107 protein-coding genes, 5 pseudogenes and 1 riboswitch (1 of these 113 running past the window's edge) are annotated in these 115,343 nt (G+C 35.8%); of the genes and pseudogenes, 15 read left to right on the top strand and 97 right to left on the bottom strand.

Going from position 1 to position 115,343, the window contains the following annotated elements; translation table 11 throughout:
- Nucleotides 1-385: 385 nt before the first annotated feature.
- From JMM81_RS04360 to hprK, 6 genes and pseudogenes are all read right to left on the bottom strand, one after another.
- On the bottom strand, nucleotides 386-1,339 hold the full coding sequence (locus JMM81_RS04360; protein ID WP_256240259.1) for a metal ABC transporter substrate-binding protein: 954 nt from the start codon (nucleotides 1,337-1,339) through the stop codon (nucleotides 386-388).
- Between the two features lie 18 nt (nucleotides 1,340-1,357).
- On the bottom strand, nucleotides 1,358-2,215 hold the full coding sequence (locus JMM81_RS04355) for a metal ABC transporter permease (RefSeq protein WP_256240258.1): 858 nt from the start codon (nucleotides 2,213-2,215) through the stop codon (nucleotides 1,358-1,360).
- Entirely contained in the window at nucleotides 2,216-2,959 is a 744-nt protein-coding gene (locus JMM81_RS04350; RefSeq protein WP_256240257.1) for a metal ABC transporter ATP-binding protein, read from the bottom strand. It lies immediately after the preceding gene.
- A 707-nt stretch (nucleotides 2,960-3,666) separates the two neighbouring features.
- Nucleotides 3,667-3,783: pseudogene (locus tag JMM81_RS04345) on the bottom strand (DUF255 domain-containing protein); the annotation flags it as partial.
- A gap of 165 nt (nucleotides 3,784-3,948) precedes the next feature.
- Nucleotides 3,949-4,794, bottom strand: coding sequence for a DUF72 domain-containing protein (locus JMM81_RS04340; protein ID WP_256240255.1), 846 nt, complete (start codon nucleotides 4,792-4,794; stop codon nucleotides 3,949-3,951).
- A gap of 446 nt (nucleotides 4,795-5,240) precedes the next feature.
- A complete protein-coding gene (gene hprK, locus JMM81_RS04335) occupies nucleotides 5,241-6,149 on the bottom strand; it encodes an HPr(Ser) kinase/phosphatase (protein WP_256240254.1) in 909 nt (302 codons plus the stop codon).
- Between the two features lie 251 nt (nucleotides 6,150-6,400).
- Nucleotides 6,401-6,461, top strand: a riboswitch (Fluoride riboswitch).
- 73 nt (nucleotides 6,462-6,534) lie between these two features.
- On the opposite strand from hprK, the gene JMM81_RS04330 reads away from it, so the two are divergent.
- Nucleotides 6,535-7,848 carry a voltage-gated chloride channel family protein gene (locus JMM81_RS04330; protein WP_256240253.1) on the top strand — a complete coding sequence of 438 codons (1,314 nt, stop codon included), beginning with the start codon at nucleotides 6,535-6,537 and terminating at the stop codon, nucleotides 7,846-7,848.
- Between the two features lie 179 nt (nucleotides 7,849-8,027).
- Nucleotides 8,028-8,450 (top strand): pyridoxamine 5'-phosphate oxidase family protein, encoded by a 423-nt coding sequence (locus tag JMM81_RS04325; RefSeq protein WP_256240252.1) that lies wholly within the window; start codon nucleotides 8,028-8,030, stop codon nucleotides 8,448-8,450.
- Nucleotides 8,451-8,598: 148 nt separating this feature from the next.
- On the opposite strand, the gene JMM81_RS04320 is transcribed toward JMM81_RS04325, so the two are convergent.
- The 3 genes from JMM81_RS04320 to JMM81_RS04310 all read right to left on the bottom strand — a co-directional run bounded on the left by JMM81_RS04320 (nucleotide 8,599) and on the right by JMM81_RS04310 (nucleotide 10,736).
- Nucleotides 8,599-9,300 carry an ABC transporter ATP-binding protein gene (locus tag JMM81_RS04320; protein ID WP_256240251.1) on the bottom strand — a complete coding sequence of 234 codons (702 nt, stop codon included), beginning with the start codon at nucleotides 9,298-9,300 and terminating at the stop codon, nucleotides 8,599-8,601.
- A 4-nt stretch (nucleotides 9,301-9,304) separates the two neighbouring features.
- Nucleotides 9,305-10,372, bottom strand: coding sequence for an ABC transporter permease (locus tag JMM81_RS04315; protein ID WP_256240250.1), 1,068 nt, complete (start codon nucleotides 10,370-10,372; stop codon nucleotides 9,305-9,307).
- A gap of 208 nt (nucleotides 10,373-10,580) precedes the next feature.
- On the bottom strand, nucleotides 10,581-10,736 hold the full coding sequence (locus tag JMM81_RS04310) for a DUF255 domain-containing protein (protein ID WP_256240249.1): 156 nt from the start codon (nucleotides 10,734-10,736) through the stop codon (nucleotides 10,581-10,583).
- 260 nt (nucleotides 10,737-10,996) lie between these two features.
- Between JMM81_RS04310 and JMM81_RS04305 the strand changes: the two are divergent.
- A pseudogene (locus JMM81_RS04305) lies at nucleotides 10,997-11,721 on the top strand (DUF421 domain-containing protein).
- Nucleotides 11,722-11,876: 155 nt separating this feature from the next.
- On the opposite strand, the gene JMM81_RS04300 reads toward JMM81_RS04305, so the two are convergent.
- From JMM81_RS04300 to JMM81_RS04285, 4 genes and pseudogenes are all read right to left on the bottom strand, one after another.
- Nucleotides 11,877-12,023 carry a hypothetical protein gene (locus JMM81_RS04300; RefSeq protein ID WP_256240248.1) on the bottom strand — a complete coding sequence of 49 codons (147 nt, stop codon included), beginning with the start codon at nucleotides 12,021-12,023 and terminating at the stop codon, nucleotides 11,877-11,879.
- A 114-nt stretch (nucleotides 12,024-12,137) separates the two neighbouring features.
- Nucleotides 12,138-12,309 (bottom strand): annotated as a pseudogene (locus JMM81_RS04295) (asparagine synthase).
- A gap of 130 nt (nucleotides 12,310-12,439) precedes the next feature.
- On the bottom strand, nucleotides 12,440-13,468 hold the full coding sequence (splB, locus tag JMM81_RS04290; RefSeq protein WP_256240247.1) for a spore photoproduct lyase: 1,029 nt from the start codon (nucleotides 13,466-13,468) through the stop codon (nucleotides 12,440-12,442).
- The gene (locus JMM81_RS04285; RefSeq protein ID WP_256240246.1) at nucleotides 13,465-13,728 is read right to left on the bottom strand and encodes a transcriptional regulator SplA domain-containing protein; all 264 of its coding nucleotides are present in this window, start codon (nucleotides 13,726-13,728) and stop codon (nucleotides 13,465-13,467) included. The genes splB and JMM81_RS04285 overlap by 4 nt, the downstream gene beginning before the upstream one ends.
- A gap of 276 nt (nucleotides 13,729-14,004) precedes the next feature.
- On the opposite strand from JMM81_RS04285, the pseudogene JMM81_RS04280 reads away from it, so the two are divergent.
- A pseudogene (locus tag JMM81_RS04280) lies at nucleotides 14,005-14,404 on the top strand (MFS transporter); the annotation flags it as partial.
- A gap of 370 nt (nucleotides 14,405-14,774) precedes the next feature.
- Here JMM81_RS04280 and JMM81_RS04275 read toward each other — a convergent pair.
- The 5 genes and pseudogenes from JMM81_RS04275 to JMM81_RS04255 all read right to left on the bottom strand — a co-directional run bounded on the left by JMM81_RS04275 (nucleotide 14,775) and on the right by JMM81_RS04255 (nucleotide 20,066).
- Nucleotides 14,775-16,049: a sensor domain-containing diguanylate cyclase gene (locus JMM81_RS04275; RefSeq protein ID WP_256240245.1), complete on the bottom strand. Its 1,275-nt coding sequence runs from the start codon at nucleotides 16,047-16,049 to the stop codon at nucleotides 14,775-14,777.
- A gap of 463 nt (nucleotides 16,050-16,512) precedes the next feature.
- Nucleotides 16,513-16,671: pseudogene (locus JMM81_RS04270) on the bottom strand (glycosyltransferase); the annotation flags it as partial.
- 315 nt (nucleotides 16,672-16,986) lie between these two features.
- On the bottom strand, nucleotides 16,987-17,721 hold the full coding sequence (locus JMM81_RS04265) for a protein-glutamine gamma-glutamyltransferase (RefSeq protein ID WP_256240244.1): 735 nt from the start codon (nucleotides 17,719-17,721) through the stop codon (nucleotides 16,987-16,989).
- A 216-nt stretch (nucleotides 17,722-17,937) separates the two neighbouring features.
- Nucleotides 17,938-18,198: a metal-sensitive transcriptional regulator gene (locus tag JMM81_RS04260; RefSeq protein ID WP_256240243.1), complete on the bottom strand. Its 261-nt coding sequence runs from the start codon at nucleotides 18,196-18,198 to the stop codon at nucleotides 17,938-17,940.
- 185 nt (nucleotides 18,199-18,383) lie between these two features.
- Nucleotides 18,384-20,066: a Na/Pi cotransporter family protein gene (locus tag JMM81_RS04255; RefSeq protein ID WP_256240242.1), complete on the bottom strand. Its 1,683-nt coding sequence runs from the start codon at nucleotides 20,064-20,066 to the stop codon at nucleotides 18,384-18,386.
- 513 nt (nucleotides 20,067-20,579) lie between these two features.
- On the opposite strand from JMM81_RS04255, the gene JMM81_RS04250 reads away from it, so the two are divergent.
- Nucleotides 20,580-20,945 (top strand): carboxymuconolactone decarboxylase family protein, encoded by a 366-nt coding sequence (locus JMM81_RS04250; RefSeq protein WP_256240241.1) that lies wholly within the window; start codon nucleotides 20,580-20,582, stop codon nucleotides 20,943-20,945.
- A 176-nt stretch (nucleotides 20,946-21,121) separates the two neighbouring features.
- On the opposite strand, the gene JMM81_RS04245 is transcribed toward JMM81_RS04250, so the two are convergent.
- A complete protein-coding gene (locus JMM81_RS04245; RefSeq protein WP_256240240.1) occupies nucleotides 21,122-21,436 on the bottom strand; it encodes a thioredoxin family protein in 315 nt (104 codons plus the stop codon).
- 164 nt (nucleotides 21,437-21,600) lie between these two features.
- Nucleotides 21,601-22,833 carry an NO-inducible flavohemoprotein gene (gene hmpA, locus JMM81_RS04240; RefSeq protein WP_256240239.1) on the bottom strand — a complete coding sequence of 411 codons (1,233 nt, stop codon included), beginning with the start codon at nucleotides 22,831-22,833 and terminating at the stop codon, nucleotides 21,601-21,603.
- 170 nt (nucleotides 22,834-23,003) lie between these two features.
- On the opposite strand from hmpA, the gene JMM81_RS04235 reads away from it, so the two are divergent.
- Nucleotides 23,004-23,438, top strand: a complete 435-nt coding sequence (locus JMM81_RS04235; RefSeq protein ID WP_256240238.1) for an Rrf2 family transcriptional regulator — start codon at nucleotides 23,004-23,006, stop codon at nucleotides 23,436-23,438.
- A 191-nt stretch (nucleotides 23,439-23,629) separates the two neighbouring features.
- Here the strand turns inward: JMM81_RS04235 and JMM81_RS04230 are convergent, their stop codons facing one another.
- Entirely contained in the window at nucleotides 23,630-23,938 is a 309-nt protein-coding gene (locus JMM81_RS04230) for a (2Fe-2S)-binding protein (protein ID WP_256240237.1), read from the bottom strand.
- A 389-nt stretch (nucleotides 23,939-24,327) separates the two neighbouring features.
- On the opposite strand from JMM81_RS04230, the gene JMM81_RS04225 reads away from it, so the two are divergent.
- Both JMM81_RS04225 and JMM81_RS04220 read left to right on the top strand, forming a co-directional pair.
- Complete coding sequence (locus JMM81_RS04225) at nucleotides 24,328-24,762, top strand: anti-sigma regulatory factor (protein WP_256240236.1); 435 nt, start codon at nucleotides 24,328-24,330, stop codon at nucleotides 24,760-24,762.
- Nucleotides 24,737-26,605 carry an ATP-binding protein gene (locus tag JMM81_RS04220; RefSeq protein WP_256240235.1) on the top strand — a complete coding sequence of 623 codons (1,869 nt, stop codon included), beginning with the start codon at nucleotides 24,737-24,739 and terminating at the stop codon, nucleotides 26,603-26,605. Before JMM81_RS04225 ends, JMM81_RS04220 begins: the two co-directional genes overlap by 26 nt.
- A gap of 41 nt (nucleotides 26,606-26,646) precedes the next feature.
- Here the strand turns inward: JMM81_RS04220 and spoVK are convergent, their stop codons facing one another.
- The 3 genes from spoVK to miaA form a co-directional block, all read right to left on the bottom strand.
- The gene (spoVK, locus tag JMM81_RS04215; RefSeq protein WP_256240234.1) at nucleotides 26,647-27,594 is read right to left on the bottom strand and encodes a stage V sporulation protein K; all 948 of its coding nucleotides are present in this window, start codon (nucleotides 27,592-27,594) and stop codon (nucleotides 26,647-26,649) included.
- 301 nt (nucleotides 27,595-27,895) lie between these two features.
- Nucleotides 27,896-28,135 carry an RNA chaperone Hfq gene (hfq, locus tag JMM81_RS04210; protein WP_256240233.1) on the bottom strand — a complete coding sequence of 80 codons (240 nt, stop codon included), beginning with the start codon at nucleotides 28,133-28,135 and terminating at the stop codon, nucleotides 27,896-27,898.
- A gap of 31 nt (nucleotides 28,136-28,166) precedes the next feature.
- The gene (miaA, locus tag JMM81_RS04205) at nucleotides 28,167-29,129 is read right to left on the bottom strand and encodes a tRNA (adenosine(37)-N6)-dimethylallyltransferase MiaA (protein ID WP_256240232.1); all 963 of its coding nucleotides are present in this window, start codon (nucleotides 29,127-29,129) and stop codon (nucleotides 28,167-28,169) included.
- A gap of 356 nt (nucleotides 29,130-29,485) precedes the next feature.
- On the opposite strand from miaA, the gene mreBH reads away from it, so the two are divergent.
- The gene (gene mreBH / locus JMM81_RS04200) at nucleotides 29,486-30,493 is read left to right on the top strand and encodes a rod-share determining protein MreBH (protein WP_256240231.1); all 1,008 of its coding nucleotides are present in this window, start codon (nucleotides 29,486-29,488) and stop codon (nucleotides 30,491-30,493) included.
- Nucleotides 30,494-30,660: 167 nt separating this feature from the next.
- Here the strand turns inward: mreBH and mutL are convergent, their stop codons facing one another.
- From mutL to yfmF, 19 genes are all read right to left on the bottom strand, one after another.
- Nucleotides 30,661-32,619 (bottom strand): DNA mismatch repair endonuclease MutL, encoded by a 1,959-nt coding sequence (mutL, locus tag JMM81_RS04195; protein WP_256240230.1) that lies wholly within the window; start codon nucleotides 32,617-32,619, stop codon nucleotides 30,661-30,663.
- A 19-nt stretch (nucleotides 32,620-32,638) separates the two neighbouring features.
- Entirely contained in the window at nucleotides 32,639-35,359 is a 2,721-nt protein-coding gene (mutS, locus tag JMM81_RS04190; protein ID WP_256240327.1) for a DNA mismatch repair protein MutS, read from the bottom strand.
- Nucleotides 35,360-35,603: 244 nt separating this feature from the next.
- Nucleotides 35,604-36,149 (bottom strand): outer spore coat protein CotE, encoded by a 546-nt coding sequence (locus JMM81_RS04185; RefSeq protein WP_256240229.1) that lies wholly within the window; start codon nucleotides 36,147-36,149, stop codon nucleotides 35,604-35,606.
- 244 nt (nucleotides 36,150-36,393) lie between these two features.
- A complete protein-coding gene (locus JMM81_RS04180) occupies nucleotides 36,394-36,822 on the bottom strand; it encodes a YlbF/YmcA family competence regulator (RefSeq protein ID WP_256240228.1) in 429 nt (142 codons plus the stop codon).
- A 24-nt stretch (nucleotides 36,823-36,846) separates the two neighbouring features.
- Complete coding sequence (gene miaB, locus JMM81_RS04175) at nucleotides 36,847-38,367, bottom strand: tRNA (N6-isopentenyl adenosine(37)-C2)-methylthiotransferase MiaB (RefSeq protein ID WP_256240227.1); 1,521 nt, start codon at nucleotides 38,365-38,367, stop codon at nucleotides 36,847-36,849.
- 247 nt (nucleotides 38,368-38,614) lie between these two features.
- Nucleotides 38,615-39,481 carry a 2-oxoacid:ferredoxin oxidoreductase subunit beta gene (locus JMM81_RS04170; protein WP_256240226.1) on the bottom strand — a complete coding sequence of 289 codons (867 nt, stop codon included), beginning with the start codon at nucleotides 39,479-39,481 and terminating at the stop codon, nucleotides 38,615-38,617.
- The gene (locus tag JMM81_RS04165) at nucleotides 39,482-41,218 is read right to left on the bottom strand and encodes a 2-oxoacid:acceptor oxidoreductase subunit alpha (RefSeq protein WP_309143471.1); all 1,737 of its coding nucleotides are present in this window, start codon (nucleotides 41,216-41,218) and stop codon (nucleotides 39,482-39,484) included.
- A 442-nt stretch (nucleotides 41,219-41,660) separates the two neighbouring features.
- Entirely contained in the window at nucleotides 41,661-41,921 is a 261-nt protein-coding gene (gene spoVS / locus JMM81_RS04160; protein ID WP_071395267.1) for a stage V sporulation protein SpoVS, read from the bottom strand.
- A gap of 472 nt (nucleotides 41,922-42,393) precedes the next feature.
- Nucleotides 42,394-43,191, bottom strand: a complete 798-nt coding sequence (locus tag JMM81_RS04155; protein WP_256240225.1) for a TIGR00282 family metallophosphoesterase — start codon at nucleotides 43,189-43,191, stop codon at nucleotides 42,394-42,396.
- An 80-nt stretch (nucleotides 43,192-43,271) separates the two neighbouring features.
- The gene (gene rny, locus JMM81_RS04150) at nucleotides 43,272-44,834 is read right to left on the bottom strand and encodes a ribonuclease Y (RefSeq protein WP_375162347.1); all 1,563 of its coding nucleotides are present in this window, start codon (nucleotides 44,832-44,834) and stop codon (nucleotides 43,272-43,274) included.
- Nucleotides 44,835-45,084: 250 nt separating this feature from the next.
- The gene (gene recA / locus JMM81_RS04145; RefSeq protein WP_256240223.1) at nucleotides 45,085-46,128 is read right to left on the bottom strand and encodes a recombinase RecA; all 1,044 of its coding nucleotides are present in this window, start codon (nucleotides 46,126-46,128) and stop codon (nucleotides 45,085-45,087) included.
- A 343-nt stretch (nucleotides 46,129-46,471) separates the two neighbouring features.
- The gene (locus tag JMM81_RS04140; protein ID WP_256240222.1) at nucleotides 46,472-47,722 is read right to left on the bottom strand and encodes a competence/damage-inducible protein A; all 1,251 of its coding nucleotides are present in this window, start codon (nucleotides 47,720-47,722) and stop codon (nucleotides 46,472-46,474) included.
- 74 nt (nucleotides 47,723-47,796) lie between these two features.
- On the bottom strand, nucleotides 47,797-48,378 hold the full coding sequence (gene pgsA / locus JMM81_RS04135) for a CDP-diacylglycerol--glycerol-3-phosphate 3-phosphatidyltransferase (protein WP_256240326.1): 582 nt from the start codon (nucleotides 48,376-48,378) through the stop codon (nucleotides 47,797-47,799).
- 85 nt (nucleotides 48,379-48,463) lie between these two features.
- Nucleotides 48,464-49,375 carry a RodZ domain-containing protein gene (locus JMM81_RS04130; protein ID WP_256240325.1) on the bottom strand — a complete coding sequence of 304 codons (912 nt, stop codon included), beginning with the start codon at nucleotides 49,373-49,375 and terminating at the stop codon, nucleotides 48,464-48,466.
- Nucleotides 49,376-49,395: 20 nt separating this feature from the next.
- Nucleotides 49,396-50,187, bottom strand: coding sequence for a YmfK family protein (locus tag JMM81_RS04125; protein WP_256240221.1), 792 nt, complete (start codon nucleotides 50,185-50,187; stop codon nucleotides 49,396-49,398).
- 365 nt (nucleotides 50,188-50,552) lie between these two features.
- Nucleotides 50,553-50,819: a DUF3243 domain-containing protein gene (locus JMM81_RS04120; RefSeq protein WP_256240220.1), complete on the bottom strand. Its 267-nt coding sequence runs from the start codon at nucleotides 50,817-50,819 to the stop codon at nucleotides 50,553-50,555.
- A gap of 82 nt (nucleotides 50,820-50,901) precedes the next feature.
- Nucleotides 50,902-51,624 (bottom strand): elongation factor P 5-aminopentanone reductase, encoded by a 723-nt coding sequence (ymfI, locus tag JMM81_RS04115; protein ID WP_256240219.1) that lies wholly within the window; start codon nucleotides 51,622-51,624, stop codon nucleotides 50,902-50,904.
- 149 nt (nucleotides 51,625-51,773) lie between these two features.
- Nucleotides 51,774-53,063, bottom strand: coding sequence for an EF-P 5-aminopentanol modification-associated protein YfmH (gene yfmH / locus JMM81_RS04110; protein WP_256240218.1), 1,290 nt, complete (start codon nucleotides 53,061-53,063; stop codon nucleotides 51,774-51,776).
- 1 nt (nucleotide 53,064) lies between these two features.
- Nucleotides 53,065-54,342 carry an EF-P 5-aminopentanol modification-associated protein YfmF gene (yfmF, locus tag JMM81_RS04105; RefSeq protein ID WP_256240217.1) on the bottom strand — a complete coding sequence of 426 codons (1,278 nt, stop codon included), beginning with the start codon at nucleotides 54,340-54,342 and terminating at the stop codon, nucleotides 53,065-53,067.
- Between the two features lie 385 nt (nucleotides 54,343-54,727).
- Between yfmF and queF the strand changes: the two genes are divergently transcribed.
- Genes queF through queE form a run of 4 tightly spaced genes read left to right on the top strand, consistent with a single transcriptional unit; the run spans nucleotide 54,728 to nucleotide 57,150 of the window.
- Nucleotides 54,728-55,225: a preQ(1) synthase gene (queF, locus tag JMM81_RS04100; protein ID WP_256240216.1), complete on the top strand. Its 498-nt coding sequence runs from the start codon at nucleotides 54,728-54,730 to the stop codon at nucleotides 55,223-55,225.
- A 59-nt stretch (nucleotides 55,226-55,284) separates the two neighbouring features.
- The gene (gene queC / locus JMM81_RS04095) at nucleotides 55,285-55,944 is read left to right on the top strand and encodes a 7-cyano-7-deazaguanine synthase QueC (RefSeq protein WP_256240215.1); all 660 of its coding nucleotides are present in this window, start codon (nucleotides 55,285-55,287) and stop codon (nucleotides 55,942-55,944) included.
- Between the two features lie 2 nt (nucleotides 55,945-55,946).
- Nucleotides 55,947-56,429, top strand: a complete 483-nt coding sequence (gene queD, locus JMM81_RS04090; RefSeq protein ID WP_256240214.1) for a 6-carboxytetrahydropterin synthase QueD — start codon at nucleotides 55,947-55,949, stop codon at nucleotides 56,427-56,429.
- Nucleotides 56,422-57,150 (top strand): 7-carboxy-7-deazaguanine synthase QueE, encoded by a 729-nt coding sequence (queE, locus tag JMM81_RS04085; RefSeq protein ID WP_256240213.1) that lies wholly within the window; start codon nucleotides 56,422-56,424, stop codon nucleotides 57,148-57,150. Before queD ends, queE begins: the two co-directional genes overlap by 8 nt.
- A gap of 35 nt (nucleotides 57,151-57,185) precedes the next feature.
- On the opposite strand, the gene JMM81_RS04080 is transcribed toward queE, so the two are convergent.
- The 5 genes from JMM81_RS04080 to JMM81_RS04060 all read right to left on the bottom strand — a co-directional run bounded on the left by JMM81_RS04080 (nucleotide 57,186) and on the right by JMM81_RS04060 (nucleotide 63,094).
- Entirely contained in the window at nucleotides 57,186-59,534 is a 2,349-nt protein-coding gene (locus tag JMM81_RS04080) for an FtsK/SpoIIIE family DNA translocase (protein WP_256240212.1), read from the bottom strand.
- Between the two features lie 173 nt (nucleotides 59,535-59,707).
- A complete protein-coding gene (locus tag JMM81_RS04075; RefSeq protein ID WP_256240211.1) occupies nucleotides 59,708-59,926 on the bottom strand; it encodes a YlzJ-like family protein in 219 nt (72 codons plus the stop codon).
- On the bottom strand, nucleotides 59,923-60,672 hold the full coding sequence (locus JMM81_RS04070) for a ClpP family protease (RefSeq protein WP_256240210.1): 750 nt from the start codon (nucleotides 60,670-60,672) through the stop codon (nucleotides 59,923-59,925). Before JMM81_RS04070 ends, JMM81_RS04075 begins: the two co-directional genes overlap by 4 nt.
- Nucleotides 60,673-60,916: 244 nt before the next feature.
- Nucleotides 60,917-62,005 (bottom strand): TRAP transporter large permease subunit, encoded by a 1,089-nt coding sequence (locus JMM81_RS04065; protein WP_256240209.1) that lies wholly within the window; start codon nucleotides 62,003-62,005, stop codon nucleotides 60,917-60,919.
- A 24-nt stretch (nucleotides 62,006-62,029) separates the two neighbouring features.
- Nucleotides 62,030-63,094: a TRAP transporter substrate-binding protein gene (locus tag JMM81_RS04060; protein ID WP_256240208.1), complete on the bottom strand. Its 1,065-nt coding sequence runs from the start codon at nucleotides 63,092-63,094 to the stop codon at nucleotides 62,030-62,032.
- 143 nt (nucleotides 63,095-63,237) lie between these two features.
- Between JMM81_RS04060 and JMM81_RS04055 the strand changes: the two genes are divergently transcribed.
- Nucleotides 63,238-64,020: an IclR family transcriptional regulator gene (locus tag JMM81_RS04055; protein WP_256240207.1), complete on the top strand. Its 783-nt coding sequence runs from the start codon at nucleotides 63,238-63,240 to the stop codon at nucleotides 64,018-64,020.
- 23 nt (nucleotides 64,021-64,043) lie between these two features.
- The gene (locus JMM81_RS04050; protein ID WP_256240206.1) at nucleotides 64,044-64,808 is read left to right on the top strand and encodes an IclR family transcriptional regulator; all 765 of its coding nucleotides are present in this window, start codon (nucleotides 64,044-64,046) and stop codon (nucleotides 64,806-64,808) included.
- A 59-nt stretch (nucleotides 64,809-64,867) separates the two neighbouring features.
- Here the strand turns inward: JMM81_RS04050 and JMM81_RS04045 are convergent, their stop codons facing one another.
- The 49 genes from JMM81_RS04045 to JMM81_RS03810 form a co-directional block, all read right to left on the bottom strand.
- The gene (locus JMM81_RS04045) at nucleotides 64,868-65,494 is read right to left on the bottom strand and encodes a DODA-type extradiol aromatic ring-opening family dioxygenase (RefSeq protein WP_483862170.1); all 627 of its coding nucleotides are present in this window, start codon (nucleotides 65,492-65,494) and stop codon (nucleotides 64,868-64,870) included.
- A gap of 60 nt (nucleotides 65,495-65,554) precedes the next feature.
- Entirely contained in the window at nucleotides 65,555-65,716 is a 162-nt protein-coding gene (locus JMM81_RS23265; RefSeq protein WP_483862169.1) for a hypothetical protein, read from the bottom strand.
- Nucleotides 65,717-65,958: 242 nt separating this feature from the next.
- Nucleotides 65,959-66,576: an NUDIX hydrolase gene (locus JMM81_RS04040; RefSeq protein ID WP_256240205.1), complete on the bottom strand. Its 618-nt coding sequence runs from the start codon at nucleotides 66,574-66,576 to the stop codon at nucleotides 65,959-65,961.
- Between the two features lie 180 nt (nucleotides 66,577-66,756).
- Nucleotides 66,757-68,427, bottom strand: a complete 1,671-nt coding sequence (locus tag JMM81_RS04035; RefSeq protein WP_256240204.1) for a ribonuclease J — start codon at nucleotides 68,425-68,427, stop codon at nucleotides 66,757-66,759.
- Between the two features lie 303 nt (nucleotides 68,428-68,730).
- Complete coding sequence (gene dapA, locus JMM81_RS04030) at nucleotides 68,731-69,603, bottom strand: 4-hydroxy-tetrahydrodipicolinate synthase (protein ID WP_256240203.1); 873 nt, start codon at nucleotides 69,601-69,603, stop codon at nucleotides 68,731-68,733.
- Between the two features lie 37 nt (nucleotides 69,604-69,640).
- Nucleotides 69,641-70,870 carry an aspartate kinase gene (gene dapG, locus JMM81_RS04025; RefSeq protein ID WP_256240202.1) on the bottom strand — a complete coding sequence of 410 codons (1,230 nt, stop codon included), beginning with the start codon at nucleotides 70,868-70,870 and terminating at the stop codon, nucleotides 69,641-69,643.
- Nucleotides 70,871-71,054: 184 nt separating this feature from the next.
- Nucleotides 71,055-72,104 (bottom strand): aspartate-semialdehyde dehydrogenase, encoded by a 1,050-nt coding sequence (asd, locus tag JMM81_RS04020; protein WP_256240201.1) that lies wholly within the window; start codon nucleotides 72,102-72,104, stop codon nucleotides 71,055-71,057.
- A gap of 243 nt (nucleotides 72,105-72,347) precedes the next feature.
- Nucleotides 72,348-72,950 carry a dipicolinate synthase subunit B gene (dpaB, locus tag JMM81_RS04015; RefSeq protein WP_256240324.1) on the bottom strand — a complete coding sequence of 201 codons (603 nt, stop codon included), beginning with the start codon at nucleotides 72,948-72,950 and terminating at the stop codon, nucleotides 72,348-72,350.
- The gene (gene dpaA, locus JMM81_RS04010) at nucleotides 72,950-73,846 is read right to left on the bottom strand and encodes a dipicolinic acid synthetase subunit A (RefSeq protein WP_256240200.1); all 897 of its coding nucleotides are present in this window, start codon (nucleotides 73,844-73,846) and stop codon (nucleotides 72,950-72,952) included. Before dpaA ends, dpaB begins: the two co-directional genes overlap by 1 nt.
- Before the next feature lie 388 nt (nucleotides 73,847-74,234).
- Nucleotides 74,235-74,483 (bottom strand): YlmC/YmxH family sporulation protein, encoded by a 249-nt coding sequence (locus tag JMM81_RS04005; RefSeq protein ID WP_256240199.1) that lies wholly within the window; start codon nucleotides 74,481-74,483, stop codon nucleotides 74,235-74,237.
- A 187-nt stretch (nucleotides 74,484-74,670) separates the two neighbouring features.
- Entirely contained in the window at nucleotides 74,671-75,906 is a 1,236-nt protein-coding gene (locus JMM81_RS04000) for a M16 family metallopeptidase (RefSeq protein ID WP_256240198.1), read from the bottom strand.
- A gap of 118 nt (nucleotides 75,907-76,024) precedes the next feature.
- Nucleotides 76,025-77,011: a polysaccharide deacetylase family protein gene (locus JMM81_RS03995; protein WP_256240197.1), complete on the bottom strand. Its 987-nt coding sequence runs from the start codon at nucleotides 77,009-77,011 to the stop codon at nucleotides 76,025-76,027.
- A 162-nt stretch (nucleotides 77,012-77,173) separates the two neighbouring features.
- Complete coding sequence (gene pnp, locus JMM81_RS03990) at nucleotides 77,174-79,294, bottom strand: polyribonucleotide nucleotidyltransferase (RefSeq protein WP_256240196.1); 2,121 nt, start codon at nucleotides 79,292-79,294, stop codon at nucleotides 77,174-77,176.
- A gap of 337 nt (nucleotides 79,295-79,631) precedes the next feature.
- The gene (rpsO, locus tag JMM81_RS03985) at nucleotides 79,632-79,901 is read right to left on the bottom strand and encodes a 30S ribosomal protein S15 (RefSeq protein ID WP_256240195.1); all 270 of its coding nucleotides are present in this window, start codon (nucleotides 79,899-79,901) and stop codon (nucleotides 79,632-79,634) included.
- 107 nt (nucleotides 79,902-80,008) lie between these two features.
- A complete protein-coding gene (gene ribF, locus JMM81_RS03980) occupies nucleotides 80,009-81,019 on the bottom strand; it encodes a bifunctional riboflavin kinase/FAD synthetase (protein ID WP_256240194.1) in 1,011 nt (336 codons plus the stop codon).
- A 154-nt stretch (nucleotides 81,020-81,173) separates the two neighbouring features.
- A complete protein-coding gene (truB, locus tag JMM81_RS03975; protein ID WP_256240193.1) occupies nucleotides 81,174-82,091 on the bottom strand; it encodes a tRNA pseudouridine(55) synthase TruB in 918 nt (305 codons plus the stop codon).
- A gap of 72 nt (nucleotides 82,092-82,163) precedes the next feature.
- Entirely contained in the window at nucleotides 82,164-82,514 is a 351-nt protein-coding gene (gene rbfA, locus JMM81_RS03970) for a 30S ribosome-binding factor RbfA (protein ID WP_256240192.1), read from the bottom strand.
- Between the two features lie 16 nt (nucleotides 82,515-82,530).
- Nucleotides 82,531-82,812 (bottom strand): DUF503 domain-containing protein, encoded by a 282-nt coding sequence (locus JMM81_RS03965; protein ID WP_256240191.1) that lies wholly within the window; start codon nucleotides 82,810-82,812, stop codon nucleotides 82,531-82,533.
- Nucleotides 82,812-84,998, bottom strand: coding sequence for a translation initiation factor IF-2 (gene infB, locus JMM81_RS03960; RefSeq protein WP_256240190.1), 2,187 nt, complete (start codon nucleotides 84,996-84,998; stop codon nucleotides 82,812-82,814). Before infB ends, JMM81_RS03965 begins: the two co-directional genes overlap by 1 nt.
- A 19-nt stretch (nucleotides 84,999-85,017) precedes the next feature.
- Nucleotides 85,018-85,320, bottom strand: a complete 303-nt coding sequence (locus JMM81_RS03955) for a YlxQ family RNA-binding protein (protein WP_256240189.1) — start codon at nucleotides 85,318-85,320, stop codon at nucleotides 85,018-85,020.
- Nucleotides 85,320-85,601, bottom strand: a complete 282-nt coding sequence (gene rnpM, locus JMM81_RS03950; protein WP_256240188.1) for an RNase P modulator RnpM — start codon at nucleotides 85,599-85,601, stop codon at nucleotides 85,320-85,322. Before rnpM ends, JMM81_RS03955 begins: the two co-directional genes overlap by 1 nt.
- A 19-nt stretch (nucleotides 85,602-85,620) precedes the next feature.
- Nucleotides 85,621-86,775 carry a transcription termination factor NusA gene (gene nusA / locus JMM81_RS03945; RefSeq protein WP_256240187.1) on the bottom strand — a complete coding sequence of 385 codons (1,155 nt, stop codon included), beginning with the start codon at nucleotides 86,773-86,775 and terminating at the stop codon, nucleotides 85,621-85,623.
- Nucleotides 86,776-86,813: 38 nt separating this feature from the next.
- Nucleotides 86,814-87,284, bottom strand: coding sequence for a ribosome maturation factor RimP (rimP, locus tag JMM81_RS03940; protein WP_256240186.1), 471 nt, complete (start codon nucleotides 87,282-87,284; stop codon nucleotides 86,814-86,816).
- A 336-nt stretch (nucleotides 87,285-87,620) separates the two neighbouring features.
- Complete coding sequence (locus JMM81_RS03935) at nucleotides 87,621-91,937, bottom strand: PolC-type DNA polymerase III (RefSeq protein ID WP_256240185.1); 4,317 nt, start codon at nucleotides 91,935-91,937, stop codon at nucleotides 87,621-87,623.
- A 170-nt stretch (nucleotides 91,938-92,107) separates the two neighbouring features.
- Nucleotides 92,108-93,811 (bottom strand): proline--tRNA ligase, encoded by a 1,704-nt coding sequence (locus JMM81_RS03930; RefSeq protein ID WP_256240184.1) that lies wholly within the window; start codon nucleotides 93,809-93,811, stop codon nucleotides 92,108-92,110.
- 85 nt (nucleotides 93,812-93,896) lie between these two features.
- On the bottom strand, nucleotides 93,897-95,162 hold the full coding sequence (rseP, locus tag JMM81_RS03925) for an RIP metalloprotease RseP (RefSeq protein ID WP_256240183.1): 1,266 nt from the start codon (nucleotides 95,160-95,162) through the stop codon (nucleotides 93,897-93,899).
- A gap of 74 nt (nucleotides 95,163-95,236) precedes the next feature.
- The gene (dxr, locus tag JMM81_RS03920) at nucleotides 95,237-96,379 is read right to left on the bottom strand and encodes a 1-deoxy-D-xylulose-5-phosphate reductoisomerase (protein WP_256240182.1); all 1,143 of its coding nucleotides are present in this window, start codon (nucleotides 96,377-96,379) and stop codon (nucleotides 95,237-95,239) included.
- A 96-nt stretch (nucleotides 96,380-96,475) separates the two neighbouring features.
- Complete coding sequence (locus JMM81_RS03915; RefSeq protein ID WP_256240181.1) at nucleotides 96,476-97,267, bottom strand: phosphatidate cytidylyltransferase; 792 nt, start codon at nucleotides 97,265-97,267, stop codon at nucleotides 96,476-96,478.
- Nucleotides 97,268-97,286: 19 nt separating this feature from the next.
- Nucleotides 97,287-98,063 carry an undecaprenyl pyrophosphate synthase gene (locus tag JMM81_RS03910; protein ID WP_256240180.1) on the bottom strand — a complete coding sequence of 259 codons (777 nt, stop codon included), beginning with the start codon at nucleotides 98,061-98,063 and terminating at the stop codon, nucleotides 97,287-97,289.
- Nucleotides 98,064-98,321: 258 nt separating this feature from the next.
- Nucleotides 98,322-98,879 carry a ribosome recycling factor gene (frr, locus tag JMM81_RS03905; RefSeq protein WP_256240179.1) on the bottom strand — a complete coding sequence of 186 codons (558 nt, stop codon included), beginning with the start codon at nucleotides 98,877-98,879 and terminating at the stop codon, nucleotides 98,322-98,324.
- Between the two features lie 2 nt (nucleotides 98,880-98,881).
- A complete protein-coding gene (gene pyrH / locus JMM81_RS03900; protein ID WP_256240178.1) occupies nucleotides 98,882-99,604 on the bottom strand; it encodes a UMP kinase in 723 nt (240 codons plus the stop codon).
- A 101-nt stretch (nucleotides 99,605-99,705) separates the two neighbouring features.
- Nucleotides 99,706-100,587: a translation elongation factor Ts gene (tsf, locus tag JMM81_RS03895; protein ID WP_256240177.1), complete on the bottom strand. Its 882-nt coding sequence runs from the start codon at nucleotides 100,585-100,587 to the stop codon at nucleotides 99,706-99,708.
- Nucleotides 100,588-100,740: 153 nt separating this feature from the next.
- Nucleotides 100,741-101,454: a 30S ribosomal protein S2 gene (gene rpsB, locus JMM81_RS03890; protein ID WP_256240176.1), complete on the bottom strand. Its 714-nt coding sequence runs from the start codon at nucleotides 101,452-101,454 to the stop codon at nucleotides 100,741-100,743.
- A gap of 151 nt (nucleotides 101,455-101,605) precedes the next feature.
- Complete coding sequence (locus JMM81_RS03885; RefSeq protein WP_256240175.1) at nucleotides 101,606-102,220, bottom strand: DUF6115 domain-containing protein; 615 nt, start codon at nucleotides 102,218-102,220, stop codon at nucleotides 101,606-101,608.
- 9 nt (nucleotides 102,221-102,229) lie between these two features.
- Nucleotides 102,230-102,538, bottom strand: coding sequence for a hypothetical protein (locus JMM81_RS03880; protein WP_256240174.1), 309 nt, complete (start codon nucleotides 102,536-102,538; stop codon nucleotides 102,230-102,232).
- A gap of 23 nt (nucleotides 102,539-102,561) precedes the next feature.
- Nucleotides 102,562-103,326: a FliA/WhiG family RNA polymerase sigma factor gene (locus tag JMM81_RS03875; protein WP_256240173.1), complete on the bottom strand. Its 765-nt coding sequence runs from the start codon at nucleotides 103,324-103,326 to the stop codon at nucleotides 102,562-102,564.
- Nucleotides 103,327-103,657: 331 nt separating this feature from the next.
- On the bottom strand, nucleotides 103,658-104,155 hold the full coding sequence (locus JMM81_RS03870; RefSeq protein ID WP_256240172.1) for a chemotaxis protein CheD: 498 nt from the start codon (nucleotides 104,153-104,155) through the stop codon (nucleotides 103,658-103,660).
- Nucleotides 104,148-104,789: a chemotaxis protein CheC gene (locus JMM81_RS03865; RefSeq protein ID WP_256240171.1), complete on the bottom strand. Its 642-nt coding sequence runs from the start codon at nucleotides 104,787-104,789 to the stop codon at nucleotides 104,148-104,150. The genes JMM81_RS03870 and JMM81_RS03865 overlap by 8 nt, the downstream gene beginning before the upstream one ends.
- 4 nt (nucleotides 104,790-104,793) lie before the next feature.
- Nucleotides 104,794-105,261: a chemotaxis protein CheW gene (locus tag JMM81_RS03860; protein WP_256240170.1), complete on the bottom strand. Its 468-nt coding sequence runs from the start codon at nucleotides 105,259-105,261 to the stop codon at nucleotides 104,794-104,796.
- Between the two features lie 72 nt (nucleotides 105,262-105,333).
- Nucleotides 105,334-107,397, bottom strand: coding sequence for a chemotaxis protein CheW (locus tag JMM81_RS03855; protein ID WP_256240169.1), 2,064 nt, complete (start codon nucleotides 107,395-107,397; stop codon nucleotides 105,334-105,336).
- A gap of 20 nt (nucleotides 107,398-107,417) precedes the next feature.
- A complete protein-coding gene (locus tag JMM81_RS03850; RefSeq protein WP_309143469.1) occupies nucleotides 107,418-108,101 on the bottom strand; it encodes a CheB methylesterase domain-containing protein in 684 nt (227 codons plus the stop codon).
- An 8-nt stretch (nucleotides 108,102-108,109) separates the two neighbouring features.
- The gene (locus JMM81_RS03845; RefSeq protein WP_256240168.1) at nucleotides 108,110-108,976 is read right to left on the bottom strand and encodes a MinD/ParA family protein; all 867 of its coding nucleotides are present in this window, start codon (nucleotides 108,974-108,976) and stop codon (nucleotides 108,110-108,112) included.
- A complete protein-coding gene (flhF, locus tag JMM81_RS03840) occupies nucleotides 108,977-110,134 on the bottom strand; it encodes a flagellar biosynthesis GTPase FlhF (protein ID WP_256240166.1) in 1,158 nt (385 codons plus the stop codon).
- Nucleotides 110,131-112,167: a flagellar biosynthesis protein FlhA gene (gene flhA, locus JMM81_RS03835; RefSeq protein WP_256240165.1), complete on the bottom strand. Its 2,037-nt coding sequence runs from the start codon at nucleotides 112,165-112,167 to the stop codon at nucleotides 110,131-110,133. The genes flhF and flhA overlap by 4 nt, the downstream gene beginning before the upstream one ends.
- A 48-nt stretch (nucleotides 112,168-112,215) precedes the next feature.
- Nucleotides 112,216-113,298 (bottom strand): flagellar biosynthesis protein FlhB, encoded by a 1,083-nt coding sequence (gene flhB, locus JMM81_RS03830; RefSeq protein ID WP_256240164.1) that lies wholly within the window; start codon nucleotides 113,296-113,298, stop codon nucleotides 112,216-112,218.
- A 2-nt stretch (nucleotides 113,299-113,300) separates the two neighbouring features.
- Nucleotides 113,301-114,077, bottom strand: coding sequence for a flagellar biosynthetic protein FliR (gene fliR / locus JMM81_RS03825; protein WP_256240163.1), 777 nt, complete (start codon nucleotides 114,075-114,077; stop codon nucleotides 113,301-113,303).
- 1 nt (nucleotide 114,078) lies between these two features.
- Nucleotides 114,079-114,348: a flagellar biosynthesis protein FliQ gene (fliQ, locus tag JMM81_RS03820; protein ID WP_256240162.1), complete on the bottom strand. Its 270-nt coding sequence runs from the start codon at nucleotides 114,346-114,348 to the stop codon at nucleotides 114,079-114,081.
- 14 nt (nucleotides 114,349-114,362) lie between these two features.
- Entirely contained in the window at nucleotides 114,363-115,028 is a 666-nt protein-coding gene (fliP, locus tag JMM81_RS03815; RefSeq protein ID WP_256240161.1) for a flagellar type III secretion system pore protein FliP, read from the bottom strand.
- Nucleotides 115,025-115,343 carry the final stretch of a flagellar biosynthetic protein FliO gene (locus JMM81_RS03810; protein WP_256240160.1) on the bottom strand. The gene runs 380 nt beyond the window's last position, so only the last 319 of its 699 coding nucleotides appear in the window; its start codon lies beyond the right edge, outside the window; its stop codon occupies nucleotides 115,025-115,027. The genes fliP and JMM81_RS03810 overlap by 4 nt, the downstream gene beginning before the upstream one ends.

Genomic DNA, 115,343 nt, shown 5'->3' with positions numbered 1-115,343 from the left:
TAGCCTCTTTGGATTAATTTCCTTATACTTTGTTCGTCATGCGCTGAAACTGTTGCTAAATGCGGGTTAAACTCTGACTGCAACTTAGCCGTTCACGTTTCTGCTCGTGAGCCTAATGAATCCGTACTCTGACTGGCTTTAAGTACATTTTGTATAATAAGCACACCATTATATTACGTAAAGTAAAACGATTTTATAACGTTTGGAACACGAAAGTCACCTTTGACAGTCAAAAAATAAATACCACCTAAAAAACAACCATATCTATATTGTTTTTTTAGGTGGTATTTATTTTTTACCAATGCATATATATAAATTTCTTAAAAGTCTAAAAAAGCCGATTTTCAACGGCTTTTTTAGATTGTATTTGTTCATTCATTTATCCCTAATTTCCCATTAAGTTTTCAAGTATAACAGAGATATTCCATTCCATCATGTCGATATAAGAATCTCCATCTTCACCAGGTTTTCCTAGAGAGTCTGTAAATAATTCCCCACCAATAGGAACCCCAGTTTCTGTTGAAACCATTTCCATACTCCGAGGATCGATACTCGTTTCTACAAATAATACTGAAATTTCTTTTTCATTGATTAAATCCACTATTTGCTTTACTTGTTGCGGTGTTCCTTGATTTTCTGCATTTATCTCCCAAATGTATCCTGCCTCAAATTCGTATGCATCACTAAAATATTTAAATGCTCCCTCACTTGTAACTAAAAAACGCTTTTCCTTTGGAATTTTGTTAAAGCTTTCTAACGCTTCTTGGTGAAGTTTTTGTAATTTCAAAATATATTCTTCAGCATTTTTTTTGTAAATATCGGCACGATCAGGATCAACTTCAATAAGTGCATCTCTTGCATTTTCTGCATACTTTATACCGTTTCGAATATCAAGCCATGCATGAGGATCTTCCTCCCCTTTATGTCCTTCTGATGTTAAGTATTTGGGCTCTACGCCTTCACTTAGTCGATATACAGGACCATCTTCTACATTTTTCCCAGCCGTTTGAATTAGTTCTTCAAACCAAGAGTTTCCTGCCTCAAGATTTAATCCATTATAAAAAACGACATCTGCGTCAGTTGTTTTCTGGATATCTAATGGAAGTGGGTCAAATTCATGAGGGTTAGATCCCACTGGTGCCAAACTATGAATCTCTATTTGATTGCCACCTATACTTTTTACGATATCATATAGAATGGAATACGTTGTTACTACTTGTAACTTATCATCTTTATGTTCTTCTCCTGCTTCAGTAACGGTTTCTTTACTTTCACTACATCCTGCTAAAATGAAAATTGCAAAAAGACTTGTAATAAATAATTTCAGTAAATGTTTCATAACTTTCCTCCTAATTTTTTATGAAAGTGACAGTTTTTTTCTTCTTGCTTTTAATGAACGCCATAAGACACCTTGTTTTGGTGAAAAAGCAAATGCTAATAGAAATAAGACAGTTGAAACCAAAACAATTGTAGCTCCAGAAGCTAAGTTATAAGTGAAGCTAAAGTATAATCCAACAACAGCTGCAATCACTCCTAAGCCAGCTGAAAGGTAAATCATCACCCATAGTCGATCGGTTAATAAGTAGGCTGTCGCTGCTGGTGTAATGAGCATAGCCACTACAAGTACGATTCCTACCGTTTGTAAAGAAGCTACCGTTACCATTGTTAGTAGCGTCATTAAAAAATAATGGATGATTTTGATCGGCAATCCATACGCTTCTGCCATCGTTGGATCAAAGGAAGTAACAAGAAGCTCTTTGTAAAACAAATAAATTGAAACTAGCACAAATATTCCTATTCCCAGCGTAGTCCACATATCCGAAGGTCGAACTGCTAATACATTTCCAAACAAGATGTGATAAAGATCAGTACTACTCTTCATGAGGGTAATAAGAATAATCCCTAATGCAAAAGCAGCAGTAAACATAATTCCAATGGAGATATCATTTTTGATACGACTATTTTGACTAATAAAACCAATCCCCATTGCTGTTAATACTCCTGAAATAACTGCACCTATAAAGAAGTTAATTCCAAGCATGTAAGCAATTGCTACCCCAGGAAGAACAGCATGAGAAATCGCATCCCCCATTAGTGCCATACCCCTTAAAATAATGAAACAACCAACTACTCCACAAATAATTCCAACCATTGTAGAGGTCAAGAGAGCCTTTTGTAAAAACCCATATTGAATTACAGCCTCAATAAAAGACATTTATACCTTCTCCTCCAAGCTTTCAAGAAATGAAAATTGTCCAGAATACGCTTTGGACAAAACATCTGCACGTAAAACCCCATCTATCTCTCCAAAACCTATCAATTCTTTATTTAACAGAATAAGTTGGTCAAAATAATCACTTACTTTACTTAGATCATGATGAACCACAAGAATCGTTTTGCCACTATTCTGCAATTCTTTCAAAATAGTAATAATGGTCTCTTCACTCGATACGTCTATTCCTACAAATGGTTCATCAAGAAAGAATAATTCAGATTTTTGAGCGAGTGCCCTTGCTAAAAAAACTCGTTGTTGCTGTCCCCCTGAAAGTTCTCCAATCTGACGCTTACTAAAACCACCCATACCGACCCTTTGCAAACATTGAAGTGCCCATTCTTTTTCCTTTTTCTTTGGTTTTTTGAATAACCCTAAATTTGGATACGTTCCGAGTAAAACAGTATCCAAAACAGTGATTGGAAAATCCCAGTCAATATTGCTTCTTTGCGGGACATAGGCAACGGATTTTCTTAGCTCCTTAAAACTTTTTCCGTATATTTGAACTTCGCCTTTATCTTTCGGAATAAGGCTTAACAATGCCTTTAATAGCGTTGATTTCCCAGCTCCATTTGGACCAATAACGCCAACTAATTTACCTTGTTCTATTGAAAAACTTACATTTTTCACCGCTTCATTACCATCGTAGGATACAAACAAACTTTCCACTGAAAGCGCTGGATTCATTAATAATCATCTCCTTCCATATCTAATATTTTTCCTTGCGCGAAAGATGTTGACTTAATGCAACTTTTACTTAAAAAAATAAAGTGGAAATTTGCCACATCTTACTTTAACTATATTATATGGTCTAACCCAAAAAAGTTTCCCTTAAGAAACATTTTAATCTACAGGAAAAACCATGTCAATGAAAAAGATTTTTCTTTTGCAATAAATAATTTGCCCACATTTCAACCTTATGGAGATTTTGTTTTATAATACAGGATGTATTTTTAAACTTTTGGGATGAAAGGCAGACATAAATTGCCCACACCAAGTATGGAAGACTGATCGGGGTACAAGATAAGAATATATAGGAAGAAGTTGAAAAGCTAGAGCGCTATATTAGGAAAGAGACTTCAATTTGTATATTAAAGCTTCTTGATTTTTTTGAAAATAATCCGTCTATAAAGGATTATTACCTTATCTATATCCAAAAAAAACAATAACTAGAACATAAAAATGGTAAAGTAAGAAACTGATTTCACAAGGATAGTTTCTTCTATCTCTTTTACTTTCAGTTCCTCCTTATCAAACCGTACGTGAGATTTCCTTTCATATGGCTTTTACTTCTAATTACAATTTATTAATCAGAAAAATCTGATTATTCATTTAACCCGAAAGTGATGTAGTTTCTCAATAATGTATTGAGTTAGATCATCTATGATTTCATATGCTTTTTCGAATGCTTCAGACCCCCATGGATACCAATCAACTGGGTTATGTGCGTGTTGAAGTAAGTACGGAGATTTTTCAGCGATTAACCCATTGGGTTTATTGTTAGTTGGCATTTGACCATCTTCTTTTATGATAAAATTTTAATTTTATTATTAATGTTACCCTAAAAATCAAAAAGACACTAAACATGTATTAGTGTCTAAACTTGAATATAGTTATACCCAAAATATTTTCCTAACCTAAAGAAGTGGAAGCAAATTCAAATAAGATTTATCTACTTAAAATAAACCTAGTTGCTTTGGAGCAAGTCCTTCATATTCGATCCCTAGCATTTCTTGAAATTCTTTTGCATTCCCCGCTGCATCTCCACCGGAATTATTGTTAAATAAAATGATCATATCTTTTGTATCCTTTGACAGTTTCTTAATTCTCTTTTTCCATTCCAAAAGCTCTTCCTTATTGTATTTATATAAATAGCGAACTTCGCGCCAGTTGGCACTATTTGATTTATTCCACCCATGCAAATTTCTGCCATGCATACGAACTAATGTCATATTTGAATCCGTCGCTACAGGCACAATAGGAATAGATCCAGATCCTGCTTGAGGCTCATCAGCAATGGAGTGAATCCAGCCTTCCTGTTTCATAAAAGATAATGTACTTGTACGATACCGGTTGCTAAACCAAGATTGATTTCTAAATTCAAGTGCAACCGGGATATCCCCCATCATTTTCTTACAGTATCTTAAATAAGCCACATTCTCTTTCCTACATTCAAACCATGGTGGAAATTGAAATAGAACCAAGGCTAACTTACGAGCATCCTGATAAGGTTTCACGGAATCCTTAAACGCTTGAAACATCTCTGTTCTTGTTTTAAAAGGACTATCACCTCGCTGATGCCCTGTCATTCCTTGATAAGCCTTAACAACAAAACGAAAACCCTCTGGAGTTTCCTTTACCCATTTTGAGGCATTACGGATAGGCTGTACCGCATAAAAGGATGCATCTACTTCTACAACTAGAAAATGACTGCTATATTCGGATAATTTATTTTTTGATTTAATTTGAGCAGAATATAGGGAATCATGATCCCCCCACCCTGTTACACCTATATATATCATTATTCTCCCTCCTTCTAGCATCATAGCACAGAAGTGTTAAATATTAGGTGTCGGGGTATAAAATTAGTATAAATGAGTCATATCTCTTTATAGTGGAGCCTACTAGATTTTTTTTAAGTTTTTTAGCAGTGGTTGCTACTTTAAAGGTTTGCCCTTTGATTTATTTTTTCTTACCTAAACAACAAAAAACACTAACAAATAGAACCCCTATCTTTTCTATCATTTCTTTCAGGAAGCAAATTAAAACTGTGTTCAGATTAAAAAAAGAGAATCCTTTTACAAACATAAGGATTCTTGCTTTTCATTCACTAATATCAGTTTTACCATTTCTTCCGCAGTAGTATCTAAAGAAATGGAAGATCACATCGATGTCTATCCGTATAAGAGAAAAATGTTTTTTGTGACTTGCCATGTGCATTTTTATTAAAAGCGAAAAAATGCATCTATTATAGATTTTGAATGCGTTCTTGAAATTCGTTAATCGCTGTATAACCTTGTTGTTCAAGGCGCCAGTTTTTAGCTGCTACTTCAATTAGAGCCGCAATGTCTCTTCCGGGACGAATCGGAATTTCAATGTTGGGAACCACTACATCCAAATATTCAACGATTTCATTTGTGTGTTCAATTCCATCATAATATTTTTTCTCATCCCAAGCGGATAATACAATATCTAAATTAATCAACGTTTCATCTTGAAAGGCACCTGAACCATAAAGTCTCGGTACATTAATCATCCCAATTCCTCGTAAGGATAAAAAATCACGGTTCGTTTGATTATGTGTTCCAATTAAAGTTTCGGGATCAATTCTTTTGAGAATGACTAAATCGTCCGAAATAAGACGATGTCCTTTTTCAATTAAAGATAGAGCTGATTCACTTTTTCCAATACCACTATCTCCTCTAATTAATAATCCTACTCCAAAAACATTCATACACACCGCATGAATCCCAATACTTTTTGCAAATTCTTTTTCTAAATAATTATTTAATGTGCTTATGACTCTTGTCGTCTTTTCTTTTGCTCGAAGAAGCGTTACCTTTTCTTCATTGCAGTGCTTAATCAAATAAGAAAGACCTTCTTGATTTTGCGTAATGATCATACAAGGTGGATGTTTTTTAATAACATTTCCGATTCTTTCATCACGTTCTTCTTTTGTTAATGAATGCAAATATGTAATTTCTTGTCTCCCTAACAATTGTATTCTTTCGTTCGGAAAAAATTTAAAATATCCTGTCAATTCTAATCCTGGTCGATGAATATCTTCATTGTCAATGACGCGATCAAGCCCTTGTTCACCAGCTAGAATTTCTAATTTTAATTTATCAGCTAATTGTCGTATCGTTATCGTATTCATATGAGCTCCCTATCTTTTCCTTTACTATATGATATTTTTGACTTCTTATTCAACTCTATCTTTGGACACGGTTAATATATATCTTCAAATTATACAAAGAAAAGACCAAGTTGTCGATGTGCTAAAACAAATGAAGAATCATCCAATCAAAAAACTACTTATCAGCCATATCATTCACGATAAGACTCATACAGTTAACAAGGTTAGAAAAAATAATTGGCAGTCTTTATATCCTCTGTTAGAATTAATGTAATCTAATAGGCGATGGAGTTCGCCATTAACCGCTTCAGAGCTAATGACTCCTTCCATTATTGATCTGAAATGATCTATTCTGGGGGAGTCTATTTTTATTTGAGACAAAGAATATAGAGGAAAGGATATATATATGAATAGAATTAAAACCCCTATAAATAAACTATTACATATTCAATTATTGATGTATGTAATGAAATGGACTGTAATAGCTGGAATTGTAGGCGTTTTAGCAGGTTCTGCCTCCGCATTTTTTCTGATCAGTTTAGACTGGGCAGCTCAAACGAGAGACACCTATGAATGGTTCTTGTTCTTATTACCAATAGGAGGAATGGTTGTTAGTTTTCTTTATTGGAAATACGGACTCAATTCAACGAAGGGCAATAATTTATTGATCGAACAGGCTCATGGAGCAAAGGAAAGTATCCCTTTTCGCATGGCACCTTTGGTTTTGTTCGGTACTATAGTCACACACTTATTTGGTGGTTCAGCAGGGAGAGAGGGGACAGCGGTTCAAATGGGAGGAGCTTTCTCTGAACTTGTAGGTAAATTATTTAAATTAGACCCTTTGGATAGAAAAATTATAATTATTTGTGGAATTAGCAGCGGATTTGGATCTGTTTTTGGAACTCCCTTAGCAGGAACCGTCTTTGGTTTAGAAGTATTAGCTCTTGGTCTAATTAGACATGAAGCGATATTCCCTGCTTTTGTTGCAGCATTTGTCGGAGATTTTGTGACTACTGCATGGGGGATACATCATCATCATTATGAGATTGGTTCGATTCCGGTACTATCACTCATGCTTCTCATAAAAATTCTGTTGGCAGCTATCCTATTCGGCTTAACAAGTACATTGTTTTCTGAATTAACCCACTTGCTAAAAAAACAATTTTCTAAATGGATGCCTAATCCGATGATTAAAAGTTTTGTTGGTGGACTTATGATTATTGCACTTGTATATATTGTCGAGTCAAGAAAATACCTTGGCTTAGGTATTCCACTAATTGATGATGCCTTTGAAGGTAAGGTTTCTCCGCTTACCTTTATTACTAAATTAATTTTCACTTCCCTTACACTCGGATCTGGTTATCAAGGAGGAGAAGTCACACCTTTATTTGTGATAGGTTCTACACTTGGAAGTTCCTTAGGAGAACTATTACATGTTTCAATTCCTTTTTTAGCTGCTTTAGGATTTATCGGTGTTTTTTGTGGAGCGACAAATACGCCTATTGCATGTTTTATTATGGGAATTGAACTTTTTGGATCAGATGCTAGCCTTTATCTGTTTCTTGTTTGTATTGTTAGTTACCTATTCTCAGGATATACGGGTATCTACACTTCACAACAAATTGCTGTTTCTAAGAGTAAATGGGTTACAATCACTGAAAATGATACACTCCAATCAATAAAATTGAAGAAGAAAAAGTATAAAAAGCATGAGGATTGAAATTCTCCATTTCTAGATCGTTTCAAGTTATTTAATATTCGAACTTTTCCTTAATCTAATCTAGTTATTATTTATTAATTGTACGGTTTATCCATTGTACATAGTTAGTAATTTTTTATAGTTTATTTTTAAGAATATGAGGAAAGGTAATCATAACTAATTCAAAAGGAGTATACTCAATGAGCGATCAAGACTTAAGAAAACAGGTTCTTAAAATTATTTCCGATCATAGAACTGGTGTCCTTTCATCAGTTGAAAATAATAAGCCTCATTCAAGATATATGACGTTTTATCATGAGGACTTAACACTCTTTACACCAACAAAAATGGATACTGAAAAAACAGATGAAATAGAAAAAAATCCATCTGTTTCTGTATTGTTAGGGTATGAAGAAAAAGGACAAAGCGACGCCTATGTTGAAATTTCTGGAACATCTACCATTAATAACTCAAACCTTTTGAAAAAACAATTCTGGGATGAATCATTTAATAAATGGTTTAATGGCCCTGAAGATCCAAACTACGTGTTTCTTGAAATACAACCAGAAACTGTCCGTATCTTAAACATTCACGGTGAACAGCCACAAGAGCTTATTTTATAATATGACGCACATCAACAATCCTCACCAAAATAAATGGAAGAAAAGGCGAGCACACAAAATGCTCGCCTTTCTACTACCTTCGATATTGGATAAGTTCCAATACGCCTAATCCTATAAATACATTCTCACCTTTTTTTCACATATCTCTTTACATCGTATTCATTTCAGTTGGGAGCTTCTCTTTTTCTAACGTAAGGACACCATCTGTCATATTGTACACTTTGTCACAATAACCAATTAGCCGAATATCATGAGTGACAACAATCGTTGTTTTATTTTGATTCTTTGTTGCATTTTTTAAAAGCTCCATCACTTCATAAGCACGATCAGAGTCCAAGGAGGCTGTCGGTTCATCGGCTAGAATAATCGATGGATTACCATACAACGCTTTAGCTATAGCCACCCGCTGACGTTCACCACCAGATAGATCAGCTGGATATTTTTGACGGAGATCGTCAATACCCAAATCATTATAAAGGTGCTCTAATTCATTTTTTGTCATGTTACTTTTCTTTACTTTATCTAAAAGTTTCATTTGCATCTCAACAGTTAGAAATGGGACTAAATTAGACGCCTGAAGAATAAATCCAATCTCTTTTAAGCGAATCTTTGACCGTTTTTTTTCATTTAACACCGAAAGATTTTGTTTGTTAATGATCACATTCCCACTGGAAGGAGTTTGTAAACCTCCTGCAATCGTTAGAAAGGTACTCTTTCCTGAACCGGATGGACCAATTACAGCGATTAATTCTCCTTTGTCAGCATAGAAATGGGTTTCCTTAAGAGCGTCTACTCTTTTATTACCTTCACCAAAAAACTTCTTCACTCCAACTAATTCTAAAATGGTCATTTTTTTAGCCTCCAATCGCTTTTAAAGGATCGATTTTCACAATTGTTAATATGGAAAATAATGCTCCTAATACTGCTACAAGAATCAGAATCACTCCATATATCATCATCGTTACAATATCAAAGGATACAGGAACCGCGCTTGGTAGAAAATAACCGGAAATAAGAGTTAATAAAAACCCCACAGTTACCCCCATTGCCGATAAAATAAATGTTTGTACGATAGTTGACCGAGATAAATAGCCATTTGAAATTCCTTGTGCCTTCATTACACCAAACATACTTATTTTTTGAACAGTTAAAACGTACAAGAAAATGGCCACAATTACCGCTGATATGATAAATAAGAAATAAATCATAAAGTTTAACGTTAATTCTTGTTCCGTGTAACCAGGTAACTTCTCAATAAAGCTCTCGATTTCAATTACTTCTAATTCATTATTTTGAGTAACTACAGATAAATCATCTGCACGGAAAACAATCCCATTTATCTGATTTTTATTGATTTCTTTTGATTCTCCATATTTAATTTTATTTAGTGTAATCAAATCACCATAGAGAACAGGTGCAGCATTAAATCGTGCTTCATCTGTAAATCCAACAATCGTAAGGTTTTCTTCACTGGAGGATAGATTTAGTTCATCGCCTAATTTAAGTCCATCCTCTTTTAATGTATCACTTGCAATGACTTCATTTTCTTTTGAAAAAGCTTTGCCTTCTATCACATTAGGCATAATAAATTCATCTTTATTGATACCAAAAATAGATACATTTGTCTTTTTCTCACCGTTTCTGGCAATTGCATTTATTTGACCAATTAGGGCAATTTCTGTAGCTTCAATACTGTCCACATCATCAAGGGTCATCGATGATTGAGGTAAACTTTTGTCTGATTCCTCTGTTAATACAATACCTGTTGCATCCCATTTGTCTACTGATTCCCTGTTCAAATCTGCCAGACCAGTTGCAAGGCCAGATAAAAAGAAAACTAAATAGGAGATGAGCATTAAAACACCTGTAATTAATGTAAATCGTAATTTATTCTTTTTTATTTCATTCCAAGCTAAAAACATCTCTATCACACCCTTTATTTTATGAATTTACCATTCTCTTTCTCGTACTCTTCTAAACTACTTTTCATTTCAAAGCTACCTTTTATAAAAAAGAATCATTTGAAAAGATGTGATTTTAAACATTCATGTTAAACCATTGCAAAAACGTCATTTATAAGGAATTGAGCCTAACTCACATTAATCAGTTTTTGTTAAATCAACGTTAACTCTACCCAATCGTTACGAAAACAGACTTGTTTTCACGTTTCGCTTTTTCAACTGTTTTTCTCCCCCAAGAATACCCACCCATTAGATTATGTGCGTGTTTTAATAAGGATGGAGATTTTTCAGCGCTTGATCTATTGGACTTATTATTAATTAACATACGACCAACATTGCTTTTATATTATAACAACACTATCGATTTATTTCGCTAAAAACTATTCCCATTTGTAGCTGATCACATTTTCAAACAACCTCCTCACACTATGTATCCCATTTTGACCAAACACTTACATACATAAAAGTTTTTTTGATATATCCTAATGACGGTAGCCTTGATAAAAAAATACATTCTGTACAATGTTGGAATCTAAACTATTTAAAATCGGTCTAGATCGAATTATATTTTAGGAGGAATCATGAATGGATTTATTAAAAGACCTACTGACTTTATTATTAGGTAGGATTTTGACCATACTTCCGTTACTCTTATTTGTCACGATCTTTATGGGCAGACGTGCTATAGGAGAACTTCCGATTTTTGACTTTTTAATTTTGATTTCTCTTGGTTCAGTCGTAGGAGCTGACATTGCCGATCCAGACATTGGACACATTCACACGGCAGTTGCCATCATCTTAATTGGGCCCCTGCAAAAATTAGTTGCTTATTGGAAAATGAAGAAAAGAAAATTGGGTAGGCTCATTACCTTTAATCCAGTCGCGGTGATTAATGACGGATTATTCATCGTAGAAAATCTCAAAAAAATCCAATATTCTATCGACAATATTCTTTTAATGTTAAGAGAAAAAGACGTATTCGATATTAGTGACGTAAAGCTAGGGATTATAGAGGCAAACGGCAATTTAACTGTTTTAAAAAAGCCCATAAATCATCTGTAACAGTTGAAGACTTAAATATTATAAAAAAGCATGCGGATTTTGCCTATACTCTCATCATAGATGGAAAGCTTTATCCAGAAATTCTGTATGACTTGCATCTTAACGAAGAATGGCTGAAACAACAGTTAACCACTCTAGGAATAGCTAAGATGGATGAGATTTTCTTTGCTTCTATTAATCCAAAAACAAATTTACATATCTCGTTAAAAAATCAAAAGCATAAAAACATACCGGCTATCTATCATTGATAAACAGTAAAGAATACTAAAAAATATAAATTCATTTATAGGATATATATAGGAAGGGGCACTAACCTCGAAGTTAGCACCCCTTCATTTTAAGACTAAATAGTCTTATTTTTAGCTTTTCTAGATTAAATTATTGATTTGTGTTATCCGTCCTATTACTTAACCCTTTTGGCATTTGGGTCCGTATTGTTTGCCCCGTAATCTGGAACATGGCTCGCATGTTCTTTATGATATTGCGACCCTGATCCCTGCTGGTACTTCCCTTTTTGTTTTTCATTAAAATAATCTTGTTGATTTGACATATACGTTCCCTCCTATTCACATTTATGCCTTTTCTATTCGCAAGAATTTAGTACTATTTTTCCATTCAAAAACAGTAGAAGACAATCCTATATCACTACTCAACCTTCCCATTTCTAACGACGATGCGTCGTGGTAAGGTCAATGACACCCAAATACGATATGTGCTAAACCAAAAACAGTATTAGCGATCATTTTATTTGACCCTCGTTTTTGTTTTAAAGCATAACCTGTAGCCGTAACAGCTGAATCTCATGCAGTTGGAATTAGCCCTTCACGAATATCCATAGTAAAATCCCCCTACATCGAAGTTAGTCGGTGTTTATACACTACCATTATTGTTACCTTTATCAATATAAGTATGCTTATTTCAAATGTATTTCCTTCATATTAACTACTATATAGGAATGAGTACCCCTTATGTGAAATATTCCAATTTGGCATTTGGAAAAAATTTCTCCATATAGGTGTATAGATGATTTTTTATATCCTCTTCTTCCTCTTTTTGATAAATGTATTTTCCAATCCCATACTTCCCCCATTTATATCTTCTTTTCTCTTCATCCAACTCTAATTTTGTCATGGGATAGTTTTTTTCAATCACCCTCTTAGCTGGTTTTGTAAAACGATGTTGAATAAATTCAAACGTTACATCCTTCTTAGCTTCCAGAGGTAATTCTGCGTCCAAACGCTCAAACATATGATAGTATCCTTCTTCCCACCCTTCATGAAGATAAATAGGTGCCACGATAAACCCAAGTGGATACCCAGCTCTTGCAACTTTTCCTGCCGCCTCAATTCGTTTCTCTAATGGAGAAGTCCCAGGTTCAAAGTGCTTAATCACATAATCAGCATTAACACTAAATCGAAACCTTGTTTTTCCATTATGTTTGGCATCAAGTAAATGATCGACATGATGAAATTTCGTTACAAATCTTAATTTTCCATAATCCGATTCTCCAAAATGTTCAATTGCTCTTTTTAATGTATGGGTCAAGTGATCAATCCCTACTATATCTGATGTACAAGATGCTTCAAACCTTGTGATTTCCGGTGCACGTTCTTCCATATATTTATCGGCAGCTTCCAGAATTTCATCGACATTTACATATGTACGAATATAAGGCTTACTCCCCATCGTAGTTTGTAAATAACAATAATGACAATGACCCATACAGCCTGTTGCAAAAGGAATTGCATATTCCGCTGAAGGCTTAGATGTGTCAAATTTAAGGGTTTTTCTAATCCCAACTACTAAAGTGGACTTGGCGACCCGATATTTTTGGAAATCGCTGTCACCAGGAAGATTCCGTACTTGATTATGCGAAGTGGTGTACCTAATTTCGATATCCATCTTCTCAAACTTTTCTTGAAGTTTTTTTCCTAGTGGGTAATCCAACGCTTTTGGTTCAAAATAGACAAGTTTCGGTGTAAATGAGTTTATCATTCCGTTATCCCCTCTGAAACATTCTCAAAATAATAATGGTAGGCTTGTTCTGCCTCTTCTTCTGTAGAATAAACGGCCATTTCATTTGATAACGGATAATATGTTTCATAAAGAAACACAGCTAATTCATTTGGATTCTCAGGGTTATTCACAACTGCAGCTTCCTGTATGTTTGCTACATCTTGAGTATGTGGATTTCGATAAAACACATAGACAATATCACCAGCATTATACGTTTGGTTTTCGTTATACAATTCCACTCTATCACCTTTTCTTTTCATAAAAATGTACTAGGTTAAGTTATTCACTTATTCTGCCTTGATCCCTCCAAATTATGTTTTCTTCATTCTGGAAAAGGTTTAAACATGAGTAATTTAATACCTTATTTTCACAATAGGGAATTGACTTTTTAATAACGGGGAAAAACTACTTTATGTACTTATCATTTTTCCAATGGAATGATATTCGTTTTCACGTAACGATGAAATAATCTATGTAAGCCATTTACAGTTAGACGAGAAAGAAAGGGGAACGTTATGCAGAAAGGAAATTTTCAGCTAACACTTCAAACAACAAGCTTGATTACCGGCTTCATGGTATGGGTTATTATTTCTTCACTCATGCCTTTTATCCAAGCTGATATTGACCTAACATCAGGTGAAATCTCTTTAGTCAATGCTGCACCGGTTATTCTCGGTTCAATATTAAAGAGTTCCAATTGGTTACTGGACAAACCGATATGGGGCTAGGATTGTCTTTACAGTAAGCTTTATCGTTCTTATTTTGCCAGTGTTTATCCTTAGTTCAGCGAATTCAATGCTGGCATTAATCGCGGGAGGTCTTTTACTGGGAATTGGGGGTGCTGTTTTCTCCGTTGGGGTCACCTCTTTGCCGAAGTATTATCCAAAAGAAAAACATGGATTTGTTAATGGAATTCAACCTGCTTACACTACTTAAATTTATTAAACAGCATATCCATAATCATAGTCACTAAACTTGTTGAGTTTGTTAACTTCAATTGATAGGATTCTGTTAAAAGGCTGTGTAATATTACTTAAAGTAAGGCATATTTTTCTATTAATCAAAAGGCTGTATTAAACCATAGTGTTGATGGTCCAGTGGCCTTTGGTGTACGTGTCCATTAAGTAATTCATACTAAATCAAACATATGGCCACATATATCAAAGATCATTTATCAACAATTATCATGAATACAGCCACTCAAAAAAAGAGCTGGGATTCCCCTCAGCTCTTTTCCATATTTAAATTTTTTTGAGGACATGTATTATGTATCATCAAAATGAAATTAGCCTGCAGAGTAAAAGGTTGTTTTATTCCTGCCTTCTGATTTAGATATATACAAAGCTTTATCAGCTGCTAATATAATTTCCTTTGCATCTTGTCCATGTTCTGGATAGACAGATATGCCTAATGAAATCGTAATAACCTCTCCTGTTGGGCTTGCCGTACTTTCTAGTTTCATGCGCAATCGCTCAGCAATAACTGTTGCTGTTTCATAATCACCGTAAGGAACAATGATGGCAAACTCCTCTCCGCCATACCGGAAACATAAATCACCTTCACGGGAAAGTTCTTGAATCGTTCTAGCTAAGAATCTTAACACATCGTCACCTTGCAAATGTCCAAAAGTATCATTTACCTTTTTGAAAAAATCAATATCGAACAAGATTAATGAAAAAGAGGTACCATTATGAATTTGTTCATCGATGACAAGATCAAAGGTTCTCCTATTCGCTAATCCAGTGAGGGCATCTGTTTGAATCTCAATATCTAATTGATTGATATGATGTTTAATTTCTCGGAAAGCTAAATCAATACTTTGATAAAGTTGCTTCACTTCATAAATATTTGATTTTACTTTAGGAAATTCCAAATTAAACTTTCCTTTTGGAGTGATCATTTTTTCCGTATATTGGGCTAATAGATATAAGGGTCTAGAAATGGAACGACTAGTAATAATCGCTGAAGCAGCACCAATTAAAAAGATAATAATCCCTAAATAAATAACAGTCTCTTTTGTTTTTTCAACAGCATCTGCTACTTCTGTACTCCCTTGTTGTACTAACTCTTCTTGTCCCGTAACTAAAGCATCTATTTTTCCTTTAAAAACATTTGTAATGGTCTTGGCTGAAGTACTAAGTAAATTATTATAACCAACTTCATTCCCGTCTTTCTTAAATGCAATGGCCTTATTGACTAATTCCTCATAGCGCATTTGGAATGCTTCCAAATGTTGAATAACTTCTTGATCTTCTGCTATTTTATAAGTTTTCAACATATGATCAATCGTCTTATTTACTTTTCCCTTATATTCTTCGTACTGAGAAAGATATGTGGGATCACCCGTTAATAAATAATTTTTAACAGCCCCGGATTGTTTTAAATGATCACTTTCTAAACTATTGGCCAGCAACACATTTTCTATATTTTCATCAATTAGCTGTTTATAAGACTCTTCTGTAGAACTTATGAGATTATTAGAAACCACGCTTTCAATTACTAATAATATGAGAACAAACAAAAATCCACCGAGAAGTTTTTTACCAATTGTTAATTTCATATAAGAAACTCCTTTATAGATACGATCATTACCATTTCATTATATTAATCTTTATTTATCAAACATTTAAATCATATCATTTCCTTTATAATTAGCCGTAACTTGATTTTCTCGCGTATTTCACACCGCTTACACATGTCAATATACCTATATTCTATTATACTCTAAAAAAAGATAATATGGCGTTATTTACCAATAATAGTCATAATACTATATACGAAAATTGATGAAAATCGTTTAAGAAATTCCCCCTAAACAACGAAAAAGACACTAACTTAGAATATCAGTGTCTTTAAGTATCTTACCAAAGTCAATACGGACTCTCTTTGGCAACTATTTATTATTCATAGATTTATAGTCTAAATAACTAAAATAGACCTTCAAAAGATTCAAGGTAGCACAACTACTTTCTCCGTACATAAAGCACAATACTTGATATATTGGATACAGGTTTCTAAAGAATCATTAGACTCCATTCCCAAATGGCATATGTCTGATTTAATAAAGAGCGATAAGGGCGCTGAATCTTATCTTTAGATTTATAGCTAGCTGTGAATACGGACACTAAGGGAGTATCTGAAGAAAATCGAGTCGAAGGAACATCCCTATTTTCAGGTAGAGGGAAGGAGTTTTTCCCTTAGGGACCTGTTCGTAAGTAACTTCAAATATACGGTATTTAATGATAATTCAATAATTACTGTCGACTTAATTGGCCACACAATCGGCCAGTTTGGAGTTTTTGTTCATATGGATAGTGAGAAATGGGTTTTTTCTGTGAAAAGGAAGGAAACTACATCCTCTATCGATAACCCAACCTGAAATTGATATTTCACTTACACGCATAGCACCTGGGAGAAAGCGAAAACAGGTTTTATTTATGAATAAACTGGATAACTTAATGTCCTATGCTCTCACCCAATTTAAACAAAAGGTTTCATCAGAATAAAAGTCGTTTTGAAAATTGCGCCAAATATTTCACATTCAATCTGGTGTGCTGTGAGATTAAATAAGCTGAAATTGTTGCATCTTTTTTCCTAAGAGTATTTAAATCGTTCACCATACCTTCTGCTGTCTTAATTCCTATACCGTGCCCAAAATAGAGACCTTTCCCCAAATAGACTGCATTTTCTCCTGACCATACAGGATGATCATATTCAGGGTTAGCAAAGTAAACAACATCACCTGGGATAAAGTCTCTCCCCCTCTCAGCGATGATTCCCAGATCTTGATCATGTTTCCAATCCCACACTAGTAGATCTTGAAATAAAGTATTAAAGTGAGTTATCGATATCGAATCGAGTACTGCTTTATAAAATATAAGCACGATAGCTGTTGTACATTCAAATGCATATTCCCTACTGTTTTGAAATACATCTCTTATCGCTTCTGAAGGTAACACATTAGGATTTTGTAAATACCCATATTTCGTTTTTCTCCATTTTAATGGATTGAATCTTGAAGTGGTAAAAGGCGCAAATGTTGCCTGACTTTCATGCAACATTTTGGCAGCTTTTATAATATTTCCCCGCAATACTATTTCAAATAATAATTGATGAACCGTATCATACTGATACAACGAAGAGCTTCTTTCTAATGCAAGATAGATATCCCGTTGCAATCCATTAAAACGAAGTATATCGGGCTTCTGTTCATAACTCACAAAAATGGTCATCCTATCTCCTCCTCTACCCAAAACCCTTATTGTACCTTATGTGCCTTTAGAGGAAGAGTTCCATTTCTTCTTAAAGACCTATTGTAACTTAGTACTTATACACCATCTTCTATAATAGCTAAGGATTGGCCTCAAAATACAATTACCCGTATTGGTATAAAACATTAAAAATAAAGTTCATCAACTCTCCATTGTAGAGTAGTTGATGAACTTTTATTATCGGCTTTTTATTAATAACTCTACTGCTTCTTTTACTAGATGTTCTGTTCCTTCACCTTTTTCCATATTTTCACGAACACATTGTTCGAGATTGGTACTGACAACCACACCCATTGTACGATCAATCGCATTACGTGCTGCTGATAATTGTGTCACAATATCTCTACAGTCTTTTCCCTGTTCCATCATTCCAATAACGCCTTTCACTTGTCCTTCAATTCGCTTTAAACGGTTGATCACACTTTTATCGTATAACATTTTCTAATCCACCTTTCATTTTATATAGACTATCCTTCATTTATAATAAAAATATAATATACTGCGCAGGGTATGAAGTCAAATTTTAATCGTTTATGTTACCGATAAAAAGCCGTTCATTATTCGAAATACAACAAAAGGATACTGCCAATGCAGCATCCTTTATTAATAACCTTTGATCTATTTTATGAATATGAATACAAAGCGGTCGTCTCTGCATTTGTTTTATTACCTTGTTCGGACTCAGCGTTAATGACAGCTTCTGCTATATTAGAGGCATGATCTCCAATTCTTTCTAAGTTGCTAAGCATGTCAACAAAAACTATTCCCGCATCACCAGAGCATTTTCTTTCATTGAATCGTAAGATATGCTTCTTTCTTAGAATTCTTTCCATTTTATCTATTTCATTTTCTTGAGATAAAACAGTTTTAGCTAAATCTACGTTATTTTCGAAGAAAGCTCTATACGCTGTTTCTAAAGTTGATAGCGTTAATTCATACATTTCATTTAATTGAACCGTTGCATCTTTTGAGAAATTACCTTTTTTATTGATTTTATAGTCAACAAGTTCAACAACATTTTCCATATGGTCACCGATTCTTTCAATATCTCTAACCGTGGACCCTAAGTCTGAAAATTCTTCACTTTCTTTGACTGATAATGATTTAGCTGAAATAGCTAGTAAATATTCCGTAATTTCCTTATCTAAATTATCTATACCAGCTTCATACTGAAGAGCATTTTCCGCGTGCTTTTTATCATTTGTCTCTAAATAGCTAAATGCTTCATTTAAGCCAGCTATTGAGAATTCACTCATCCTTTTCAGTTCTTCCTTAGCTTGTCCTAAAGCAATGGATGGTGAGCGTTCAATAAACATTGTATTTAAATGATGTGCTCTTGTATCGATAAACTCATCTTCACCAGGAATTAATTTTGTCACTAACCAAGCTAATGCTGCAATGAATGGAAATTGTATAATCGTATTAGATATATTAAAAGTTCCGTGTGCAAAAGCGATTGTCATTTCTGGATTTAGATTTAATGTACTCTGTAAATAAACAATTAAATTTGTAAAAGGTATTAAAAGAATAAGGAAGACAATTGTTCCAATAAGGTTAAATAATACATGGACTGCTGCTGCTCGTCTTGCCGATATTGATGCTCCAATTGCTGCAATGACTGCGGTAATAGTCGTACCAATATTATCTCCAAATAGGACAGGTATAGCTGCATTTAATGTGATAGCGTCCGATGCAAATAATTCTTGTAATATCCCAATTGTTCCACTCGAACTTTGAACAATTAAAGTAAGTACGGTTCCAACAGTTACACCCAAAATAGGAATGTGACTCATACTTAACATTAAATCCTGAAATGCTTCAAGAGATCTTAAAGGCTTCATACCACCACTCATTAACTCTAAACCAAAGAAAAGGGCCCCAAACCCAAAAATAACTTGACCTATTGCCGTAATCCTTGGTTTTTTAAAGAAGAAAATGAACATAACCCCAACTGCAATGATCGGTAAAGCATATGCCCCAATATCTATACCTATAATAAAGGCTGTAACGGTCGTTCCAATATTGGCCCCCATGATGACACCAATGGCTTGTCGCAATGTCATAAATCCTGCACTAACTAATCCAACCGTTAATGCTGTTGTACCTGAACTAGATTGAATAAGTATAGTGACAAGTATCCCCGTTAAGACACCCATAAAAGGATTTGTTGTAAATCGATCTAAGAGTTCTCTTAAGCGGTCTCCAGCAGTCGCCTGTAAGCCATCTCCCATGTATTTAAGACCGAATAAGAAGATTCCTAAGCCACCTACAAATTCAAAGAGCATTTCCTGATAGTTTATATCCAAATTGATTTCACTCCCATATAAAAATCGACATTATTGCTCCAAAACATAATAGCAATTTACGACATAATTTTACACATTTTTTAGGATGATTTACAATAAAATAATAATATTTAAACAAAATTTACAATTGAACTTATACTTTTTTCTTGACTTTTTTATCGAGATGTTTTTTTAAACTTTTCTTTGTAACAGTGATGTTAAACAAGATAAACCTTCCCTAATACATCGTATATTAAAGGTTGTTATTACCTTGGTGGATGGAATAATACTGTCTTCGTTATTCAAGTTTATTTTCATCATTTACTTTTAGTTTATATTATTAATTTAACTGCAAATAAAAGGAGTTATGTTTACTTGATTATGGAAATTAATTGAAATCAATACCTCGGTAAGAATAAATAATAAAAACAAAAAGGGATAAATTAATCCAGTTAAAAATATCAAGTTTAATTATTTTTTTTTGTCCCATACTAATCGTTGGTTAATGATATTAGAAAAGGAGCTGAATTGTGTATGGAATTTCAATCTAGAAACACTACTGAAGCGGCACTCCATCATTATAAATCTGGACTTGGTTTGTTTACGGAAAAGATGCCTGAACTTGCAGGACATTTTAATGCCTTTACTGAAGAATGCTTTAAAGAAGGAGTTCTATCTCAAAAAGATAAACAGCTTATTGCTTTAGGTATCAGTCTTTATTCTCAAGATGAGTATTGTATTATTTATCATATTAAAGGGTGTCTTGACCAAGGTTGCTCAGAACAAGAAATTTTCGAAGCGGTTGGTGTGACTGCAGCATTTGGCGGGGGAGCAACGATGAGCCAAGCCGTGACCCTTGTTCAAGACTGCATTCAGGAATTAAATCAGTTGAAGCAATAATATTTCAGAAGTATTAAAAGCATTTAATCTAAATCATGATTTTACAAAACTCGAATTGAAAGCTGGATATTCAGATAGATTTGAAAAAACATTAGACAAATAAATAATAAAAAGAGCAAGTTCCTGATCATTTTAAAAATAAAAGGAACTTGCTCGTTATTTTGGTGACATCTAATTTACAGATTATTCAAGAACTCTCTCACTTGATCTGCGGTTTTCGCGTTTGCACTATGCAAATGTGCAAGCTTTTCTCCATTTTTAAAAACTAATAATGATGGAATTCCCATTACACTTTGTTTCTCAGAGATCTCTGGGAACTCATCACGATCAATCGTGAACCATTGCTTATCTTGATTCTCTTCTGTAACCTCATCTATGAACATGTCTAAACGTTTGCAGTCTGGGCACCAAGTTGTGGTAAAAATTCCAACTGTTAATTCATCTTGAGTAATTTGTTCTTGATATTCTTGTTCTGTTTTGATTTGTTTCATGTTTTCACTCCTAAGATTTTCTCTTCTCTTACTAATCCAATACAATCTATATAACACAACAATCAAAAAGTTAGCAAATAAACTGCACGATTTAAATTAGCCTCTTCAAAAATAGCTAGCATAAAAAATAAGGCTTCCACTATTCATAGCGAAAGCCTTATTTTTTATGCTGTTACTGTTGTCTCTTCTAATGTTCCTGCTGGTCCGAAAAACTCGAAGTGAATATTGTCTGTCGGTACATCCCAATCCTTAAGAGCACGATAGATAACTTGCATAAAAGGAGTCGGTCCACAGAAATAAAAGTCTGCTTGATTGGTTGCTAGAATAGATTTCAACCATTCTAAATCAACAAAACCTTCTTTATCGAAATTTTTAGCTTCACGATCTTGTTCAGTTGGCTCAGAATAAGCAACAAAACTCTTTACTCTTGAATTTGCGCTTGCTACTTGTGCCACATGTTCTTTCAATGCATGAACATGACTATTTAATGCTGCATGAATAAAAGTAACCTCACGCTCCGGCTGTTGTTCTACAATTGTGTTTAGCATACTTACCATTGGCGTTAATCCTACTCCACCACTAATTAAAACAGCTGGCGTATCCTTTGTTTCAAGCACAAAGTCTCCTGCAGGTGCATTCACTGGTAGAACATCCCCTACTTGAATAGAGTTGTGTAAATAATTAGAAACTACTCCTTCAGGCTTTTCTGCATGACCCTCTTCTCTTTTTACACTAATCCGATAATAATCTTTTCCTGATGCATCAGATAAACTATAATGACGAAGACTAGTAAACTCTTGTCCTTTAGGTTGTACTTTTAACGTAATATACTGACCTGCTTGATAAGGTGCAATCGCTTTCCCGTCTTCCGGTTTCAAATAAAATGAAGTGATAACATCACTTTCTTTTACTTTTTTATCAACGATAAAATTTCTAAAACCTTCCCATCCACCTGCTTGTTCTTTTGCTTCTTTGTACATTTGTTCTTCAATACCGATAAATGCATCAGCAATGACTCCATAAGCTTCAGCCCATGCTCCAATGATTTCATCAGTAGCTGCATCGCCTAATACATCTTTAATGGCTGCAAGCAAGTTCTCTCCAACAATTGGGTAATGCTCAGGTTGAACACCTAAAGCCCTATGTTTCATACCGATTTGTTTCACTACAGGAATAATCGCACCTAAATTATCAATGTTTGCTGCAGCCGCATACACGGTATTTGCTAGTGCCGTTTGTTGACGTCCTTGTTTTTGATTCGCATGGTTAAAAATATTTAATAGTTCTGGATGTTTACTAAACATTAATTCATAAAATCGTGTCGTAATATCTTTTCCATATTTTTCTAATACAGGAACCGTACTTTTTACAATTTCAATTGTTTTTTCGCTTAACATTTGCCATCCACCCCTATAAAGATATATTTTATCTACATGTTTAATAATATAACAACAGTACCAATAAAGATATATATAAAATACATCTTTCGAAAAGTTGTCACAATTACATTAAAATTCCTTTGATGGTATAATAAAAATATTCACAGTCAGAATAAGGAGTCTTTAAAATGAGATTAACACATTATACGGATTATTCTTTACGTGTATTAATATACTTAGCTTTAAAAAAAGAGAATGAATTAGGTACGATTAAAGAAATTGCCGAGACCTATCATATTTCAAAAAATCATCTAATGAAAATTACTCATGAACTAGGAAAACTTGGTTATATTGAAACGATTCGGGGCCGTAACGGTGGTATTCGCCTTGCCAAGCTTCCAAAAGAGATCAACATTGGTGAAGTTGTTTCAAAAACTGAAGAAGATTTCCATATTGTAGATTGCTTCAGCCAAGGAAATAGTTATTGTGTGATTACTCCCTCTTGTAAATTAAAGAATGTCTTATTTAAAGCTCTTCAAGCATTCTTAAATGTATTAAAAGAATATACATTGGAAGATTTAATTCAAAATAAAGATGACCTTTGCCAGTTACTCTACTCTTAAGTATTAATACTTTACATCCTGCAAAATCCCGATTAATTAGGCTAATAGAATAAAAGACACCAACACAAGGTTGGTGTCTTCAAAACAAGTACATATATTGGCAGAAAGAACGAAATCGTTTTCTAGAATAATTAATATAGAATATCACTCATTCTAACCATTTAACTGCTTAAATTCCGCTTACTCTCTAATCACATTTTACGATTGGATAAACGCCTTACAGCTCGAATAATACCTCCATATCCTATACAACGACAAAGATTGCCGGAAAGTGCTTCTTTTATTTTATCCTCTGTCAGGTTAGGGATTGCATCGATAATTGTCTTTACTGCCATGATCATTCCAGACGTGCAATAACCACATTGAAAACCACCTTCATGTAAAAAAGCTTGCTGGATATCTTCAATATTCGTTTTTCCTACTCCCTCAACCGTTAAAAATGATTTACCATTTGCTTGATACGCCATTAGTAAACAAGCATTGACTAGCCTTCCATCCATCTGAGATGAAGCAGACTTCAGATTGAAGTTCCACTTTCATAGCCTCCACTTCTTGAATAATTGTTGGTGTCTATATCACACACGATGTCAATGATGATGTCTTCTTTTCAATCATCCTGTCCCCCTTTTTTTATTCGCTCGTACTATTCACTGGTTGCGTGTTTCAATATTACTATTTTGTTAATGTATTAGATTTATTTTCCTTAAGTAAGTTTTTTAGTCATTCAATCATTAGAATTTATCTAAAAAAGATACTCTTCATTTCATTTTATAATAAAAAAGAAAAATACATTCTAAATAGCTTAAACAATTACCATATTCTTAGGAAAATATGTTAAAATATTTTTAATATATGCACATTTAATTAGTTAAAGCTCTAGAGGAGGATATTGGATAATTTGTACAGGATTGTGATTGAACGAGAAGATGATGTATACATGGCTAGTACAATTGGAAAAAAAGTTTCTGAAGAATGTGGTTTGAGTAAAAGCGAACAAACCAAATTAGTTGTATCCATAATGGAATTAACTCGTAACATTGTCTTTTATGCTGACAAAGGAGAACTTTTTATTAAACCAATACCCTCCTATGGAATCGAAATCGTTGCCATCGACCAAGGTCCTGGCATTCCAAATCTTGATCAAGTTTTAGATAATTCAGTTCCTTCCAAAACAGGTTTAGGATTGGGATTATCAGGAGTAAAACGATTAATGGATGAATTTGAAATTACCAGTACGATTCATCTAGGAACGAAGGTTAGAGCAGTAAAGTGGTTTAACGAAGGGAAGGCTAGATACAATGATTACATCACCAGCGGTAAATGATATTTTATATGGGTTGGTTGAGCTCAATCCCGATGGTACCATTCAAAAGATAAATAATGAAGGAAAAAAGTTATTAATCTCGAATGAAACTAACTCAAACTACCTTTTTCATTGTATTAAAAACAACGAAATTAAAACAAAATTGCATGAATGCTTCATGGGAAAATTAAATGATTTTATCGTAAGCATTGATTCTCAACCCTACTTTTTTCTATTTCATCGAACCTATAAAGATCAACTATTAGATAAAATTCATATCTACATGTTTAATGTTCAACATTTACAAAGCTCTCATGACCATAACAATTGGAATAATCATTTATTATCTTCGATTGGCGAAATGGCCGCTGGGATTGCGCATGAGGTGCGAAACCCTTTAACAGCAGTAAAAGGATTTCTTCAGTTAATGGACCAATCGTATACAGAAGAATATTCCGAAATTGCGCAAAGTGAATTAGATAGGGCCATCCATATCTTAAATGATTTAATGAGCGTTTCAAAACCAGAATTCTTTCAAGAAAAACAGACAACCTTCAACGTCATTTCTGAGATTGAATCGATTCTACTCTTATTTCAAAACCAGCTCTATTCGATCAATGTAATTAAGCATTTTAAAAATGAAAATGCCATGATTATCGGCAGAAAAGATCAAATAAAAAAGGCTTTATTCAATATTATTAAAAACGCCATTGAGGCCATGCCTAATGGCGGAACATTAATGTTTGATCAATCCGAAGACTCTCAGAGTATCACACTCTGTATTTCAGATTCTGGTGTTGGTATTCCAAAGGACAAGCTAAGGTTGCTTGGAACGCCTTTCTTTACACTAAAACAAGATGGGAAAGGTATGGGTTTAGCACAAGTTTTTAACGCAATTCAAAGTAGTAATGGAAAAATAAATGTTAAAAGTGAGGAAGATCACGGAACCTCATTTATTCTTACATTTCCAAAAACATTCAAACATGCTAATACATTTATAGGAGGTCAAAACATGATACAAACAATTGATTCAAAAGTCGAACTATCTCAATTTTTAAACGATAATTTGAATTTTTATACAATGGAATGGGTTGAATATATAAAGAAAAATAAAAGTTATATGACATCCTTACTGAAACAGAATAATGATTTAGATTATTACGCAACCTTTGGTAATCCAATCTTAAAAATGTTAGCACAAAATATTCATGAATTAAAAACAGAAGAAATTATGGATCATGCAAAAGAAAGAGGAATTAGTAGTGCGAAAACTGAATTTCCGATCCATATGGCATGGGAGCTTTTCCAATCATCTAGAGGCATTGCTTGGAATGCGATTAAAGCCTTCTACCTGGAAACCCAAAACACGCTAGAAACAGAGCAGTTCTTTGCTTTAGAGCGTCATGTCAATGATATCATTGACCTATACATTGATTCTTATACAGCTTATTTTGTCAGTTATAAAGAAGAATTATTAAAAAGCCACCGAGAAACTGTGGATGAACTGTCAGTTCCTATTATTCCAATCGCTGAAAAGGTTTGTATTCTTCCAATTGTCGGAAACGTGGATACGTACCGAGCTAAAAAGATTAGAGAAAAAACCCTTGTCCGTGTGAATGAATTAAAAGCTCATCAACTAGTTATTGATATTTCAGGTGTCCCTTATGTTGATACCGCTGTTGTCAATCATTTGTTTAAAATTGTAAAAGGAATTAAACTGTTAGGTTGTTCCACCATCCTAACAGGAATCAGCCCTGAAATAGCTGATACAATGATTGAACTTGGAATTGAAATAGATAGTGAAGTAAAAACAAAATCTGATCTACAACAAGCATTACAAGATATTCATTTATTTTCTAAATAAGAATAAAAAAGAAGCTGACTCATAAAATGTCAGCTTTCTTTTTATTCTTGATCAAATACAAGGTCATTACTGCGAATGGTCATTAATTCATGTCGATCAAATGTATTTTGCATCAATAACCTCATCGCTTGTGTTCGAATGGACTTTTCAAGTACATTCCGAATATAACGACCATTTGAAAAACTAGTTGGGTTTAATGTCGTCTTTATCCATAATAAATGTTCACGAAGCTTTTTTTCTGCTTCATGACTTAATGTATACTCTCTTTCCTTTAACATCTGTTCCGTAATTTCCATCAGCTGATTAATGGAGTAATCGGGAAAATCAACGACCAGTGGAAAACGGGAGTGCAGTCCAGGATTAAGTGTAAGGAAATAATCCATCTCTCGTGAATAGCCCGCTAGAATTAAGATAAACTCATGTTGCTTATCTTCCATATGTTTGACAAGTGTATCGATTGCTTCTTTGCCAAAGTCTTTTTCACCACCACGTCCTAGTGAATAAGCTTCATCGATGAATAATATCCCACCTATTGCTTTTTTTATTAAGTCTCTCGTTTTTTGGGCGGTATGACCAATATATTCACCAACAAGATCTGCTCTTTCTGCTTCAATTAAATGCCCTTTTGATAGTACATTCATTTTTTGAAATAATTTCCCAATCAGCCTAGCTACCGTTGTTTTTCCTGTTCCCGGGTTCCCTTTAAACATCATATGAAGTGCCTGTTTACCAGCTTTTAAGCCATTTTCTTCTCTTTTTTTATTAATATAAATCCAAGCATATATTTCTTTAATCATTCTTTTCATTTCTTCCATGCCAACAAGTGCCCCAAGTTCTTGCTCAATTTCTTTCAAGGCGGCATGCTCTAGTGGGATTGATTTTGGAGCAACGGAAGTTACATTTATATCTCCAGAAAGAGGATTTCGCTTCTGTTTGTTTAGAACAATACTGATTTGACCATTATTTTTCATTCGCATCGGTTGTTCCAAACTTTTCACCTCACATTCTATATACAGTATACGCCCCCACCCATTATTTGTGACGAACGCCTATTTTTTCATCATTATGTGTTTGTACAGTTCATACTGGCGATTAACTCATATTCATTGTATGAAAAATAGAATTAGCTACGATTCATTCTATTCTTTGGAACTATGGTTATTTTGCGTATTTTCACAAGAAAATGACACCTGTATTTATTTATATTCATCAAGTAGCCCGTTCATTAAAAAAATAAAAAAAAGCATTCACATCGAAGTAAGATGCAAATGCTTTTTTACATAACATTCATTATTTTTGTTGTGGCATTTCTAAATCAATTTGTACATTTCGTTGTGGAGCAAAAGTAGAAATAGCATGCTTATAGACTAACTGTTGCTTTCCTTCTGTTTCAAATAAAATCGTGAAATTATCAAATCCCTTTACTTGACCCCTTATTTGAAATCCATTTAACAAAAACACCGTTACATTTATTCCATCTTTACGGAGTTGATTTAGAAATTGATCTTGAATATTCACTGATTGCTTCATGTATAAAGCTCCTCCTCTTTAATCTCTACTATTATGTATTCGATCTAATTTTAAGCATTCCTTCAATATAAGTAGAAATTTCATCTATTTTTTTTGCTAAAGAAATAGGTTCTATTTCCTCTGTCATATCAAACCATTTTACATCCATTTTGTTGCGAAACCAGGTTAATTGTCGTTTTGCATAACGTCGTGAATTTTGCTTAAGGTTCTCTACAGCCTGCTCGAACGATACTTTTCCCTCAAAATATTCGTACATTTCTTTATAGCCGATTGCTTGGATCGACTGACAACCTTTTAATCCTTGCTGAAATAATTGTTCAACTTCATGTACCAGCCCTTCATGAATCATCATGTCGACCCGTTTATTAATTCGTGCATATAGTTTCTCACGGTCCATCGTTAAGCCTACAATAGCAGTATCATATAAAGAATCTGGTTGCTGTTTTCTTTGAAACTCACTCATTGTTTTGCCTGTACAGTGAAACACCTCAATTGCTCTGATGACCCGCCGAACATTATTAGGATGAATTCGTGCGCCACTTTCAGGATCAAGTTTCATTAATTGATCATGCAGAAAGTGAATTCCCTCTTTTTCAGCCTGCATTTCTAAATTTTTACGAAACTCATCATCTGTTGGTGCCTCTGAAAATTGATAATCAAATAAGACTGATTGAATATATAAACCTGTTCCACCGACAATGATCGGTAGCTTGCCCCTACTTGTGATTTCAGAAATTCTATCCCTTACTAATACCTGAAATTCAGCTGCAGAAAAAGGTTCATCTGGATCTTTAATATCAATTAAATAATGAGGAATCCCTTCCATTTCTAACGGTTTAATTTTTGCGGTTCCAATGTCCAGTTTCTTATAAACTTGCATGGAATCACCACTAATAATTTCACCATTAAAAGCTTTTGCCAACTCAATACTGGTTTTTGTTTTTCCAACTGCTGTTGGTCCAATTAAAACAAGAAGCTTACATTTAGTGGTCAATCTTTCACACTACCTTTAATACAAAATTAGGTTTAGCCAACATGAGCTTCTTCCTCATTGTTAAGAAACATTACTTTTTCATTAGCAAATCTTTATGATGGCTACCTATTTTAATCATATCATATTTCAAAAATATTGCAGTGAAACATCTATCCATTATGACCATTTTTGAAGGAACTATTCACTTTATCTCCATAAGAAAGTTAATTGACAACTTAAAAAGGGAGAAGAAATTCTCTTTTTATATTACAGTTCATTTAAAATTAGATAACATTCACACTCTACTCTTTTTTTCATGCTAATGTTATAGAGGTAATAGTTAATCAATATTTTTTTGTGAAATTGGGTGAATAATTATGTTTTCGAATGCTGAAATTGGAATTGATTTAGGTACTGCTAATACATTGATCTATAGTAAAAATAAAGGAATTATCTTAAATGAACCTAGTGTTGTCTCTATTGATAGGGTAACGAAAAAAGTACTTGCTGTTGGAAATGAAGCAAAAGAGATGGTTGGTAAAACACCAGAAAACATCGTTGCTATCCGACCGTTAAAGGATGGTGTTATTGCTGACTATGATATAACGACTGAAATGTTGCGTCATATTATGGGAAAAGCCTCAAAAATACTTGGATTTTCTTTAAGAAAACCCAATGTGGTCATTTGTACACCTTCCGGCTCCACAAGTGTTGATCGAAGAGCAATCCAAGATGCAGTGCGCAATGCAGGAGCAAAAAAGGTTTATTTAATAGAGGAGCCTGTTGCAGCAGCAATAGGTGCTGGACTTCCTGTTGATGAACCAATTGCCAATGTCGTAATCGATCTTGGAGGAGGTTCTACTGAGGTTGCGATCATATCCTTTGGCGGAGTTGTCGCTTGCCATACGGTTAAAATTGGCGGTGACCGCCTTGATGATGATATTATTCAATACGTTAGAAAGAAATACAATCTGCTTATTGGAGAAATAACAGCTGAAAATATTAAAATGGAAATCGGCTATGCTTTAATCGACCATGAAGAATTAAAAATGCAAGTTCGAGGGCGTGACCTTGTCAACGGTCTACCAAAAACCATTACCCTTTTTTCTCATGAAATTCGTGATGCAATGAAAGAGGCATTGTTACAAATTTTAGAAGTGGTTAGAGCAACCCTGGAAGATAGCCCTGCTGAATTAAGCGGTGACATAGTCGATCACGGTGTCATTCTAACTGGTGGTGGAGCCCTACTTCATGGAATGGAGGAATGGCTAACAAAAGAAATTGCAGTTTCAGCTACCTTAGCATCAAATCCACTTGAATGTGTTGCCATTGGAACAGGTAAATCATTGCAATACTTAAACAAACTACACAGTGTAGCAAATTAAAAGTGTCCATTTACGGTACAAGCACCGTAAATGGACACTTTTTGTCTATATAAACAGTTCACTTAATATATATCATAATTTAATAGCCTATTAAATTTAACAACATATCGAAGCAAATAGATTTTGTAAACAAAATTGTATATGTTTATTTTTTGGTTATCCTATCTTTACATAATACGTTTGAACATTTTTTCTAATTCATAGACAGATGTGTGGATGATGATGGGCCTACCGTGTGGACAGGTGAATGGATCGGATGTTTGTCTAAGTTCATCTAATAAAGCCTGAATTTCATCATTTCGTAAATGACGATTTGCTTTAATCGAACCTTTACAACTCATCATGATCGCAGCTTCCTCACGCAGTTTTCTTATATCTACTTTTTTCATTGAGAGCAACTGCTCGATCATATCTTCAATGATTTCCTTTTCTTCCCCTTTTGGAAACCATTGTGGGTGGGCTTTAACAATATAGCTATTATAACCAAATGGCTCCAGAAAAACCCCCACCCTTTCAAGTTCACCTCGGTACTCTTCAATTTTAACATATTCGTCTGTTGAATATTCAAACGTCAATGGGACAAGAAGCTCCTGCAACTCTTGCGCCACTCTACCCACTTTTTCTTTAAAGTATTCATATTTAATCCGTTCTTGTGCCGCATGCTGATCAATCATATATAATCCACGCTCATTTTGCGCAAATATATAGGTGCCGTGCATTTGCCCAATGGGATAGAGTGGTGGAACTCTGCTTGTCTGAATTGTCGCTTGCTGTGATAAAGAATGGTTATTTGAGAGTTTCTCTAAATCTGTTTGAGTACCATTTACAAAAATAACTGACTGTTTATTATCTTTCTCACTAAACGATTCAAATTGTCCATTTCCCTCTTCAGAATAGAATGGTTCCCCCTCTCCAACAAACCTATTACCATCATCTTTTGCAAATGATTGTGAGGAATTCACCCATACTGATTCTTGACTTGGTATAATAGGTTGTGAAAAACTTGTTTCATTCACTTGTTGTTCCCCTATTTTTTCTCGTTCTTCATCAGAGGAATGTATTTGTATGTGATCTAGCTCCATCATTGTCTGCTCTATTTGCTGTTTTGGAACTTTTTCTCGAACGACTCCTGCTGGAATTAGTTCTTTTGTTTTAAAAATAGATTTAATTGTTTCAGTTACGAGTTCATTTAATTCATGTTCTTTACTCATACGAACTTCCAATTTTGACGGATGCACATTAACATCAACTAAAATTGGATCCATCACAATATTCAATAAAGCGATTGGATATCGACCGATCGGTAACAACGTATGATACCCTTCTTGAATGGCCTTGACGAGAGGATAATTTTTAATAAAACGACCGTTGATCATAGTCGAAATATAATTTCTAGATGCTCTTGTTATTTCCGGAAGAGCAATATATCCATCAATCTTAAAATCAAGTGATGTTACATGGATGGGGATCATTTTTTTTGCTATATTAATCCCATAAATAGCCGCCAAAACTTGTCTTACATCGCCATTACCATTCGTATGCAACAGCTTCCGATCATTGTGTATAAGGCGAATAGATACTTTTGGATGAGCAAGAGCCAATCTGTTCGTCACATCAGTAATATTCCCAAGTTCTGTATGAACGGTTTTCATATATTTCAAACGAGCCGGAGTGTTAAAAAATAAATCCGTAATCGTCATATCCGTTCCTTTTCTACTTGCTGCTTTTTCAAGCTCAACCACTTTTCCACCCTCAAGAACCATACGTGTCCCTTCTACCCCTGTTGATGTAACGATTTCCAACCTCGATACTGAAGCGATACTAGGTAGAGCCTCTCCACGAAATCCAAGCGTTCGAATTCGAAAAAGATCATGTTCATTTTTTATTTTACTTGTTGCATGTCGTTCAAAGGCAATTGGAACATCCTCTGCTTCAATACCATCCCCATTATCGCTTATGCGAATTTTCGCAAGGCCAGCTTCTTCGACTTCAATATTAATAATGGTGCTACCTGCATCAATTGCATTTTCAACCAATTCCTTCACAACTGAAGCAGGACGCTCAACCACCTCACCGGCTGCAATTTTATTGGAAAGGGCATCATCTAGTTGAATGATCTTCCCCATATCCTCTCACCACCGTTCATTAACTTTTTACTTTTTTATGGAGTTCATAAAGAATATTCATCGCCTGCATGGGAGTCATATCTAAAATATCTAATTCCTTTATTTTTTCAAGCACTCGTTTCTCTTTCACTGACAGTTGAGTTTTTTTCAGCCCGACAGCTTCCTCCTCAAAGAAAGAGAGCTGCGCTTCTTCGACCAATGAAGAGACCGATAATATGTCATCCTTTTCCTCGTTCAAATAGCCCACTTTAGATTGTTCTATTTTTTCATCATGACCAGAAAATGAGTCCATTTTTTGATCCATATTAGCTTCTTCCTCTTGTGGAACTTTGGCGACATGCTGTTGTACCTTTACATCCTGATTTTCTAATGACGCTAGTATTTCGTTCGCCCGTGTAATAAGCTCGTCTGGCAATTCAGCTAACTTCGCCACATGGATACCATAACTTTTATCAGTTGGACCTTCTTTTATTTTATGAAGAAAGACGACTTTTCCACTTTGTTCTATGGCACTTACATGAATATTAGTCAATCGTGGTAACTCTTCCTCAAGCACTGTTAACTCATGATAATGCGTGGAGAACAAGGTTTTTGCTCCTATTCGATGATGAATGTATTCAATAATAGCTTGTGCTAATGCCATCCCATCATATGTTGATGTTCCTCGGCCAATTTCATCAAATAAAATAAGACTATCTTTCGTTGCATTGGAGATCGCATTTTTTGCTTCCAGCATTTCCACCATAAACGTACTTTGTCCAGAAATTAAGTCATCTGCCGCACCTATCCTTGTAAATACCTGATCAAATATCGGTAGCACAGCTTCTGTCGCAGGTACAAAGCAGCCAATTTGTGCGAGAATCGAAGTTAAGGCAATCTGCCGCATATACGTGCTTTTACCAGACATATTCGGTCCTGTAATGAGTAGTATTTCTCGTTCGTTATGCATGTCACAGTCATTTGGAACATAACGATCCGCATTCATCACCTTTTCAACAACTGGATGGCGTCCATCTTTTAAAAATATACGGCGCTCTTCAGAAAAAGAAAAAACAGGTTTCACGTAATGTCGTTCCTCACTAATTGTCGCAAAGCACTGTAGCACATCAAGCTCACTGACTATTTTCGCTAGTGATTGCAGTCGAGGAATGTAGTCTTTTACCTGCTCACGGATTGCTGTAAATAAATCATATTCCAACTGCATACTCTTCTCTTCTGCTTGTAGTATTAATGCCTCTTTTTCCTTTAATTCGGGTGTAATAAAACGTTCAGCATTTGTTAACGTCTGCTTCCTTTCATACCTGCCATCTTCCAAATGGTGCAGATTGGCCCGAGTGACTTCAATATAATAACCAAATACACGATTATAACCGACTTTTAACGATTTAATTCCTGTTTTTTCTCGCTCTTCACGCTCAAGTTGAGCAATCCAGGTTTTCCCATTTCGGCTGGCATCGCGGTAACGATCAAGCTCTTCGTGGTATCCATCTTGAATCATATTTCCTTCTTTAATAGAAATTGGTGGATTATCAACAATAGCTTTTTCCAACAGATCCGTAACCTCCTCACACGGATCAATTTTGCTTATAAGTTGCATCGCCTCTTCCGTTCCTAGTTGTTCAACAATCGTATAAATTAAAGGAATTTGTTGAAGTGATCGTTTTAATTGTACGAGATCACGTGCACTCACATTTCCAAAAGCGACTCGACCAGCAAGCCTTTCAAGGTCATAGACTTCTTTTAGTTTCTCCCTTAATTCTTGACGTTCGAAGTAAGCAGCCATCAAGGTTTCAACCATCTTGTGTCGTGCTGAAATCTCCTCTTGATTGATCAACGGACGGTCAATCCATTGCTTTAATAACCGCCCTCCCATAGCTGTATTCGTTTCATCAAGTAGCCATAATAAGGAGCCTTTTTTTCCTTTTGCACGAATCGTTTCTGTTAACTCCAAATTACGTTTTGAATAATAATCAATTTTCATATATTGATAAATTTTGTAAGATGTTACGGGCTGAAGATGATCGAGGCTTCTTTTTTGCGTGCGATACAAATAATTTAACAGTCGTGCCATTGATTTTTGTAGCTTGTCCTCTGTTACATGAGTAAACAAAGGTTGATATACGTCTTTTACGAGAACATCATCTTCAAATGAAATCGTCACAGCCAAACGTTCTCGAATTTTCCGTTGCCATTCACCATCAAAGGTTGCTGCTACAACGACTTCCTTTGCACCTGACAGGGAAAGTTCATTTAATACTTCATCAAAATTTCCGTTCAAAACCGTTACTTGGTTTTCACCAGTAGATAAGTCATTATAGGCGAATCCAAATGTCCCATCCATGAAATGAGTAATAGTAGAAATATAATTATTTTCCTTCTCCTGTAGCCCCTTACCTTCCATTACCGTTCCAGGTGTGATAAGTTGAACAACCTCACGACGAACGACTCCTTTTGCTTGCTTCGGATCTTCAGTCTGTTCACAAATCGCTACTTTATACCCGCGTTCAATGAGCTGTTCAATATAGGTTGCCGCTGAATGATAAGGGACACCACACATCGGAATACGCGCTTCCCCTCCACCTTCCCGACTCGTTAAAGTAATTTCTAATTCCTGTGATGCTTTAATCGCATCATCGAAAAACATTTCATAAAAATCGCCAAGGCGAAAAAATAAAAAGGCATCTTGGTAGTCTGCCTTTACTTGTAAGTATTGTTGTATCATCGGCGTATAAACGACCATCATATCCTCCATTAGCTAAACAGAATCTTTATCTATTCATTATAGCATATTATAGGTCTTCTATCAGGAGGATTATTTCCACCTTAAGAGAACAAAAATACAGATTGCTAGGGGGAAGAACTTCGATTAAAAACCTTCAAGGTCCTTGGATGAATATTGATATTAGTACATCCAACTCTAACAGGCGTATGATAAACCATCTATAACAGAAAAAACTAGGAAGCAAAGTCTTCCTAGTCTACTTTTATCTGTCTTTTTTTTCATGTAAAAAATCAGGATCTAGGTCTTCAAAATCCTCATCTTCAACATCTAATCCCCAATCGTCATCCTCACTGTCACACTTTTCAGGATATACAGCCACAATGACTTTTGTTTCACCAATTACTTCCACAATAAATTCTCTTTCAACATGGACAATGATTTTATCTCCCTTTGATGAAATCACACATTCCACACAGTTTGGCTGTTGCATCACTCTGGCAATCACATCTTGATCGTCTAGACAATCTGGGTCGCGATATTTCAATTTAATTACATCACAATAGTCAACTCGCTCAGTTACCACTTCTGTTTTTGTATTTTTATTAAAGGAGTACCAAACATTTATATCATAATACCCTTTAACTTCGACTGTCTTTCCAACCTTTTTCGCTTCGTACGTATGGTTTATAATCCAGCAGCCAAGAATACTTGACGGCTGGTGCGAAGGGCAAATCGTATGATTAGACTTTGTATATTTACGTCCTTTCGCTACGACCGCTTTTGTAATAATTTCTCTGTACTCTCCCATTGCGAGCGAAACCTCCTCATTCATTTTCAATTCATCCTATGCGTGATATTAGACTAGTGTGCGATAATTTTTTGATGAATATCAGAAAAAAATATAGGCATGGTGCAGTGTATGCTCATAGAAAAAGAAGGTTCCGACTTAGGCAAAGAATCTCTATTTTCCATAAATCAGAAAATAGTATATCTCCATAAAAAAAGGTCTGGACTATTGTCCAAACCTTTTTCATATTGGTCGATATTACCCTCTAATGATGGGAGCAATTTTTATTATTTATCGCGGATCCTGTTTCTCCGCTTAATAAATTGCCACCTGTTGCTGTGAGGATTTCATTTGTCACTGAGTTCGAGATTGTTGAAGCCACGAGCTGTAACAAATCATTTACATCTGCTTGAGATTGCTTAAATTCATACACAATTGGAAGTTCATCTAACTCTTGTTCAAGTTTAGCAATTTTTTCTTCTGTCTTTCTTAAGGCTTCCACTTTTCCATAATGTTGGAAGTTTACCGCTTGTTTTTGCAAACCTTTAATAGCTGAAATGCTATCACTCACTTTTTTATTTTCGTTAATGTGTGCTTCGGCACGTTTGAAAAAATCTACTTCTTCTGTCTCTGCAATCATCTTCGCTAAGTCTTTTGCTTTAGCCACAATTTCATCCTTTGTATACTTCCCCATCTATTCCACCCCAATCAATTTAACTTATTCCACCATTTCACCTTTTAATGACCATGTTCTAGTCTCGTTAATCTGAACTTTCACTATTTTACCAATAGCTGTTTTTGGACCAATAAAATTAACCAGTTTGCTACTACGCGTATAACCAGCCAATACATCTGGATTGTTTTTACTTTCTCCTTCAACTAACACTTCTACCGTTTTACCTTGATACTTTTTCATAGCTTCCGCTGAAAGTTCATTTACAAGTGCATTCAAACGCTGTAAACGTTCTTTTTTTACTTCCATCGGTACATTATCCTGCATTTTTGCAGCAGGTGTCCCTTCACGAGGAGAGTAAATAAACGTATAGGCCGCCTCATATCCCACTTCACGATAAAGGGATAAGGTTTCTTCAAATTGTTCCTCTGTTTCGTTTGGATACCCAACAATGATATCCGTTGTTAGTGCAACATTCGGTATGGCGGCTTTGATTTTACGTACCAATTCTAAATACTCTTCTCTCGTATATTTACGAGCCATGATTTTTAATACATCTGTTGAACCTGATTGCACAGGCAAATGAATATGTTCAACAAGATTTCCACCTTTAGCCAAAACTTCAATTAAATGATCATCGAAATCACGAGGATGACTTGTAGTGAAACGAACTCTTGGAATATCAATCTTTCGGATCTCATCCATTAAATCGCCTAGCCCATAATTCATATTGGCTAAATCTTTTCCGTATGCATTTACATTTTGACCAAGAAGCGTGATTTCTTGATACCCTTGGGCAGCCAAGCTACGTACTTCTTGAATAACATCCTCAGGAAGACGGCTTCGTTCTTTCCCTCTAGTAAAAGGAACTATACAATACGTACAGAATTTATCGCAACCATACATAATATTGACCCACGCCTTAATATTTCCGCGTCTCACCTTTGGCAGGTTCTCAATCACATCGCCTTCTTTAGACCAAACTTCAACGACCATCTCTTTTGACATATACGCTTCTTGTAAAATATTTGGCAAACGATGAATATTATGAGTACCAAAAATCATATCTACTTGGTCATACGTTTTTAAAATTTTGTTTACAACTGATTCTTCTTGAGACATACAGCCGCATACGCCAAGCAATAAATCTGGTTTTTCCAGTTTCAAATGCTTAAGATGCCCTAGTTCGCCAAACACTTTATTTTCAGCGTTTTCGCGGATAGCACATGTATTTAATAAAATGACATTGGCATCCTCAACCGTATCAGTTAGCTCATATCCTAAAGCAAGAAAGATTCCTGCCATTACCTCTGTATCATGCTCGTTCATTTGACATCCATATGTGCGGATATAAAATTTACGTCCATCACCCAGTCCCTTAAACTCTTCAGCAATATCAAAATCCTTATGATATTGTACATCTTCTTTCCCACGTTTTTTCGCTTCTTTTAAAGATGGAGCCGTCATAACCGTTTCAAAATACTTGCTGTAATCCTGGTCGGATTTTTTGTCCGAAGGATTAGTTGTTACTACTTGCTGACTTTCTAATCGTTGCTTTTCATTCATCTACTATCTTCTCCCTTCATACTCTCCATATAAATTAATAGAGTAACACACATTATTATAGTATAATGCCTTAAAAGAATGAACACAATAGACACCCTGTTATACAAATTAGAAATATAAGTCAAACAAAATAGATGAACAAAATAAGCAAGTGAACTGTCGGTAGACATCACTTGCTTATTTATATAACCATTCTTTTATTTCACCGTCAAAAGATCTCTTGTGAAAATCCCTACTAACATGTGTATTACTTAAACTCTGAAACTAGTTTATTAAAATGCTCTGTATCTAAATCTAGATCAGCATGTACTAAAGATTCCTGAGAGTATCCTGTTAACAATTCTTGATAAGATGGACGCTCCGTATTTTGATAGATTAATCCTGTTACAAGACCGTTATTTTCCATTAATGTTTGCATAGCAGCTTCACGATTTGATGGATCATAGCCTTCAATACTACTTAATTTGATCAAATTCTCTTTAAACCAATCGTATGTGTTTACCTTGTTATAAGTAACACATGGACTAAAAACATTAATTAAAGAAAATCCTTTATGATTCATACCCGCTTCAATTAAAGCAGTTAAATCTTTCAAATCTGTAGAAAAACTTTGTGCAACAAATGTTGCGCCTGCCGATAAGGCTAGTTCCATAGGAGCCACTGCTTGTTCTACTGAACCATTTGGCGTAGATTTTGTTTTAAATCCTGCACCTGAACGTGGCGATGTTTGTCCTTTTGTAAGTCCGTAAATTTGGTTATCCATTACAATATAGGTAATGTCAATATTACGTCTGATAGCATGGACCGTGTGTCCCATTCCAATGGCAAATCCATCCCCATCACCACCGGAAGCAATGACTGTTAAATCACGATTCGCCATTTTTACTCCTTGTGCTATAGGTAAAGAACGACCATGAATACCGTGAACGCCATATGAATTAATATATCCCGAAATACGCCCTGAACACCCAATCCCTGAAATAACTGCAAGATTTTCAGGATCTAATCCTACATTTGCTGCAGCACGTTGAATCGCTGCTTGCACGGAAAAATCTCCACAACCTGGACACCAGTTTGGTTTCACATTATTTCGAAAGTCTTTAAATGTTGCCATTTAGAACAACTCCTTGCATTTTGTGTGAACTTCATGTGGCAAAAATGGGTTTCCGTCATATTTTAACATTTTATTTATTTTTTCAATATTTCCGACATTCATTTTGATGATATTGGCTAATTGTCCAGTTGCATTGTTTTCAACAACAACCACTTTTTTTGCTGATTGTACTAACGGCAATAGTTCGTCAGTTGGAAACGGATGAATTAATCGTATATGAGCGTGATTAACTTTCAATCCATCGTTTTCAAGGCGAATCATTGCTTCTTCTATTGAACCACGAGTTGAGTTAAAGCCAACAATTAATAAATCTGCTTCTTCATGTGGAGCATTTTTATAAACTGGTATATTGAATTTAATATTTTCAACTTTTCTAAATCTTTTATCCATCTGGATATTACGATTAACAGCAGCCTCAGACGGCTTACCTGTCTCGTCATGTTCAACACCTGTAACATGATGAATCCCATTCTTGACACCTGGAATAACCCGTGGTGACACACCATCTTCTGTTACTTCATAGCGTTTGAAATAAGCTTTATTTTCTTGTTCAGGTAAATTTTCGGTAATTAATTTCCCGCGTCGAATCTCTACTTGATTAAAGTCAAGTGGATCAACTGTTTGTTTTCCTAATGATAACTGTAAGTCAGTTAAGATAATGACTGGACACTGGTACTCTTCAGCTAAGTTAAACGCTTCTGCTGTATCATAGAAAGCTTCTTCAACAGTACTTGGAGCCATAACGATTTTTGGTATTTCACCATGAGTTCCATAAATCATAGCCATTAAATCTGATTGTTCCTGTTTAGTAGGAAGACCTGTTGATGGACCTCCACGTTGTGTATCAACAATCACAAGAGGTGTTTCCGTTATTCCAGATAATCCAATTGCCTCCATTTTCAGTGACAATCCAGGACCTGCTGAAGCTGTTAGAGACCGAACACCACCATAGTTAGCACCAATTGTCATTGTAACAGCTGCAATTTCATCTTCTGTTTGAATAACTGCCCCACCAAGAGGAGGAAGCTTTTTAATTAAATATTCCATAATTTCAGAAGCTGGTGTGATTGGGTAGGCAGCCATGAATCGACAACCTCCAGCAAGCGCTCCTAATGCAATCGCATCATTCCCAATCATAAACAATCGATTCTGACCATCAGCTTTTTCAAGCTCCATTAATTGGGTAGAATCTGCAAGTAGATTTCTTAAATAATCATAACCTGCTTGGATAGCTTCCATATTTTTAGCAACAACTTGCTGACCTTTTCGTCCAAAAATTTCTTGAACTACTCCTTCGAATACGCTAATATTTAAATTTAGGACTGCACAAGTTGCCCCTACAGCCACCATATTTTTCATTAGAGATGTTCCTAAATCTGTTGCAATTTCTGTAAATGGAACCGCATACAATGATGCTTCTGTGTCACCTGGCTTACTCGGATTTATTTTAGAATCTGCAATAATAACACCTTTTTCATGCAGTTCCTTATAGTTCACATCAATTGTTTCTTGGTCAAATGCGATTAAAATATCAAGATCGTCAGAAACTGAACGTACTTCTGTTGTGCTTACTCGAATTTTGTTATTTGTATGACCACCTTTAATCCGTGATGAAAAGTGGCGATATCCATATAAATAGTAACCTAATCGATTTAAAGCAATAGAGAATATTTCCCCCGTACTCTCAATTCCTTCTCCTTGTTGCCCTCCAACCTTCCACGAAAGCTGATTAACCATATTTCCACCCCTTTGGATACGTAAAAAAATTATGTCTCTATATACATAAGAGTATAGCACTTGTCCGAATAAATCACTATAAATATGCCTAATATTATATTTTCTAGGAATTTTCATTATATTTAGAAAATCGGGAAGTACTAAACGATTTCAATTCTAGACGTATGTCATAAAAAAAGCAACCTTTTCGAACTAAAATTTGACAAAAATATGAATATTTTTTATTTGCAAAATAAATCCCCTGTTATATGATCAAAACCTCCTGTTTATATTGTTTTATCATACAGTATACACAGTGCTAAATAGTACTCTTTTCTATTCCTATATCCATTTTCACAATTCAATTATTCATCATTATTAGATTCACATCTGTTGAGCTCCTCAAACACGAAAAAAACCCGCTTGCATATTGCAAACAGGCTTTACATATTTTCATCCTTTTTTATCTAGGTTCAATAATTAACTTGATAGCTGTTCGTTCTTCACCATCAATCAGTATATCGGTGAAGGCTGGAATACAAATCAAATCTACTCCGCTAGGTGCGACAAATCCTCTTGCAATGGCTACCGCTTTAACCGCTTGATTTAATGCACCTGCGCCAATTGCTTGAATTTCTGCTCCACCTCTTTCACGTAGAACCCCCGCAAGCGCACCAGCTACAGAATTAGGATTAGACTTTGCTGAAACTTTTAATATTTCCATTCCTAGCTCCTCCTTGTTTGGTCCCTCCCATATGCTCGTTTAACGAACAATTTAGGTACTATCATTCCATTGTTACTATATTCAGGAAAGAAATCAGTTATTCCGGCTTGGTCAAAAAAATGCGCCTACATTTCGAATAAAAACCAACAATCTAAATAAGAAAAACGCAAGTCGCCTGCCTATGAAGAACGCAGACTAAGAATGCCACGTCCGTATATCTTCATCTGCATGACCCACACCCTGCGGGCCGGCAGGAAGGTTGTTCTTTAACCTTCTTGATAGATTGGCTTATGACTCGAGTCTCTAGGAACCGATCTAGATAAGCTTGTGACCTCGAACCGATAGGCCTTCTTGGAGCTGGACCGCTATCACAGTTCGGAATACTTTCTTATCTAATAACAAAACAAACCACCAATCACCATAAAGTTAACTAGATGGCGATTGGTGGTTTGTTTATTGAATGCTAATCCTTTTATGAATAGAATGGATGATCATCATTAATTAAAATACGCTCAATCTTTTTAGCTGAGCCACTTTTTTTATCGATTTCAATACATACTGCACTTAATTGCGAACGTCCCGCTTTGGGAACCTCAAAACGAGCAGGCATACCCGTTAAAAATCTTTTTAAAACGACTTCCCGGTCCATGCCTAAGACACCGTCATAGGGTCCTGTCATGCCTACATCAGACATAAAAGCTGTTCCATTAGGCAATATTCGATTATCAGCAGTTTGAACATGTGTATGTGTTCCGATGACAGCAGACACTCTTCCGTCTAAATACCATCCCATCGCTTGTTTCTCACTTGTTGCTTCCGCATGAAAATCAACAAAAATAATCGGTGTCCGTGTCTTTGCTTCATCAATTAATTGATCCACTTTTTCAAAAGGGCAATCATTTGGAGGTAAAAAGGTTCGTCCTTGTATACTGATAACAGCTATTTCATCATTATTCATTTTTAAATAAACAATTCCTTTTCCGGGGTTGTTCTCTGGGAAATTAGCTGGTCTTACAAGATACTTCGCCTCATCAATAAATTCAAAGATTTCGCGGTTATCCCAAGTATGATTCCCTAAAGTCACTGCCTGCGCACCTACCTCTAGAAATCCACGATAGATCTTATCTGTAATGCCCCTTCCTCCTGCTGCATTTTCACCATTAATAATGGTAACGTGTGGACGGTACTGCTCTTTTAGCTTAGGTACATATTCTTTTATCATATCCCGTCCCATTGAACCTACTACGTCTCCAATAAATAATATATTCATATATAAACCTTTCTTTAAAGCTTCTTTAGTCTAGTCTTAATAAAGTGTTTTAAAAAATAAAGCGGTGTAAATACACCGCTTTATTTTGCATATTCAACCGCTCTTGTTTCACGTATTACCGTCACTTTGATATGCCCCGGATAATTGAGCTCTTCCTCAATCTTTTTACGGATATCACGAGCAAGACGATGTGCTTCTAAATCATCAATTTGTTCCGGTTTTACTAAGATCCGCACTTCACGTCCAGCTTGAATAGCGAATGATTTCTCCACTCCATCGTACGATTCAGAAATTTCTTCTAGTTTTTCAAGACGACGAATGTAGTTTTCAAGTGTTTCTCTCCTTGCCCCTGGTCTAGCTGCAGATAAAGCATCAGCGGCTGCCACAAGAACCGCAATAATCGAAGTCGGCTCAGTATCGCCATGATGTGACGCGATACTATTAATCACAACCGGGTGTTCTTTATATTTCGTTGCCAATTCAACCCCAATTTCAACATGACTACCCTCTACTTCGTGGTCAATGGCTTTACCGATATCATGAAGTAATCCAGATCGACGCGCTAAAGTCTCGTCTTCACCAAGTTCAGCTGCTAGAAGGCCACATAACTGAGCAACTTCCATAGAATGCTTTAGTACATTTTGTCCATAACTTGTACGGAATTTTAAGCGACCAAGAATTTTAATCAAATCAGGATGCAATCCATGGACACCGACTTCAAAGGTAGTTTGTTCACCGACTTCACGGATATGTTCATCCACTTCACGTCTCGCTTTGTCTACCATTTCTTCAATACGTGCCGGATGGATTCTACCATCTTGAACAAGTTTTTCTAGTGCTAAGCGTGCTGTTTCCCTTCGAATTGGATCAAAACCAGATAGGATGACTGCTTCTGGTGTATCGTCAATAATGAGGTCAATACCGGTAAGGGTTTCTAACGTACGAATATTACGACCTTCTCGTCCAATAATACGACCTTTCATCTCATCATTCGGAAGATTTACAACTGATACCGTTGTCTCAGCAACATGGTCGGCTGCACATCGTTGGATCGCCAACGACAAGATTTCTTTTGCTTTCTTGTCAGATTCCTCTTTTGATCTTATTTCGCTCTCTTTTATCATTACAGCGGTATCGTGTTTCAATTCACGTTCGACTCGCTCTAAAATGATGGTTCTTGCCTCTTCACGAGTTAAGCCCGAGACACGCTCCAACTCTGTTTGCTGTTTTCGCACGATCTCATCCATTTTGCTTTCCATCTCTTCAATATGCTGTTGTCTTTTGTTAAGGGAATCATCTCTTTTTTCTAAAAGTGCTTCACGTTTATTTAACGTTTCGTCTTTACGGTCAAGATTTTCCTCTTTTTGCAGTAAACGATTTTCTTGTTTTTGCACTTCACTCCTGCGCTCACGAATTTCGCGTTCTGCTTCGTTACGAAGCTTATGAATTTCATCCTTTGCCTCAAGCAGGGATTCTTTCTTTAAAGATTCTGCATCACGTTTAGCATCCTCTAAAATTTGCTCTGCAGCATTTTGTGCTCCTGCAATCTTTGCTTCAGCAATGGATTTACGAACAAAATAGCCAACAACTGCACCGATGATAAGGCCAAGCAAAATGGAGATGATTGCTATTAAAAGATCCATCATTTCACCTCCTTCTGCTATGAACTTGTTTCTGTTACGTTTCTAAAGTGTCAACATGTACATTGTTCAAAATCAATATACAATTCGCTTCTATTTAATACTAATAGAAATGTAAAATATACATTATAATTGTAATGGTGTATATTTTCAATGTCAAGTAGTACTCCTTACAGTTTTTACTAATGTTAACATGGACATTTCCCTTGAAAACAAAGGGCAAAGTCTCTCATCTAGACTTTGCCCTTTGAAATTAATCGATTAAATTAGGTTCATCTTGTTCAATGTCAACTGATGGTGTAACCCCAGCACTATCAAGACCATAATATTCACGGATTTTCTGATGAATTTCTTGACGAAGATCTGGATTCTCCTTTAGGAACTGTTTCGCATTCTCTTTTCCTTGACCAAGACGCTCTTCATTGTAAGAATACCAAGATCCACTCTTCTGGACAATATCAAGCTCTGAACCAAGATCAATAATTTCACCTTCTCTAGAAATTCCTTCACCATACATAATATCTACTTCTGCTGTACGGAATGGTGGAGCTACTTTGTTTTTAACGATTTTAATTTTCGTTCTATTCCCAACCATATCGTTGCCTTGTTTAATCGCTTCAGCTCGACGAACCTCAAGACGTACAGACGAGTAGAATTTTAATGCACGACCACCTGGAGTTGTTTCCGGATTTCCAAACATAACGCCTATTTTCTCCCTAACCTGGTTAATAAAGATCGCAATGGTGTTGGATTTATTAATCGCTCCAGAAAGCTTACGCAATGCCTGTGACATTAAGCGAGCCTGCAAGCCCATGTGGGAGTCGCCCATTTCCCCTTCAATTTCAGCTTTCGGAACAAGAGCCGCTACAGAGTCTACAACAAGAATATCAACAGCTCCACTTCGTACAAGCGCCTCAGCAATTTCTAAAGCCTGTTCACCCGTATCGGGTTGAGAAAGAAGCAATTCATCAATATTAACACCTAGCTTTTGGGCATATAACGGATCAAGCGCATGTTCGGCATCAATAAATGCTGCTTGCCCACCTGTTGCTTGTACTTCCGCAATTGCGTGAAGAGCAACAGTTGTCTTACCTGAACTTTCTGGTCCATAAATTTCAATTACACGACCTCTTGGATAGCCACCTACTCCTAATGCAGCGTCTAACGCTAGCGATCCGCTTGAAGATGTTGATATTCTATGGTCTGTTTTCTCTCCAAGCTTCATAACGGAACCTTTTCCAAACTGTTTTTCTATTTGTTTTAATGCCTGTTCAAGGGCTACTTGACGATCACTCACAAAAATTTCCTCCTTTATATAAAACCGGAATTGAATTAAATTATCTGGTTGTCTTACCTCATAATCTATCCTTACTATATCTTTTTTTTTCTCATTTGTCCATCAAAATGTCGAACATTCATTCGTTTGTTATTAAAGCTATAATTCTTTGAAAATATCTATTTGTTCTAATCAAATGTCTATTTTCATTTGACTATTCTTACTAGAAATAGAAAATTGAATCGAAATCTTATTTTTCCAATTAATCGGATAAATAACTATCTAATTTACTATAAAAAGATCAAAAAGCTGCTTTCAACATAATTGAAAGCAGCTAACCCATGTTATCTCTTATTCATTCACTTCAATTATAGCTACTTTTATAGCTACTTTTCAACAAAAGATAGCAACCGTATTTAACCGTACGAATTCGATTAGATGTTCGATTCCCTCCAAGATTCAATTTTTCAACTCTTGTTGGTTTTCCATTGATCTTAATCCCAATAAATACGGTGCCTACAGGTTTTCCTTCTAATTCCTCAGGGCCCGCAACACCTGTAAAGCTAATCCCAATATCTGCATCCATCAAATCAGCTACATTTTCAGCAAGTTCCTTTGCACATTCTTCACTCACCACACCAAGATTTGCAATGGTTTCTTTTTTTACATCTAACACTTTTTGCTTCACTTCAGGTGTATAACAAACTACTCCACCCTTTAATAAAGAACCTGCACCGGGAATTGCCGTTAATTCCTTCTGAAACATTCCTCCAGTTAGGCTTTCTGCTACTGAAATCGTTAATTGTTTTTCTTGTAGCATTTTTGAAAGTTCACTCATTAGAGATGTTTCGTCATAGCCATAAAAATATTCCCCGACACGGGTAAGAATTGCCTTTTCTGTTTTATTAATCAACTGTGTAGCCTTTTCAACTGATTGATGCTTGGCAGTAATCCGTAATGTGACTTCATGATCTCCAGCAAGAGGAGCGATAGTTGGGTTTGTTTGAGCGTCAATTAAATCTTCTATTTCTGTTTCTAATTGCGATTCACCAATACCAAAAAACCTTAGCACTCTCGAAACAATTCTTTCTTGCAGTTGAAGTTTATCTATCATAACAGGATGTGCGTAGGTTAAAAACATAGGTTCCATTTCTTTCGGTGGTCCTGGTAATAACATATAAATATGTTTTTCGGCATTAACTATCATTCCTGGAGCCATACCATGATCATTTGGTAACACTTCACAGCCATCTATGACCAATGCTTGTTTTCGATTATTAGCCGTCATATCTCGGCCAGTACGTTTAAAATAGTCTTCTATAGATGCTAAAGCATGTTCATCAAATGTAAGCTTTTTATTCAAATGGGTGGCAATGGTTTCTTTTGTCAAATCATCTTTAGTTGGACCGAGACCACCAGTAAAAACAATCATATTTGAACGACTTTCTGCTATTTCAATGGCTTTCTTTAATCGAGTTGAATTATCTCCAACGACCGTATGATAAAATACGTTGATTCCCGAATCAGCAAGAGCTTTAGAAAGAAAACGAGCATTCGTATTAACAATTTGCCCTAGTAATAATTCGGAGCCAACGGCAATAATTTCTGCATTCATAAATATATCCCTCTTTTCGTTTTGTCCAGCTACAGAGCCTAGCCGCTCGAGGTCAGGCCCTTCCGCTTTTCGTTTCACTTCGAGTTGAGGAAAGGTTGTTTATTTTTTATAAAATAATCTAATCCTGACCACACGGTAAAGAATAAAGCTACCCATAGGGCAATCATATCAAAAGGGAAAGAAATCATTTCGAATAGGATATTATGTAATAATAAGGCAGAGATAGCAACGATTTGTGCCCAAGTTTTGATTTTACCGAGCATATTAGCTGCGACTACTTCTCCTGCTCCTGCTAATACAAGACGTAACCCTGTAACAGCAAATTCTCGACTAATAATAACGATAACCATCCATGACGGAGCTATTTGAAGTTCAACAAGTACAATAAGTGCAGCCGATACGAGAAGCTTATCAGCCAATGGATCAAGAAATTTTCCCATATTGGTTACCATATTGTATTTTCGTGCATAATAACCGTCAACCCAATCTGTTGTAGATGCCAAAATAAATATCAAAGCACCGACGAAATGAGTGACAGGCATAGATACTCCCAATAAAGACAGCTCTCCCCATGAAAAAGGAACAAGCATAATAATAAGAAAAATAGGAATTAAAAAAATACGTGAAATTGTTATTTTATTTGGTAGATTCATGATTTACCTCCAGGAATTTGAACAGCCATCAAAAAATGATGGCTCCTTTGATACTATGAGAAAAATAGTCATCTATTTACCATGATGACTATTCACTCGTTTTTAGATTGCGAATTGTAATCGTTTGAAGTACTTCCTCTGTAGGGGAAACAGCATATTCAAGCTTTTCATCATTCACAAAAATTTCTGTTTCTGATGACCTTCCCGCGACAATGATGACCTCTGTTTCTCCTGTCATATCAACGGTCTTACTTTCCACTCCATCCTTTTCCAACATTTTTTCAAAAAAGGAATCTCCTTTACCATTTTTGATGCTTACCCAAGTTTCCCCAGTAGAAACAACCTTCACCTCAAACTTATCAGCATTTTTCAGTTCATAAGTAGACTTTTCTCGATTTGTTTCGGTTACCGTTAATTCCTGAATGAGTTTAACTGGTTCTTCCGTTGGATCATCATTTTCATCTTTTTCTTTCACTTGCTTCTCATTAGGATTATTTTCTTCTGGTTGTTCTTCCTCATTTTCAGTTGTAAGATCGGCTGACTCCTCATATGTAACATCCTGCTTACTTTCTTTTGAGGTCGAATCATCAACTGTATTTCCTGAATATTTTTGTGCAATAAACCACCAAGCAAAAACAAATATTCCAATAATAAAGACCGTAATAAGAAGCTTAGGTAATAAGTCAAGTATTTTCGAACTATTATTAGAAATCGATTTTCTTGTTTTAACACGGGAGAGTTGCTCAGGAATATCATCATTTAATATCGTTGGAATTTCACTTTTAAATTCCTCAAATAACTCCTCTGGTTCAAGTTCAACAGCCTCTGCATATTGCTTAATAAAGGCACGAATATAAAATTTCCCCGGCATTAAACTGTAATTTCCTTCTTCAATACCAATCAAATAACGTTTTTGAATTTTTGTAACCTTCTGTAAATCATCTAAGCTCAGTCCTTTTGCTAGTCGTGCTTCCTTTAAACGATTACCTAATTCTGTCAATTGTAACACCTTCCAACTACCTAAAAGTCAAACTCACCAAATTCCGCGGTGGAGAACAAATTATTTTTTTCCATAATATCATATGTGATTTCTTCATCGGGATCGTTTCGAAGCTCGATGATATAATCAAAATCATCCAGTGTATATTCCGTATTTTGCACAAAAATATCTGGATGCTCAACCACTTTTACGGCCGATAATCTCATAATTTCACGAATCAATTGCCAGTGTCGTTCATTTGCCCTTCTAGTTGACACAATCCCATCAATAATGAATAAATTACCCGCATTATATTCATCTTCAATCAGTTGATTTCGAATTGTTTGCTTTAATAAAGTAGACGAAACAAATAGCCATCGCTTGTTCGCACACACACTAGATGCGACAACCGACTCCGTTTTTCCAACCCTAGGCATTCCTCTAATCCCAATTAACTTATGGCCTTTCTGCTTAAATATCTCTGCCATAAAATCAACAAGAATCCCGAGATCATCTCGAACAAAACGAAATGTTTTTTTATCATCGGCATCTCTTTGTATATATCGCCCATGTCTTACTGCAAGTCGATCGAGCAACTTGGATTTTCTCAACTTTATTAGCTTTATTGTATCCATAGTATGTAAAATTGACTCTAATCTTTCAATTTGTTTATCGTCTTTCGCTAGTATTAATAAACCACGTCGACCTTCTTCTACTCCATTAATCGTAACAATGTTGATTGACATCATTCCTAATAAAGAAGAGATATCCCCTAATAGACCTGGTCTATTTGATTCGATTTCATATTCTAAATACCACTCTTGTTTCTCCATCCATACCACCCCCTACTACAAACTGAAGCATTACCTTTTTTTGAAAAAGATGTTCAAACAATGAGGAAGTTCATTGATAAAAGGAAAAACAAAATCATCAAAAATCAACTATTTCCTTTCTTTTTTAAGATCCTTCCTAATCATAGCTGATTTTTTTGAAAGATGAAAGAAAAAAACGGTTCTATTAGAAAAAACCCCCATAAAACCCATTCAAATTTATCTCTTATCTTTTTTTATGATTCCCCTATTCACGTACTTTATTTGAACGATACTAATCCAATCCTCAATAAAAAAGAGAGGATTGTTGCTCATCCTGTGAACAGCTTATCCTCTCTTAACGATATAAAAATTAGACCATTTTTTCTTTATGATGGCTGATTAGTGCCGTTATTTTCAACAAGTCTGACCATTATATTTGCAATGGCATGTTGTTCTTCTGGAGTTGCGACAGACCACAAATCAGCAATCACTCGTTCCTGTTCATTCTTTGGATCCACCTGTTTGGCTAAATAGTCACCAACTTGATACGCAAGGTCATCAATTGTTTGTTTTGACACCCCTTGATTTTGAGCTTGATCTAAACGATCACCTAAAAAGTCTTTCCATTGTTGCCAATTCTCTAAAACAGACATTTTTTTAACCTCCTATTAATAATTACCTTGTTATTTTGCTTAATGGAGATTAAAAATATACATTTTTATTTAATGATACTTTTCATGTGTACCAACCACCATTTACGCTTACTATCTGTCCAGTTATATAGCTCGCTTTTTCGGAAAGCAAAAAAAATACACTTTCTGCGATATCACTTGGTTCTGCTAGTCTCCCCATCGGAATGTCTCCTTTAATCATATCCAGTTCCTCTTCTGTAAAATTATCCATCATAGAAGTATTTACTGCCCCGGGAGCAATTCCATTCACACGAATACCGTTTAGAGCCAACTCCTTACTCAACGATTTCACAAATGATATTTGTGCCCCTTTTACCGTTGAATAGACCACTTCACAAGCTGCGCCTGTTTGTCCCCAAATCGAGGTGATGAGTACAATATTGCCATGCTGCTGCCTAATCATTTTAGGAAGAAGCTCTTTCGTCAACAAAATGGGGGAAGTAATATGAAGCATCGTCATTTTTTCAAGTGTTTCTTTGTCAGTGTCGACAAATAATCCATAATGACTCATTCCACTATTATGAATGATTGTATCAATGGAAAAAATATTATCCGCTAGTTTCTTATATCCATCTGGCTTTGTCAAATCCGCTTGGATTGGAATATATTCCCCATTAAAGTTTGTTAATTTATCAAGCAACTCCATGATAGACGATTGATTTTGATTGTAATGTAGGTATAATGAATAGCCCTCACTAGCCAGTTTCAAAGCAAGAGAACGACCAATTCCGCCACTCGCTCCAGTGATTAAGGCAAATTTATTCAAAGATTTCACTTCCTTATCTAAATGATCCCATTCACTAAGAATATTGTATCATTTTTCACTTACACCTGATCAATTACCTAGGAAACGTATTCATTCCTAATCCTGAATCATGATTACCTCTAACAAAAAAACGCCGACAAAGTCGGCATTTATTTGTTAGGTACTACTTGGCATACGGTGAATCTATCTTCAGCTATAAAATCTGTTGCTGCTGATTTTACATCATCAACGGTAATACTTTCCAATATTGGTACGACATCAAATAAATTCATTTTATTAAAAGCATAACGGGTAAACTGGTTTGCAATATATTCTGGTGAATTAATAGCACGTAAAAAAGTACCAATTTTTTTCTTTTTCGTCCGTTCTAAACTTTCAGTGGTGAGGACATCTCCTTTTTTAGCCGCTAACAGCATCTTTTCCAATGTCTCAGCTAAACGGTCCGGATCATTTGTGTCCCCACCAATCATCGCAAAACCAAAGCCTTTTTCATGGCTGTAATCGTAAGAAAACGAATCATCAATTAATCCTGCTGAATATAGCTCATGATAATTATCCGAGCTTTTGCCAAACAAAATATCCAAAATCATATTCAAGGTTAACTCATATTTCAACATTTCCGCTCCAGTTTGGTCGGCTTCCTTCGCTTTAATTCCTACAAGACATTTTGAGGTTTGTATATTCATTTGAAGTACTTGCTTTTTTTCAGCAACTTGGATAGGTTCTTCTTCAAACTGACGCTTAATATCTGATACAGGATCAAAACTCTTCTTGTTTTGATTCTCTTTAATTTGTTTCATCATTTTATCGGCATCTACCGGTCCCACAACAAACAAAAGCATATTACTTGGATGATAAAAAGTTCCATAACATTCATAAAGTAAATCTTTGGTGATATGAGAAATAGACTCAACTGTACCAGCTATATCTATTTTGACTGGGTGATTAAGATACATATTTTGAATCACACCATAATAAAGCCGCCAATCTGGATTATCTTCATACATCGTAATTTCTTGACCAATAATTCCTTTTTCTTTTTCAACGGTTTTTTCACTAAAATAAGGTTCTTGAACAAAGTCCATTAAGGTTTCAAGATTTTGTTCAACATTCGATGTACTTGAAAATAAATAAGCCGTCCGGGTAAAGGATGTGAAAGCATTAGCTGAAGCTCCTTGTTTACTAAATTGTTGGAACACATCGCCATCTTCTTTTTCAAAAAGCTTATGTTCCAAAAAGTGGGCAATTCCATCCGGTACTTTTAGAAATTCTTCTTTGCTAAGGGGAACAAAATGATTATCAATCGAACCATATTTCGTTGTGAACGTCGCAAACGTTTTATTAAAGCCTTTTTTCGGAAGGATATACACGTCTAACCCATTATCAAGCTTTTCATGATAAAGCTCCTCTTGGAGTTGATTAAATTCAATTTTTTCCATCCTATTGTTGATCCCCCTCAGTTAAAAAATAGATAGTGTCTAATTCAAGCTTGGCTGCCACTTTAATAATTTCATCTTTCGTTACAGAATCTGTTTCGGAAATCCAATGATCAAGGGAAACCTCCTCATCTGCGATCACATTATGATAGAGTATTTCAACCATCCCTCTTGCACTATCAATCGTTTCTAATAGTTGATTCTTAATCACCGCTTTTGTTTGGCTAACTTCTTCTTCAGAGAAATCACCCGCAATCATCGCCTTCATTTGCTCTTTAATAATGGAAACTGCTTGCTCATAGTTTTTATTATCAATGCCAGACATCACAAGCATTAAACCTTTATGACTTTCGAGACGACTAGCGACATAGTACGCGAGACTAGCCTTTTCACGCACATTAATAAATAGCTTCGAATGGGAAAAACCACCAAATATTCCATTGAATACTTGTAATGCATAATAGTCGGCATCACCATAATACACATTTGTACGATAGCCAATATTTAACTTTCCTTGCTTAACATCTTGTGTTTCTATGATCTCTTGAACGTCTGCCTTTTTATTCACCACTCTTCTATCGAATGTTTTCGGCGTCCGCTGAGCAAAGTTTAATAAACCACTGGCAATGTTGGTCACTTCTTTACTATCGACATCCCCAACAACATATAAATCGAGTTCATCTTCTGCTAAAGCGCGTTCGTAATATTCATATAAGCTATTGGCAGTGATGGTATCAACATCCTCCAGGTTTCCATGAACATACATGGCATAGGGTTCTTCTTTACACATTTCCTCGATGAGTCGGACATTGGAATATTTCATTTTATCGTCATAGACCGATTGAATCCGTTGCTTTAAGGAACGTTTTTCCTGATCAACTGTCGATTGATCAAAGGCCATTTCGTCTATATTTGGATGCGTCAATACTTCTGTTAAAAATTCAAATGCCTTTTTCAGTAATGGAGTTGGATCAGATAAAAATTTCTCATTTGCAATCTCGATCGTGAAACTAATAACGTGGTATTCACCTTTTTTTGCCAAATCCACATAAAACAGTGCACCATACAATTCATCTAAATAAGACCTTAACTTTGCTGTTGTTGGAAACTTTTTTGAATTACTTTGTAAAACATGGGGAAGTAACGCTCGTTTTGTTACATCTTCCCTGTTCAAAGGAGATTTCATTTTGAATACGATCGTATTGGTTTTGTATTTCTCAGTGGGGATAACATGCAGCTTGACCCCTTTTAAATCAATCATATTTTCCGAAAAAACACCCATGCAGCTTTCCTCCTCTATAATCCGCTTATCTATACATATGTAACTACTAAGCCGGTTATTTTCTATAATCTCCTTTATAACCCAACATATTCTTCTTATACTATACCTTTCATGAATTCTTTCATTCAAGTTTTTTGAGCGAGAGACCATCAGTCTATTGACAATTAGCTCAACATTAACTATAGTTATAATGGTTTTTATATATTACTATTCAATTATTTCATCGAAGAGGTTCATAGCAGATACCCTCTATAAAAAACTATGGCTTTGATGACTCCAATCAACCATATCCAACTGCGGATATGGTTTTATTTTTTTCAAAGTTATTTTTTCATGCTATGGGCTTTTTTATATGATACTGAACATATAAGGGAGGCTTATTTTTATGCCTGGAAGAAAAGATAAAGAATTAGATGGTGTTACATTATTAGGAAATCAAGGAACAAAGTATACATTTGAATATACTCCACACATTTTAGAATCATTCGATAACAAGCATCCGAATCGCGATTATTTTGTGAAATTCAATTGCCCAGAATTTACAAGTCTTTGTCCAATAACAGGCCAACCCGACTTTGCTACAATATATATTAGTTATATTCCCGATATTAAAATGGTAGAAAGCAAATCCTTAAAGCTTTATTTATTCAGCTTTAGAAATCATGGTGACTTTCATGAAGATTGCATGAACATCATTATGAACGATTTAATTGAGTTAATGGATCCAAGATATATAGAAGTTTGGGGAAAATTCACGCCAAGAGGTGGAATATCCATTGATCCTTACTGCAATTACGGAAAACCTGGGACAAAGTTTGAAAAAATGGCGGACTATCGTTTAATGAACCATGACTTATACCCGGAAAAGATTGATAATCGATAAAAAACACTAGACTATTTGACACTTTTAAAATGGATTATTTTTCTAAAAGGAGCATAAAAATGAAAAAAGATAAAGCTGTTGTTGTTTTTAGTGGCGGACAAGATAGCACAACCTGTTTATTTTGGGCAATGGAAAAATTTGCAGAAATAGAAGCTGTCACATTTGATTACAACCAAAGACATAAATCTGAAATAGATTGTGCCAAAAATATTACTTCTGAACTTGGTATTAAACATCATATTCTAGATATGAGTCTATTAAATCAATTAGCTCCTAATGCTTTAACAAGGGATGATATAGAAGTAAAAGATGGAGTAGATGGTGAATTACCCTCTACCTTTGTTCCTGGGAGAAATTTGTTGTTTTTATCATTTTCAGGTGTTTTAGCTAGACAAATAGGTGCCAAACATATCATTACTGGAGTATGCGAAACAGATTTTAGCGGGTATCCTGACTGCAGAGATGCATTCATTAAATCCTTAAACGTTACCTTGAATCTATCAATGGATTATTCTTTTGTTATTCACACACCATTAATGTGGCTAAACAAAACGGAAACTTGGAAAATGGCTGATGATTTAGGTGCCTTCAATTTCGTACGTGAAAAAACATTAACCTGCTACAACGGTATTATTGCGGATGGCTGCGGAGAATGCCCTTCCTGCAAACTTAGAAAAAACGGACTTGATGAATATTTAGCCGAGAAAAAGGAGCTATAATTATGTATGGGTTTCGCATTGTTGATAAATTACAAAAAATAGATGAAGACATTCAAAAACAACAATTAAAATATCATGCTAAACGAGTTCTTGTGAGCAAGGAATTCACATTTGATGCGGCCCACCACCTCCATTGCTATGAAGGAAAATGCAAGAATTTACATGGGCATACGTATAAGGTCATTTTCGGTATAAGTGGGTTTGTAGATGATCGAGGAATCATGATTGATTTTGGTGATATAAAAGAAATATGGAAATCAGAAATTGAACTTTTTTTAGATCATCGATATTTGAACGAGACATTACCTCCTATGAATACGACAGCTGAAAACATAGTCGTTTGGATATATGAGAAAATGCATGATGCTCTTCAGAAAGAAGATCGAAAGCAAGACTATTCAGGGGCAAGAGTTGAGTTCGTTCGTCTCTACGAAACACCTACCTCCTATGCAGAAGCAAGACGGGAGTGGATGGAAATTGAGTAGTATTCCTATCTTAGAAATATTTGGACCAACGATTCAAGGCGAAGGAATGATTATTGGACAAAAAACCATGTTTGTCAGAACAGCAGGGTGTGATTATTCTTGTGCTTGGTGTGATTCTGCCTTTACTTGGGATGGCACTGGAAGAGATGACATTAAGCAAATGGACGCCGTGCAGATTTGGGATGAGTTAAAAAGACTAGGCGGAAATGGATTTTCCTGTGTCACCATTTCTGGTGGGAATCCAGCCCTCCTTAAGAATTTAAGTAGTTTAATTGAAGTTTTAAAACAAAATCAAATCACAATTTGTTTAGAAACACAAGGGAGTAGATGGCAAGATTGGTTTTACGATATTGATGAACTGACCATTTCACCAAAACCTCCAAGTTCAGGAATGAAAACGGATTTTTCAATTTTGGATATGATTTTAGACAACCTCGAACAAAAACAAAGTCAACAACATGTTTCTTTAAAAGTGGTCATATTTGATAATGAAGATTATCAGTATGCCAAGAATATTCATGAACGCTACCCTACTGTTCCTTTCTTTTTACAGGTGGGAAATGATGATAGCAAAACAGCAGAGGATCAACAACTGATTCATAAACTACTTCATAAATATGAGATGCTAATTGATAAAGTCATGAATGATGATCATTTAAAGAATGTAAAGGTGCTTCCGCAATTGCATACTTTAGTATGGGGAAATAAACGCGGTGTATAGCAATCATAAAAAGGGTGCAGATCTCTGCACCCTTTTTATGAACTTATATCTTCGGATGGTTTTCCCATCAAAACAGTACGCGGTTTACTTCCTTCATATGGACCAACAATTCCCCTTGCTTCCATTTCATCAATTAACCTTGCCGCTCTAGTATACCCAATTCGAAATCTGCGCTGTAACATCGAAACAGAAGCAGTTTGCATTTCAAGAACTAAATCAACCGCATCCCCATAAAGATCATCTTCCACCTGTGCTTTTGTTTCCGGAATATCATCAGGGATCATATCTTCTTGATATTGAGCTTTCTGCTGATCAATGACAAAATCAACAACCTCTTCCACTTCGTCATCAGAAAGAAAAGCACCTTGAACACGAACAGGCTTTGATGCACCTACCGGGAAAAACAACATATCTCCGCGTCCTAGAAGCTTTTCTGCCCCACCCATATCAAGGATAGTCCTCGAATCTACTGCAGACGATACAGCAAATGCAATCCTTGATGGAATATTCGCTTTAATAACACCCGTTATAACATCAACGGAAGGTCGCTGAGTGGCAATAATTAAATGAATTCCAGCTGCACGTGCCATTTGAGCAAGCCTTGTAATGGAATCTTCTACATCCGATGAAGCCACCATCATTAAGTCTGCAAGTTCATCTACAATTACAACAATATAAGGCAATAACGGTTGCTGGCCTTCTTCTTCAGCATTATGTCTCTTTACATACTCGTTATAGCCCTCAATATTTCTTGTACCAGAATGGGAAAAAAGTTCGTACCTTCTTTCCATTTCACTAACTACTTTTTTTAACGCTTGGGACGCTTTTTTTGCATCTGTTACTACAGGTGCAAGCAAATGTGGGATTCCATTGTACACATTTAATTCAACCATTTTCGGATCTACCATCATCAACTTCACTTCATGAGGCTTGGCTCTCATCAAAATGCTTGTAATGATTCCATTTATACAAACACTTTTCCCACTTCCTGTTGCACCCGCAACGAGCATATGCGGCATTTTGTTTAATTCAGCTAAAACCGCTCCACCCGTTATATCACGACCCAATCCAATCATCAACTTTGCATCTGGTTTATCATTTTGCTTTGATTCAAGTACTTCTCGTAACGAAACCATTGCTACTTCTGAATTTGGTACTTCAATACCGATTGCCGACTTTCCTGGAATCGGTGCTTCCATTCGAATATCTTTTGCAGCTAAGGCTAGAGCTAAATCGTCCGTTAAGCTAACGATTTTACTAACCTTTACGCCTGCATCAGGATGTACTTCATATTTTGTAACTGCTGGACCTAGATGCACTTGTGTGACAGTCGCCTTCACTCCAAAGCTTTGAAATGTTCTTTCAAGCTTTGCGGCATTCTCATGGATCAATGCATATTCACCACTTTGATCTGTGTGACGAGGTAGCTTTAATAGATCGACCGGTGGTAGTTTATAATCGACATTTTCTACTTCTATTACTTCTGTAAATGTAATAGGAGGTGTTTCTTCCTCTCCTATTACCTCACCTTCTTCTTCAGAAGAAGGTTCATTAGAGGTAGATTCATCATTTTTTTGATAAGCTTGATCAGCAAAACTTGATATAATAGGCTCTGGTCTGATAGGTTCCTCCAGTTCTTGGCCAGCAACATGGATCACCGGGCTGGTCTCTTGATTTTCTAACGCTCTTCTTTCCTTTTCCTCTTGTTTCTGATCCCGTCTTTCTTCCCGCTTTTTTTGTTGCTCCTGCTTCAAATTTTGCATATCTTCTATAAATCCATTCCATTGTTTTTTCATGAAATTCCATATAGAGATGAAAATTCCCCCAAGCGGTTCACCTAATGTTTTTCCTGTTAACAAAATAAAACCGATCATAATTAGGACAAGAGCAATAAATTTTGTTCCTGCTACATCAAATAAAAAATGGAAAAGGGAAAATAATATTGCTCCAGCCATTCCTCCTCCAAGACCATTAAGATCTGGTTGACCACTTACTTCCATCCAATAAAATTCCCACGTATTAATAATCACACTTGGATTTTCAATTCGATTTTCAATAAAAGCAAGTTCAAAAAGGCGTACATGAGTTAAAAGTAATATAGAGGCAATAATAGTATAAATACCAATTAATTTTACTGGAAATAAAAAAGGTCTTTGTCGTTTCCACATTAAATAACCGCCGTATATAATCATGCCGATAGGTCCAAGTATATACCATTCACCGAAAAAAAAGCGAAAAAACAATACGATCGTATGACCGCCAGTTCCTAGATCTGCTATTGAAATAATGGCAAGGGTAATAAGTATCAAAGCAACTAATTCAAATTGAATGGTTTGTTTCATTTGTCGTTTATTTCTCGATTGTCGCCTTTTTCTTTTAGCCATGGTATCACCTTACTGATTTTTTAATTTATGAAAGAAGAGAGCAGCCTTTTGGCTGCTCATATTTTTTCATTATTTTTATTATATCATATAGATTAAGCGAACACGTATACCCAATTGGAATTTTTTCCTCTATTACCATTCATTTTGCTCTAGTATATCACACTTATTTCCTATCAAAATTTACGGTTCGAAAGGATATTCCCCGGATAACATCGATCATCCAAGTAATGACTTGGATCACTACTCATCACTTGGATCACACGGTAATCATGATTATCATCCATTTCGACAAGCAAAGGAATTCCTTCATATTGAATAATCGTTTGTTTGCTAAACTCTGATTCATCTGTCTGAAAAATAAGTTCTTGTGGCATAGTCGTATATAATATCATTGCACAAGCCTCTCATTTGCTTCATTATTTAAATCAATTAATTCATTTAATTTCTTCAAGGCTTTGCCGATTCCACCTACTTCATCGATTAAACCAGATTGCACCGCATCTGTTCCAATCACATTTGTACCAATATCTCTCGATAAATTCCCTTTATCAAACATTAGTTCTTTAAATTTTTCTTCACTGATTCTCGAATTATTTGTCACAAATCTGACGACACGATCCTGCATTTTATCCAAATATTCAAAGGTTTGCGGCACGCTGATAACAAGACCTGTTATACGGACCGGATGTATCGTCATCGTTGCGGTATCGGCAATAAACGAGTAATCACATGAAACAGCAATCGGAACACCAATCGAATGACCACCACCTAACACAATCGACACGGTCGGTTTTGATAAAGACGCGATCATTTCTGAAATGGCAAGCCCTGCTTCCACATCGCCACCTACCGTATTTAAAATAACAAGTAACCCTTCAATTTTCGGATTTTGTTCAATCGCAACAAGTTGCGGAATAATATGCTCATATTTCGTCGTTTTATTTTGTGGTGGTAGCTGAAGATGACCTTCAATTTGACCAATAATTGTTAAGCAATGAATTCTTGAATCCTGTGCTAGCTGTGGTACATTCGTTTGCCCAAGCTGCTGGATTTTGTCCACTAAACTCGACGGACGATCTTCTTTCGGCTGTTCCTGATCCTCATTTCCACTATCATTTCGTAGCGTCTCCTTATCCATCTTGTTTACTCCCTTCATAGGTATGATATGGATAGTATGAGATGCAGACAGTTTTTTCATACAAAACTTTCATAAGCATCTACTCCCAACCTAGTATGTAAATGTCGGTTGACCTACTTTCACTGCTTATGTTTTACTACGTACATAAAGGTTTGTTCAAGTAAGCCAACCAACAACACAGAAAAAGCTCTCCGTTAAATGTACTAAGTCATTTAACGGAGAGCTTTTCTTAGTAAAATACAATCTACCTAATCATATTCGGTAAAAATGTAATAATTTCTGGGAATATAATAAGAATAATTGTTAACGCTACCATTGTAAAAATGGCAGGAAAAACACCTCTAAAGATCTTTTGGATCGGTACATCTTTCACAACACCACCAATAATATAAACACTTAAACCAAGCGGCGGAGTTAATACTCCTATATTAATAAGTATAATCATAATAATACCAAACCATAAACCATCGAACCCTAATTGAGTAATTAATGGATAAACGATTGGTAATGTTAACGTCATAATCGCAATTCCTTCAAGGAACATCCCTAAGATGAAGTAAACCGCTAGAATCAATGCTAAAATTAGATATGGTGAAACATCTAAAGTCCCAACAACATTTGTTAAATACATTGGAATCTGGCTTAGTGCTAAAAACTTACCGAATAAGCCTGCACCAATTAAAATTAAAATTAAAAATAACATAACCGTTAATCGTAGTGTTTCATCCATTGAAGAGATTAATTTTTTAAAGCTTAGACGTTTTGTCATAACGGTAAGAAGAAAAGCTCCAACTGCTCCAATTCCACCTGCTTCACTTGGTGTGAAAACCCCTAAATATATACCTCCAATACTGGTCGCAAAAATATATAACGGTAATCCTAGATCACCACTTAATTCTCCACCCTGAAAAGATCTTTTTGCATATTCAAACAATTGCCATGTTGTCAAAGACATCAGGATGAATAAAACGAATGAAGAGATTCCATATAATCCATCCTGAACTTTCTTTGGCATCATGTTCGTTAAAAAGTCAATCTCGATATGGTCTTTTGCAAGCTGACCAGATCCAAGACTAAAGAAAATCATTAACGCAAGAGCTAAACCTGTTAATTCATAAGTCCCTGTAATGGGGTTGTTAAAAAAATATCTTCCTACTACATCTGCTGTTGTTAAGAACATCAACAAGAAAAGAATAACACTTGAGATTTTATGCAATACATTATTAAATACTTTCGTACCCTTTTCTAAACCATTCGTTAGTTTTTGAAAAAAAGATACTCCATTGAGAACACTTGCTCCTAATGGTATACTTTGTTCTATTTCTTGTTTCATTTAAGTTCACCTCGCAGTTTACTACTACTTGCCTTCAATTAATTTTACTGCTTCATCATAGATTTTTTGTCCATCAATTCCCTTTTTCTCCATTTTTGATAACCAATCTTCCGTTACAACTTTAGAAACATCTTTAAACTTCGTTAATTCATCTTCTGATAGCGTAATAAATTCAGTACCTGCTGCTTTTGCTTCTTCTTCAGCTCTTTCTTTTTGACCATCAAATGCTTGTCCAGCTTTTTGCGCCATTGGTAAACCAAGATATTTTTCTTCAATTAACTTTTGATCGTCAGGAGAAATTTTGTTCCAGCTATCTTTGTTCATCGATACATAGAATAAATTTGTATTGAAGTTTCCAATCGTTACATAATCCACTAAATCTGTTAAATTGAAATCCTTAATTGCTGCAATCGGTAATACTCCGCCATCAATTACACCTTTTTGCATAGCATCATAGATTTCTGGAGCTGGAATGGATACTCGGGTTGCACCCCAAGATTCAATCATTTCCCCACCTTCTGCAGATGGTGTTCTTAGTTTCAATCCTTTTACATCCTCAAAGCTTCTAACTGCTTTTCCTTTTGTAATAATGGCATAAGGATCAGCTGCATGAACCCATAATAGTTTAACATCAGAATACTCTTCTTGAATTTCCGGGAAAGTATCATGTAATTTTTGAACAACCACACTCAATTCTTCACCATTTCCATCTGCTAAGAACGGTAAGTTCATAACGCTTTGAACCTCAAATGTACCTGCATGATAACCATGTATTCCTCTACCTACATCCATAATTCCTGTCTTAATATTATCAAGTGTTTCCTTCGGCCCGCCTAAAGCACCACCTGTATACATTTGAAATGATACACGACCATCTGTTAATTCCTGAACATCTTCACTGAATGTAGCAAATGCTTCAGAATTCTGAACATGATCAGGTGCATCCATACTACCAAATTTAAACTCTATTAACTTTCCATCTCCACCGGCTTCACTCTCTCCACCTGTACTATTTGAACACGCAGTAAATATAAGCAACATGAGCCCCATTAAACCTATAATTAATAACTTAAATCTTTTTCTTTGCATAATATTATACCCCCATCTGTATTTTTAATAATAATTCATTAAGTGAACCGTTTTCATATTTTATATAGTACAATATGAAAATTCTGAATAAAATAATATTTTTCTTCTATATGGAATAAATAAAAAAATTAGAGGTGATTACGATGACTACTTCTCAAAATAAATCACTACTACAATCTGTTCAAAATGGACTTCTTCTTTTAAAGGTATTTTCAAAAGACAGACCCGTTTGGGGGATAACAGATATTTCAAGAGAGCTGCAGCTTCCAAAAAGTACTGTCAGCCGATTAGTCGGTGACCTCATTAAAGAAGGCTATTTACAAAAGATTGGTAGCAAATATCGTCTAGGCTTATCCATTTTATGTTTGGCAGGAGTCAACATGTCTAACTTGGAGATACATCGGGAAGCATTCGAACCATTAAAATCACTCGTAAGTAAAATTGATGAATCAGCTCATATTTCCATGTTGGAAGGCATTCAGCTCATTTATTTGCTTAAAGTTGAATGTAAACAACGTGTTAGACTCCTTTCACATGTTGGCCAATACCGTCCTCCATCATGCTCAAGCTCTGGAAAATTACTATTAGCGTATCAACCAAGAGAAATAATAGATCAAGTGATCAAAAATGGATTACCAAAAAGAGGACCTAATAGTGTCACTGATCCAGATCAACTGTTAGATGAGTTAACGACTATTAAACAAAATGAATATTGTGTTTGTATTGATGAGATGCATGATGATGTCGTAAGCATTGCATCACCAATTAAGGATTATACAGGTAAGGTCACTGCATCCGTTAGCATTGCAGGACCTAGACAACGGATTCATGAAGAATTTATCCCTTACTTTATCGATGAGATTATCAAAACAGGAAATGAAATTTCCTATCGATTAGGTTATATGGAATCCTTATTTAATAAATAGATGGAAAAGGAGATAATAATGAAATGAATGAAGTAACAAGGGCTTCTTCAATGACAAATGCTCTAAGATTATTAAATTTATTTACAATGGATGAACCTGAGTTGACATTAAGTGAGTTAGCCGAAAAACTCGATGTTGGACCCAGCACTATTTATAGGCTCACTAATACTTTAATACATGAAGGTTTTTTAACTAGAGATCAGGTGTCGAAAAACTTCCGTTTGGGATCTTTATTACTATCTATGGGACATATCATGATTTCTTCTAATGACATCTGTGAGAAATCTCCATTAATCTTGGAAAAACTTGTCGAGGACACTGGAGAAACAGTTCATCTTTCAATTTTAGAGGATAACAAAACCGTTTACTTACAAAAATTTGAATGCTCCAACTATGTGCATTTACTTACCCATGTTGGAAAGAAAAACCCTGCTCATTGCACAAGTACAGGACAAGTCATGCTTGCTTTTCAAACTGAAGAACAAATAAAAAAAGTCATCAAAGCTGGTTTACCCCCACTCACATCTAATACGATTACAGATCCAATAAAATTCAAGGAACGTCTGACAATCATTCGAAAACAAGGTTATTCTTATAACAAAGATGAATTTCTTAATGGTGTTTCTGCTATTGCGGCACCCGTGAAATCGCCTTCTGGAAAAGTTGAGTTTTCGATGAGCATAGCAGGACCCACTTCAAGAATTAATTCATGTAGCGTCCCAACACTTTCAAAATTAGTAATCAATGCTGCAGATAAACTAACAAAAAAGTTAAGATGTTCTTTATGAGGGTAAATAAAAAATAGCTGTTTAAGAATACTAGTATTCTTAAACAGCTATTTTTTATATTAATTTACATATTCTTCTTCATTATTTTCTTTCCTGCTGGAAACCTTAACTTTTTTAAACGTAATAAGGGCATTCCAGCTTCCAGAGGATTGACCATCTGCTAAATACGTAGGATCCCACTCTTCATCAACTATACCAAATAGCATAGCCAAATGACGACCACCTGATTCAACTTTTGCCATACTAGAGTACTGTGGCAACATCTCATAAGCAAATTGATATTTTTTATTCATCACATAATCAACAAATTGTTTATCAAGAGCATGTTCAGAAATAGTCGGCTTGTTATGTCTTCCTCGTACTAAGTTATGAGCTAATGCACCACTAGATACAAAGATAACCTTCTTTTCCGATTCTTGTAACACCTCTGCAATCGCTTGACCCCATTTATATGTTTCCTCATGATTAGCTGTTAATGTAACCGACAAGTTGATAACTGGAATATCTTCTTTTGGAACAAGATAACGTAAAGGCACAACAGTACCATAATCCCAAACATAATGTGGATCATGTACGTCTAATACTTGAATACCAGCATCTTGACCCGCTTGAACTAATTTGTTTGCTAATGCTTCATCACCTGGATAATGATAAGGAACATCTTTAATAAGTTCTGGTGCTTCCATTGCAGTAAGAAGCCCTTTATGAACTGGATGACAGTCAACATAATGAGTGAAAGTTGATGGCTAGTGACAAGAAACTAAAACGATCGCATCAGGTTTGATTTGTTCAATTTCTTTAGCAGCCTCTTTCATTCCTTCGACCATATTTTGTTGAAAATCTGGTGTTTGATCCTCATGGCACATACTCGGAACATATGGTACTAACATACTTAATTCAATCGTCATTAATAATTCCTCCCCTGTTTGTCAAAATTACTTTTGTTTCCATTAGAAATAATCACTAAATTCTAAATTTTCTATTTATAATAATTATGATAACGTTTTCTTTTCCCACATACAACGTCATTATTACTCTATGCGGAACAAAAGTAATTTTCATCATAAAAACCAAGTGAAATTAAGTATAGAAAACTTAACTTTACTTGGTTTTTTAGCTATTTAAGTTGTGTAAATGGAGAGCTCTAGCATTAATCATTATCCAATAAAGATAAAAAGTGGATCAATATTTTGGCTGTTAACCCCCAAATCACCTTTCCGTTATACTGATAAAAATGTTCATTCGTATGTCGTGTTTGCCATTTATAATTTTCCCCTCCAGTAATCAACTCAAAAGGAAATCCCTCTTCAGGCACAATTTGAAAATAGATTTTATGGATCTTCGGCTTTGTACTTTGGAAAAAGGATAAAGGAACCGTAAAGATCTCCTCTACTTCAGACTTATTTGGATTTATCCTCTCAGGATTTATTACCCTACCAACAAAGGGATAAATAATATTACTAGAAGCATTTAACATAAAATCTAGTGGAATAACATCTGTTATAGCTGATTCAACGATCCCTAGCTCTTCCGATGTTTCACGTATGGCACATTGTTTTTGACTTTCTGCTTGTTCAAGTTTACCACCTGGAAAACATATTTCACCAGGCTGCCTGCGTAAACTCATTGACCTGACTTCAAATAAAATATGTGTTTCATTTTCAACTTCAATAAGAGGAAGAAGTACTGCATATTTAAGAAGTTCTTCATATCCGAGAATAGAAGATTGCCTACCATTCAATTTCTCGATTACTTTCGATATATTCACCTGTTCACCTCCGGAAAACAAAAGTATAGTCACTATATATTCTCTATTATAACTATTTCTGACACTATAAATGAAATAATTGAACCTTTTGTAGAAATATAGTTCCTATGAAATTTAAAACGGCCTATTCGTATTTACGAATAGGCCGTTTTAAATTCAATTGGTTTTTCTAATTGTCTTTTATCTCACTTCCATAATGATTGGTAGGATCATTGGTCTCCGTTTTGTTTTCTCATATAGGTATTGGTTTAGACAATCACGCATGTTCTGTTTAATCACTGACCAATCAAAAGAGTCTCTTGAAATACTCTGCTCAACAATATCACGCACTCGATTCGATGCCTCTTCAAGCAACTTTTCTGATTCCCTAACATAGACGAACCCTCTTGAAATAATCTCAGGACCTGAAGAAATTTTCTTTTCTCTCTTATTTAATGTGACAACAATAATAAGAATTCCATCCTGTGATAATAGCTTACGGTCTCTTAAGACAATATTTCCAACATCACCAATTCCACTTCCATCAATCAGCACATTTCCAGCAGAGATGCGCCCCGATGGACGGATACGGTCATTTTTCAACTCCACTATTTCTCCTTTTTCAGGAATATATATACGATCATCGGTCAAGCCGCAATCCTTAGCAACTTTTGCATGAGCTTTCAACATTTTATATTCACCATGAATCGGAATAAAGAACTTTGGAGTCATCATATTAATCATAAATTTTAATTCTTCTTGACTTGCATGACTGGATGTATGGTAAGCGTTTTTTCCACCTAACACAATAGCACCGGCACGGAATAACATATCAACTGTTCTAGATATAAAAATCTCATTCCCTCGAATGACAGAAACAGCCAATACAACGGTGTCTCCTTTTTGAATATTTACGTACTTATGCGTTTTTTTCACCATTTTTTGTAAAGCTTCAATTGGTTCACCTTGGCGACCTGTTGTTAAAACAACGATCTCATTATCGGGATGGTTCTGAATTTCTGAAACAGGAATAATAATTTCATCATGAACATGCAAATATTCCAATTTAATCACAATATCAAAAATACGCTGTAAACTTTTCCCTACAATCGCAACCTTACGTCTACTTTCATAGGCTGCATCAAAAATATGCTGAATACGATTTAAATCAGATGCAAAACAAGCAGCAATAATCCGTCCCTTGGCATTATAAAATGCATCATTCATTTCCCGAGCAACGACAGCTTCTGAAGGGGTATAACCTGTTTTTTCAGCATCTGTACTATCTGACAATAAACATAGTACACCCTCTCCACCAATTTTTGCCATCTTTCCTATTTCAGGTTTGTATAAGTCGCTAGCAGATTGGTCAAACTTGAAATCACCAGTATGAACAATTACGCCGTCTGAAGTGTGAATACAAATGGCAACCGAACCAGGGATGCTGTGATTGGTTTTAAAAAAAGAAACCGAAACCGAGTCAAACTCAATCACTGAATCCGATGTAACTTCAATAAATTTTGCTTTTTGTTGAAAATCTTGTTCTTTCATCTTTGTTTGGGCAAACGCAATTGTTAACTTTGTAGCATAGATAGGAATATCTATCTCACGAAGAAGATAAGAAAGTGCCCCTATATGATCTTCATGACCATGTGTTAAAAAGATCCCTTTTACTCTACTTTCATTTTGAATTAAATAGCTAAAATCAGGGATGACCATATCAATTCCGAACATTTCATTTTCCGGAAACATTAAACCGGCATCAATCACAAATATGTCTTCATCGACTTCCACAATGTACATATTTTTGCCGATTTCATCGACTCCCCCAACAGCTACTAACTTAATACTCTTATTTTCTGTTTTCTTCAAATCAAGCTTCCTCCTATGTTGTAATACGCCGACCGAGATCAGATATACTCATTATACTTGAAATCAGAAAACCTTTACAACTATGAAATGCGAAAGTGGCTTGCTCAGCTTATGACCTCGAGTAGCTAACCACTTTAGCTGGACAATACCAAAATGCGAAAGTGGCTCGATTAGGGACCACAAGCTTAAGCTCTCGAGTCCCAAGCAACTGTAGCTGGATAACTACTAAATGTGGAGGTAGTTGGACGGGGAAGTTTCAAATACAAAAACCTCAGCAGTTCAAGATACCGCTGAGGTTTTTTATTATTCTGCTTGTAATAGACGAATCAACTCTGCTCGTTCACGTTCTGTTAAAGGGACAAGCGGAAGTCGGACAGGTCCAACATCCAATCCTTTTAGTTGTAGAGCTGTTTTAACTGGCACAGGATTAGGTGCTGCAAACAAACCTTCCATAATTGGGAGAAGCTGTTGATGAAGCTTAGATGCTCCATTTATATCACCTTGTAAAAACTTAGTAATCAAATCTTGCATTTCATTTCCAATCACATGTGATGCAACAGAAATCACACCTGCTCCACCAATCGCCAGCACTGGAAGTGTTAGACCATCATCCCCTGTATAAAGCTCAAATTCCTCTGAAGTGTTGGCAATCATTTTGGTCATATTATTTAAATTGCCGCTTGCTTCCTTTACAGCAACAATGTTGCTGATTTCCGAGAGACGAATAATCGTTTCTGGTTCAATATTCACGACCGACCTACCAGGAATATTATATAATAAAATCGGTAAAGAAGTGCATTCAGCAACCGCTTTAAAATGTTGGTAAAGTCCCTCTTGATTCGGTTTATTATAGTATGGTGCAACAAGCATGATTCCATCGACACCAATTTGTTCAGCTTTCTTTGTCAGTTCAATTGATTCATAAGTGTTGTAACTTCCAGTCCCTGCGATGACTGGAATACGTTTATCTACTACTTTTACAACATGCTCAAAAAGAGCGATTTTTTCTTCTTTAGACAATGTAGGTGATTCTCCAGTTGTTCCTGATACAACAAGGGATTCCGTTCCATTGTCTATTAAATAATTAATGAGTTGCTCAGTTTTTGGAAAATCGATATGGCCTTTACTATCAAATGGGGTTACCATTGCCGTAGAAACTCGACCAAACCGTACCATACGACCACTCCTTCTAATCACTTAATAATCCGATCTTTCATAATTCAAATGGTTCTTTTTCTAATTCAAACGCACTATGCAAAGAATTGATGGCATTAGACAAGTCTTCTTGCTTAACAAGCACCCAAATCGTTGTATGACTATCAGCCGATTGAAGAATTCTTATCCCCTCTTCAGACAATGCACTAACAATTTTAGACGTTACTCCAGGAACACCCGCCATACCTGCTCCAACCACAGATACTTTTGCACAATCACGTTCACTCGCTGGCTCATGTCCGAGACTACGAAGAATGGAAATTGCTCTATCGGCCATTCCTTCTATAACCGTATAGACAACCTGGTTAGGAGAAATATTGATAAAATCGACACTAATTTTTTCATTAGCCATCGCTTTAAATACTTCTGCCTGTAAATCATACTGATCTTTTTTAGCAAACACCTTAATTTGGGTAATATTTGACAAATGGGCGATTCCTGTCACTACACGTTCTTTTAACACATTACCACGACTAAGACGTGATACCGATGTGACCAACGTACCTGGATTCTCAGAATACGTTGAACGAATTCGAATCGGCACTTTGGCTTGCATAGCAATTTCAACGGCACGTGGATGAATAACTTTAGCCCCTTGATAAGCCATATTACAAACTTCAGTATATGTGACAACTGGTAGAGACCGTGCATTTTCTGCGATACGTGGATCGGCTGTCATAATACCGTCTACATCAGTAAAAATATCAATTCGCTCCGCCTGAAGAGCTGAACCCAGTGCTGCGGCTGATGTATCGCTTCCCCCTCTACCAATCGTTGTCACATCTCCATTACTTGCCATCCCCTGAAATCCGGCGACAACCACTACATCGTAATCATCCAATGCTTTTATCAGTCGTTCACACTTCATCTCAACAATTTTTGCATTCGTATGATCATAATTTGTACGAAAGCCTGCTTGTGCCCCTGTCATTGCTGTTGCCTTTACACCTTCTTGCAATAGCAGATTTGTAAAAACAATGCTCGAAATGACTTCTCCACATGACAGTAATAAGTCCATCTCACGATTACTAATTAAGCTAGCTGAATCCTTTACTAATGAGAGTAGTGTATCTGTTGCATAGGGATCACCTTTTCTTCCCATAGCTGATACAACCACAACTACTTTAAATCCTTCATCTAACACAGATCGAATATGTTTTTTTGCATATTGGCGGCCTTTCTCATCACGAACCGATGTTCCGCCGAACTTTTGGACGATTATTTTCATCGTAACACCTCTAAAATCCATTATAGAACGGACTCTTAATATATTGCCTTTGTTCATCATGATTTTGATCCATAGTTAGCAATATCTATTATTACGATTCGTTCTAGTTCGTCCGAAAGAAGTATCTATCTGTATCTATTCGTGATGAAGCAAAGCCTTTCATTGTAGACTAGATAAAAATATTTTATTTTACTAAGCCAAGTTTAATTAAACTTTCTGCAATTTGAACCGAATTCCAAGCCGCACCTTTTAATAAGTTGTCAGAAACAACCCATAGATGGAAGCCCTTTTCTTCGTCTAAATCTTTTCGAATACGACCAACAAACACATCATTTTTACCAACAGAATCAGCTGGCATTGGGTATAGTTGGTTTTCAGGATCGTCTTGAAGAACAACACCTTGAGCATTCACTAAAAGATCTTTCAAATCCTGTGCCGTCACACTTTCACTTCCGATTTCGATATAAACTGATTCAGAATGACCTACTGCTACTGGGATACGAACACAAGTAGCTGCTACACTTAATTCCGGATCATGCATAATTTTTTTCGTTTCATTAATCATTTTCATTTCTTCATAGGTAAAGCCATTATCTTGAAATACATCGATTTGTGGGATCGCATTAAACGCAATTTGATAGTGCTTTTTATCCCCTTTGACCGGTAGAATGGTTGGCTCAAATGCTTCATTATTTAAGATTGCTTTTGATTGCTCTGTCAATTCCTCAACCGCTACTGCTCCAGAACCAGAGACAGCCTGATAAGTAGAAACAACTACTTTATTAAGGCCGAATTTTTCACGAATTGGCTCCAAGGCAACAACCATTTGAATGGTTGAACAGTTTGGATTTGCAATAATTCCATTATGATTCAAAAGGTCATTTTCGTTCACTTCAGGTACAACGAGAGGTACATTTTCATCCATACGGTAAGCACTCGTATTATCTACAACGATAGCTCCGTGTTGTACCGCGTGTGGAGCTAACTCTTTTGATATACTTCCACCAGCGCTAAATAAAGCAATATCCACACCTTTAAAACTTTCCGGTTTTGCTTCTTGAACTGTATATTCAGCTCCATTCACTTGCACTTTTTTACCCGCTGAACGAGCGGAAGATAACAAGGTTAATTGTGAGATTGGAAATTGTCTATTTTCCAATGTTTTAATCATTTGTTGCCCGACTGCTCCTGTTGCTCCGACTACTGCTACGTGGAATCCTTTTCTCTGTTCCATTCTTTGCTCCCCTTCCAATACGGTAAAAATATGACTAACTAGCTATACTTTATTATATAGCGCAATTTGTCTACACTCTACTTTATTTATGCAAATTGGGTGGGAATCTAAGTTTTAGTTCCCTAAGTCCCTTTTCTTCATACAAAAGAAGGCGAGGTAATAAACCTTTCGCCATCTTTCTATTATATTAACATTTATTTTAACATAATCCATCATTAAACAAATATACTTTTCTAGGAAAAACTAATTTTCATCTTTATAACGTTCGACAATGATGGGTTGTAACTGTCTCCCCGTTATGGCCTCTTCAATCGTTTCAGATAGCATGGTCATACGGGCAACCATTGAATTCGGTTTCTTAATTGGATCGTCTTGACCATACGGGATAAAATATATATTTTTTGTTGCCATTAATCTCATTAAATTTATACCATTTAATCCTAAGGCATCATTTGTTGAGATCCCTAAAACTACTGGTTTTAGATTTCTTAAAGTTGCTTTTGCAGCCATCAATACCGGTGAATCCGTTAATGCATTGGCAAACTTACTCATGGAGTTTCCAGTCATTGGAGCTATAACCATACAATCAAGAGGGATTTTGGGACCTAATGGTTCAGCCTTTACAATAGAATCAATTACTTTATGTCCTGTCAAGTCCTCGATTCTTTTAACCCAGTCCTCACCTTTACCAAAACGGGTCTCAGTATTTTTTACCGTAAACGTGACGATAGGCAATACTTCAGCACCTGCATTGACTAATTTTTCAATTTCTGGAAAAACAGCATCATATGTGCAATGGGAACCAGTTAAACCAAAGCCAATACGTTTTCCATTTAAACTCATAATTATATCTCCTTTCGATTCTCATATACATCTTGCAATAGCTGGATCAGAACGTTTGCTAGTATATTACCTGCTGTTTTTGGAGCTACAATCCCTGGAAGACTTGGAGCTAAAAGAGCTTTAACACCTCTTTTTTCTGCATAACGAAAATCAGTTCCACCTGGCTTGGATGCAAGATCAATGATTAACGTATGAACAGGCATCTTTGAAATCACGCTTGCCGTTACAATTTGATGCGGGATTGTGTTTATGCAAATATCGGTATCCTTCACCCAATGTGATATCTCATCTAAATGAAACGGGGTTAAACCCATTTCAGTAATTCGAGCGATATGCTCTGTTTTTCGTGCGCCTACTTTCACTTTCGCTCCAAGTAAGTGAAACGTTCTGGCTACGCTCATCCCTACCCTTCCTAATCCAAGAACAGTGACAGTCGAACCGTGTATCGTAAAATCCGTATGTTGAATCGCCATCATAATAGTCCCTTCTACTGTAGGAATCGAATTATAGATAGCAACGTCATCCCTATTAAACAATTTTACAAGTCCTCTATTGGCCCTTTCCGTAATGCCTGTTAAATAAGAATTAGCAATACCAGAAAAAACGATACAATGTGATGGTGTTTTCTGTAACATTTCTTCTAATAAAACGACTTTTTCGTTTGAAAAAATGGTATCAACATGACCATCAAGACTTGTGCCAGCGACTGGCAAAATAATAGCATCTATCTGTGAAAAATTAATCTCTTCTATTTTTTCCTTTGTTGCACCTGTAAAGGCGTGATCCAGCTGTTCAAAGCCAATTAAAGAAAGCTTTGCATCCAGCTCTGTTAATTTTCGAATGATTTCGAGTTGTCTTGCATCACCGCCAATAATTGCAATTTGCATATCTGTCAGCATGAAAGATTCACCTTCTTTTATTAGGGCTTAGAGTTAATAAGTCTATTGATGATTCTCATGTATTTGGGAGCCTTATTTCTCAATATAAAGCCCAAAATTGATTAATCAACCTAATCCATTAACATAACCTTTTGCATCATTCTCCAAGAAGTATGTGAAGAACTACTTCAACATCATATGTCATATTGAGCTAATCGGTGACGCATTCCATCTGCTCTCCTTTCCTAAATAAACCTTAAAGTCTTATCGTATCGTCTTGCCTTATTTTTAAAAAATAACTCCTCTATTCTAACGAAAAATACCCTTAACTATTTATTACACGGTTTGTTGAATCTATTATGTATTATGCTGTATAAAAAAAAGAGTGACAAAAGCCACTCTTTTTTGTCTATTCATTTTCCTGTTGCTCCATATCAATAATCATCATATCATTGCCAATCTTTTTTATTTGATTCCATTGAACTCGGATCTCTCCACCATGCCTTTTCATTCCAAACCACTTTAAAGTAGGGATAAGCAGCGATTCAATTTGACCGTTCTTTTCATTAATTTCGAGATCAGTTTGACCTAAAACACCTAGACGTTCAGCTCGATTTATATCAACGATCTCTTTCCCACTTAACTCACTTAATCTCACTATTTTTATCCCCCCCTTACTCAGTTAGCCTCCTTCTATTCATACTAGATGTTATGCTAATTTAGAATACTCAACCTGTTTGATTTCCACTAAATCAAACAGGTTGATTTCTAATTCAAACTGGAAGTGAGGTCCCTTTATTAAACACAAAAAACAGCCTGTGAAACACAGACTGTTCATATTCATATTAGCTATTACGCGGAAGTTCACCTTCAGGACTGATTAATGACATCGAATATTCTTCCGTGAAAATCTTATTAGCCATAAGATTAACATTTTCTTTCGAGACAGAATCAATTTTCTCAACAATTTCATCAAGTGAACGGTGATGTCCAAGCAATAATTCATTTTTTCCGTTTCGACTCATTCGGCTGTTTGTACTCTCCAGGCTTAGCATTAAACTTCCTTTTAGTTGTTCTTTGCTATTTGATAATTCTTTATCTGTAATCCCATCTTTCTTTAAGATCGAAAGTGTTTCCTGAATGGTTTCAAATAACAAATTAAGTTGCTTTGCTCCTGTTCCACCATAAATGGTAACAATACCACTGTCTTCAAACGCAGAATGATAGGAGAAAACAGAATAAGCAAGACCCTTTTGTTCTCTTACATCCTGAAACAAGCGACTGCTCATACTGCCGCCTAAAATGTTATTTAAAGAAATTAGACTGTAAATGTCGTCATGTCCAACTTGAAGGCCTTCAAAACCAAGACACAAATGTGCTTGCTCTGTTTCTTTTTTACGAGAAACTTGATTCATATGAAAAACAGGTGTTTCTTCAGTCTCTTCTCTTTTTCCACCCTCATACGACCCGAATAATGCTTCCACTTCTTTAATAAATGATTCAGAAATATTTCCAGCAATTGAAATAACTACGTTCTCAGGTGTATACATATTATACATGTATTCTTTTAACGTATTACCTGTAAACGTAGAGAGTACTTCTTCTGTCCCTAGAATAGGATATCCTAATGAATGATTTTCATATATTGCTTTACTTAATAGGTCATGAACAATATCATCAGGCGTATCTTCATACATTTTAATTTCTTCATACACAACATTTTTTTCTTTTACCAATTCTTCTTCCACAAAGGTTGAATGAAAAAACATATCAGCTAAAACTTCTAATGCAAACTGAGCATGATTATCAAGTACCTTCGCATAATAACATGTATATTCCTTTGATGTAAAAGCGTTTACCTGTCCACCAATACTATCAAATGATTCAGCAATCTCTCTTGCATTTCTTGTTTTTGTTCCTTTAAAAAACATATGCTCTAAGAAATGTGAAATCCCATTATTAACAGGCGTTTCATCACGGGATCCGGTATCGATCCAAACACCGATTGCTACAGAACGAACGGTTGGAATATTTTCAAGTACAACTCTTACACCATTTTGGCATGTATATTTCTTTATCAAATAAACTCCTCCTGTTCTTAAACCAAGTTGCTTTTTCAAAACTTTTCATCTCTATGGGAAGTAAGTATATACTATTACTTATATTTTTTCCAAAAACTTGACTTTTAGGCAAATTTATTTAATAACTATTTTTAACTTTTGTTTGATTATTTGGTAATGAGTCAAGCAACCTTTCCTCTTTTAATAACTCAGAAACGGTATCAATCTGTAAGTTTTTTCCCTTTACCATGGTAATTAATCGATCCATTGAATTGGCCGTTGAAGCAGTCGGATGCATAAGAATAATGGCACCATTATGAATCTTACTCATCACCCGATTAATTAACACATCTGGGGAAGGTTTTTGCCAATCGATCGTATCAACGCTCCACATAATCGTACCCATTTTTTCTTCAGTAGCTATTTTAACGACTTCATCTCGATAGCTTCCACTTGGAGGTGCAAACCACTTAGGACTTGAACCTGTTGTCGCTTTAATTACTTCATTCGTTTTCATAATCTCTTGCCGTATTTTCGCCGCCCCAATTTTTTTCATATCAGGATGCGTAAAAGAGTGATTTCCAACTTCATGACCTGCATCGGTTATCATGACTGCCAATTCAGGATTCTTTTGCACCCATCTTCCTTCAAGAAAAAAAGTAGCAGATACATGATGTTTTTTTAACGTTGCTAACATATCTGATAAATATTCATTTCCCCAAGCGACATTTATGATAAAACTTACCATTGGTTTATCCGGGTGCCCCCTGTAAATCGCTGCTGGCGGAAGATCATCTAAATGAATCTTTGGTTTGATTTGTTTGTATACAAGCTTTTCAATATTGAATTTTCCACTTTCTTGCATTTTTTTATAAGATGAATCGACATCGACTTCCAAACCATTATAACCAGGAATAGCCTTCCAAATTGGATCAATTTTGGCATCGATAGCAGGAATACTATAATCATCAGCTTTCAAAACAATTTCATTATAAAGAGAATCCTGCTGTTTTACTACTGCAATGGTATCTCCTTTTATGCTACTAATAAATTCATTACTGTACGGATTACTCACCATTATAAAAGAGATCAAGAAAATACATCCAAAAATCAGCATTTTTTTCATTAATCTGCCTCCCTCTCCATATAAATTATGAAAAAGAAGGACAAGGTAGAACGAACAAGAATCCGTTTTTGGAATTGTTTTCTTCTATGCTAAAAAACAGCCAGGGAGACCCCTAACTGTTTTCTCTAGTGAGATCGATGTTTATCCTTTTAAAAACTGGTTTTATTGCTGAGCACTCTGTTCCTTTTCACGTTGCTCTTTTAAAACTGCTTTACGAGATAAATTAACTCGTCCCTGCTTATCCACTTCCATTACCTTTACGAGCATTTCATCGCCCATTTTAACAACATCTTCTACTTTTCCAACACGTTCTTCAGCTAGCTCCGAGATGTGAACAAGTCCATCTTTCCCATTAAAAATTTCAAGAAATGCACCGAATTTTTCAATTCGCTTCACTTTTCCAAGATATAGCTGTCCAACTACTACTTCACGAACAATATCTTCAATAATTTGCTTGGCTTTCTGATTCATTTCTTCATTAATAGAGGAAATAAAGACTGTTCCATCTTGCTCTATATCGATTTTAACGCCCGTTTCCTCAATAATTTTGTTAATATGTTTTCCACTCGGTCCAATAACATCACGAATTTTATCTGGTTTAATTGCCATCGTTAATATTTTCGGAGCGAATTTAGACAAACGTTCACGTGGATTTCCAATAGTAGCTAACATGGAATCCAGAATTTGCATCCGTCCTTTTTTTGCTTGCTGTAGAGCTTCTTCTAATATCTCACGTGATAATCCTTCAATTTTAATATCCATTTGTAATGCTGTAACACCCTTTGCTGTTCCAGCCACTTTAAAGTCCATATCACCAAGATGATCTTCCATCCCTTGGATATCAGTTAAAATAGAATAATGCTCACCTGATTTAACAAGTCCCATTGCAATACCAGCAACCGGTGCTTTTATTGGAACACCTGCATCCATCATCGCTAATGTGCTAGCACAAATACTCGCTTGTGAAGTAGATCCATTTGATTCTAACACTTCAGAGACAAGACGAATGGTATATGGAAAATCCTTATCATTCGGTATAACTGGCTCTAACGCTCTTTCACCTAAAGCACCATGTCCTATTTCACGTCGACCAGGACCTCTCATTGGACCTGTTTCTCCGACACTAAAGTTTGGGAAGTTATAATGGTGCATAAAACGTTTTTCCTCTTCAAGTCCTAAGCCATCTAAAATTTGCACATCCCCTAAAGCACCTAAGGTACAAATACTAAGGGCTTGAGTTTGTCCACGTGTAAATAGACCAGAACCATGCGTACGAGGTAATAGATTAACTTCAGAAGATAACGGACGAATTTCATCAACACCTCGACCATCAGGACGAACTTTTTCTTCTGTAATAAGACGACGAACTTCACCTTTTACAAGCTTGTCTAATATTTGTTTCACTTGTTTTAAAGTGTCTGCTTCCGCTTCTTCTTCTACATATCTACCCAGTACTCCGTCTTTCACTGCTTTAATTGCTTCTTCGCGAGCATGTTTTTCTTGAACTTGAATAGCTTTTATCATATCTGTTTCACAAAGTGCACGTATTTCTGTTTCTAACTCTTGATCTATTTCAAAGAGAACGATTTCTGTTTTTTCTTTTCCTACTTCAGCGACAATACTTTCTTGGAATGCAATTAATTGCTTAATTTCTTCATGACCAAACATAATCGCTTCAAGCATAACTTCTTCGGGCACTTCCTCCGCTCCCGCTTCAACCATGTTAATAGCATCCTTTGTTCCAGCAACAGTTAAATGAATATCACTTTTTTCTGTTTGTGCAACTGTTGGATTGATGATAAACTGACCGTCAATACGACCTACTGTTACACCTGCAATAGGACCTCCAAATGGTATATCAGAAACACTTAGTGCAAGTGAAGAACCAAACATTGCAGCCATTTCAGTGGAACAATCTTGATCCACGCTCATGACCATACTTACAACTTGAACCTCATTACGGAATCCATTAGCAAATAAAGGACGAATAGGTCTATCGATTAAGCGACTAGCCAGAATCGCTCTTTCGCTTGGACGTCCCTCCCTTTTAATAAAGCCACCTGGAATTTTACCAACCGCATATAATTTTTCTTCGTAATTAACTGTTAAGGGAAAGAAATCGAGATTCTTTGGCTCCTTTGATGCTGTTGCTGTACTTAACACAGCTGAATCGCCATAACGAACTAATACAGCTCCATTGGCCTGTTTGGCTAATTGCCCAATTTCCACCGTTAGTTTACGCCCAGCCCAATCTATTGAATAAACATGCTTATCTTGTCCCATTCATTTCTTACTCCTCTCTACCTATTTTTCTTTAAAGATATAGCGAAATCCTTTTATTGATCCGCTTATATTAATTCTATATATAAAAGCAAACATTTTTGCTTATGATAAGAATATAGTTACTTATATTATGTACCATTTTTCTTAAACTTAAGCTATTTTTATGAAGCGTACTCACTATTTGTTTCAATAGAAACACGAATTGCATTCATTAAATGTAATAACGTATGTATTTTAACTTGAATCTTTTCTAAATCCTAGTTGTTATTTCTACCCATTATATGGCAAAAAAATTTTTTGCTAATAAAAAAGCGGGAAAATTCCCGCTTTTCATCGACTATCTACGTAAACCAAGTTTATTAATTAATACACGGTAACGTTGAACGTCTTTATTACGTAAGTAAGTCAAAAGGTTACGACGCTTACCAACCATCTTTAAAAGACCACGACGTGAGTGATGATCTTTCTTGTGTGTACGTAAATGTTCATTCAAAGTATTAATTGATTCTGTAAGGACAGCGATTTGAACTTCTGGAGAACCAGTGTCAGTTTCGTGTACTTTGTACTCATTAATTAATTCATTTTTACGCTCTTGAGTGATTGCCATCCTGCTTCACCTCCTAAATTTCATATCCCCTGTTACTGAGCATGCGTCGGTGAGTCGCTCTGCCAAGAAAAGGTTCATTTTTGATACGTTACTAAGAATACATCTTTTTATGATAAATTGCAAGTATCTGGCGTGTATTTTTCAAAGTAATCATGGGCATTCTGCTTATCTTTTTCTATTTGTGCAATCAGTTCATTGACTCCAGAAAACTTTTGTTCACTCCTGAGTCTCCTATGCCATTCAACGGTTACTAGTTCACCATATATTTCACGTTCAAAGTCAAAAATAAACACTTCAACTGAGGGCTTATTAGCTTTTTCTTTATGAAAAGTCGGTTTATAACCAACATTACAAACCCCTTCATATGTTTGCTTAGTAGAGGAAATGGTTAATTTAACAGCGTAAACACCTGTTGGTGGTAGAAGATAATCATCATGAAGATCGACATTTGCTGTTGGAAACCCAATTGTTCTTCCTCTTTTCTCTCCATGAATAACCGTTCCACTTGTTGTATAAAAACGGCCAAGAAGGTTTGGAAGTTGCTCCATATCTCCTTCATGAATATATCTTCTAATGATTGTAGAACTAATTTTTTCAGTATGAAATTTCAGCTTTTCAATAATAGAAAAGGTAAATTTTTGTCTCGAATGAAAGGGCAATGTTTCCATTGTTCCTTTCCCCATCCGACCGTATGAATAGTCAAATCCGGCCACAACGTGTCTAACATTCAAATCAATCAAATAATGGTCAACAAATTCTTGTGGAAAAAGATTTGAAAACTCTTCTGTAAAGCGGATAATGAAAAAGTAATCAATTCCCAAGTTACTTATTAACCTAATCTTTTCTTTCAATGGAGTAATGTATTTTACATGCTGAACACTCCTCCCTAGAACGACAGAAGGGTGCGGATCAAAAGACATGACTGCACTTTTAAATCCCCTTTGTTCAGCTTCTTTTTTTGCTGCTAGAATTACTTTTTGATGTCCTAAATGTACACCGTCAAAAAAGCCCAATGCCATAGCTAATGGCGAAGTGTTTTCTAGCTGCATTTGATGCGGATGGTCTAGATAATATACTTCCACTTTATATCTCACCTTTTCTATAAAGAAAACTTCCATCAGTGGGGGGATTTACTTCATCCCCCACTGATAGTTAGCTGCACTTATCGGACCTTAAGAGGCAGTTATATCCTACCTAGTCTTCATCAATTTCGGCTAAGTATATGATGCATATAGGCTATTACTGCCTGTTAAGGTGGGGAAGCGGCATAGCTTACACTAAGGTTCTTAGTACTTTCGTCGGTTTCATCATACCCGGCTTACCTGGATGATGAATATAAATGGCTAATGCTTGTCCGTCTTGCGTTTCAACAACTATTAAGTTACTTTCATTTTTCAGTAGATCAGGTATAGGCAAAATAGCTCCATTCTTCACTTTCTCTACTATTTTATCATTTATCGTATATTTCGGCAAATGGGCCAATGCTGCCTCAAGCGGGTAAAGAATGTCCGCTACGGTTCCATTTTCTACTTTCGCTTCTATTTCTTCAAACGTAACACAGTCCGACAGAGAAAAAGTAGCAGCTTTAATTCTGCACAGCTCTGACATATGCGCTGGGTAACCTAAGGCCTCTCCAATCATAACGGCAAGAGTACGAATATAAGTACCTTTACTACATGAGACACGAAAACGAAATGAAATATTCTCACCTGAAAATTGAATACGATCATCTAGCAGCTCTATAGAATAAATATTAACCGTCCGAGAAGGACGTTCAATTTCAATTCCTTGTCTTGCATATTCATAAAGTCGTTTCCCATTTACTTTTACAGCTGAATACATCGGAGGTGTCTGAGTGATTATTCCTGTTAATTCTTGAAAAACTTGTATGAGTTCACTTCTTAAAATCATACGATCAACCTTTTTTTGTTCTATGATTTCTCCAGAAGCGTCCTCGGTAGATGTAGAATAGCCTATAGTAACTTCTCCTTCATACGCTTTTCCAGCATCGGTTATGTATTCGGCTACTTTCGTTGCTTTTCCAATACAAATTGGTAACACGCCTGTTACATCAGGGTCAAGTGTTCCAGTATGTCCAATTCTTTTCATCTTTAAAATTTTCCGAAGTTTAAAAACACAGTCGTGTGAAGTCATACCTTTTGGCTTAAAAAGAGGGATAATTCCTTCCATTTTTTATAAATCCTTTCTTATCTGAAAAAAATGGATAGACCCATGTCTATCCATTTTTTTGCATCTATTGGTTTACCTGTTTTCATCATGATGAATTTGATGAAGCAAAGTATCAATTCTATTTCCATAATCAATCGATTCATCAAATTCGAACAAAATTTCAGGTGTTTTGCGCAAACGAATTCTTTGTCCTATTTCTGAACGGATAAAACCCTTCGCTTTTGCTAGTCCTATTAACGTGTTTTCCCGCTGTTTCTCATCGCCCAGGACCGAAATATAGACTGTTGCCTGTTGTAAATCGCCCGTCACTTGTACATCTGTTACGGTTACAAAGCCAATACGCGGATCTTTCATTTTGCGCCCGATAATTTCGCCGAGCTCTTTCTTCATTTGTTCTCCAACTCGATTTGCTCTCACGCTCATAATCTCACCTCATTCATTAAAGCCATTCTATATCGGTGATCGTTCTTTCCAATTCTGGAAATGAATCCACAAACTTAAGGGCATGTTGTAACTCCACTTCCGCTGGTACCCGGGCAGAAGCGACTACAACAATGGCTATTTTACTTCTTTGCCATGCATCTTGAAAGTCTACTTCTGCTACCGATACATTATATTTTTGCTTTAAACGTGTCATCACCCGTTGCAAGACTGCCCGTTTTTCTTTTAAAGAATGCGCGTCGTAAATAATACATTCGCAGGCTACTAAGCCAACTATCATTAACGTCCCACTTCTTCCATAATATATGCTTCAATAACATCACTTTCTTTGACGTCATTATAGTTTTTGATGGTAATTCCGCACTCGTAGCCTTGGCTTACTTCTTTAACATCATCCTTAAATCGTTTTAAATCATCAATCACACCTTCAAAAATCACTACGCCGTCACGGATTAAACGAATCCCGCTATCACGTGTAATTTTCCCATCTGTTACATAGCTACCAGCAATGGTACCCACTTTAGATACTTTAAAGGTTTGACGAACTTCTGCTTGACCAATAATTTTTTCCTCAAATTCAGGATCAAGCATCCCTTTCATAGCGGCTTCTATCTCTTCAATTACTTTATAAATGATGCGGTGTAAACGGATATCAACTTTTTCTGCTTCGGCAGCTCGTTTTGCATTATTGTCAGGGCGAACGTTAAATCCAATGACAATCGCATTCGAAGCAGCGGCAAGCGTAATATCAGACTCATTTATCGCTCCTACAGCAGTATGAATAATTTTAACATTTACGCCCTCAACATCAAGTTTATTTAAAGACGCAGCTACTGCTTCCGCAGAACCTTGAACATCAGCTTTAATGATAAGATTTAAATCCTTCATTTCTCCTTGCTTCATATGTTCAAATAAGTTATCAAGGCTCACTCTTGTCTTCTCACTACGCTGTGCTTGAAGGGCCGATGAAGCTCTCACTTCTCCCACGTGGCGAGCCGTCTTTTCATCATCAAAGACAACGAAACGATCTCCAGCTTGTGGAACTTCGTTTAAACCAGTAATTTCAACTGGTGTAGATGGACCAGCTTCTTTTACACGACGACCAAGATCATTTACCATCGCACGAACACGACCAAATGTATTACCAACAACGATCGGATCACCTATTTTTAATGTTCCATTTTGGACAAGTAACGTAGCTACAGATCCACGGCCTTTATCAAGTCTTGCTTCAATAACCGTTCCGACAGCTTTACGGTTTGGATTTGCTTTGTATTCTTCCACTTCACTAACAAGAAGAATCATTTCTAGCAAGGAATCAATTCCTTCACCTGTTAAAGCAGAAATGGGTACAAATATGGTTTCTCCACCCCATGCTTCAGGAACAAGACCATGCTCAGTTAATTCCTGCATCACACGATCAGGGTTCGCTCCTACTTTATCCATTTTATTTACAGCAACGATAATAGGAACTTCAGCTGCTTTTGCATGGTTAATTGCTTCAACAGTTTGTGGCATTACTCCATCATCTGCTGCAACGACAAGGATTGTGATATCAGTAATTTTTGCTCCTCTAGCCCGCATTGTTGTAAAAGCAGCATGTCCAGGTGTATCTAAGAATGTAATCTTTTTTCCGTTTTCTTCGATTTGATATGCCCCAATATGTTGAGTAATACCACCTGCTTCTCCTGCTGTCACCTTCGTATGCCGGATCGAATCAAGCGTCGTTGTTTTTCCGTGGTCAACGTGACCCATGATTGTTACAACAGATGGTCTTTCAATTAATTCTACGCCCTCATCATCAGTGAAATATACTTCAAGGTCAGTTGTGTCAATTTTAATTTCCTCTTCCACTTCAACCCCATATTCACCAGCAATTAACTCAATCGCATCTTTATCTAACTCTTGATTAATGGTTGCCATTACACCAAGTAAGAACAATTTTTTGATAATTTCAGATGGCTCACGGTGTAATTTTTTACCTAGCTCTGCAACAGTTAAAGATTCGCTAAACGTAATTTTTTCTGGCAGTTCTCTTTGCTTCTTAACTTGTGGTTGAGCTGGTTGTTGCTTGCCTTTATTTTGATTATTTTTATTTTTGTTTTGATTATAGTTATTTTGTTTACCTTTATTACGATTGAAGCCACCCTTTTGATTTGATTGGGCATTTTGACTTTGTTTTTTGGGTGCTGTTTTAACAGTTCCCTTGCTGCTTCCGGAATTTTGATTCGTAGCATTATTCGATTGTGAATTCTGCTGTGGTGTAGCTTGTGCTTGTTTTTGATTATTTTCCGGCTTCTTAGCATCTTTCTTTTGAAAAATACCGTCTAACTTTTTCACTGCATCATCTTCAATTGTTGTCATATGGTTGGAAACCTCTATATTCATTTCTTTTAATTTGGTGATAACTTCTTTACTTGAAATATTTAATTTTTTTGCGTATTCATACACGCGTACTTTACTCATACTTTCACCCCCGCTGATATTAATCGAGCAGCGTCATCAGTTTTTTTGCAAACCCCTGGTCTAATATGGCTACGACCACACGAGCTTCTTTTCCAATCGCATGTCCGAGTATTTCACGGTTTTCAATGATTTTCAAAGGTACTCCATAAGATTTACATTTATCTGTTATTTTTTTAGCTGTATTAGCAGATGCATCTGCTGATAACAGAATGAGTCTTGCTTTTCCGCTTCTTATTTCTTTCACGGATAACTCTTCACCCGAAATAATTTTCCGCGCTCGATTGGCTAACCCAAGCAATGATATCCATTGATGTCCATTCATTAGGAAAATCGATTCTCCTTTTCGACTAGCTCTAATAGCTCATCATAAATAGAATGATCAATAGAAACTTGCAAATGATTGTCTAATATATTTTTCTTTTTTGCGTTTAACACTGTTTCTTTATCCAAGGAGAGGTATGCGCCTCGACCTGATTTTTTACCCGTTAAATCAACTGATACTTCCCCTTCTTTGGAGCGAACGATTCGAACTAATTCTTTTTTGGGTTTCATTTCACCAGTTACGACACATTTACGCAAAGGAATTTTCTTACGATTGCTCACCTTCATCCCTCCTTGAATTTTACTTTAATTCACTATTTAAATCACCATTCAATTCTTCATTTAGTTCGAAGTCAAAATCATTTTCCGAATCTTCTTCTTCGAATGATAATAACATTTCTTTACGAGGATATAATCCAACTTCACGTGCATCCGTTTCAGACTTGATATCAATTTTCCACCCCGTTAACTTTGCTGCTAGTCGTGCATTTTGTCCTCGTTTACCAATCGCCAAAGACAATTGATAATCAGGTACGATAACGGTTGTTGCTTTCTCTTCCTCATTAACAATAACATCAAGAACTTTTGAAGGACTTAATGCATTGGCAACAAACACAACTGGATCCTGAGACCATTTAACAATGTCAATCTTTTCACCTTTTAATTCGTTTACAATTGCCTGTACTCGCGACCCTTTAGGTCCGACACAAGAACCAACTGCATCCACTTCAGCATTATCTGAGTAAACGGATATTTTGGAACGGTCTCCTGCTTCACGTGCTACTGACTTAATTTCAACTGTTCCGTCATATATTTCTGGAACTTCTATTTCAAATAAACGTTTCAATAGACCAGGATGTGTCCGGGAAACAAATATTTGTGGGCCCTTTGTTGTTTTTTCAACTTTTGTCAAAAACACTTTGATTCGATCGTGCGGCTTATATCTTTCATTTGGCATTTGTTCATTGCTAGGGAGGATTGCTTCTATTTTTCCAAGACTAACATAAATAAATTTCGGGTCTTGACGTTGAACAATTCCGGTCATGATATCTTCTTCGCGGTCAATAAATTCAGAATAAATAATGCCACGTTCTGCTTCACGCACACGCTGAGTTACGACCTGTTTAGCTGTTTGGGCAGCAATACGGCCAAAATCCTTTGGAGTCACTTCTAACTCAACAACATCTTCGATTTGATAATTTGGATTAATTCTACAAGCATCTTCAAGTGAAATTTCAAGACGCGGATCAAACACTTCCTCCACTACTTCTTTACGTGCAAACACACGCATTGTTCCTGCTCCCAAATTAATATCAATTCGAACGTTCTGAGCTTGATTAAAGTTGCGACGATAAGCTGAAATCAGTGCTGCCTCAATCGCTTCTATAATAATATCGCGAGAAATGCCTTTTTCTTTTTCAAGTAAAGTAAGAGCATCTAGTAATTCACTGCTCATAAAAATGGTCCCCCCCTTAATCTTCGGTAAAACTTTCACTATGAAAATGTAACAGCTAGTCTTGCGTTTGCAATCTTTTCATAAGGAATGTTTACACTAGTTTTTCTTGTTTTTATTTTGATTTCCAACGTGACAGTTATTCCATCAAAATAAGTTAATGTTCCTTCAAATTGCTTTTCACCGTTGATTGGCTCATACGTTTTAATAAATACGTTTTTCCCAATCGCTTTTTCAAAATCTTTATTCTTTTTAAGAGGACGTTCGGCTCCTGGTGAAGAAACCTCAAGAAAATAGTTATGTAAAATCGGATCAATCTCATCAAGTTTCTCACTTAGCCTCTCACTAACAATGCCACATTCCTCAATATCGATGCCAGCTTCTTTATCAATAAAAACACGAAGAAACCAGTCTTTTCCTTCTTTTACATATTCTATATCAACAAGTTCAAGTCCCATTTCATCTAATATCGGTGTGACTAATTGATCCACCGTTTCTATCACTTTGCTCACGGTATCCCTCCTTTACACATTATCGCCATTATTAGAGATGAATGTAGAAAACTCCTGTATATTGCTTTCACCATCTTTACACTAGCGTATAAAGATGGTTTAGGAGCACAGGAGTTACAAAAAATCGACCGTATTGTTTAAACAAAAGACCGTTTCTAAAAGCAATACAATCATCTGCTTTTTGATAAAAATAAATGTGTACACAATACGAAAGAGTGGGTTTCCCCACTCTCCTTTACCAAAGTTATCCTTAGTATTTCCAATAAAACTATACCATATCCAAAAATTTAATGCAAACAAAGAAAAGCGGAAGCAGCTTGTTCATCACGACAAATTTTAGAAAAGAGATAGCTGGTTTTGATCGGGTAGTGATTCGAGGCAGCCTTGACTATCCAAAAATTCTAAAATGGTTTTTGACACCTTTCCTCTTTGCTGAAGATCTTCTTTTGAAAGAAATTCCCCTGCCTCACGTGCTTTTACAATATTAAAAGCTGCGTTTGTGCCAAGTCCAGGAATCGCATTAAATGGTGGGATTAAGGAGTTGCCATCAATGATAAATTCATTTGCACTTGAGCGATACAAATCAACATTTTTAAATGAAAAGCCTCGTTCACACATCTCAAGACACAGTTCTAAAACAGTTAACAAGTTTTTCTCTTTCGTAGAAGCCTCAAGACCCTTTCCATTAATTTCATCAATTTTTGCTCTAATGGCATTAGAGCCTTTTACCATTGCTTCCACATCGAAATCTTCAGCACGTACAGTAAAATAAGCTGCGTAATATAAGATTGGATGATGTACTTTGAAATAAGCAACACGAACACCCATCAACACATAGGCAGCAGCGTGGGCCTTAGGGAACATGTATTTAATCTTTTTACATGAATCGATGTACCACTCTGGAACCTCATTTTTGCGCATTTCAGATTCCATGTCCTCTGTCAGTCCTTTCCCTTTCCGAACAGATTCCATGATTTTGAAAGCAAGTGACGGTTCAAGACCCTGATAAATTAAATACACCATAATATCATCCCGACAACCAATAACCTCACTTAATGTGCAGATATTATTATGGATTAGTTCTTGAGCATTACCAAGCCACACATCCGTTCCATGCGAAAGTCCAGATATTTGAACAAGTTCAGAAAAGGTTGTCGGTTTTGTATCTTCAAGCATCTGCCTTACGAAACGAGTACCAAATTCAGGAATTCCCAGTGTACCCGTTTTACACATAATCTGTTCTGCTGTCACACCTAGTGATTCTGGGCTACTATATATCTTCATGACTTCTGGGTCATCCGTTGGAATTGTTTTCGGATCAATACCACTTAAATCTTGAAGCATTCTGATCACTGTTGGATCATCATGCCCTAAAATGTCAAGCTTCAGAACATTGTCATGAATGGAATGAAAATCAAAATGAGTGGTTTTCCATTCAGAATTTCTATCATCTGCTGGAAATTGTATCGGTGAAAAATCATAAACATCCATATAATCTGGGATAACAATAATCCCACCTGGATGCTGACCTGTTGTTCGCTTAACTCCCGTGCAGCCCGAAGCAAGACGTTCAATTTCAGCTCCTCGAAGTTCGAGGTTATTATCCTGTTGATAGGCTTTTACATATCCGTAAGCTGTTTTGTCAGCTACCGTACCAATTGTTCCAGCTCGATAGACGTAATCTTCTCCAAACAATACTTTTGTATAGTTATGGGCACGAGGCTGGTACTCCCCAGAAAAGTTGAGATCAATATCGGGAACCTTATCTCCTTTAAAGCCAAGGAATGTTTCGAAGGGGATATCTTGACCATCTTTTATATAAACGGAACCACAGTTAGGGCACTCTTTATCCGGTAGGTCAAAACCAGAGCCAACTGAACCGTCATTAAAGAATTCTGAATGGTTGCATTCTGGACAAACATAATGTGGTGGCAGTGGATTGACTTCGGTAATTTCCGTCATTGTTGCGACAAAGGATGAGCCGACAGACCCTCGTGACCCAACCAGATAACCATCATCAAGAGATTTTTTCACCAATTTATGTGAAATCAAATAAATAACCGCAAAGCCATGTCCTATAATACTTTTTAATTCTTTTTCTAGCCTTGCTTCAACAATCTCTGGAATGGGTTCCCCATATATTTGTTTTGCCATGTTATAGCTCATATTGCGAATTTCATCTTCGGCACCTTCAATTTTAGGTGTGTATAAATCATCTTTAATTGGTTTAATAAAGTCGATCATATCAGCAATTTTATTCGTATTTTCAACGACAATTTCTTTTGCCTTTTCTTTTCCAAGAAATGAGAAAGCATCAAGCATTTCATTCGTTGTTCTAAAATGAACATCCGGTAATTTGTGGCGGTTTAATGGATTTGCCCCTCCTTGAGAGTTCACAAGAATTTTTCGATGGATTTTGTCAGTTGGATTTAAATAATGAACATTCCCTGTTGCCACAACTGGAAGGTTTAATTTCTCACCAAGCTTTATAATATTCCCAATAATCTCCTCTAACGCATTCTCATCCCGAATCAGTTCTAATTCGATTAAATGCTGATAAACTTCCTTCGGATGGACTTCTAAATAGTCATAGAATTCAGCGACCTTTTCCGCTTCTTCCGGACCTTTTTGCATCATTCCCTCAAACACTTCGCCTTTGTCGCATGCAGAACCAACAATAATTCCTTCACGGAATTTTTCTAATTGTGAACGCGGAATTCTTGGTACACGATAAAAATAATTTAAATGTGCAATAGACACTAACTTAAATAGATTTTTTAAACCAATATCATTTTGAGCCAACAACGTGCAATGGTAAGGTCTTGAACGTTGATAAGCATTTCCTTTTCCCATATTATCATTTAATTGATCATGGAACTCGATGTCTTTTTCCCCTGCATGTTTTAACATTTTTAGTAACAAATAACCTGTCGCTTCCGCATCATAAATGGCACGGTGATGTTGGGTTAGTTCAACATCCAATTTTTTTGCTAGCGTATTTAAGCGATGGTTCTTCATTTCAGGATACAAGAAGCGCCCTAATTCAAGTGTATCAATTACGGGGTTTGTTGCCTTTTCTAAACCAATCTTTTTATAACCCATATTTAAAAATCCCATATCAAATGAGGCATTGTGAGCAACAAGTACAGCATCCTCTGCCCAAGTATGAAACCTTTTTAAAACAGCTTCTACTTCTGGTGCATTTTGCAAGAGATCATCTGTTATTCCGGTTAGATTAATGATCGTAGCTGAAAGTGGGTGATGTGGATTGGCAAACGATTCAAAACGATCAATAATTTCTCCATCCTGAATTTTCACAGCTGCAAGTTCAATGATCGTATCGTATACAGCTGACAGCCCCGTTGTCTCAACGTCAAACACAACAAATGTATCATCTGCTATTTTCCGATGTGCTGAGTTATAAGCTATAGGGACACCATCATTTACTAAATTGACTTCCACACCATATAGAATTTTGATATCATTCTTTTTCCCTGCGTTAAAAGCCTCTGGAAATGACTGCGCAACCGCATGATCGGTAATAGCAATCGCTTTATGTCCCCATTTTTTCGCTTGACTCACTAACACACTTACAGGTGAGACAGCATCCATTTGACTCATCGGTGTGTGTAAATGCAGTTCAACCCGTTTTTGATCTTCAGGTGCGGTATCTTTTCTACTTGGAGCCTTTACTTCATTAATATCATTCCCCATCATCACAAGATCACGAACAAAGGTATCCATTTGTATACTTCCCCGAACTTTAAGCCACATCCCCTTTTGAACACGACCAAAGAGAGCAGCATCTTCTTTATCACGAGAAAACATTTTAATCAGGATCGAGCTTGTATAATCAGTAATTTTGAAGGTTAATAAAGTTCGACCGCTTCGAAGTTCTTTTGTTTCAGCCGCAAACACATAGCCTTCAACCACAATTCGGCGTTCTTCGTCCACGATTTCTTCCAGTTTTCTAAAATCAGCGTCATCACGGATGGTTAATCCAACCATAAGTGGACCACTATCTTCAACACCGTCGGCCACGTTCTCTTCACGTTTCTGCATTTCGACGAGTGCTTGCAAGCCTCTTTCTTCATCTTCCTTTTGTTTCGCTTTTAAAAATTGCTCATACTCTTGATTGGATTCTTCAGCTACTATTTCCGTTTCAATCATAAGCGATGGAAATCCAAATTGTTCATAAACATCAGTAATGATAGTAGCATATTTTCGTTTAATAGATAAACCTTCCATATCATTTCGTACTTTAATCAACATCTTATTTCCTTGTACCTTGGGAATCTGTTCATGTAACAGCTTAGCAAGTGGCGGAGAAATTCCATCTATTTCTTGAATGCAGTTTTGCCAATACTCAACTACTAATTGTTCTGTAAATTGTGAGTCTAGAACTCTAATCGAATAAGCTGTTTGAGCAATATGAGAGAATTTTCTTTCAAGCTGGTTAACAAATATACTTAATAGATTGTATGGTAAAATTTTTTCGAATAAAAAGTGAAAGTGCCACTTTCTTGCTTGCTTTTCAATGACCAATTTTTCTATTTGGGCATTTGCAAAATAAGGAACCATGGCATCTTCAGTAAGTTGTAATTGTTGGAGTAAGACCTGAAATCGCTCCATTTTTTCTGAGTCAGCACTCATTAAGGTATCTCTCCTCCTGTCTATCTATTTATCATAACTAATAACTTTCACACATAGAAAATAGTATAACATACAAGCAAACAATTAAGATGAAGTTCCATTAAATGTATTTAATCAGGTGAATTAGAAAAAGAGTTACCACAAAAGCGATAACTCTTTTTCCTCATTTTTTATAGTGACGGTAGAAGTTCAGAGATTTTTTCAAGCAAATCACTAGTATGAATTTCAAACATTTCACCCGTTTTGCGAATCTTTACTTCTACAATTCCATCAGATGCTTTTTTCCCAATGGTAATTCTAATTGGTAATCCAATTAAATCACTATCAGCAAACTTTACACCTGGACGTTCCTTTCGATCATCAAGTAACACAGTAAAACGATTTTGTTTAAGTTCAGAATAAAGTTTGTTAGCTAATGTTGATTGTTGTTCATCCTTCATGTTTACTGCAACAAGATGAACATCAAATGGGGAAACACTAACAGGCCAAATCAATCCTTTTTCATCATTAAACTGTTCGGCAACTGCCGCCATCGTTCGAGAAACACCAATACCATAACACCCCATAATAAATGGCTTTGTCTTTCCATTTTCATCTAAGTAAACAGCATTCATTGCTTCACTATATCGCGTACCAAGCTTGAATACATGACCTACTTCAATTCCTTTAGCAAACAATATGCTTCCTTGACCATCTGGTGAAGGATCTCCTTCTTGAATAAAACGAAGATCTTCATATCGAGAAACACTAAAGTCACGTTCAGGATTGATATTTATATAATGATAATCCTCTTCATTCGCACCACATACTCCGTTTACAATCGCCTTTACAGCATGATCAGCAATGACTTCTATCCCTGAAATAGCAACTGGTCCAACCGAACCAACTGAACAACCGACTATTTTCTTCGTTTCTTCCGCTTCCGCGAGTTCAACTGTTCCTGCATGAAAGAGATTCTTAAGTTTAATATCATTTACTTCATGGTCACCACGAACAAGTACAAGAACATACTGTTCATCTACTTTAAAAAGTAAAGATTTAATACACTCTTGCTCAGTTACTTTTAAAAAGTTAGATACATCAGGAATCGTTTTTTGATTTTCGGTTAATACCTTTTCCATATCTTTTAATGAGTCGGTCATTCTTTCATATTGAGTGACTACTGGTGCCATTTCGATATTGGCTGCATAAGTGGACGTATCGGAGTAGGCGATTGTATCTTCACCGACATCGGATAGTACCATAAATTCGTGTGTATCTTTTCCACCCATTTCTCCTGAATCTGCGATAACCGCACGAAAATTCAACCCACAACGAGAAAATATATTTGAATATGCTTGGAAAATTTGCTCGTATACTTCATCTAAACTTTCATATGAAGAGTGGAAGGAATACCCATCCTTCATAATAAACTCTCTGCCTCGTAACAAACCAAAACGTGGTCTTTGTTCGTCACGGAATTTTGTTTGAATTTGATATAAAGAAAGCGGTAATCGTTTATAAGACTTTACTTCATCACGAACAAGGCTTGTGATCACTTCTTCATGGGTAGCCCCTAACGCAAATTCACGGTTATTTCGATCATGTAATCGCATTAATTCAGGACCATATGTATACCATCTACCAGACTCTTGCCAAAGCTCTGCTTGCTGTAGTGCAGGCATAAGAAGTTCAACAGACCCTGCATTATCCATTTCCTCTCGTACAATTTGTTCAACTTTTTGAAGAACACGTTTTGCTAATGGTAAATAACTATAAACTCCACTTGCATTTTGCCGCATAAAGCCAGCACGCAATAATAATTGATGGCTCTTAATTTCCGCATCTGCAGGAACTTCTCTTAATGTAGGAATAAGCATCGTACTCTGTTTCATTTATTGGCACCTCTATATATTTTATTGGCTAATTAAAAGTGTGGTGATGAGCTACATGTATGCCCCTCACCACATAGGTTTGATTTTATAAAAAGAATCGTTGAATATCATTCCATGTTACAACAAGCATAAGAAGCATTAATAAAGCAAAACCAAGAAAATGAATCAAGCCTTCTTTCTGACGATCAATTGGCTTTCCTCGAATTGCCTCAACAACAAAGAATAGTAGCCTTCCACCATCCAAAGCAGGAATAGGAAGAAGATTCATGATGCCAAGGTTTATGCTTAACATTCCCGCCCATCTCATTAAGTAAAAAATCCCTGACTGTGCAACCATGTCTGTAGATTGATAAATTCCTACTGGACCTGATAATGCATCAATCGAAAATTGACCCGTTACAAGTTTGCCCAAGGCCGAGAATATTTCCTTTGTCCAGAAATAGGTTTCCGTTGCTCCATACGAAATCGCTTTTAACGGTGATTTTTCAGTTGGGCTATATACACCGATAATCCCTATGGTCTGTCCATCTTCAAGTTTATTTACACGTGGAGTAACCGGAATTTCAAGGTCAGTCCCATCCCGTTCAATTGAAAAGGTTAGTTCATTCTCCGGATTTTTCCGAATCACTTCCACCACATCTGACCAACTAGAAATTTCAACCCCTTCAACGGCTTGCACAATGTCTCCTTCTTTTAAACCTGCTGAAAAAGCAGCCCCATCCTCTGTCAACTTTCCAAGCATCGGATCATTCGAAGGAATTCCTTGAAGAAGAGCTATAATAATAAAGATAAAAAAGGCTAGTACAAAGTTCATCATTGGACCAGCAAATATAGCCATCGTTCTTTGGCCAAGCGTTTTTGATCCAAATTGTCGATTATAAGGAGCAATTTGTGTTTCAACTCCATCTTCGACTAAGACCGCATCTGGAAGAACCTTATACGTTTGTAGGACTTCTTCCTTATCACCCTCGAGATACCCTTTTACGATTAGGCTATGCTCAATATCAGCATACTCTACTTCCATGACAATCGCATTAGGGAATTTTTCTTTATTATTCAACACAATCTTGTGTACTTCTTCTTCCTTATTCAATACAAGTCCAATTCGATAACCTGGCTTGATCTCAACCATTTCAGGATCTTCTCCAGCCATTCTAACGAAACCACCAATAGGTAGTAATCGGATCGTATAGACGGTTTCATTTTTCATAAAAGAAAAAACTTTTGGTCCAAATCCAATCGCAAATTCACGACATAGGATACCAGCTCGTTTTGCAAAGATTAAATGACCTAATTCATGAAAAAATACAAGTGCCCCAAAAATAATAATGAAGGCTATTACTGTCGTCAATATATAACCACCTTTACAAAAAAGTTAAAGTAATAATCATTCACAATTTATTTGACTCTCTAATCTCTTTCAATTCAAAAAAGTGATTGAACAAAATTCCTTGTTTCACGGTCAACTTCTTCAATTTCAGATAAACTAGGATTCACAATGATACGATGCTGATTTAAGGCTTGTTCGACATAATCCTCAATTTGTAAAAAAGTAATTTTTCCAGTTAAAAATGCGGCAACGGTAGCTTCGTTTGCTGCGTTTAATACCGTTGGATAGGAACCTCCCGCCTTTCCAGCTTCATAGGCAAATTTCAAACAACGAAAACGTTCAAAATCCATCTCTTGAAAATGCAATTTTCCAACCTCGGACAAGTTTAATTTGTTCGCATTTGAAAGAGGTATTCGGTCTGGATAGGTAAGAGCATACTGGATCGGAACTCTCATATCAGGACTACCAAGCTGTGCAATGATACTACTATCATGAAACTCAACCATTGAATGAATAACACTCTCCTTATGAAGCAATACGTCAATTTTTTCATAAGGTAAATCAAAAAGCCAATGTGCCTCAATTACTTCCAAACCTTTGTTCATCATGGATGCAGAGTCAATGGTAATTTTTGCTCCCATTGACCAATTTGGATGATTAAGTGCCTCTTCAACCGTAACACCTTGTAGTTCACCTCTCGTACGTTCACGAAAGCTTCCACCTGAAGCAGTTAAAATAATTCTCTCAATATTTTTTTTGTTTTCGCCTTGCAATGACTGATAAATAGCTGAATGTTCACTATCAACAGGAAGAATGGTAACATCTTGTTTTTTTGCAGCAGCCATGACAAGATGCCCAGCCGTTACAAGCGTTTCTTTATTCGCAAGTGCAATGGTTTTCTTTGCTTCAATGGCATGTAGTGTAGGCTGTAAACCAACACTTCCCATTACCCCATTCACTAAAATAGTCGCTTTATCATGTACGGCAACTTCTGTTAATCCACTATCTCCATATGCAAATGAAATGTGAGGAAACTCTGCTCGAAGTACATCTGCATCCTGCTTTTCTATCGTTGAAACAAGCTCTGGAGACAAATCACTCATTATTTTTCGAGCTAAGGCAATATTTCTCCCTACTGACATAGCAACTAGCGAAAACTCTTCCCTATGATTCAGGATAATATCTACCGTTTGTGTACCAATCGAACCGGTTGCACCTAATAAACTAATATATTTCATTATAAGCTTCCACTCCTAATCCACCAAAAAAACACCACTATTTTTTAAGATATTAATGATTTGAACCATAAATACCTAAGTAAAGAGATTTAGTTCTTATAATAATTGTAAAAAATGGATTAATGGCCAGACGAACAGCAAGCTATCGAACCTGTCTAATACCCCACCATGACCTGGAAGAATGTTGCCGGAATCTTTTACTTGGTAATGCCGTTTTAAAGCAGACTCGACAAGGTCACCAATTTGTCCAAAAACAGAGAGAAGAATAGTCATAAATGCAAGTCCTATAATCGTTGCATCTATCGCTGTAAAAAGACCAAAGAAGATACTAACAATAACAGCACTGACGACTCCACCTACTGATCCTTCAATTGTTTTATTCGGGCTGATTTCTGGCCAAAGTTTTCTTTTCCCCATTGCACGTCCTATAAAATAAGCACCAGAATCCGTAGCCCATATAATAAATAAAGAATAAAAAATATAAACAAGGCCACCAACTTCTCTTGTTTCGATAAAATAATAGAACCCCATACCAATATACAAAATGGACATGATAGAAAAGGCAACATCATCAAACGTAAAACGATTCTTTGTTGCAACTGTATAACTCAAAAAAATCAAAACAGCAAGTAAAGCGACTTCCACTTTTGTCACATTTAGATCATCCAGTATATACTGATATTTTGAAGGAAGCAGAAAGATCCATAATACGATTAATGAAATAATCCCAGAAAAGGAAAATATCTTTAGTTTCCTCATTTTCAATAGTTCATAAACCGCAATTGACGCAAATAAATACGTCAGGATAATAAATGGAATCCCTCCTACAATTGTTAACGGGATTAAGATTGCCCCAAATATAAGGGCTGTTATAATTCTTTGCTTCATTTAAATGTCAACACCTTTATTAGACTCCTCCAAAACGACGTTGGCGATTCTGATACGCTTCAATTGCTTCGATTAAATGGACTTCTGCAAAATCAGGCCATAATACATCTGTAAACCAAAATTCAGTATAGGCCAGTTGCCAAAGCATAAAGTTACTAAGGCGAATTTCACCACTCGTGCGAATTAAAAGGTCAGGATCAGACAAACCGCTTGTCATTAAATGTTTTGAAAAAACATCTTCATTTATTTCATTTTGATTTAGTATACCACTATTACAATCATTTACGACACCTTTAACAGCCTCAATAATTTCCGCTCTACTTCCATAATTCAAAGCAAAATTTAAGATTAAGCCTGTATTTTCTTTCGTCTTGTCCATCGCCTTATTAACCGCATGAAATGTGTGGGCAGGAAGCGCATCTTTATATCCAATCATTTCTACTTTCACATTTTCTTCGATTAATTCTGGTAGAAAATTCCCCAAAAATTCCTCGGGAAGCTTCATTAAATACTCTACTTCTGTTTTGGGCCGTTTCCAATTCTCCGTTGAAAAAGCATATAATGTAAGCGTCTTTACCCCTAGTTGATTAGCCATTCTCGTTATTTTACGAACAACCTTCATACCTTCATGATGACCAGCCACTCTCGGTAAGGCTCGCTTTTTAGCCCACCGACCATTTCCATCCATAATAATGGCAATATGAGTAGGAATTTGTTGTTCTTGAACTTTGAGTATTCGTTCTTGGAGATTAGAAGAGATATTTGCTTTCTTCCATATTTTTAATTTATTAAACATAAGTGGCTCCTCCAAAAAAGGGTCTTCTCACCCTTCGACAAAGATGAATCCCCCCAATAATACATATAGGCAGTTCGTCTCTACCTTTTCCTATCATACCAAAAATATCCTAATATATCTCTATTAAAAGAAAATAGTCCTTTTATTAAAAAAGATGGGAAATAACAAATATATGTTATTGTTTCTTTCATCGAGTAAAAAAACCCCCTAGTCAATAGAGGGTCTTTTTCTATTTTAATGACAAATATAGGACTGATCTTATACCTCAAGAATTTCTTTTTCTTTTTCTTTTGTCAGTGTATCAATTTTACTGATGTTTTCATCTGTCATTTTTTGAATGTCATCGGAATAACCTCGTTGGTCATCTTCAGTTATATCCCCTGACTTTTCAAGTTTTTTAAGATCATCATTTGCATCACGACGAATATTACGAATCGCTATTTTTGCTTCTTCCGCTTCTTTTTTTACTACTTTCACAAGTTCTTTACGACGTTCTTCTGTTAAGGCTGGAATCGCAATTCGAATAATATTACCGTCACTTGTCGGATTCAACCCAAGGTCAGATTTTAAAATCGCCTTTTCAATGTCGCCAAGAATGGTTTTATCATATGGCTGTATCACTAATAATCGTGCTTCAGGTACAGAAATCCCAGCTACTTGATTAACAGGAGTTGGTGCACCATAATAATCAACAGAAATACGATCTAATAAGGATGCGTTTGCTCTACCTGCACGAATACTAGCAAGTTCACGAGAATAGGCCTGAATAGCTTTCATCATCTTATCTTTAGCATTGGTTATAACTTGTTTTGGCATGATTATTTCCCCCTAACAATTGTTCCGATTTTTTCACCCATTACAGCACGCTTGATGTTCCCATTTTCCATGATTGAAAAAACAATTAAAGGAATGTCATTATCCATGCACAATGAGGAAGCAGTAGAATCCATAACAGCCAGTCCTTCTTTAATAACATCTAAGTAAGACAATTCATCATATTTTTTCGCATTTTCATCTAAACGAGGATCAGCTGAATAAACACCATCAACATTGTTTTTCGCCATAAGAATGACTTCCGCCTCAATCTCTGCAGCTCTTAATGCAGCCGTTGTATCTGTTGAAAAATATGGATTTCCTGTTCCGGCAGCAAAGATAACAACTCGCTTTTTCTCTAAATGACGAATTGCTCTTCTACGAATATAAGGTTCAGCCACTTGACGCATTTCAATTGATGTTTGAACACGTGTTTCACAGCCTGCTTGTTCAAGACTATCCTGAAGAGCAAGTGAATTCATAACCGTAGCTAGCATACCCATATAGTCTGCAGTGGCTCTGTCCATTCCCATCTCTTCTCCGATTTTTCCACGCCAAATATTTCCGCCACCTACTACTACGGCTACCTCAACTCCAAGTTCAGCAAGTTCTTTTACTTGTGCAGCAACCGATTTTATGACTGCTGGATAAATGCCGAAACCCTGCTCACCGGCTAAAGCCTCTCCACTTAATTTTAAAACAACACGTTTATATTTTGGGTTGGTCATAGAAACCTCCATATGTATTATACTATTATCTTACCTACTTGAAAAAGAGGGAACACAATGTGTTCCCTGAAAAGTAATTCGCATTTTATTATGCACAATCATTATTTTTTTATTTGATTCGCAACTTCTTCAGCAAAGTTTTCTTCGCGTTTTTCTAGACCTTCTCCTACTGCGTAACGAATAAACTCACGAATTGTACCGCCCTTAGACTCAACAAATTGACGTACTTTTTGATCAGGGTTCTTAACGAAAGCTTGATCTAATACACATACATCTTCAAAATATTTCCCTAGACGACCTTCAACCATTTTAACAACGATTTTTTCTGGCTTACCTTCGTTAAGTGCTTGTTGTGTTAACACTTCACGCTCGCGTTCTACTTCTTCTTGTGAAACTTGATCACGTGAAACAAATTTAGGGTTAAGTGCAGCAATGTGCATCGCTACATCTTTAGCGGCATCTGCATCTGTAGTTCCTTCTAACACAGTTAATACACCAATACGTCCACCCATATGAAGATAAGCACCAAACGCATCATTGTCTGTTTTTGTTTTTACTTCAAAACGACGAAGATTCATTTTTTCTCCAATTTTAGCGATAGCTGTACTGATATGATCTGCTACTGTTGAACCATTATCCATTGTTGAAGCAGTAGCTTCTTCAATCGTTGCAGGCTTCGTTTTTAATAGATGCTCTCCTAATTCTTTTACAAGAGTTTGGAATGCTTCATTTTTAGAAACAAAGTCTGTCTCCGCATTTACTTCTAAAATAATAGCTTCATTTCCATTAACAACAACGGAAGTTAATCCTTCAGCAGCGATACGATCCGCTTTTTTCGAAGCAGATGCCATTCCTTTCTCACGTAAAAAGTCAATTGCTTTTTCCATATCTCCGTCTGTTTGTGTAAGTGCTTTTTTACAATCCATCATTCCTACACCAGTTTTTTCACGAAGTTCTTTAACCATTTGTGCTGTAATAGCCATAATGAAATTCCTCCTTAGATTTTATGTATATCATTCTTCATTTTTTACTTTTTCTGAAAAAAAGGTGATAAAGGGGGCTTCCCTCATATCACCTTTCCCTGTTTTGCCTAGCATATTCTTTAAATAATAAATAAGCTTATTAGTTATTTATTATTAAGCGTTTGTTTCGACAACTTCAATTTCTTCCCCTTGTTTCGCTTCTAAAATAGCATCTGCCATTTTACCTGTTAATAATTTCACAGCACGAATAGCATCATCGTTTGCAGGGATTACAACATCAATTTCATCTGGATCACAGTTTGTATCAACCATACCCACGATTGGAATGTTTAATTTATGTGCTTCCGCAACAGCGATACGCTCTTTGCGAGGATCGATAATGAATAGAGCATCAGGAAGCTGTTTCATATCTTTAATTCCGCCTAAGAACTTTTCGAGACGCTCTTGTTGTTTTTTCAATTGAACTACTTCTTTTTTAGGAAGTACATCAAACGTACCATCTTCAGCCATTCTCTCGATATCTTTTAAACGAGTAATACGCTTTTGAATGGTTTCAAAGTTTGTTAATGTTCCACCTAACCAACGTTGGTTAACATAGTACATACCTGAACGAATTGCTTCATCTTTAACAGAATCTTGAGCTTGTTTTTTTGTACCAACAAATAGTACTGTACCGCCGTTAGCAGCAAGATCCTTCACGTATCTATATGCCTCTTCAACCTTTTTTACTGTTTTTTGAAGGTCGATAATGTAGATACCGTTACGCTCTGTGAAAATGTATTTTTTCATTTTTGGGTTCCAACGGCGTGTTTGGTGTCCAAAATGTACACCAGCTTCAAGTAATTGCTTCATCGAAATAACTGACATGATATTTCCTCCTAATGGTTTTGTTTTCCTCCGCTCACTTCATTTCTAAATAAAAACTGTCAAAAACAGCACCATTTATATAGATCCGTAAACGTGTGTATTAACACCGTTTTATAATATAACATATGTATCCATGACATTCAAGTTATTCTTACTGATTTTCTCGAAATTTGAGGAGCAATGCAATTTCTGTCTTCCCTTTATTCAACTTCTTTGCTATTTCTTCCTCAGATAGTCCTTGTTGTTTCATATTCATAATTTGGTCAGATAATGATTCTTGGATTACTCCATTGGTGTTGTGAACATCTTTTTGCTCACTTTTTGGAGGAGGTTCTTCTACTTTCTCAGTTGCTTTTACCTTCGTTTCATTCGATATATTACGTTCCACTTGCTCTTTTTTGTGTTTTTGATAAGCTTTTACAGCTTGAAAACTAACCGCCTTGCCTAGATGAGAAGAAAAATCCCCTTGATTGTCTTTTTTCTCTACTAATAACTCTTGCTCTTTTTGATTTTGTACTACCTGGACTGAAGAATCTTCTAACTCACTTTTTTCTTCGTTTATTCTTTTTACACGCTCAATAAAACGTTCATTTTCATCCTTCATTTCAAGTAAATAGGATGACATTAATCCTTCTGTTTCTGTCATCGACTTCCTTTGATCCACTTCAAATTTGAGCAGTTTATTTTGTCGTAAAAATAAGATAACAATAGCCATAAGGGCGATAATATTTAACATGATACTAATAATAATAATAATAGTGGTCATACAATCCCTCTATCCACTGTAATCAATAATGGTCCCTTTATAAGGATGTTGTTCATTCTGCTCTTCTTCTTTCATTTCACGTTTACAATTTCTTTTGTTTTTTTCATGATCATTCTTTTGTCCATCCTTAAGAAGCTTAGCCTTAGCTGAATTTTTACTTTTTATAACATGTTGTCTCTTCTGTTCTACATCCTTCTTAATAGCCTCATTTGCTTGATCACTCATATTTTGCCCACGTTGTTGCAGTTGTTCCTGCAATTTTCCCACATCAAGAGTTCTTGGAATAGCAACTTGCATTTCAATTGACTTAAAGCTCATTTACACGCGCTTCCCTTAAGAAATTACATCTGTTTTTCTAAAGATTGTTTAAGCTTATAAATACACTTTGAATGTATTTGCGATATTCTTGATGTCGATAGGCCCATGATTTGTCCGATTTCAGTTAGCGTCAATTCTTCATGATAAAATAGACTAATGACAAGCTGTTCCTTTTCGTTCAGCTTTGATATAATGAATGACATTTCTTCAATTACTTCGTTTTTTAATGTTTTTTCCTCTGGCAGCTCTCCTCTTTCATCCTTGATTACAAAAGATTGACCTACTTTGTCATCTGTTTCAACAGGTTGTTCATCAATCGAAAGTACATTAGCAAAGAATTGTTCATTCATTATCGTATAGACATCTTCAACAGAAATGTTTAATTCATGAGCGATTTCATCTTCTGTCGCCTGACGTAAATATTTCTGTTCTAGCTTTTCAATCACAGCATCCATTTTCTTCGCTTTTTCCCTTGTACTCCTGGGCAACCAGTCCTCTTTTCTTAACCCATCTAATATAGCACCTCGAACTCGGAAGGATGCATAAGTATCAAATTTTAAATCTCTTTTTGGATCAAACTTTTCCAATGCATCAAATAAACCGATCATTCCCAGACTATTGAGATCATCTTTTGAAACATTTTTGGGGAGAGAAACAGAAATCCGCTGTACATGATAGCTAACAAGAGGTAAATACTTTTTGATTAAAATATTTCCCGCTTCTTCATCACGAGAGGCTACCCATTTGTCCCAATATAGCTGTTCATCCTCTGTTGTAACATGTACCATGTAGACCCTCCTAAAACGCATAACTCTTGTACTTATGTTTTTCCAAAAAACCTCTCTCATTCGTTGAGAAAGGAAAGGTTTAAATCTTGTAAGGTGAATATAAAGAAGACTTCCATTAGTAGGGTTTTCCTCATCCCCCACTAATGATTAGTCAAGCAGCGCCTGATTGGCTTTTCTAAGGGCTTACAGCCCCAAGAAAACTCTTATCACACTTATCTATCGGATCTTTATGGACAGTTGATCCCCAACAGTCCTTTCTCTATTTTCTCGAAGTCTTGAGGTAGGAAGAATACTGCCCGTTGAGACGGGATAAAAACATGAATAAACCAACTTACAAATAAGTTACCCCTTTGTTAACCGTTCTAATTTGTAAAATACATGTTTTGGGATCAAACTCAATCGTTCTTCCATTATTCCCACCAACATCCTCCCCAACAATTATGATATGTAATGCTGATAGTTGTTTCTTCACTGCTTCAATATTTCTCGGTCCGATTCGCATCATTTCATTTCCAGTTGAAAACTGAAACATCTGCGCCCCGCCAGCTATTTTTGCTTTTAAAGCAGCTTTTCTTGCCCCTTGCTTAACAAGACATGAAGCAAGTTCTTTAATAGCTGTATCGGCATATTTAGCTATATTAAGTGAACCACTTTTAGCTAGTGACGAATCTGGAAGCATGACGTGTGCTAACCCAGCAATTTTTTGTAATGGATCATACAAAATGACTCCTACACAAGAGCCTAAACCCGATGTTCGAATCAAATTTGGTTCTTTTACAATATTCATATCGGCTATACCGACTTTAACAATTTGACGAACATCATTCATCTAATGCAACCCCTAATGAGTGGAAAATAATATCAAAGGATTCCGGATCTGGTAAAAGAAAGAAATGACCATCTACAGATTCAACAGCTTCAGTATTTGTTTCATTTAACGCCGTATCAATGACAATCACGTAGTCACTGAATTGTGACAATTCAATAAACCCATAGCTAATAATAGCACCTAGCATATCAATACTAGTAGCAGGAACCGACTGATATAAAGTCAATCCGGTAAAATCACATAATGATGACAAATAAGAGCCTGCAAGAATATTCCCTAATTCTTGTAAAGCAGAGGTAGCCATTTCATCATAGGGTAATGTTTCAAAAGAAAAATTGCTATCTCCTATCATTTGTTGAATATACGTATTTCCTTGTTCTAAAGGAAGAACAAAAAACATATGACAAAGAGCATCACCTTCAACACGTAAATAAACGCTAGCAACTATATTTTCCGCACCACCGGCCAATTCAATCATTTCATTAAAAGTTGCCATACGTACATTTGGAACTTTCATTTCAATCTTTTTATCTAGAATCATAGAAAGGGAGGTTGCTGCATTTCCCGCACCAATATTACCAATCTCTTTTAAAACATCAAGGTGAGACGTGGAAATTTTATCAATATAACTCATCTAATTAACCTTCCGAACCTTCTACTTTTATTTGTTTACGATCAAGAATCATGGCAAGATCAATTAATATCAAAAGTCTATTATCTACTTTAACGACACCCTTTACGTATTCATCTTCTTCAACTCCTACCATTTCAGGAGCGGGTTCAATAGAATCTTCCGTAATATCAATGACATCATTTGCAGCATCTACAACTAGTCCTACTTCGATATCATCAAGAACAACAATGATAACACGTGTAGCTTCGGTATATTCACACGCCTCTATGCCAAAGCGCTTCCGCAGATCAATAATAGGAGTTACAACACCACGAAGATTAATCACACCCTTAACAAATGGAGCTGTTCCTGGAACTCTCGTTATATGTTGTACCTTTTCAATCCCATGTACATAATGGACGGATATCCCATATTCTTTTCCATTCAATTGAAAAACAATTAATTTAATATCAGTGGCGACTGTTTCAGACATACGACACACCTCTTTTATTTATCGGAAATTTGAACTAAGTCAAATAAATGATTTTTACTAGAATCTAAACGTTTATTTAAGTAATGCGTTACAATCGACAATCAAGGCAACTTGACCGTCTCCAAGAATGGTTGCTCCTGGAATGGCAAAAACATTAGGTAAATAATTACCAAATGATTTCAATACTACTTCTTGCTGACCAACAAATGCATCAACCACAAGTGCAGCCATTTTTTCACCTTTACGAACAATTACAACAGAAAGGAATTCATTTTCTTCTTCATAAACAGGTACCTCAAACAAATCTTTTAGAAATAACAATGGAACAATTTTCCCACGGAAATCGATTACTTTTTGATTATGAGCGTTCAATATATCTTCTTTTTTTATAATCGCTGTCTCAATAATAGATGAAAGTGGAACAGCATATTTTTCCTTTTGAATTTCCACAAGCATAACTGAAATAATGGATAATGTTAATGGTAATTGAATCGAGAAAAGAGATCCTTTCCCTTCAATTGAATCAACCGATACATCTCCACCAAGGTTTTCAATCGTATTTTTTACAACATCTAAACCAACGCCACGACCAGATACATTTGAAATTTGGGCCGCGGTTGAAAATCCTGATGCAAAGATTAATTCATATACCTGTTTATCTGATAATGTAGAAGCTATTTGTTCAGTGACAACTCCACTTTCCAACGCTTTTTTCAACACTCTGTCACGGCTAATACCTGCACCGTCATCTTCAATTTCAATAAAGACATGGTTTCCACTATGGTATGCTTTTAAAACAACTGTTCCTTCTTCACTTTTACCATTTGCCTTCCGAATTTCAGGCATTTCAATCCCATGATCTAATGAATTACGAATTAAATGGACTAAAGGATCACCAATTTCATCAATAACGGTTCGATCTAGTTCTGTCTCAGCACCAATAATTTCAAGGTTGACTTTCTTTTCTAAATCACGTGCAAGTTGGCGTACCATACGTGGAAATCGATTAAACACCGTTTCAATTGGAACCATACGCATATTCAAAATAATATTTTGCAAATCTCCAGTAATTCTAGACATTCGGTCAACCGTTTCTTGCAATTCCTGATTGTTTAGTTCAGAGGAAATTTGTTCAAGTCGCCCTCTATCAATCACTAACTCTTCAAATAAATTCAAAAGAATATCAAGCCGTTCAATATTAACCCGGATTGTCTTGCTGGCTGCTTTACCCGTCGCCTGATTTTGATTGTGTTCATTTTGTTTTTGTTTAGTTGGTGCTGTTTTATCTACTAAGACCACTTTATTTTCTGATGACTCTAGTTCGACTTTTTTCGATTCTTGCAAATCTGATTGCGATTCCATATTGAAGTCATCGATTGAAATGGATGAAACTTCTACTCTTTCTATTTCAGAAACCTTCATCACTTTCTTTTCAATATCTGAAGACTCTTCATTTGAAATCAACGTAACCATAAATGCTTGGTCAAATTGTTCTTCTTCCAATTGTTCAATAGGTGGAGTTGATTTAATAACTTCCCCTATTTTCTCTAAAACTTCAAAAACCATGTACACTCTGGCTGCTTTCAATAAACAATCACTTCGCAACGAAATGGCAATTTCATATGTATGAAAGCCCTGTTCATTGGATTGTTCAATAACCGTCCGTTCAAATTCATCATAGACCACTTGTTTCTCTGTTTTTGGCTCAGCAGCCGCTGCAGCAACTTCTTTTTGCGCATTTGCTACATTAGGTTTATTTCCTTTTTCAATCATTTTTAGCATATCAACTACTTTTGAAACATCTCTTTTTCCATCTCCACCACTAGCAATCGATTCTACCATCGCTTCTAAATCATCCACCGCTAAAAATACAACGTCTAATAATTCAGGTGAAACAGAAATGGTTTGGTTTCTAATGCCGTCTAAAACATTTTCCATTTGATGAGTTAATTTTGCTAAATCATCATATCCCATTGTCGCAGACATTCCTTTTAACGTATGGGCAGATCGAAAAATTTCATTAATAATAGTCATATCATTTGGACTTTTCTCTAATTCTAGCAAATGGTCGTTACACGATTGCAAATGCTCTTTGCTTTCTTCAATAAAAACTTCTAAGTATTGATTCAGTTCCACTTGACTCACACCCCTCAGAATCAAAGATATTTCAAAATCGTTTCCGCTATATTTTCGACATTTTCAATATCATCAATAAGATTTGTTGCTATCGCTGCTTTTGGCATTCCATATACAATACATGACTCTTTTGATTGTGCTATCGCTTTGACTTGATCACTATTTTTCAGTGTAATAAGTCCTCTTGATCCATCAGATCCCATACCTGTCATTACAACTACAATCTTTCCATACTCTTTAAGACTGGTAGCAGATTCAAATAACAAATCAACTGATGGACAGTGAATACACTCTTTATTTGTCTTATCTAACTGCACAAAGACTTTTGTACTAAACGGCCTCATTTTTAAATGATAACCACCTGGTGCAATATAAGCAGTACCATTTTGTAAAATTTCCCCATCCACTGCTTCTTTAACTGTAATTTCCGACAAAGAATTTAAGCGGTTTGCCAAAGATTTTGTAAAACCCGGTGGCATATGCTGCACAATAACAATTGGGGCTCTAATACTTTCTGGTAATTTCGTCAAAACGGTTTGAAGCGCACCGGGTCCACCTGTTGAAGTTCCCATTAAAATAATTTGATTCGTTAGATGATTCCAATTCGTGGACTTGTCTAGGTTGTTTAGTTCTATATTACTATATTTTTCATAAAGGTTAGTAGTCTTTTTTCCTTTTAAAGGGTTTATTATTCCTTTATTCACATAATACACTACCTTTCGAAAAGAAATCTCTTAAGCTTCGCTACAAAATTTTCCTTGTCTAGGTTAGCTGGTTGATCAAATTGCCCCTGACAATACTTTTCTGTCATATCGCTTAATGCCTTAGAAGCTGGTGCTTTTTCATTTAATTGTATAAAAGGAATTTGTTTTCTAACTGCCTGAGAAATGATCTGGTCATCCGGCAGAGCACCCAGGAAGATAGCATTTTTTTCAAGAAAATGTGTTAATACTTTCGAAATTCGATTAAACGTGGCAACCCCTTCTTTTTCTGAGTGTGCACGATTCACAACGATATAAAAAGGAATCATCTTATTTTCCAGTGTAATATATTTCATTGCTGCATACGCATCCGTTATCGAAGTCGGTTCAGGTGTAGTAACAACAATGATCTCATCTACCGCTAAAATAAACCTTAATGAACTTTCATTTATCCCCGCACCCATATCAAGAATTACATATTCATATTCAAGAAGTAGTGTTGAAAATTGATTAGAAAAATAATGAAACGCTTCCCGAGATATTTTTGTAAGCTGCGACAACCCCGTTCCACCAGCAATATAGTGAATACCTCCTGGGACTTCCGTTATCATGTCTCTAAGTGGTACGGTGTTTGTAAAAAAATCAGCAATCGAATAGGTGGATGAATTCCCCATTAAAATATCAATATTACCCATTCCTATATCCATATCAAACAATAAAACTGAATGTCCTTTTTTCTTTAGTGAAATGGCAAAATTCAAAGAAATATTTGATTTTCCAACTCCGCCTTTCCCACTTACAACGGCAATGGTTTTTGTTACCATACTAGATTCTTGCTGCTTTAATTTCATCCGTAAACCCTCTGCTTGATCTTCCATTTAGTCCACTCCTATTATGCGATTTACAACATTTTCAGGAGTTGCCTCAACCAAATCATCTGGAACATTTTGTCCATTTGTTATGTATGCTGCAGCCGTTTGCTCAGCATGGATTACATTAAACATGGCTCCATAAGTGGATGTTTCATCTGCTTTTGTAAAAATGATTTTATCAATCGAGATTAACGAGAATTGCTCAAGAATATCTTCCATATCAATTTGCTTTGACGTTAATGAAAGAACAAGAAAGGTTTCCATATCTTGATTATAGTCAATAATAGTTTTTAGATCTTCTACATATTTTTGATTTCGGAAATTCCTGCCCGCGGTGTCAATAAACACCATATCATAGCTTTCAAATTGTATGGTTGCTTGTTGAAAGTCATTTAAGTTATAGCAAACTTCAAGAGGAACATTTAAAATATTAGCATACGTTTTTAACTGTTCAATGGCTGCAATCCGGTAGGTATCTGTTGTAATAAAGGCTACTCTTTTTTTATATTTCAAAATGCATTCAGCTGCAATTTTAGCTAATGTCGTTGTTTTTCCGACACCTGTTGGTCCAACCACATTAATATATTTTTTAGTAAAAGAAATTCCTCCAAAGGGCAAAGGAGAAATTTGCTTCATTAAATACTCTTGTGCCCACTGTATTACTTCTTCTTCAGACTTATTTCCTCCGTTCAAATACCACCGCTCTACTGCCATGTTTACAACTTTTTCAATGATCTCTTGGTTGATTTCCTGTTTAGTTAGCAGTTGTTTCAATTGTTGTATGGGGGTTGGCAATGGAATTCCATCGTTATGACCTTCGAATTTTACATTTTGGAGTAATGACTTTAATTCAGATAATTCTTTTTTCCATTGATCTGTGACCACTTCATCTTCTTTATCGACTATTTTTTCAATTCGCGAATCCATATTAGAAAAAGGAATATCGACATGCTTTTGTTTTTCCTCTATAAGAGGTTTAGTCGGTTTAGCAGGTTTCACATCCAGTGCCGCAATCACTTCAATATTTCTTTTTTTAAAAAAGCCAAGAAAACCACCTATTTGTATCACTTTCGAATTAAGAATGATTGCATCATTGCCTAGTTCATTGCGAATGAGCTTCATCGCTTCAGGCATAGATGAAGCTCGATATTTTTTTACCTTCAATCAATATTCACCACCCCAACACTTTGAACTTCGATATTGGTTTCGAGTTCGTTATATGACAATATCGGTATTTGAGGGAAATAACGCTCTGTTAATTGACGGACATACATTCTCACGGCCGGTGAGCAAAGAACGATTGGAGTTTGCTCCATTAATGATAATTGTTCCACTTGTGTTGCAATTGATTCTAATATCCGTTGTGAAATAGTTGGATCAATCGCTAAATAATTTCCATGTTCGGTTTGCTGTATCCCATCTGCTATCATTTTCTCAATTTTACCCGAAAGCGTCACAACCTTTAATGAATCATTTACTTGTGAAAATTGATTCGTTATTTGACGTGCGAGCGCTTGTCTCACATATTCCGTTAAAAGATCCATATCAGAAGTAACTTTTCCATAATCAGCTAACGTTTCAAATATAATAGGTAAATTCCTGATCGAAATATTTTCTTTTAATAGTTTAGCCAATACTTTTTGAACTTCTCCAATAGAAAGTGGATTTGGCGTTACTTCTTCAACCAAAATTGGGTAATTTTCTTTTAAGTGATCTATTAATTGCTTCGTTTCTTGTCTTCCTAGTAAGTCATACGCATTTGTTTTAATGACTTCTGTTATATGTGTCGACACAACAGAGGGTGGATCAACAACCGTATAACCTAAGATTTCTGCCTCTTCTTTTGTATCTTCTGTGATCCATTTTGCTGGCAATCCAAAAGAAGGTTCTATTGTATCAATTCCCATAATAGCATCATCATCTGTACCTGGGCTCATAGCTAAATAGTGATCCAATAACAACTCACCGTGTGCCATTTCATTTCCTTTTATCTTTAATCGATATTCATTTGGTTGCAATTGAATATTATCCCTAATCCGTACAACGGGAATGACTAAACCCAGTTCAATGGCCAGTTGCCTTCTAATCATGACAATTCGGTCTAATAAATCTCCACCTTGATTTGTATCAACAAGTGGAATTAGTCCATAACCAAATTCGAATTCAATTGGATCCATATTTAACAGGCTTACAACACTATCTGGGCTTTTCATTTCATCCGATTCAATTTCTTCTCCTATTTCCTGAGACTGTTCTTTCTCAGGCTCAGGAATATTTGAAAAGCGATAGCCTCCCAATATTAGTAAGCCTGCGATCGGGACTGTTAACATATTACTAATTGGCGTAAACAATCCTAAGAAAAGAATCGTACCACCCGTTACGTAAAACATTTTAGGAAAACTGAGTAATTGAGCAGTAATATCTTGTCCTAAATTTCCATCAGAGGTTGCCCTCGTTACAACAATTCCTGTTGCAGTTGAAATTAACAATGCCGGCACTTGACTGACAATGCCGTCACCAACGGTTAATAATGTAAAATGGCCTGCTGCATCAGCGAAACTCATATCTAGTTGCAACATACCTATGACAATACCAAAAATCAAGTTAATTAAAACGATAATAATTCCTGCAATGGAATCACCTTTTACAAATTTACTTGCCCCATCCATTGATCCATAAAAATCTGCTTCTCCACTAATTTTTTCACGTCTTTCTCTTGCCTGTTGTTCCGATATCATCCCCGCATTCAAGTCAGCATCAATACTCATTTGTTTTCCTGGCATTGCATCAAGTGTAAATCTTGCTGCCACCTCAGATACACGTTCAGACCCTTTTGTAATAACAATGAAATTAATGATAACCAAAATCAAGAAAACGACCATACCAACGATTATATTCCCACCTACAACAAACGAACCAAATGTCTCCACTACACCACCTGCATCTCCATGAGTCAGAATAGCACGTGTCGTAGAAATATTTAGTCCTAAACGAAACAAAGTTAAAAGAAGCAATAAAGAAGGAAACACCGAAAACTGGAGTGGTTCCGTCATATTCATAGACGTTAATAATACTAACAAAGCTAAAGAAATATTTACGATCAATAATATACTTAACAGCCATGTTGGAAGAGGAATAATAAGCATTGCAACAATCATTATGACACTAATTATTACAACTAAATCTCTTGCTTTCACTTTATTCCCCCCCTAATTTAGAAAAGCGTAAGCGCCTCCTGTTTTTTACTAGACCTTTTTTTTCGTTCGATACACATAAGCTAATATTTCAGCAACCGCTTTAAAAAATTCTTCTGGAATGGCATCACCAATATCTGATTGACTATAGATTGCCCTTGCTAAAGGCCGATTTTCAATCATGATAACATCGTTCTCTTTTGCGACTAATTTAATTTTTTGAGCCACAAAATCAACACCCTTAGCCACCACATATGGTGCATCGAACTTGTTTTCGTCATATTTCAATGCAATAGCGTAATGCGTTGGATTTGTAATAATCACATCCGCATTCGGAACTTCCTGCATCATTCGACTCATAGCCATTTCACGCTGCTTTTGCTTAATTTTTGATTTAATAAGCGGGTCGCCTTCAGAATTTTTATATTCATCTTTGATATCTTGCTTTGACATACGGATATTTTTTTCGAAATCGTATTTTTGGTAAAGATAATCAAGCAACGCCAAAAAGAGCAATGCCCCACCAGCATACAATCCCATTTGCACCGTCAAGCTACCTAATGTGGCTAGAGCAGCACCAATCGTTTTTTGTGATAAAATAAGAATTTCATCTATCCTACTCCAAATGACTAGAAAGGTAATAACACCCACAATACTAATTTTTAAAATTGATTTAAAAAACTCAACAACAGCACGCAGTGAAAAGATCCGTTTAAATCCTTTAATCGGATCTATTTTTTCTAATTTAAATTTTATAGCTTCAGTTGAAAATAAGAAACCGATTTGTAGATAATTAGCGATCACACCAGCAACAAGTGCAACAGACATGATTGGAACCATAAACTTCGCTACTTGTAGAATAAGTTCAATTAAAATAATGAATGTATTTTCTTCGGTTAAATCCATCAACATATATGTCTGAAATGAATGTTCAAAGATCGAGAGTACTATTTTTAATAAATAAGAGCCTACGATTGAAAAGAAAAACAATACAGCTAATAATCCAATCGCCACATTTATATCTTGACTTTTAGCTACCTGACCCTTTTTTCGAGAGTCATTTCGTTTCTTGGGTGTTGCCTTTTCAGTCTTTTCGCCAGCAAAGTATTGCAAATCTACTGTAACTAATTTCATGTTTATAGACCCCCAAACAAAGTCATAAGCCCTTTCATCGTCTTAAGCATTAGCTCAAACAAATGGGATACAACCATCATCATGGAGCCCATCACCACAATTAATATCAAAAAGCTCACAGCGATCTTCACAGGAATACCTACAACAAAAATATTCAATTGAGGAAATGTTCTCGCCGCAATACCTAGTGCAGCATCAACAACAAACAAACTTCCAACAATAGGTAATGACATTTGCAAGGCAATCATAAACATCGTACTAAAGGAACGAATAACATATTCAGCGACTTTTTCAGACCCGAGGGGTAGCCATGCTTGATCTAACGGAATAAATTGATAACTATAATAAATACCATCTAACATTAGGTGGTGTCCATTAACAGTCAAAAGAAAAAATAATCCTATAATATATAAATACTGTCCCATTATTGGGCTTTGTGCACCGGTTTGAGGATCCATCACATTCACCATACCGAACCCCATTTGAAAATCGATAAATCCCCCTGCTATTTGAATAGCTGACATGATTAAATAGGCAATAAAACCAATTAAAAGTCCAACTAACAATTCCTTTATAATGAGTAAGTAATAAGAGCCATTTATCTCAAATATAGGTGCCTCCATAGAAAAAAAAATGAGTAAGGATAAAAAAAAGCCAAAACCTACTTTAAATCTTGTTGGAATTGTCCGATAAGAAAAGAGAGGCATCAATAAGAAAAAGGCTGTTACCCTTACAAAAACAAGTAAGAAAGCAGGAAATGTCTCAATAAAATCCACCATACTAACCTATAAACCTTGTTAAATTAGAAAATATATTATTTGTATAGGAAAGCATATGGCTAAGCATCCATGGTCCAAAAAACACAATTCCTAGTAAGACCGCAAGGATTTTCGGAATGAATGCTAATGTTTGTTCCTGAATTTGTGTGGTTGCTTGAAAGATACTAACAATCAAGCCGACAACAAGCGCTAGTACAAGAAGCGGGCCACAAATCATGACTACTGTCCATATACCTTCTTTTGCTATTGCAATGACTGTTTCTTGAGTCATCCTTTTTCACCTACTTAAAAACTTTGTAGAAGAGATTTAACCACTAAATACCAACCATCTACAAGTACAAATAATAATATCTTAAAAGGCAAAGAAATCATAACTGGAGGTAGCATCATCATCCCCATTGACATAAGTACACTAGCAACCACCATATCAATAACTAAAAATGGAATGAAGATCATAAACCCAATTTGAAAAGCCGTTTTAAGCTCACTAATAGCAAATGCAGGGACAAGTGCTGTTAACGGAATATCTTGAATCGATTCAGGTTGGTCTATTTTCCCATATTCTAAAAACAACGCCAAATCCTTCTGTCTTGTATGTGCACTCATAAACTCTTTAAATGGTACAACAGCATTTTCATAAGCTTCTTCTAAATTAATTTCATTGTTAAATAACGGTGTAAGTGCTTCATTATTTACCTCTTGAAACGTTGGAGCCATAATAAAAAAAGTCATAAATAATGATAATCCAATCAAAACTTGATTGGGTGGCATTTGCTGGGTAGCCAGCGCCGTTCTAACAAAGGATAGTACAATCATTATTCGTGTAAAGCAAGTCATTAAAATAAGAATACTGGGTGCCAGAGAAAGAACCGTCAATAATAGAACAAGTTTTACGGAAGTAGCTACATCTTCTGGTGAACTGGTATTAAAAAACTCCATAAATTCATTCATTGCTTATCCGAACCTTTTTCTTTCTCCATCTCATCATAAAGCTTCTTTCTCCCTAGTGACAGCTCATTTAATTGCTTACTAAGCAATGATTGAAATGTAGGAGGGGTCTCTTCACTTTTTAGATCTGTATTCCCCTTCACTTTCTTCATCACCTTTGTCACAATATCGCTTGGCTGAACAAGTTGATCCATTTTATTGTTATAAGCGGAAATAAGATGCTCGTACTCCTGATCTTCATCTATTTCCTTTAACAGTTGAATATTTTCACCAACTCCAACGACCAATAATCGCTGTCCTACTTTAATGATTTGTACA

It is taken from the genome of Bacillus sp. V3B (assembly GCF_024494465.1).
Lineage (GTDB): Bacteria > Bacillota > Bacilli > Bacillales > Cytobacillaceae > Bacillus_BD.
The sequence above is the reverse complement of the archived record's forward strand: the minus strand, read 5'-3'. Positions and strand labels throughout refer to the sequence as shown.

Excerpts from the sequence above, each read along its gene's own strand:
- JMM81_RS04360 (WP_256240259.1), bottom strand. The coding sequence starts at position 1,339 with ATGAAACATTTACTGAAATTATTTATTACAAGTCTTTTTGCAATTTTC.
- JMM81_RS04355 (WP_256240258.1), bottom strand. The coding sequence starts at position 2,215 with ATGTCTTTTATTGAGGCTGTAATTCAATATGGGTTTTTACAAAAGGCT.
- JMM81_RS04350 (WP_256240257.1), bottom strand. The coding sequence starts at position 2,959 with ATGAATCCAGCGCTTTCAGTGGAAAGTTTGTTTGTATCCTACGATGGT.
- JMM81_RS04340 (WP_256240255.1), bottom strand. The coding sequence starts at position 4,794 with ATGATATATATAGGTGTAACAGGGTGGGGGGATCATGATTCCCTATAT.
- hprK (WP_256240254.1), bottom strand. The coding sequence starts at position 6,149 with ATGAATACGATAACGATACGACAATTAGCTGATAAATTAAAATTAGAA.
- JMM81_RS04330 (WP_256240253.1), top strand. The coding sequence starts at position 6,535 with ATGAATAGAATTAAAACCCCTATAAATAAACTATTACATATTCAATTA.
- JMM81_RS04325 (WP_256240252.1), top strand. The coding sequence starts at position 8,028 with ATGAGCGATCAAGACTTAAGAAAACAGGTTCTTAAAATTATTTCCGAT.
- JMM81_RS04320 (WP_256240251.1), bottom strand. The coding sequence starts at position 9,300 with ATGACCATTTTAGAATTAGTTGGAGTGAAGAAGTTTTTTGGTGAAGGT.
- JMM81_RS04315 (WP_256240250.1), bottom strand. The coding sequence starts at position 10,372 with ATGTTTTTAGCTTGGAATGAAATAAAAAAGAATAAATTACGATTTACA.
- JMM81_RS04310 (WP_256240249.1), bottom strand. The coding sequence starts at position 10,736 with ATGTTAATTAATAATAAGTCCAATAGATCAAGCGCTGAAAAATCTCCA.
- JMM81_RS04300 (WP_256240248.1), bottom strand. The coding sequence starts at position 12,023 with ATGTCAAATCAACAAGATTATTTTAATGAAAAACAAAAAGGGAAGTAC.
- splB (WP_256240247.1), bottom strand. The coding sequence starts at position 13,468 with ATGATAAACTCATTTACACCGAAACTTGTCTATTTTGAACCAAAAGCG.
- JMM81_RS04275 (WP_256240245.1), bottom strand. The coding sequence starts at position 16,049 with ATGAAATTAACAATTGGTAAAAAACTTCTCGGTGGATTTTTGTTTGTT.
- JMM81_RS04265 (WP_256240244.1), bottom strand. The coding sequence starts at position 17,721 with ATGACCATTTTTGTGAGTTATGAACAGAAGCCCGATATACTTCGTTTT.
- JMM81_RS04260 (WP_256240243.1), bottom strand. The coding sequence starts at position 18,198 with ATGTTATACGATAAAAGTGTGATCAACCGTTTAAAGCGAATTGAAGGA.
- JMM81_RS04250 (WP_256240241.1), top strand. The coding sequence starts at position 20,580 with ATGGAATTTCAATCTAGAAACACTACTGAAGCGGCACTCCATCATTAT.
- JMM81_RS04245 (WP_256240240.1), bottom strand. The coding sequence starts at position 21,436 with ATGAAACAAATCAAAACAGAACAAGAATATCAAGAACAAATTACTCAA.
- hmpA (WP_256240239.1), bottom strand. The coding sequence starts at position 22,833 with ATGTTAAGCGAAAAAACAATTGAAATTGTAAAAAGTACGGTTCCTGTA.
- JMM81_RS04235 (WP_256240238.1), top strand. The coding sequence starts at position 23,004 with ATGAGATTAACACATTATACGGATTATTCTTTACGTGTATTAATATAC.
- JMM81_RS04230 (WP_256240237.1), bottom strand. The coding sequence starts at position 23,938 with ATGGATGGAAGGCTAGTCAATGCTTGTTTACTAATGGCGTATCAAGCA.
- JMM81_RS04220 (WP_256240235.1), top strand. The coding sequence starts at position 24,737 with ATGATTACATCACCAGCGGTAAATGATATTTTATATGGGTTGGTTGAG.
- hfq (WP_256240233.1), bottom strand. The coding sequence starts at position 28,135 with ATGAAGCAATCAGTGAATATTCAAGATCAATTTCTAAATCAACTCCGT.
- mreBH (WP_256240231.1), top strand. The coding sequence starts at position 29,486 with ATGTTTTCGAATGCTGAAATTGGAATTGATTTAGGTACTGCTAATACA.
- mutL (WP_256240230.1), bottom strand. The coding sequence starts at position 32,619 with ATGGGGAAGATCATTCAACTAGATGATGCCCTTTCCAATAAAATTGCA.
- mutS (WP_256240327.1), bottom strand. The coding sequence starts at position 35,359 with ATGGTCGTTTATACGCCGATGATACAACAATACTTACAAGTAAAGGCA.
- JMM81_RS04185 (WP_256240229.1), bottom strand. The coding sequence starts at position 36,149 with ATGGGAGAGTACAGAGAAATTATTACAAAAGCGGTCGTAGCGAAAGGA.
- JMM81_RS04180 (WP_256240228.1), bottom strand. The coding sequence starts at position 36,822 with ATGGGGAAGTATACAAAGGATGAAATTGTGGCTAAAGCAAAAGACTTA.
- miaB (WP_256240227.1), bottom strand. The coding sequence starts at position 38,367 with ATGAATGAAAAGCAACGATTAGAAAGTCAGCAAGTAGTAACAACTAAT.
- JMM81_RS04170 (WP_256240226.1), bottom strand. The coding sequence starts at position 39,481 with ATGGCAACATTTAAAGACTTTCGAAATAATGTGAAACCAAACTGGTGT.
- JMM81_RS04165 (WP_309143471.1), bottom strand. The coding sequence starts at position 41,218 with ATGGTTAATCAGCTTTCGTGGAAGGTTGGAGGGCAACAAGGAGAAGGA.
- spoVS (WP_071395267.1), bottom strand. The coding sequence starts at position 41,921 with ATGGAAATATTAAAAGTTTCAGCAAAGTCTAATCCTAATTCTGTAGCT.
- JMM81_RS04155 (WP_256240225.1), bottom strand. The coding sequence starts at position 43,191 with ATGAATATATTATTTATTGGAGACGTAGTAGGTTCAATGGGACGGGAT.
- rny (WP_375162347.1), bottom strand. The coding sequence starts at position 44,834 with ATGGATCTTTTAATAGCAATCATCTCCATTTTGCTTGGCCTTATCATC.
- JMM81_RS04140 (WP_256240222.1), bottom strand. The coding sequence starts at position 47,722 with ATGAATGCAGAAATTATTGCCGTTGGCTCCGAATTATTACTAGGGCAA.
- JMM81_RS04125 (WP_256240221.1), bottom strand. The coding sequence starts at position 50,187 with ATGGAGAAACAAGAGTGGTATTTAGAATATGAAATCGAATCAAATAGA.
- JMM81_RS04120 (WP_256240220.1), bottom strand. The coding sequence starts at position 50,819 with ATGTCTGTTTTAGAGAATTGGCAACAATGGAAAGACTTTTTAGGTGAT.
- yfmH (WP_256240218.1), bottom strand. The coding sequence starts at position 53,063 with ATGGAAAAAATTGAATTTAATCAACTCCAAGAGGAGCTTTATCATGAA.
- yfmF (WP_256240217.1), bottom strand. The coding sequence starts at position 54,342 with ATGGGTGTTTTTTCGGAAAATATGATTGATTTAAAAGGGGTCAAGCTG.
- queF (WP_256240216.1), top strand. The coding sequence starts at position 54,728 with ATGCCTGGAAGAAAAGATAAAGAATTAGATGGTGTTACATTATTAGGA.
- queC (WP_256240215.1), top strand. The coding sequence starts at position 55,285 with ATGAAAAAAGATAAAGCTGTTGTTGTTTTTAGTGGCGGACAAGATAGC.
- queD (WP_256240214.1), top strand. The coding sequence starts at position 55,947 with ATGTATGGGTTTCGCATTGTTGATAAATTACAAAAAATAGATGAAGAC.
- JMM81_RS04080 (WP_256240212.1), bottom strand. The coding sequence starts at position 59,534 with ATGGCTAAAAGAAAAAGGCGACAATCGAGAAATAAACGACAAATGAAA.
- JMM81_RS04075 (WP_256240211.1), bottom strand. The coding sequence starts at position 59,926 with ATGATATTATATACGACTATGCCACAAGAACTTATTTTTCAGACAGAT.
- JMM81_RS04070 (WP_256240210.1), bottom strand. The coding sequence starts at position 60,672 with ATGGATAAGGAGACGCTACGAAATGATAGTGGAAATGAGGATCAGGAA.
- JMM81_RS04065 (WP_256240209.1), bottom strand. The coding sequence starts at position 62,005 with ATGAAACAAGAAATAGAACAAAGTATACCATTAGGAGCAAGTGTTCTC.
- JMM81_RS04060 (WP_256240208.1), bottom strand. The coding sequence starts at position 63,094 with ATGCAAAGAAAAAGATTTAAGTTATTAATTATAGGTTTAATGGGGCTC.
- JMM81_RS04055 (WP_256240207.1), top strand. The coding sequence starts at position 63,238 with ATGACTACTTCTCAAAATAAATCACTACTACAATCTGTTCAAAATGGA.
- JMM81_RS04050 (WP_256240206.1), top strand. The coding sequence starts at position 64,044 with ATGAATGAAGTAACAAGGGCTTCTTCAATGACAAATGCTCTAAGATTA.
- JMM81_RS04045 (WP_483862170.1), bottom strand. The coding sequence starts at position 65,494 with ATGGAAGCACCAGAACTTATTAAAGATGTTCCTTATCATTATCCAGGT.
- JMM81_RS23265 (WP_483862169.1), bottom strand. The coding sequence starts at position 65,716 with ATGACGATTGAATTAAGTATGTTAGTACCATATGTTCCGAGTATGTGC.
- dapA (WP_256240203.1), bottom strand. The coding sequence starts at position 69,603 with ATGGTACGGTTTGGTCGAGTTTCTACGGCAATGGTAACCCCATTTGAT.
- dapG (WP_256240202.1), bottom strand. The coding sequence starts at position 70,870 with ATGAAAATAATCGTCCAAAAGTTCGGCGGAACATCGGTTCGTGATGAG.
- asd (WP_256240201.1), bottom strand. The coding sequence starts at position 72,104 with ATGGAACAGAGAAAAGGATTCCACGTAGCAGTAGTCGGAGCAACAGGA.
- dpaA (WP_256240200.1), bottom strand. The coding sequence starts at position 73,846 with ATGCTGACAGATATGCAAATTGCAATTATTGGCGGTGATGCAAGACAA.
- JMM81_RS03995 (WP_256240197.1), bottom strand. The coding sequence starts at position 77,011 with ATGAAAAAAATGCTGATTTTTGGATGTATTTTCTTGATCTCTTTTATA.
- pnp (WP_256240196.1), bottom strand. The coding sequence starts at position 79,294 with ATGGGACAAGATAAGCATGTTTATTCAATAGATTGGGCTGGGCGTAAA.
- rpsO (WP_256240195.1), bottom strand. The coding sequence starts at position 79,901 with ATGGCAATCACTCAAGAGCGTAAAAATGAATTAATTAATGAGTACAAA.
- ribF (WP_256240194.1), bottom strand. The coding sequence starts at position 81,019 with ATGGAAGTTTTCTTTATAGAAAAGGTGAGATATAAAGTGGAAGTATAT.
- truB (WP_256240193.1), bottom strand. The coding sequence starts at position 82,091 with ATGGAAGGAATTATCCCTCTTTTTAAGCCAAAAGGTATGACTTCACAC.
- rbfA (WP_256240192.1), bottom strand. The coding sequence starts at position 82,514 with ATGAGCGTGAGAGCAAATCGAGTTGGAGAACAAATGAAGAAAGAGCTC.
- JMM81_RS03965 (WP_256240191.1), bottom strand. The coding sequence starts at position 82,812 with ATGATAGTTGGCTTAGTAGCCTGCGAATGTATTATTTACGACGCGCAT.
- infB (WP_256240190.1), bottom strand. The coding sequence starts at position 84,998 with ATGAGTAAAGTACGCGTGTATGAATACGCAAAAAAATTAAATATTTCA.
- JMM81_RS03955 (WP_256240189.1), bottom strand. The coding sequence starts at position 85,320 with ATGAATGGACATCAATGGATATCATTGCTTGGGTTAGCCAATCGAGCG.
- nusA (WP_256240187.1), bottom strand. The coding sequence starts at position 86,775 with ATGAGCAGTGAATTACTAGATGCTCTTACTTTACTTGAAAAAGAAAAA.
- JMM81_RS03935 (WP_256240185.1), bottom strand. The coding sequence starts at position 91,937 with ATGAGTGCTGACTCAGAAAAAATGGAGCGATTTCAGGTCTTACTCCAA.
- JMM81_RS03930 (WP_256240184.1), bottom strand. The coding sequence starts at position 93,811 with ATGAAACAGAGTACGATGCTTATTCCTACATTAAGAGAAGTTCCTGCA.
- dxr (WP_256240182.1), bottom strand. The coding sequence starts at position 96,379 with ATGAAATATATTAGTTTATTAGGTGCAACCGGTTCGATTGGTACACAA.
- JMM81_RS03915 (WP_256240181.1), bottom strand. The coding sequence starts at position 97,267 with ATGAAGCAAAGAATTATAACAGCCCTTATATTTGGGGCAATCTTAATC.
- JMM81_RS03910 (WP_256240180.1), bottom strand. The coding sequence starts at position 98,063 with ATGTTTAATAAATTAAAAATATGGAAGAAAGCAAATATCTCTTCTAAT.
- frr (WP_256240179.1), bottom strand. The coding sequence starts at position 98,879 with ATGCCAAAACAAGTTATAACCAATGCTAAAGATAAGATGATGAAAGCT.
- pyrH (WP_256240178.1), bottom strand. The coding sequence starts at position 99,604 with ATGACCAACCCAAAATATAAACGTGTTGTTTTAAAATTAAGTGGAGAG.
- tsf (WP_256240177.1), bottom strand. The coding sequence starts at position 100,587 with ATGGCTATTACAGCACAAATGGTTAAAGAACTTCGTGAAAAAACTGGT.
- rpsB (WP_256240176.1), bottom strand. The coding sequence starts at position 101,454 with ATGTCAGTTATTTCGATGAAGCAATTACTTGAAGCTGGTGTACATTTT.
- JMM81_RS03885 (WP_256240175.1), bottom strand. The coding sequence starts at position 102,220 with ATGACCACTATTATTATTATTATTAGTATCATGTTAAATATTATCGCC.
- JMM81_RS03880 (WP_256240174.1), bottom strand. The coding sequence starts at position 102,538 with ATGAGCTTTAAGTCAATTGAAATGCAAGTTGCTATTCCAAGAACTCTT.
- JMM81_RS03875 (WP_256240173.1), bottom strand. The coding sequence starts at position 103,326 with ATGGTACATGTTACAACAGAGGATGAACAGCTATATTGGGACAAATGG.
- JMM81_RS03870 (WP_256240172.1), bottom strand. The coding sequence starts at position 104,155 with ATGAATGATGTTCGTCAAATTGTTAAAGTCGGTATAGCCGATATGAAT.
- JMM81_RS03865 (WP_256240171.1), bottom strand. The coding sequence starts at position 104,789 with ATGAGTTATATTGATAAAATTTCCACGTCTCACCTTGATGTTTTAAAA.
- JMM81_RS03860 (WP_256240170.1), bottom strand. The coding sequence starts at position 105,261 with ATGTCTGAAACAGTCGCCACTGATATTAAATTAATTGTTTTTCAATTG.
- JMM81_RS03845 (WP_256240168.1), bottom strand. The coding sequence starts at position 108,976 with ATGGAAGATCAAGCAGAGGGTTTACGGATGAAATTAAAGCAGCAAGAA.
- flhB (WP_256240164.1), bottom strand. The coding sequence starts at position 113,298 with ATGAAATTAGTTACAGTAGATTTGCAATACTTTGCTGGCGAAAAGACT.
- fliR (WP_256240163.1), bottom strand. The coding sequence starts at position 114,077 with ATGGTGGATTTTATTGAGACATTTCCTGCTTTCTTACTTGTTTTTGTA.
- fliQ (WP_256240162.1), bottom strand. The coding sequence starts at position 114,348 with ATGACTCAAGAAACAGTCATTGCAATAGCAAAAGAAGGTATATGGACA.
- fliP (WP_256240161.1), bottom strand. The coding sequence starts at position 115,028 with ATGAATGAATTTATGGAGTTTTTTAATACCAGTTCACCAGAAGATGTA.